113 protein-coding genes (1 of these 113 only partly in view) are annotated in these 111,252 nt (G+C 65.4%); 61 read left to right on the top strand and 52 right to left on the bottom strand.

Going from position 1 to position 111,252, the window contains the following annotated elements:
- The 6 genes from pcaF to xseA all read right to left on the bottom strand — a co-directional run.
- Positions 1 to 104, bottom strand: partial view of a 3-oxoadipyl-CoA thiolase gene (pcaF, locus tag CEY09_RS20025; protein ID WP_088590008.1) — the start only. The gene continues 1,102 nt to the left of window position 1, outside the view; only the first 104 of its 1,206 coding nucleotides appear in the window; its start codon is at positions 102 to 104; its stop codon lies off the left edge, out of view.
- 163 nt (positions 105 to 267) lie between these two features.
- Positions 268 to 1,695, bottom strand: coding sequence for a chloride channel protein (locus tag CEY09_RS20020; RefSeq protein ID WP_088590007.1), 1,428 nt, complete (start codon positions 1,693 to 1,695; stop codon positions 268 to 270).
- A 117-nt stretch (positions 1,696 to 1,812) separates the two neighbouring features.
- Positions 1,813 to 3,519, bottom strand: coding sequence for a methyl-accepting chemotaxis protein (locus tag CEY09_RS20015; RefSeq protein ID WP_088590006.1), 1,707 nt, complete (start codon positions 3,517 to 3,519; stop codon positions 1,813 to 1,815).
- Positions 3,520 to 3,803: 284 nt separating this feature from the next.
- Positions 3,804 to 4,382, bottom strand: a complete 579-nt coding sequence (sodB, locus tag CEY09_RS20010) for a superoxide dismutase [Fe] (protein ID WP_006227881.1) — start codon at positions 4,380 to 4,382, stop codon at positions 3,804 to 3,806.
- Between the two features lie 141 nt (positions 4,383 to 4,523).
- Positions 4,524 to 7,715 carry an ankyrin repeat domain-containing protein gene (locus CEY09_RS20005; RefSeq protein WP_234818352.1) on the bottom strand — a complete coding sequence of 1,064 codons (3,192 nt, stop codon included), beginning with the start codon at positions 7,713 to 7,715 and terminating at the stop codon, positions 4,524 to 4,526.
- Positions 7,716 to 7,767: 52 nt separating this feature from the next.
- Positions 7,768 to 9,135 (bottom strand): exodeoxyribonuclease VII large subunit, encoded by a 1,368-nt coding sequence (xseA, locus tag CEY09_RS20000; protein ID WP_088590005.1) that lies wholly within the window; start codon positions 9,133 to 9,135, stop codon positions 7,768 to 7,770.
- A gap of 351 nt (positions 9,136 to 9,486) precedes the next feature.
- Here xseA and CEY09_RS19995 point away from each other — a divergent pair, with 351 nt between their 5' ends.
- The 10 genes from CEY09_RS19995 (at position 9,487) to rpsT (ending at position 17,722) form a co-directional block, all read left to right on the top strand.
- Entirely contained in the window at positions 9,487 to 10,110 is a 624-nt protein-coding gene (locus CEY09_RS19995; RefSeq protein ID WP_088590123.1) for a MotA/TolQ/ExbB proton channel family protein, read from the top strand.
- Entirely contained in the window at positions 10,107 to 10,520 is a 414-nt protein-coding gene (locus CEY09_RS19990) for an ExbD/TolR family protein (RefSeq protein ID WP_088590004.1), read from the top strand. Before CEY09_RS19995 ends, CEY09_RS19990 begins: the two co-directional genes overlap by 4 nt.
- On the top strand, positions 10,517 to 11,560 hold the full coding sequence (gene lpxK / locus CEY09_RS19985) for a tetraacyldisaccharide 4'-kinase (protein ID WP_088590003.1): 1,044 nt from the start codon (positions 10,517 to 10,519) through the stop codon (positions 11,558 to 11,560). Before CEY09_RS19990 ends, lpxK begins: the two co-directional genes overlap by 4 nt.
- 89 nt (positions 11,561 to 11,649) lie before the next feature.
- Positions 11,650 to 11,832, top strand: a complete 183-nt coding sequence (locus CEY09_RS19980) for a Trm112 family protein (protein WP_006225458.1) — start codon at positions 11,650 to 11,652, stop codon at positions 11,830 to 11,832.
- Between the two features lie 11 nt (positions 11,833 to 11,843).
- The gene (kdsB, locus tag CEY09_RS19975) at positions 11,844 to 12,608 is read left to right on the top strand and encodes a 3-deoxy-manno-octulosonate cytidylyltransferase (RefSeq protein ID WP_006225457.1); all 765 of its coding nucleotides are present in this window, start codon (positions 11,844 to 11,846) and stop codon (positions 12,606 to 12,608) included.
- A 91-nt stretch (positions 12,609 to 12,699) separates the two neighbouring features.
- Positions 12,700 to 13,356: an adenylate kinase gene (gene adk / locus CEY09_RS19970; protein ID WP_006225456.1), complete on the top strand. Its 657-nt coding sequence runs from the start codon at positions 12,700 to 12,702 to the stop codon at positions 13,354 to 13,356.
- 134 nt (positions 13,357 to 13,490) lie between these two features.
- Positions 13,491 to 14,249, top strand: coding sequence for a 3-hydroxyacyl-CoA dehydrogenase (locus CEY09_RS19965; protein ID WP_006220294.1), 759 nt, complete (start codon positions 13,491 to 13,493; stop codon positions 14,247 to 14,249).
- Between the two features lie 182 nt (positions 14,250 to 14,431).
- Positions 14,432 to 15,991, top strand: coding sequence for a murein biosynthesis integral membrane protein MurJ (murJ, locus tag CEY09_RS19960; RefSeq protein WP_088590002.1), 1,560 nt, complete (start codon positions 14,432 to 14,434; stop codon positions 15,989 to 15,991).
- A gap of 193 nt (positions 15,992 to 16,184) precedes the next feature.
- Positions 16,185 to 17,147, top strand: a complete 963-nt coding sequence (locus CEY09_RS19955) for a FecR domain-containing protein (protein WP_035213426.1) — start codon at positions 16,185 to 16,187, stop codon at positions 17,145 to 17,147.
- A gap of 311 nt (positions 17,148 to 17,458) precedes the next feature.
- Positions 17,459 to 17,722: a 30S ribosomal protein S20 gene (gene rpsT, locus CEY09_RS19950; RefSeq protein WP_006225453.1), complete on the top strand. Its 264-nt coding sequence runs from the start codon at positions 17,459 to 17,461 to the stop codon at positions 17,720 to 17,722.
- A gap of 113 nt (positions 17,723 to 17,835) precedes the next feature.
- Here rpsT and CEY09_RS19945 read toward each other — a convergent pair whose 3' ends face one another.
- Positions 17,836 to 18,762, bottom strand: coding sequence for a LysR family transcriptional regulator (locus CEY09_RS19945; RefSeq protein ID WP_088590001.1), 927 nt, complete (start codon positions 18,760 to 18,762; stop codon positions 17,836 to 17,838).
- A 113-nt stretch (positions 18,763 to 18,875) separates the two neighbouring features.
- On the opposite strand from CEY09_RS19945, the gene lysA reads away from it, so the two are divergent.
- Positions 18,876 to 20,108 carry a diaminopimelate decarboxylase gene (gene lysA, locus CEY09_RS19940; RefSeq protein WP_088590000.1) on the top strand — a complete coding sequence of 411 codons (1,233 nt, stop codon included), beginning with the start codon at positions 18,876 to 18,878 and terminating at the stop codon, positions 20,106 to 20,108.
- Positions 20,109 to 20,182: 74 nt separating this feature from the next.
- Here lysA and garL read toward each other — a convergent pair whose 3' ends face one another.
- The 5 genes from garL to CEY09_RS19915 form a co-directional block, all read right to left on the bottom strand.
- A complete protein-coding gene (garL, locus tag CEY09_RS19935; protein WP_035213403.1) occupies positions 20,183 to 20,950 on the bottom strand; it encodes a 2-dehydro-3-deoxyglucarate aldolase in 768 nt (255 codons plus the stop codon).
- A gap of 107 nt (positions 20,951 to 21,057) precedes the next feature.
- Entirely contained in the window at positions 21,058 to 22,059 is a 1,002-nt protein-coding gene (locus CEY09_RS19930) for a Bug family tripartite tricarboxylate transporter substrate binding protein (RefSeq protein ID WP_088589999.1), read from the bottom strand.
- A gap of 92 nt (positions 22,060 to 22,151) precedes the next feature.
- Positions 22,152 to 23,273: an Ldh family oxidoreductase gene (locus CEY09_RS19925; RefSeq protein WP_088589998.1), complete on the bottom strand. Its 1,122-nt coding sequence runs from the start codon at positions 23,271 to 23,273 to the stop codon at positions 22,152 to 22,154.
- A 25-nt stretch (positions 23,274 to 23,298) separates the two neighbouring features.
- A complete protein-coding gene (locus CEY09_RS19920) occupies positions 23,299 to 24,123 on the bottom strand; it encodes a FadR/GntR family transcriptional regulator (RefSeq protein ID WP_420093583.1) in 825 nt (274 codons plus the stop codon).
- A gap of 52 nt (positions 24,124 to 24,175) precedes the next feature.
- The gene (locus CEY09_RS19915) at positions 24,176 to 25,105 is read right to left on the bottom strand and encodes a dihydrodipicolinate synthase family protein (RefSeq protein ID WP_088589997.1); all 930 of its coding nucleotides are present in this window, start codon (positions 25,103 to 25,105) and stop codon (positions 24,176 to 24,178) included.
- A 221-nt stretch (positions 25,106 to 25,326) separates the two neighbouring features.
- Between CEY09_RS19915 and CEY09_RS19910 the strand changes: the two genes are divergently transcribed.
- The 3 genes from CEY09_RS19910 (at position 25,327) to CEY09_RS19900 (ending at position 28,431) form a co-directional block, all read left to right on the top strand.
- The gene (locus CEY09_RS19910; RefSeq protein ID WP_088590122.1) at positions 25,327 to 26,328 is read left to right on the top strand and encodes a Bug family tripartite tricarboxylate transporter substrate binding protein; all 1,002 of its coding nucleotides are present in this window, start codon (positions 25,327 to 25,329) and stop codon (positions 26,326 to 26,328) included.
- Positions 26,329 to 26,402: 74 nt separating this feature from the next.
- A complete protein-coding gene (locus CEY09_RS19905; protein ID WP_088589996.1) occupies positions 26,403 to 27,371 on the top strand; it encodes a Bug family tripartite tricarboxylate transporter substrate binding protein in 969 nt (322 codons plus the stop codon).
- A gap of 103 nt (positions 27,372 to 27,474) precedes the next feature.
- Positions 27,475 to 28,431 carry a 2-hydroxyacid dehydrogenase gene (locus CEY09_RS19900; RefSeq protein ID WP_006225442.1) on the top strand — a complete coding sequence of 319 codons (957 nt, stop codon included), beginning with the start codon at positions 27,475 to 27,477 and terminating at the stop codon, positions 28,429 to 28,431.
- Between the two features lie 164 nt (positions 28,432 to 28,595).
- Here CEY09_RS19900 and CEY09_RS19895 read toward each other — a convergent pair whose 3' ends face one another.
- The 3 genes from CEY09_RS19895 to radA form a co-directional block, all read right to left on the bottom strand.
- Entirely contained in the window at positions 28,596 to 28,835 is a 240-nt protein-coding gene (locus tag CEY09_RS19895; protein ID WP_006225441.1) for a hypothetical protein, read from the bottom strand.
- 165 nt (positions 28,836 to 29,000) lie between these two features.
- Entirely contained in the window at positions 29,001 to 29,780 is a 780-nt protein-coding gene (locus CEY09_RS19890; RefSeq protein ID WP_088589995.1) for a sulfite exporter TauE/SafE family protein, read from the bottom strand.
- A 94-nt stretch (positions 29,781 to 29,874) separates the two neighbouring features.
- On the bottom strand, positions 29,875 to 31,236 hold the full coding sequence (radA, locus tag CEY09_RS19885; RefSeq protein ID WP_088589994.1) for a DNA repair protein RadA: 1,362 nt from the start codon (positions 31,234 to 31,236) through the stop codon (positions 29,875 to 29,877).
- Between the two features lie 428 nt (positions 31,237 to 31,664).
- Between radA and CEY09_RS19880 the strand changes: the two genes are divergently transcribed.
- Positions 31,665 to 32,300 (top strand): hypothetical protein, encoded by a 636-nt coding sequence (locus CEY09_RS19880; RefSeq protein ID WP_088589993.1) that lies wholly within the window; start codon positions 31,665 to 31,667, stop codon positions 32,298 to 32,300.
- Between the two features lie 119 nt (positions 32,301 to 32,419).
- Entirely contained in the window at positions 32,420 to 32,884 is a 465-nt protein-coding gene (gene hpaR / locus CEY09_RS19875) for a homoprotocatechuate degradation operon regulator HpaR (protein WP_088589992.1), read from the top strand.
- Between the two features lies 1 nt (position 32,885).
- On the opposite strand, the gene hpaD is transcribed toward hpaR, so the two are convergent.
- Positions 32,886 to 33,737: a 3,4-dihydroxyphenylacetate 2,3-dioxygenase gene (hpaD, locus tag CEY09_RS19870; protein WP_088589991.1), complete on the bottom strand. Its 852-nt coding sequence runs from the start codon at positions 33,735 to 33,737 to the stop codon at positions 32,886 to 32,888.
- 26 nt (positions 33,738 to 33,763) lie between these two features.
- Positions 33,764 to 35,230 carry a 5-carboxymethyl-2-hydroxymuconate semialdehyde dehydrogenase gene (gene hpaE / locus CEY09_RS19865; RefSeq protein ID WP_088589990.1) on the bottom strand — a complete coding sequence of 489 codons (1,467 nt, stop codon included), beginning with the start codon at positions 35,228 to 35,230 and terminating at the stop codon, positions 33,764 to 33,766.
- A gap of 200 nt (positions 35,231 to 35,430) precedes the next feature.
- Between hpaE and CEY09_RS19860 the strand changes: the two genes are divergently transcribed.
- Genes CEY09_RS19860 through hpaI form a run of 4 tightly spaced genes read left to right on the top strand, consistent with a single transcriptional unit; the run spans position 35,431 to position 38,878 of the window.
- The gene (locus tag CEY09_RS19860; RefSeq protein ID WP_088589989.1) at positions 35,431 to 36,483 is read left to right on the top strand and encodes a fumarylacetoacetate hydrolase family protein; all 1,053 of its coding nucleotides are present in this window, start codon (positions 35,431 to 35,433) and stop codon (positions 36,481 to 36,483) included.
- 9 nt (positions 36,484 to 36,492) lie between these two features.
- The gene (locus CEY09_RS19855) at positions 36,493 to 37,242 is read left to right on the top strand and encodes a fumarylacetoacetate hydrolase family protein (protein ID WP_088589988.1); all 750 of its coding nucleotides are present in this window, start codon (positions 36,493 to 36,495) and stop codon (positions 37,240 to 37,242) included.
- A 16-nt stretch (positions 37,243 to 37,258) separates the two neighbouring features.
- Positions 37,259 to 38,062, top strand: a complete 804-nt coding sequence (hpaH, locus tag CEY09_RS19850; RefSeq protein WP_088589987.1) for a 2-oxo-hept-4-ene-1,7-dioate hydratase — start codon at positions 37,259 to 37,261, stop codon at positions 38,060 to 38,062.
- 15 nt (positions 38,063 to 38,077) lie between these two features.
- Complete coding sequence (gene hpaI / locus CEY09_RS19845) at positions 38,078 to 38,878, top strand: 4-hydroxy-2-oxoheptanedioate aldolase (protein WP_088589986.1); 801 nt, start codon at positions 38,078 to 38,080, stop codon at positions 38,876 to 38,878.
- 30 nt (positions 38,879 to 38,908) lie between these two features.
- On the opposite strand, the gene CEY09_RS19840 is transcribed toward hpaI, so the two are convergent.
- Entirely contained in the window at positions 38,909 to 39,544 is a 636-nt protein-coding gene (locus CEY09_RS19840) for a response regulator transcription factor (protein ID WP_088589985.1), read from the bottom strand.
- A 377-nt stretch (positions 39,545 to 39,921) separates the two neighbouring features.
- Here CEY09_RS19840 and CEY09_RS19835 point away from each other — a divergent pair, with 377 nt between their 5' ends.
- From CEY09_RS19835 to CEY09_RS19795, 9 genes are all read left to right on the top strand, one after another.
- Positions 39,922 to 40,482 (top strand): fimbrial protein, encoded by a 561-nt coding sequence (locus CEY09_RS19835; protein ID WP_088589984.1) that lies wholly within the window; start codon positions 39,922 to 39,924, stop codon positions 40,480 to 40,482.
- A 66-nt stretch (positions 40,483 to 40,548) separates the two neighbouring features.
- The gene (locus CEY09_RS19830; protein ID WP_088589983.1) at positions 40,549 to 41,103 is read left to right on the top strand and encodes a fimbrial protein; all 555 of its coding nucleotides are present in this window, start codon (positions 40,549 to 40,551) and stop codon (positions 41,101 to 41,103) included.
- A 66-nt stretch (positions 41,104 to 41,169) separates the two neighbouring features.
- Positions 41,170 to 43,620 (top strand): outer membrane usher protein, encoded by a 2,451-nt coding sequence (locus CEY09_RS19825; RefSeq protein ID WP_088590121.1) that lies wholly within the window; start codon positions 41,170 to 41,172, stop codon positions 43,618 to 43,620.
- 60 nt (positions 43,621 to 43,680) lie between these two features.
- Positions 43,681 to 44,436, top strand: coding sequence for a fimbria/pilus periplasmic chaperone (locus tag CEY09_RS19820; RefSeq protein WP_088589982.1), 756 nt, complete (start codon positions 43,681 to 43,683; stop codon positions 44,434 to 44,436).
- A gap of 32 nt (positions 44,437 to 44,468) precedes the next feature.
- Positions 44,469 to 45,071 (top strand): fimbrial protein, encoded by a 603-nt coding sequence (locus CEY09_RS19815; RefSeq protein ID WP_143219570.1) that lies wholly within the window; start codon positions 44,469 to 44,471, stop codon positions 45,069 to 45,071.
- Positions 45,064 to 45,615, top strand: coding sequence for a fimbrial protein (locus CEY09_RS19810; RefSeq protein WP_088589980.1), 552 nt, complete (start codon positions 45,064 to 45,066; stop codon positions 45,613 to 45,615). The genes CEY09_RS19815 and CEY09_RS19810 overlap by 8 nt, the downstream gene beginning before the upstream one ends.
- Positions 45,612 to 46,139 carry a fimbrial protein gene (locus tag CEY09_RS19805; protein ID WP_088589979.1) on the top strand — a complete coding sequence of 176 codons (528 nt, stop codon included), beginning with the start codon at positions 45,612 to 45,614 and terminating at the stop codon, positions 46,137 to 46,139. Before CEY09_RS19810 ends, CEY09_RS19805 begins: the two co-directional genes overlap by 4 nt.
- Positions 46,140 to 46,148: 9 nt before the next feature.
- Complete coding sequence (locus CEY09_RS19800; protein ID WP_088589978.1) at positions 46,149 to 46,703, top strand: fimbrial protein; 555 nt, start codon at positions 46,149 to 46,151, stop codon at positions 46,701 to 46,703.
- Positions 46,704 to 46,817: 114 nt separating this feature from the next.
- Positions 46,818 to 48,020 (top strand): EAL domain-containing response regulator, encoded by a 1,203-nt coding sequence (locus CEY09_RS19795; protein ID WP_088589977.1) that lies wholly within the window; start codon positions 46,818 to 46,820, stop codon positions 48,018 to 48,020.
- A 5-nt stretch (positions 48,021 to 48,025) separates the two neighbouring features.
- Here CEY09_RS19795 and CEY09_RS19790 read toward each other — a convergent pair whose 3' ends face one another.
- From CEY09_RS19790 to alr, 3 genes are all read right to left on the bottom strand, one after another.
- A complete protein-coding gene (locus CEY09_RS19790) occupies positions 48,026 to 51,646 on the bottom strand; it encodes a transporter substrate-binding domain-containing protein (protein WP_088589976.1) in 3,621 nt (1,206 codons plus the stop codon).
- 131 nt (positions 51,647 to 51,777) lie between these two features.
- Positions 51,778 to 52,497 (bottom strand): SDR family oxidoreductase, encoded by a 720-nt coding sequence (locus CEY09_RS19785; protein WP_006225417.1) that lies wholly within the window; start codon positions 52,495 to 52,497, stop codon positions 51,778 to 51,780.
- A 177-nt stretch (positions 52,498 to 52,674) separates the two neighbouring features.
- Entirely contained in the window at positions 52,675 to 53,802 is a 1,128-nt protein-coding gene (gene alr / locus CEY09_RS19780; RefSeq protein WP_088589975.1) for an alanine racemase, read from the bottom strand.
- A 130-nt stretch (positions 53,803 to 53,932) separates the two neighbouring features.
- Here alr and hpnC point away from each other — a divergent pair, with 130 nt between their 5' ends.
- Genes hpnC through hpnE form a run of 3 tightly spaced genes read left to right on the top strand, consistent with a single transcriptional unit; the run spans position 53,933 to position 56,963 of the window.
- Positions 53,933 to 54,763: a squalene synthase HpnC gene (gene hpnC / locus CEY09_RS19775; protein WP_088589974.1), complete on the top strand. Its 831-nt coding sequence runs from the start codon at positions 53,933 to 53,935 to the stop codon at positions 54,761 to 54,763.
- A 17-nt stretch (positions 54,764 to 54,780) separates the two neighbouring features.
- The gene (gene hpnD, locus CEY09_RS19770) at positions 54,781 to 55,644 is read left to right on the top strand and encodes a presqualene diphosphate synthase HpnD (RefSeq protein ID WP_088589973.1); all 864 of its coding nucleotides are present in this window, start codon (positions 54,781 to 54,783) and stop codon (positions 55,642 to 55,644) included.
- Positions 55,641 to 56,963 carry a hydroxysqualene dehydroxylase HpnE gene (gene hpnE, locus CEY09_RS19765; protein ID WP_006225413.1) on the top strand — a complete coding sequence of 441 codons (1,323 nt, stop codon included), beginning with the start codon at positions 55,641 to 55,643 and terminating at the stop codon, positions 56,961 to 56,963. Before hpnD ends, hpnE begins: the two co-directional genes overlap by 4 nt.
- Positions 56,964 to 57,034: 71 nt before the next feature.
- Here hpnE and CEY09_RS19760 read toward each other — a convergent pair whose 3' ends face one another.
- Both CEY09_RS19760 and CEY09_RS19755 read right to left on the bottom strand, forming a co-directional pair.
- Positions 57,035 to 57,427, bottom strand: a complete 393-nt coding sequence (locus tag CEY09_RS19760) for a fluoride efflux transporter CrcB (protein WP_006225412.1) — start codon at positions 57,425 to 57,427, stop codon at positions 57,035 to 57,037.
- 5 nt (positions 57,428 to 57,432) lie between these two features.
- Entirely contained in the window at positions 57,433 to 57,987 is a 555-nt protein-coding gene (locus CEY09_RS19755; RefSeq protein WP_088589972.1) for an HdeD family acid-resistance protein, read from the bottom strand.
- A 189-nt stretch (positions 57,988 to 58,176) separates the two neighbouring features.
- Between CEY09_RS19755 and CEY09_RS19750 the strand changes: the two genes are divergently transcribed.
- From CEY09_RS19750 to CEY09_RS19730, 5 genes are read left to right on the top strand one after another with little or no spacing between them, the layout of a single operon-like run.
- Positions 58,177 to 58,803: a PepSY-associated TM helix domain-containing protein gene (locus CEY09_RS19750; protein WP_088589971.1), complete on the top strand. Its 627-nt coding sequence runs from the start codon at positions 58,177 to 58,179 to the stop codon at positions 58,801 to 58,803.
- 28 nt (positions 58,804 to 58,831) lie between these two features.
- Positions 58,832 to 59,347 carry a DUF2271 domain-containing protein gene (locus CEY09_RS19745; RefSeq protein WP_006225409.1) on the top strand — a complete coding sequence of 172 codons (516 nt, stop codon included), beginning with the start codon at positions 58,832 to 58,834 and terminating at the stop codon, positions 59,345 to 59,347.
- Positions 59,348 to 59,378: 31 nt separating this feature from the next.
- A complete protein-coding gene (locus tag CEY09_RS19740) occupies positions 59,379 to 60,179 on the top strand; it encodes a DUF4198 domain-containing protein (RefSeq protein WP_088589970.1) in 801 nt (266 codons plus the stop codon).
- A gap of 14 nt (positions 60,180 to 60,193) precedes the next feature.
- Positions 60,194 to 61,219, top strand: coding sequence for an FAD:protein FMN transferase (locus CEY09_RS19735; RefSeq protein WP_088589969.1), 1,026 nt, complete (start codon positions 60,194 to 60,196; stop codon positions 61,217 to 61,219).
- Positions 61,220 to 61,223: 4 nt separating this feature from the next.
- Positions 61,224 to 62,612, top strand: coding sequence for a sulfite reductase subunit alpha (locus tag CEY09_RS19730; RefSeq protein WP_088589968.1), 1,389 nt, complete (start codon positions 61,224 to 61,226; stop codon positions 62,610 to 62,612).
- A 6-nt stretch (positions 62,613 to 62,618) separates the two neighbouring features.
- On the opposite strand, the gene CEY09_RS19725 is transcribed toward CEY09_RS19730, so the two are convergent.
- Entirely contained in the window at positions 62,619 to 63,578 is a 960-nt protein-coding gene (locus tag CEY09_RS19725; RefSeq protein WP_035213413.1) for a tripartite tricarboxylate transporter substrate binding protein BugE, read from the bottom strand.
- A gap of 37 nt (positions 63,579 to 63,615) precedes the next feature.
- Complete coding sequence (locus tag CEY09_RS19720) at positions 63,616 to 65,079, bottom strand: N-acyl-D-amino-acid deacylase family protein (RefSeq protein ID WP_208625071.1); 1,464 nt, start codon at positions 65,077 to 65,079, stop codon at positions 63,616 to 63,618.
- Positions 65,080 to 65,168: 89 nt separating this feature from the next.
- Between CEY09_RS19720 and CEY09_RS19715 the strand changes: the two genes are divergently transcribed.
- On the top strand, positions 65,169 to 66,137 hold the full coding sequence (locus CEY09_RS19715) for a LysR family transcriptional regulator (RefSeq protein WP_088590120.1): 969 nt from the start codon (positions 65,169 to 65,171) through the stop codon (positions 66,135 to 66,137).
- Here the strand turns inward: CEY09_RS19715 and CEY09_RS19710 are convergent.
- From CEY09_RS19710 to CEY09_RS19700, 3 genes are read right to left on the bottom strand one after another with little or no spacing between them, the layout of a single operon-like run.
- Positions 66,134 to 66,577 (bottom strand): SRPBCC family protein, encoded by a 444-nt coding sequence (locus CEY09_RS19710; protein WP_088589966.1) that lies wholly within the window; start codon positions 66,575 to 66,577, stop codon positions 66,134 to 66,136. The two genes, CEY09_RS19715 and CEY09_RS19710, sit on opposite strands and share 4 nt — an antisense overlap.
- Before the next feature lie 9 nt (positions 66,578 to 66,586).
- Positions 66,587 to 67,417, bottom strand: a complete 831-nt coding sequence (locus tag CEY09_RS19705) for a phosphoenolpyruvate hydrolase family protein (RefSeq protein ID WP_088589965.1) — start codon at positions 67,415 to 67,417, stop codon at positions 66,587 to 66,589.
- Positions 67,418 to 67,428: 11 nt separating this feature from the next.
- The gene (locus CEY09_RS19700) at positions 67,429 to 68,640 is read right to left on the bottom strand and encodes a Tm-1-like ATP-binding domain-containing protein (protein ID WP_088589964.1); all 1,212 of its coding nucleotides are present in this window, start codon (positions 68,638 to 68,640) and stop codon (positions 67,429 to 67,431) included.
- A gap of 159 nt (positions 68,641 to 68,799) precedes the next feature.
- Between CEY09_RS19700 and CEY09_RS19695 the strand changes: the two genes are divergently transcribed.
- From CEY09_RS19695 to CEY09_RS19675, 5 genes are all read left to right on the top strand, one after another.
- A complete protein-coding gene (locus tag CEY09_RS19695; RefSeq protein WP_088590119.1) occupies positions 68,800 to 69,447 on the top strand; it encodes a TetR/AcrR family transcriptional regulator in 648 nt (215 codons plus the stop codon).
- Positions 69,448 to 69,567: 120 nt separating this feature from the next.
- Positions 69,568 to 71,223 carry a CehA/McbA family metallohydrolase domain-containing protein gene (locus tag CEY09_RS19690; RefSeq protein ID WP_088589963.1) on the top strand — a complete coding sequence of 552 codons (1,656 nt, stop codon included), beginning with the start codon at positions 69,568 to 69,570 and terminating at the stop codon, positions 71,221 to 71,223.
- A gap of 230 nt (positions 71,224 to 71,453) precedes the next feature.
- Positions 71,454 to 71,933 (top strand): carboxymuconolactone decarboxylase family protein, encoded by a 480-nt coding sequence (locus CEY09_RS19685; protein ID WP_006225397.1) that lies wholly within the window; start codon positions 71,454 to 71,456, stop codon positions 71,931 to 71,933.
- Between the two features lie 9 nt (positions 71,934 to 71,942).
- The gene (locus CEY09_RS19680; RefSeq protein WP_088589962.1) at positions 71,943 to 72,698 is read left to right on the top strand and encodes an SDR family oxidoreductase; all 756 of its coding nucleotides are present in this window, start codon (positions 71,943 to 71,945) and stop codon (positions 72,696 to 72,698) included.
- Between the two features lie 19 nt (positions 72,699 to 72,717).
- On the top strand, positions 72,718 to 73,212 hold the full coding sequence (locus CEY09_RS19675; RefSeq protein WP_006225395.1) for an Ohr family peroxiredoxin: 495 nt from the start codon (positions 72,718 to 72,720) through the stop codon (positions 73,210 to 73,212).
- 4 nt (positions 73,213 to 73,216) lie between these two features.
- On the opposite strand, the gene CEY09_RS19670 is transcribed toward CEY09_RS19675, so the two are convergent.
- From CEY09_RS19670 to CEY09_RS19655, 4 genes are all read right to left on the bottom strand, one after another.
- Positions 73,217 to 74,221, bottom strand: a complete 1,005-nt coding sequence (locus CEY09_RS19670) for a LysR family transcriptional regulator (protein ID WP_088589961.1) — start codon at positions 74,219 to 74,221, stop codon at positions 73,217 to 73,219.
- Positions 74,222 to 74,348: 127 nt separating this feature from the next.
- Positions 74,349 to 74,768 carry a cupin domain-containing protein gene (locus CEY09_RS19665; RefSeq protein WP_175216759.1) on the bottom strand — a complete coding sequence of 140 codons (420 nt, stop codon included), beginning with the start codon at positions 74,766 to 74,768 and terminating at the stop codon, positions 74,349 to 74,351.
- 122 nt (positions 74,769 to 74,890) lie between these two features.
- Positions 74,891 to 75,769 (bottom strand): RNA polymerase sigma-70 factor, encoded by an 879-nt coding sequence (locus CEY09_RS19660; protein WP_088589959.1) that lies wholly within the window; start codon positions 75,767 to 75,769, stop codon positions 74,891 to 74,893.
- A gap of 126 nt (positions 75,770 to 75,895) precedes the next feature.
- Entirely contained in the window at positions 75,896 to 76,897 is a 1,002-nt protein-coding gene (locus tag CEY09_RS19655) for a bestrophin family protein (RefSeq protein WP_088590118.1), read from the bottom strand.
- 378 nt (positions 76,898 to 77,275) lie between these two features.
- Between CEY09_RS19655 and CEY09_RS19650 the strand changes: the two genes are divergently transcribed.
- Both CEY09_RS19650 and CEY09_RS19645 read left to right on the top strand, forming a co-directional pair.
- The gene (locus tag CEY09_RS19650; protein ID WP_006225389.1) at positions 77,276 to 78,103 is read left to right on the top strand and encodes an alpha/beta fold hydrolase; all 828 of its coding nucleotides are present in this window, start codon (positions 77,276 to 77,278) and stop codon (positions 78,101 to 78,103) included.
- Positions 78,104 to 78,189: 86 nt separating this feature from the next.
- Positions 78,190 to 79,107 (top strand): MBL fold metallo-hydrolase, encoded by a 918-nt coding sequence (locus tag CEY09_RS19645; RefSeq protein WP_088589958.1) that lies wholly within the window; start codon positions 78,190 to 78,192, stop codon positions 79,105 to 79,107.
- Positions 79,108 to 79,121: 14 nt separating this feature from the next.
- On the opposite strand, the gene CEY09_RS19640 is transcribed toward CEY09_RS19645, so the two are convergent.
- On the bottom strand, positions 79,122 to 79,766 hold the full coding sequence (locus CEY09_RS19640) for a hypothetical protein (RefSeq protein WP_088589957.1): 645 nt from the start codon (positions 79,764 to 79,766) through the stop codon (positions 79,122 to 79,124).
- Positions 79,767 to 80,014: 248 nt separating this feature from the next.
- On the opposite strand from CEY09_RS19640, the gene CEY09_RS19635 reads away from it, so the two are divergent.
- Both CEY09_RS19635 and CEY09_RS19630 read left to right on the top strand, forming a co-directional pair.
- On the top strand, positions 80,015 to 81,205 hold the full coding sequence (locus CEY09_RS19635) for an NAD(P)/FAD-dependent oxidoreductase (protein WP_088589956.1): 1,191 nt from the start codon (positions 80,015 to 80,017) through the stop codon (positions 81,203 to 81,205).
- A gap of 2 nt (positions 81,206 to 81,207) precedes the next feature.
- Positions 81,208 to 81,579, top strand: coding sequence for a DUF1641 domain-containing protein (locus tag CEY09_RS19630; RefSeq protein ID WP_234818351.1), 372 nt, complete (start codon positions 81,208 to 81,210; stop codon positions 81,577 to 81,579).
- A 64-nt stretch (positions 81,580 to 81,643) separates the two neighbouring features.
- On the opposite strand, the gene clpB is transcribed toward CEY09_RS19630, so the two are convergent.
- On the bottom strand, positions 81,644 to 84,250 hold the full coding sequence (gene clpB / locus CEY09_RS19625; protein WP_088589954.1) for an ATP-dependent chaperone ClpB: 2,607 nt from the start codon (positions 84,248 to 84,250) through the stop codon (positions 81,644 to 81,646).
- 137 nt (positions 84,251 to 84,387) lie between these two features.
- Between clpB and CEY09_RS19620 the strand changes: the two genes are divergently transcribed.
- The 8 genes from CEY09_RS19620 to CEY09_RS19585 all read left to right on the top strand — a co-directional run bounded on the left by CEY09_RS19620 (position 84,388) and on the right by CEY09_RS19585 (position 90,420).
- On the top strand, positions 84,388 to 84,825 hold the full coding sequence (locus tag CEY09_RS19620) for a gamma-glutamylcyclotransferase family protein (protein ID WP_088589953.1): 438 nt from the start codon (positions 84,388 to 84,390) through the stop codon (positions 84,823 to 84,825).
- A gap of 99 nt (positions 84,826 to 84,924) precedes the next feature.
- The gene (locus CEY09_RS19615) at positions 84,925 to 85,653 is read left to right on the top strand and encodes a helix-turn-helix domain-containing protein (protein WP_006225382.1); all 729 of its coding nucleotides are present in this window, start codon (positions 84,925 to 84,927) and stop codon (positions 85,651 to 85,653) included.
- A 14-nt stretch (positions 85,654 to 85,667) separates the two neighbouring features.
- A complete protein-coding gene (locus CEY09_RS19610; RefSeq protein ID WP_088589952.1) occupies positions 85,668 to 86,873 on the top strand; it encodes a hypothetical protein in 1,206 nt (401 codons plus the stop codon).
- Positions 86,874 to 87,085: 212 nt separating this feature from the next.
- Positions 87,086 to 88,387, top strand: coding sequence for an MFS transporter (locus tag CEY09_RS19605; RefSeq protein WP_088589951.1), 1,302 nt, complete (start codon positions 87,086 to 87,088; stop codon positions 88,385 to 88,387).
- A 64-nt stretch (positions 88,388 to 88,451) separates the two neighbouring features.
- The gene (locus CEY09_RS19600) at positions 88,452 to 88,901 is read left to right on the top strand and encodes an ArsR/SmtB family transcription factor (RefSeq protein WP_088589950.1); all 450 of its coding nucleotides are present in this window, start codon (positions 88,452 to 88,454) and stop codon (positions 88,899 to 88,901) included.
- Entirely contained in the window at positions 88,790 to 89,251 is a 462-nt protein-coding gene (locus CEY09_RS19595; protein ID WP_088589949.1) for an SRPBCC family protein, read from the top strand. Before CEY09_RS19600 ends, CEY09_RS19595 begins: the two co-directional genes overlap by 112 nt.
- A gap of 55 nt (positions 89,252 to 89,306) precedes the next feature.
- Positions 89,307 to 90,005, top strand: coding sequence for a DUF899 domain-containing protein (locus tag CEY09_RS19590; RefSeq protein ID WP_088589948.1), 699 nt, complete (start codon positions 89,307 to 89,309; stop codon positions 90,003 to 90,005).
- A 13-nt stretch (positions 90,006 to 90,018) separates the two neighbouring features.
- Complete coding sequence (locus CEY09_RS19585) at positions 90,019 to 90,420, top strand: hypothetical protein (RefSeq protein WP_088589947.1); 402 nt, start codon at positions 90,019 to 90,021, stop codon at positions 90,418 to 90,420.
- Here CEY09_RS19585 and CEY09_RS19580 read toward each other — a convergent pair.
- From CEY09_RS19580 to CEY09_RS19570, 3 genes are all read right to left on the bottom strand, one after another.
- Positions 90,401 to 90,733, bottom strand: a complete 333-nt coding sequence (locus tag CEY09_RS19580) for a 2Fe-2S iron-sulfur cluster-binding protein (protein ID WP_006225375.1) — start codon at positions 90,731 to 90,733, stop codon at positions 90,401 to 90,403. The two genes, CEY09_RS19585 and CEY09_RS19580, sit on opposite strands and share 20 nt — an antisense overlap.
- 1 nt (position 90,734) lies before the next feature.
- Entirely contained in the window at positions 90,735 to 91,322 is a 588-nt protein-coding gene (locus CEY09_RS19575; RefSeq protein ID WP_006225374.1) for an NUDIX domain-containing protein, read from the bottom strand.
- Between the two features lie 118 nt (positions 91,323 to 91,440).
- Positions 91,441 to 92,460: a zinc-dependent alcohol dehydrogenase family protein gene (locus CEY09_RS19570; RefSeq protein WP_088589946.1), complete on the bottom strand. Its 1,020-nt coding sequence runs from the start codon at positions 92,458 to 92,460 to the stop codon at positions 91,441 to 91,443.
- A gap of 155 nt (positions 92,461 to 92,615) precedes the next feature.
- On the opposite strand from CEY09_RS19570, the gene CEY09_RS19565 reads away from it, so the two are divergent.
- Entirely contained in the window at positions 92,616 to 93,536 is a 921-nt protein-coding gene (locus CEY09_RS19565; protein WP_088589945.1) for a LysR family transcriptional regulator, read from the top strand.
- Positions 93,537 to 93,558: 22 nt separating this feature from the next.
- On the opposite strand, the gene CEY09_RS19560 is transcribed toward CEY09_RS19565, so the two are convergent.
- The 10 genes from CEY09_RS19560 to CEY09_RS19515 form a co-directional block, all read right to left on the bottom strand.
- Positions 93,559 to 94,812, bottom strand: a complete 1,254-nt coding sequence (locus tag CEY09_RS19560; RefSeq protein WP_088589944.1) for an Hsp70 family protein — start codon at positions 94,810 to 94,812, stop codon at positions 93,559 to 93,561.
- 111 nt (positions 94,813 to 94,923) lie between these two features.
- Positions 94,924 to 96,108 carry a RhtX/FptX family siderophore transporter gene (locus CEY09_RS19555; protein ID WP_088590117.1) on the bottom strand — a complete coding sequence of 395 codons (1,185 nt, stop codon included), beginning with the start codon at positions 96,106 to 96,108 and terminating at the stop codon, positions 94,924 to 94,926.
- A 45-nt stretch (positions 96,109 to 96,153) separates the two neighbouring features.
- The gene (locus CEY09_RS19550) at positions 96,154 to 96,567 is read right to left on the bottom strand and encodes a cupin domain-containing protein (protein WP_088589943.1); all 414 of its coding nucleotides are present in this window, start codon (positions 96,565 to 96,567) and stop codon (positions 96,154 to 96,156) included.
- A 63-nt stretch (positions 96,568 to 96,630) separates the two neighbouring features.
- Positions 96,631 to 98,709 (bottom strand): TonB-dependent siderophore receptor, encoded by a 2,079-nt coding sequence (locus CEY09_RS19545; RefSeq protein ID WP_088589942.1) that lies wholly within the window; start codon positions 98,707 to 98,709, stop codon positions 96,631 to 96,633.
- Between the two features lie 181 nt (positions 98,710 to 98,890).
- A complete protein-coding gene (locus tag CEY09_RS19540; RefSeq protein WP_234818349.1) occupies positions 98,891 to 99,769 on the bottom strand; it encodes a helix-turn-helix transcriptional regulator in 879 nt (292 codons plus the stop codon).
- A gap of 109 nt (positions 99,770 to 99,878) precedes the next feature.
- A complete protein-coding gene (locus CEY09_RS19535) occupies positions 99,879 to 100,208 on the bottom strand; it encodes a hypothetical protein (protein ID WP_006225370.1) in 330 nt (109 codons plus the stop codon).
- 150 nt (positions 100,209 to 100,358) lie between these two features.
- Complete coding sequence (locus tag CEY09_RS19530; protein ID WP_006225369.1) at positions 100,359 to 100,592, bottom strand: DUF3820 family protein; 234 nt, start codon at positions 100,590 to 100,592, stop codon at positions 100,359 to 100,361.
- 18 nt (positions 100,593 to 100,610) lie between these two features.
- Complete coding sequence (locus tag CEY09_RS19525) at positions 100,611 to 101,162, bottom strand: cysteine hydrolase family protein (RefSeq protein WP_088589940.1); 552 nt, start codon at positions 101,160 to 101,162, stop codon at positions 100,611 to 100,613.
- Between the two features lie 48 nt (positions 101,163 to 101,210).
- Positions 101,211 to 101,438: a thioredoxin domain-containing protein gene (locus CEY09_RS19520; protein ID WP_377785552.1), complete on the bottom strand. Its 228-nt coding sequence runs from the start codon at positions 101,436 to 101,438 to the stop codon at positions 101,211 to 101,213.
- Between the two features lie 48 nt (positions 101,439 to 101,486).
- Positions 101,487 to 101,969, bottom strand: coding sequence for an OsmC family protein (locus CEY09_RS19515; protein ID WP_088589939.1), 483 nt, complete (start codon positions 101,967 to 101,969; stop codon positions 101,487 to 101,489).
- A gap of 139 nt (positions 101,970 to 102,108) precedes the next feature.
- Between CEY09_RS19515 and CEY09_RS19510 the strand changes: the two genes are divergently transcribed.
- Entirely contained in the window at positions 102,109 to 102,534 is a 426-nt protein-coding gene (locus tag CEY09_RS19510) for a copper resistance protein NlpE (protein ID WP_006225365.1), read from the top strand.
- 82 nt (positions 102,535 to 102,616) lie between these two features.
- Positions 102,617 to 103,354: an ABC transporter substrate-binding protein gene (locus CEY09_RS19505; protein ID WP_088589938.1), complete on the top strand. Its 738-nt coding sequence runs from the start codon at positions 102,617 to 102,619 to the stop codon at positions 103,352 to 103,354.
- A gap of 78 nt (positions 103,355 to 103,432) precedes the next feature.
- Here the strand turns inward: CEY09_RS19505 and CEY09_RS19500 are convergent, their stop codons facing one another.
- Positions 103,433 to 103,765, bottom strand: a complete 333-nt coding sequence (locus CEY09_RS19500) for an FmdB family zinc ribbon protein (RefSeq protein ID WP_088589937.1) — start codon at positions 103,763 to 103,765, stop codon at positions 103,433 to 103,435.
- Between the two features lie 11 nt (positions 103,766 to 103,776).
- Complete coding sequence (fmdA, locus tag CEY09_RS19495) at positions 103,777 to 105,006, bottom strand: formamidase (RefSeq protein ID WP_088589936.1); 1,230 nt, start codon at positions 105,004 to 105,006, stop codon at positions 103,777 to 103,779.
- Between the two features lie 240 nt (positions 105,007 to 105,246).
- Between fmdA and CEY09_RS19490 the strand changes: the two genes are divergently transcribed.
- Positions 105,247 to 105,615, top strand: coding sequence for a hypothetical protein (locus tag CEY09_RS19490; RefSeq protein ID WP_088589935.1), 369 nt, complete (start codon positions 105,247 to 105,249; stop codon positions 105,613 to 105,615).
- On the opposite strand, the gene CEY09_RS19485 is transcribed toward CEY09_RS19490, so the two are convergent.
- A complete protein-coding gene (locus CEY09_RS19485) occupies positions 105,616 to 107,103 on the bottom strand; it encodes an aminotransferase class V-fold PLP-dependent enzyme (RefSeq protein ID WP_088589934.1) in 1,488 nt (495 codons plus the stop codon).
- A 98-nt stretch (positions 107,104 to 107,201) separates the two neighbouring features.
- Here CEY09_RS19485 and CEY09_RS19480 point away from each other — a divergent pair, with 98 nt between their 5' ends.
- Together CEY09_RS19480 and CEY09_RS19475 are read left to right on the top strand one after the other, a co-directional pair.
- On the top strand, positions 107,202 to 107,687 hold the full coding sequence (locus CEY09_RS19480; protein WP_088589933.1) for an Lrp/AsnC family transcriptional regulator: 486 nt from the start codon (positions 107,202 to 107,204) through the stop codon (positions 107,685 to 107,687).
- A 200-nt stretch (positions 107,688 to 107,887) separates the two neighbouring features.
- On the top strand, positions 107,888 to 109,549 hold the full coding sequence (locus CEY09_RS19475) for an ABC-F family ATP-binding cassette domain-containing protein (RefSeq protein ID WP_088589932.1): 1,662 nt from the start codon (positions 107,888 to 107,890) through the stop codon (positions 109,547 to 109,549).
- 162 nt (positions 109,550 to 109,711) lie between these two features.
- Here CEY09_RS19475 and CEY09_RS19470 read toward each other — a convergent pair whose 3' ends face one another.
- Positions 109,712 to 110,566 (bottom strand): IS3 family transposase, encoded by an 855-nt coding sequence (locus CEY09_RS19470; RefSeq protein WP_158218679.1) that lies wholly within the window; start codon positions 110,564 to 110,566, stop codon positions 109,712 to 109,714.
- Positions 110,563 to 110,895, bottom strand: a complete 333-nt coding sequence (locus CEY09_RS19465; RefSeq protein WP_088589930.1) for a transposase — start codon at positions 110,893 to 110,895, stop codon at positions 110,563 to 110,565. The genes CEY09_RS19470 and CEY09_RS19465 overlap by 4 nt, the downstream gene beginning before the upstream one ends.
- Between the last annotated feature and the right edge of the window lie 357 nt (positions 110,896 to 111,252).

Here is a 111,252-nt window from a genome sequence, read left to right as displayed (position 1 = left end):
ATGGCGACGGCAGCCAGATCGTCAGGGCGCACGGGCGCCAGCGCACCGCCGTAGCGGCCGAAGGGGGTGCGGATCGCATCACAAATAAAGGCATTCACGGTCATGAGAAGCTCGGAGTGAAGTGAGAAAAACGGGATCGCCCGATGTTAACGCAGCGCATTTCGCGCCAAGTTGGTGCAAGGTGATCATGTCCGCCACACGGACAATGTCCAGTAGGTGTTCACCCTGATAGTGCGCCGAGCACGCACGGTTTGCGTGCACGGCGGGTCACGGCGCGGAGGATTTGGCGCCAGCCGGGCCCGTTTCGGTGCCCGTCTTCGCCGCGCGTCCGGCCTCCAGGATCGCCTGCCGGCGGAAGCGCCCCGCCGCCAGATGATAGAAGGGTTGCGGGCAGAACTGGCGTGACACGCCCGAGGCCAGCAACGACCCCACCAGCAGCCAGAACAGCATGGGCTGGCTGCCGGTCATTTCCATGACCACCACGCTGGCCGTCAGCGGCGCCTGAGTGGCGGCGGCGAGGAAGGCGGCCATCGACACCAGCACCAGCACGCGCTGGTCCACGCCGTCGCCCGCCAACTGCCAGATGTGCTGGCCAATCCCGGCGCCGGTCGTCAGGGCCGGCGTGAAGATGCCGCCGGGGATGCCCGCCCAGTACGAGGCCACGGTAGCCGCCAGCTTGGCCAGGCCGAAGCCGGCGGGCGCCGTATCATGGCCCGACAGCAGGTCAGCCGCCACGCCGTAACCCGTGCCGTAGACCGAGCCGGCGGTGCAGAGGCCGATCACGGCCAGGATCAGCCCCATGATGAAGGCCGTCCAGATCGGGTGCGCCCGTATCCAGGCGCGCCAGGCCGCTGGCGCCGAGCCCGCCGCGCCCTTGCCCAGCAAGCGCGCGAAAATGCCGCCCAGCGCGCCGTTGATCGTGCCGCAGACGATGATCCACATCACCATGCCGTGCGCCAGCGGCGCACCGCCGAACACGCCGAAGTACGGGTTGTTGCCCTGCACCGCCACCACCAGGAAGCCAGCGGCCAGCACGCCGATCAGCACCAGGCGCTGCCAGCGCAGCACGGTGCCCCGGCCCAGTTCCTCGATAGCGAAAATGACGCCGGCAAGCGGCGCGTTGAAGGCAGCGGCAAGCCCGCCTGCGGCGCCAGCGGCGATCAGCTCGTTGGCATGGAAGCCGCGCAACTGCACGCCGCGCCGCTTCCAGAAGTCGCCCCAGGCCAACATCAGCGCGGCGCCCACCTGCACCGACGGCCCTTCCCGGCCAATCGATGCGCCGGCCAGCATGCCGAAGAAAGCCAGCGGAATCTTCCAAAGGGTCTGCGCCAGCGACACCAGGCTGCTTTGGCTGGGGCCGGGCGGCAAGGACAGCGCGCCGATCACTTGGGGAATGCCGCTGCCCGAGGCGTTGGGCGCGAAGCGCAGCGTCAGCCAGCGCAGGCCGGCCAGACTGAACGGCAGCACCAGCAAGGCAAGCCAGCCGTTATGACCGACCCATTCGCGGTTCCAGTCCAGCGCCTTGTCGGCAAGATAGGCAAAGCCCAACGACATCAGGGCCACCAGGCCCGCGCCGCCCAGCAACAAGAGCATTTGCAGGCTCTTGCGCGACAAGCGGTTGATCTGACGCACTTTGCGGCGCATCAGGCGACGGGTGCCGGCGGAGATCCGGCGAAACGAGTCAGTCAGGCTCATGGGCTGCTGGCAGGCGACGAAAGGTGGCTAACCTTACCATTCCCACCTGACCCGCAGCCCACAATCCGAGCCCGCCCCCCCGCAGCAACACCATCGCTGCCGGCAGCGGACACCGGCTTAGAACGTCGACCAGTCGTCGTCGGACGCGTGCGCCAACGCCGGACGAGCCTGCCCCGCACGCGCCGTGGATGCCGCGGGCTTTTTCGCCACGGCCGGCACGGCCTGCACCAGCCGGGCTTGCGCCTGGCGGGCCGAACTGCTGCTGGCGTCCACCTTGAAGCGGCGCACTTCCTGCGCCAGGCGGGAGGCCTGCTCCTGCATGCTGGCGGCGGCCGCCGCGGCCTCTTCCACCAGCGCCGCGTTCTGCTGCGTCACGGTGTCCATCTGCGCCACGGCCTGGTTCACCTGGCCGATGCCCGAGGACTGCTCTTCCGACGCGCTGGCGATTTCACGCACCAGGACGGCGACCTGGCGCACGCTGTCGACCACTTCGCGCATGGTGCGGCCGGCTTCGTCGACCTGACGCGTGCCGCCTTCGACGCGTGTGACGGATTCGTCGATCAAGGCCTTGATCTCCTTGGCCGCCACGGCCGAACGCTGCGCCAGCGTGCGCACTTCGCCTGCCACCACGGCAAACCCACGGCCTTGCTCGCCCGCGCGCGCCGCTTCCACCGCGGCGTTGAGCGCCAGGATGTTGGTCTGGAACGCAATGCCGTCGATCACGCCTGTGATATCGGCGATGCGGCGCGAACTGTCGGAAATGGCGCTCATGGTCTGCACCACGCCTTCGACCACTTCGCCGCCGCGCACCGCCACCGTGGAAGCCTGGCTGACCAGGCGGTCCGCTTCACTGGCGTTGTTGGCGTTTTGCTGCACGGTGCTGGTCAGCTCTTCCATCGACGCGGCGGTCTCTTCCAGCGACGAGGCCTGCTCTTCCGTACGCTGCGACAGGTCGGAGTTGCCTTGCGCGATCTGCGACGACGCCGAGGCGATGCTCTCACAGCCGTCACGCACGTCGGCAACGATGCGGGCCAGGCTTTCGTTCATGGCCTTGAGCGCGCTCATGAGATCACCGGTTTCGTCGCGCGTGGCGACCTGGATGTCTGTCGTGAGATCGCCTGCGGCAACCTGGCGCGCGGCCGATACGGCCTGCTGCAACGGACGCACGATGCCGCGCGTCACCAGCCAGCCCAGCAGCATGCCGATCGCCACGCCCATCACGGCCAGCACGATCATGACCAGACGCACGGTGTCGTACAAGTTCGTGGCTTCGTCGACGGATTGCGCCGTGGACTTTTCCTTGCCCACGGCCAGGTCGGTCATCAAGTCATCGAGCTTTTGCGACGACGCAATGACGCGCTTTTCGATCTCGCTCACACGCGGATCTGTTTGCGTCAACGACTGCGATTTCGCAGCCGTGAAGAACGCCTCAGACTCGCGTTTCCAGACCTGCTCGGTCTCAACGAACTGAGCCAGCAGGCGCTTGCCGTCTTCTTCGTGGAAGTTCTTCGCCGCCTTCTCGCGCAGCACGACCATGTTCTTTACTGCATCGTCAAACTGCTTCTTCAACGCCTGACGATCCTGCTCGGTGCTGGCGGCCAGATAGCCGCTGCGGGCACGGCCCGCGTAGATCAGGTTGATATTGGCTTCTTTCAGATCCGAGATGCCACGCAGCTCGGTGTCGTAAAGCCGATCATTCAATTCGTTGATTCGAGACAGCCCCCAAACGCCGAACGCCCCGATCGCCCCGCCGATCATGGCCACAAGCAAAAACGCGCCCGACAGGCGCGCCCCAATGCGCAAGCCCGAAAATAACCGCAACATGCTTCCCTTCCCTGTAGATACCCCGGTTTTGTGGCGGGCAAGCCGCGGTCATCGGCGCCGAGGTTCAGCCGCAGACTGCTGGCAACAATAGCGGCAGGGGTTTCTAGGGATAACCCTAAAGAAAAGGGTGTTTTCTTGTCATTTCCCCACAATGAATTCGACAATCGACAGGGTTTTGTAAGCTGAATTCTTTCTGAACGAAAAAAGAAAACCCCTCGCCGATGCGAGGGGTTTTGCTTCATGCGCCGCGGCGCAAGCGCCGCGGGATCTGGCGACCTTGCCTATCAGGCAAAGTTCTTGGCAGCGAACTCCCAGTTCACCAGCGCCCAGAAGTTTTCCAGGTACTTGGGACGCGCGTTGCGGTAGTCGATGTAGTACGCGTGTTCCCAGACATCACAGGTAAGCAGCGGCTTGTCGGCCGTCGTCAGCGGGGTGGCGGCGTTGCTGGTGTTGACGATATCGACCGAACCGTCAGCCTTCTTGACCAGCCAGGTCCAGCCCGAACCGAAGTTGCCGGCTGCAGACTTGTTGAACGCTTCCTTGAAAGCGTCGAAGCTGCCCCACTTGGCGTTGATGGCGTCAGCCAGCTTGCCCGAGGGTGCGCCGCCGGCCTTGGGGGCCAGGCTGTTCCAGTAGAACGTGTGGTTCCAGATCTGAGCGGCGTTGTTGAAAATGCCACCCGAGGATTTCTTCACGATGTCTTCCAGCGACAGCGTTTCGAATTCCGTACCCGGGATCAGGTTGTTCAGGTTCGTGACGTACGTCTGGTGATGCTTACCGTAGTGGAACTCCAGCGTTTCCTTGGAGATGTGCGGAGCCAGCGCGTCCAGTTCGTAAGGCAGGGGGGGAAGAGTATGTGCCATGTGTTGGTTCCTTCTGTTGAGTGCACGATCAAGCCGGTCAATTGTATCGGCAACTAATGAGGATACCTTGTTAAACCCGTGCTTGCGCGGGGTTAACGGACACATGTGCTTATGACTTTTCCGCGACCGTTTTTGTAAACGCTACTCTTTCTCGTATCGCAGTTCGCGGCCGTCGCCAGACTCGACCAGCGCGCCGTCTTTCTGCAGCGTCAGCGTCTTGTGCAAGGGCGTGCCGGCAGCGGCCTCAGGCGCCTCGACATCGATGCGGATTGCTCGCGCGTCGGCGTCGATCTTGCTGAGGTCGACTTCATGCCAGCGCGCCCCGGAAGGCAGCGGCACGAACACGGCCAAGGCCTTCAAGGCACCCGGCGCGATCGGCGCGCTGACGCCATCCGCGCCTTCCGATTGCTTGGGTTCCCCGCCAAAGTCCGCGTCCGCGGACGACATCGCCACATCCAGCTTCACGGGGCGATCGTGATGGTACACGCGCACCGTCAACTGTCCGGCCTCGGCGGGCCGCGCATCGGCGCGCACGTCGGCGATGGCCGAGTACGGCTGGATCGGCGGCGTGTCCAGGAACACGTGCTTGCCGTCGCTGCGCCATGCGCCACGCGCCATGACATCGACCGCGCCGTAGCTCAACAGGTAATCAAAGGTGCCGTCCGCCGACAGCAAGAGTTCGCTGCCGACTTCGCGCAAGCCGCGCAGGTAGTAATGGCCCGGCAGTCCTGACGCATTCGCGGATTTGCTGCCCGCCTTGGCGGTGGACCGCTTGGGCGACGCCGGCGATGCGCACGTCGTGGCCAGCGCCACGCCCGCCGCTTGCAGGACACGCTTGAATTCCGGCGAGGACTGGCACGTCAGCGTGTTCTGGAACGATTGGCCCGCAGGCGCTGAAGCCGCATCGAAACGCGCGCGATAACGCGCCAGCAAGGACAGCATGGCGGGCTGACCGGTTTCCAGCGCGACCCAAGCCGGGCTGCGGCCGGAAGCATCGGGCGCATCGGGGCTGGCGCCGGCGGCCATCAGCGCGTCGGCCAGATCCGTACGGCCACGCTCGATCGCCAGGTTCAGCGGCGTGTCGCCCCTGCTCAACGGCGCATCCAGATCTGCGCCCGAAGCCCGCAGTTGCGTCAAGACCTCCACCGCCGTATCCCGTCGCGCCACCACCCAATGCCGGCTTTGCAGCAGCAACGACAGCACCCGTTCCGGCAAGGGCCCGGCCTCGCTCGCGCAGCGATCTTCCTGGCCGGTAAAGCCTGCGGCCTGCAGTTGCGCGAAGTATCCCGGCTTGTCGATCAGATTGAATTCACCGCCCTCCGGCAAGCACGCACGCGCCAGCGCCTGGCCATTGGCCTGGCTGACCCGCTGCACCAGCGCCATATCGCCCGAGGCCACAGCCGCATTCAGCAACGCATACGGCGCGGGCGCTTCGGGCAGGCGCGGATCGTCCAGCTTCGCTCCGGCGCGCAGCAGGCGATCCAGCATCGCCGTGTCTTGCCGGCCAATCAACCAGTACAACGCGCTTTCGCCATCGGGCAACACGGCGGCGGGATCCGCCCCTTTGGCCAGTAGCGCATCGACGACGGCAGCTTGGCCCGTCGTCACCGCAATCAACAGCGGCGGCGTGGCGGCGCGATCGTCCACACGGTCGCCGTCGCGCGCGGCCGCCTCGACGGGACCCGGCGCTGTCGGGTTCACGGGCACGCCGGCATCGATCAGCATCAACGCCAGCGCGGCGTCGCGATTTTCCAGTGCCTGCCGGATCGTGCCTGCGCCCAACGTCTTCACGTCAAAACCCGCATCGATGAACAACCGCAGCATCGCGGTGCCTTGCGGGCCGGGCTCACGCAACAGCCGCGCCATCGGCGAACGCTGGGGATCGCGCAGCGCCGCGCCCAAGGTGTCGGCCGGCATGGCGGCGAGCAACTCACGCAGGATCGCCGCATCGCCCGTCTGCACCGCAGCCTCGAGCGCGGACTGCCGGTCATAACCTTCGCGCACCAAACCCGGATTGGCGCCCGCCGCCAGCAGGCGCGTGACGGCCTGCGCATGGCGCGCCCGCACCGCGTCGGCCAAAGGCGTGTCGCCGTAGGGTTCGGCTGCATCGCCTTCCACGGCCGCACCCAGCGCCAGCAGGCGCTGCAACGTATCGATATCGCCCTTGGCGGCGGCAAGATTCATGATGGGCCGTGCGGTCGCTTCGACTTTCGCGAAGATCAGGTTCCCGCCTCCCGTCTGCGGGCCGCGCTGCGCAAACGGCATGCCGGCCCGCAACAACTGCGCAGCGATGGCGGGATGCCTGCTCTCGACCGCAGCCTGCGCGGCGTCCAGCCACACGTCGCGTTCGCCGCTTTCCCCATAGCCGGTAGCCGGCACCGTACGAGGCCCCAGTTCCATCAACACCGGCACGGCGCCCACATTGCCCAGGTAGGCGGCCAGCGCCAACACCGTCAGGCCGTCTTCCACCGCCGGTTTGCTGCCCGTGGCGGCCAGCGCGCGCAAAGGCTCGGCGCCTTCGGTCATTTCGACCATCGGTTCCCATGCCATGAAATCCGCGGCAGGCCGCAGCCGGCCTTGCTCGTCAGTGAACAAGCGTCGCACGGATTCATCCGCCGGTTCGTCGAAATCCGTGAACGGCCGGCTTGCTCCGGCCTTGAACAACGCCAGCACCATGCGCGTCATGTCCCGGCGGTCGACCAGGCGCGGCAGATAGGTCATGCGCACCGCGAATTCGAAATCGCGGTTCAGCAGGAACTCCAGGGGTTTGCGGTTTTCATCGCCACGCTGATCCGGTTTGGCGCCCGCCGCCAACAGCATATCCATGATGTCGGGCGTGCCGTACAAGATCGCCAGATGCAAGGGCGGCCGGCGCGATTGGTAGGTCACGTCGTCCAGCGCGGGCGCAGTGGCCAGCAGCGCAGCCAACATGCGGGTGCGGGCCGGCAGCACCGCCCGATAGGCCTCGCGGATGCGGGCCGCGTCCTCTGGCGTGATGCCCCAGTAGACGTCTTTGGCCCGCAGCGCACGCGGCGGCGTCAGCAGCGCATGCAGCAAGGGCACGCCATCGACCGCGTAGTCGCCAGGGTGGTCGACCTGCCGAAACGCGGCCGCGAAAGCGGCTTCGTCGCTGCGGCTGCCGGCGTCGAACAGGGCTTTGGTCTGCGGCGTATCGGCCGGCTTGTATTCGCGGTAGGGCGAATCGCAATCGCAGGCGCGTGGTTGCGCTTGCGGCGCGGCCGGGCCCGCTTGCGCCATGGCCGCCTGTCCCAGCGATATCGCCGCTGCGGCCAGCACACCGGCCACCCAACCCAAGCCACTGTTATGCAACATCGCCCTGCCCTTGTTCGCGTCGCTAGCGCTGCGCTCGACAGGCCGAATCGTATCAGTCGGCGTCGCGTGTCTTGCGGGTCTGCTGCACCTGGACCTCGGCGCCGCCTTGCGCGAAGCTCAGATCCAGCGCCTGTCCGGCAGACAAGGTGCCCGCGTCGCGCACGATGCGGCCTTCGCCGTCGCGGGCAATCGCGTATCCCCGCGCCAGGGTGTTGCCGGGATCCAGTGCGCGCAGTTGCGCGGTGGCCGCCGCCACCCGATTGCGGTTCTGGACCAGCAGGCGGGCATGCGCCTGGCCCAGTTGGCGCACGGCGCCGGCCAGGCGGTCGGCGGCGCGGCCCGTGTCCGGTACCCGGTGCGTCAGCCGCTGGGCCAGCAGATTGACGCGCGCGGTGCGCCGGCCTTGCGGACCGGACCAGGCTGAGGCCAGGCGGAAGCGCAGGCTGTTCAGGCGTTCCCGCTGATGCTCCAGGCGTTGCGCCGGGGACACCAGTTGCGCCGCCGCGCGGTCAAGGCGCTGGGCGGCGCGCTCCAGGCGACGTTGCTGGCCGCGCGCCATGGCCTGGGCGGTCTGCATGACGCGGCCCAGCAGTTCGGAGCGCGGCACGCAGGCCAGTTCGGCGGCGGCGGTCGGCGTCGGTGCGCGCACGTCGGCCACGAAGTCCACGATGGTGAAGTCGGTCTCGTGCCCGACGCCGCTGATCACGGGGATCTCGCTGGCGGCCACCTGGCGTGCCAGGTCTTCGTCATTGAAGCTCCAGAGATCTTCGATGCTGCCCCCGCCGCGAACCAGCAGCAGGGTCTCGACTTCGGCCCGCTCATTGGCCATACGGACCTGGGCCGCCAAGCGGCCGGCGGCGTCCGCGCCCTGAACCGGGGCCGGATAGATGATGATCGGCACCTGCGGCGCGCGCCGGGCCAGCGCCGACAGCACGTCGCGCAGCGCGGCCGCGTGCAGCGACGTGACAACGCCAATGGCGCGCGGCAGGCGGACAGGCTCTCGCTTGCGGGCCGGATCGAACAGGCCCTCAGAGGCCAATTGCTCTTTCAGCCGCAGAAATGCTTCATATAGGTTGCCCAGCCCGGCCCGGCGCATAGCGTCGGCCTGCAGCTGATAGTCGCCGCGGGCCTCGTACAGGGAAACCCTGGCCCGGATTTCGACCTGATCGCCAGCCCGGGGCACGAAACCCACCGCACTGGCGCGGCTGCGGAACATGACAGCCCGCACAGAGGCCCGGCTGTCCTTGAGCGTGAAGTACCAATGCCCGGAAGCCGCCGCCGTGAAGTTGGAAATCTCTCCGCGCACCCATATTGCCGGGATGCTGCGCTCCAACAACTGCCCCACTGCTTGGTTCAGCTGGGCAACCGTCAGGATATCCCGCGCGAATGCGTTGTTTGTGACTGCAAATTCAATTGTCATGAGGCTTTCCGATGCGTACCTGTCCACAGGGCATACGTAGCGGGCCGCAATGATACCGCGTCCACAGTTTTTTGCAGCAACGGGCCAGACAGCCAGCAATTTCCGTGCAATTCATTGATTTATATAGGATTTTTACATAAACACCACTGCGCTCTTTTGAAGCAAACAAGCGCAAGCCCTGTGCCCACAAGCGTTCTGGCAGAGTTTTACACAGAATTATCCACAACTTCTGTGGATAATTCCGGGGTCAACCCGCCTTGCCACAACCCCGCCGCACCGTTACAGTTTCGGCTTGATCAGATGCCGATGCGCGCCACCTTGCGCACCACGGTTTCCCGGGAGTTGAACGCTTTGCTTTCCATTTTGCGCGAGGCCGGCTGGCCTATCTGGCCCCTGCTGGCGACATCCGTGCTGGGTCTGGCGCTGATCTTCGAGCGCTTCCTTTCCCTGCGCCGCAGCCTGATCCTGCCCCGTGGCCTGAACGAGCAGGTGGCCGACATGCTGCGCAACCACCAGGACACCCCCGAATCGATCAACCGGCTGGAACGCAACTCGCCGCTGGGCCGCGTGCTGGCCGAAGTGATGCGTCACCGTCATCTGCCCCGCGAAGAACTGCGCAACGTGGTCGAAGACACGGGCCGCGCCGTCGCGCATGACCTCAGCCGCTACATCCCCGCCATCGGCACCATCGCCGTCGTCGCGCCGCTGATGGGCCTGTTCGGCACCGTGGTCGGCATGATCGAAATTTTCGGTTCGTACACGCCCGGCGGCGGCGACCCCGCCCAACTGGCGCGCGGCATCTCGATGGCGCTGTACAACACCGGTTTCGGCATCCTGATCGCCATTCCCGCCATGATCGCGCACCGCTACCTGCGCAGCCGCGTCGACGGCTACCTCAGCGCCATGGAGCAATCCGCGTCGCGCCTGGTCCGCGCCGTGTCGTCCTTTCCCGCTTCGCGCGAGGGCCGTTCATGAATTTCCGCGGCTCCCGGGGCGAGCGCGATGAACTGGACATCAACCTGATTCCGCTCATCGACGTCCTGCTGGTCATCCTGATCTTCCTGGCGGCCACCACCTCGTTCGCGCGTTTCACGCAGTTGAAGGTGACGCTGCCCCAGGCGTCGTCGGAACAGGACACGCCCCCCGCGCTGGAAGTCGCCGTCAGCCAGGACGGCCGCTACGCCCTGAACGGCACGCTGATCGACGTTTCCACCCCGCCCGAAATCGCCGACGCCCTGCGCCAGGCCGCGGCCGGCAAGCCCGAGCCGCTGGTCGTCATCAACGCCGACGCCCAAGCCACCCACCAATCCGTGATCAACATCATGGAAGCCGCCCGGCTGGCCGGCATCGGCCGCGTCAACTTCGCCGCCCAGACTTCCCGGTGACCACCCCGCGTTCTTCTGCCTCGCTGCTGGCGCGCCAGTGGCAGCACGGCGGCTGGCTTTCGAGCCTGTTGCTGCCCCTGTCCGCGCTGACCGCATGGGCGGTGGCGCGCAAGCGCAGGCAATACCTGGACGGCACCCGCCCGGCCTACCGCGCCCCCGTGCCGGTGGTGGTGGTCGGTAACGTCTATGTGGGCGGCACAGGCAAGACGCCGATGGTGATTGCCACGGTCGAGGGCTTGCGCGCCCGCGGCTACACGCCCGGCGTGGTCAGCCGCGGCTATGGCGTCAAGATCGATGGACACGCCCGTGTCGGGACCGGCGCCCTGGAAGCCGCCCGCTTCGGCGACGAACCCGCCCTGATCGCCCGCGCCACCGGCGCCCCCGTCTCGGTGCATCCCAAACGCGCACTGGCGGCCCAGGCCCTGCTGCAAGCGCATCCCGAGGTGGATGTGATCGTCTCGGACGACGGCCTGCAGCACCTGGCGCTGGCCCGCGACATCGAAATCGTCGTGCAGGACGAGCGCGGCGTCGGCAACGGCCGCCTGCTGCCCGCCGGCCCCTTGCGTGAACCCGCCAGCCGCTTGAAGGATGTGGATGTGGTGGTCACCAATATCGGCACCGCCGACGGCCGACCGCCGGTAACGGGCAGTGCCCGTCCACGCCAGGTGCGGATGTGGCTGGAGCCGGGCGAAACCCGCCAGATCGAAGGTGGCGGCACCCGGCCGTTGTCCGCCTATGCGGGGCAGCCGCGCATCGCGGCCGCGGCCGGTATCGGCAACCCCGAACGGTTTTTCGCGACGCTGCGCGCCGCCGGTATCGCGCTGGATGCGACGCTGCCTCTGCCCGATCACCACGACTATGCGGAATCGCCCTTCCAGGCGATCACGGCGGAGACCATCCTCGTCACGTCCAAGGACGCGATCAAGTGCGCCGCCTTGCACGACGCGCGGTTGTGGGAAGTGCCGGTGCAGGCCGCCTTCTCGGACCCGCAACTGTTCGATTGGATGGCGAAGGCCCTGCGCCAGCCTGCCCCCGCCTAGAAAAAGCGCGGGCTTGGCAGCGCTGCGCTGCCAAGCCCCGGCGAAAGCTCCCCTCTGCCCGCCCCCAAAACTGTTTTAGAATCGCGGTCATGGAATCCCGACTTCTCGACATCCTCGTCTGCCCCTTGTGCAAGGGCCGCCTCGAACACGACCGGCAGCAAGCCGAACTGGTTTGCCGCGCCGACCGCCTGGCCTTCCCGCTGCGTGACGGCATCCCCGTCATGCTGGAGTCGGAAGCCCGCGCGCTGGACGAAACGCCCGCCGCCAACTGAACGCCCCCATCGTGAGCTTCATTGCCCTGATCCCGGCGCGGACCGCCTCGACCCGCCTGCCTGATAAACCGCTTGCCGACATCGCCGGCAAGCCGATGGTCGTGCGCACGGCCGAACGGGCCGCCCTGTCGGGCGCATCGCAGTTGTACATCGCGACGGATGACGTCCGCGTTCAGGCTGCTGCCGACGCCCATGGCCTGACCGCGCTGATGACGCGCGGCGACCACCCCACCGGCACTGACCGCCTGGCAGAAGCCGTGGAGCAGTTGGGCCTGCCCGACGATGCCATCGTGGTAAACGTCCAGGGCGACGAACCGCTGATCGAACCCGAACTCATCGACGCCGTCGCAGCCAAGCTCCAGGCCCATCCGGAAGCCGACATCGCTACCTGCGCCTGCCCGCTGGCCGACGCGGACGCGCTCTTCAACCCGAATGTCGTCAAGCTGGTCTGTGCCGTCGACGGCCGCGCGCTGTATTTCTCGCGCGCCCCCATTCCCTGGGCCCGTGACGCCTTGGCCGCTGGCGAACGCGTGCTGGCCGACGGGTTGCCCGCCTGGCATCACATCGGGCTGTACGCCTACCGCGTGTCCTTCCTGCGCCGCTTCCCGACCCTGCCGCAAGGCGTGCTGGAACGGTTCGAGTCGCTGGAACAGCTGCGCGCCATGGAACATGGCCACCACATCGTCGTCCACCGGGCCTCCAGCCCTCCTGCGGCAGGGGTAGATACCCCGGCGGATCTGGAGCGCGTCCGGTTGATCTACAGCAAACAGATATAAGGGTTATTTCCCATAGCGCGGCTCCGCATTGGCTGCTGCGTTGCGGCATAATCCCCCGGATCACAAAAAATAAACCCCATCAGGAGCACTCATGCGTCTTATCTTGCTCGGACCTCCCGGCGCCGGCAAAGGCACCCAGGCCGCGTTTCTCACCCAGCACTTCGGCATCCCTCAGATCTCCACCGGCGACATGCTGCGAGCCGCCGTGAAGGCAGGCACGCCGCTGGGTATTGAAGCCAAAAAGGTCATGGATGCCGGCGGTCTGGTTTCCGACGAGATCATCATCGGCCTGGTCCAGGACCGCCTGACGCAGCCCGACTGCGCGAACGGCTACCTGTTCGACGGCTTCCCCCGCACCATCCCGCAAGCCGACGCGCTGAAAAGCGCCGGCGTCAAGCTGGACTACGTGGTGGAAATCGAAGTCCCCGAAGAGGACATCATCGAACGCATGAGCGGGCGCCGCGTGCACCAACCCAGCGGCCGCAGCTACCACGTGCGCTTCAACCCGCCCAAAGTGGAAGGCCGTGACGACGTCACCGGCGAAGAACTGATCCAGCGCGACGATGATCGCGAAGAGACCGTTCGCCACCGCCTGTCCGTTTACCGCGAACAAACGCGCCCCCTCGTCGACTACTACTCGACCTGGGCACAGCAGAACGCCGCCGAAGCCCCGAAGTACCGCAAGATCTCGGGCGTGGGCGCCGTCGACGAAATCAAGTCGCGCCTCTTCGAGGCCGTCAAGAGCTGATTGGCGCATTGATGGCCCACAGGCCTTCGGCGCCGGCCGGACGCGATGCGTTCCTGCCCCGGCCCGAAGGCCTTGTCACATTCGGCGCCCGCCGCGCCGCATTCATCCCCTTGAACTGATCTGGTGGTAGAGACATGGAAATCGCGAACAAGGTATTCATCGTTACGGGCGGCGCGTCCGGCCTGGGTGCAGGCACCGTGCGCATGCTGGTGGAAAACGGCGCCAAGGTCGTCATCGCCGACGTGCAGGACGAGCCCGGCCAGGCCCTGGCGAAGGAACTCGGCCAGCGCTACGTCCATTGCGACGTGACGCAGGAAGCCGACGGCAAGAGCGCCGTCGCCGCGGCGCTTGAACTGGGCGCCCTTTTCGGCCTGGTGAACTGCGCGGGCGTGGCGCCCGCTGCCAAGATCGTGGGCAAGAACGGCGCGCATCCGCTGGACCTGTTCCAGAAGGTCGTGTCGATCAACCTGATCGGCAGCTTCAACATGATGCGCCTGGCCGCCGAAGCCATGAGCGCCAATACGCCCGAACCCACCGGCGAACGCGGCGTGATGATCAACACCGCCTCGGTCGCCGCGTTCGACGGCCAGATCGGCCAGGCGGCCTATGCCGCATCGAAGGCCGGCGTCGCCGGCATGACCCTGCCGATCGCCCGCGATCTGGCCAAGACGGGCATCCGCTGCATGACCATTGCCCCGGGCATCTTCGGCACGCCGATGATTTTCGGCATGCCCCAGGAAGTGCAGGATTCGCTGGCCGCCAGCATCCCCTTCCCCGCCCGCCTGGGTCGTCCGGAAGACTATGCCAAGCTGGTCTACAGCATCGTCACGAACGATATGCTGAACGGCGAGACCATCCGCCTGGACGGTGCCATCCGCATGCCGCCGAAATAATGCCCCCACGCCGCGCATGCTTCGCACGCTTGCTGCCCCCCGAGGGGGCGCTTTTTCCCTTGGGGCGGCCCGGCGGGAAAAAGGCATTCTTGTGTGAAGCAGCGTGCGGCGGAGCAAGGCCCCTTTCAACGGGCATTGTGTTTTCGGGGCCAATCGGCCCCATTTTTACGTAGTCCCCATCCATGAGCCTGTTCCGTTCGGCGGCCACCGTCAGCAGCTTCACCCTGCTGTCCCGCATTTCCGGCCTGATCCGAGACATCCTGGTCGCCCGCGCCTTCGGCGCCGGCCCTATCACCGACGCCTTCTGGGTCGCCTTCCGTATTCCCAACCTGTTGCGGCGCCTGTTCGCCGAGGGCGCTTTCGCCCAGGCCTTCGTGCCCATCTTGGGCACCGCGCGCAACAACCGCTCCGAAGAAGAGGTCCGGACCCTGCTGGACCGCGTGGCCCTGCTGTTGACGGCCACGCTGATGCTGATCACGCTGATTGGCATCGTGGCCGCCCCGTGGGTAGTGTCCGCCATGGCCAGCGGCTTGCGCGGCGCGGCCCGCGATACCGAATTCGGCGCCGCCGTCTGGATGACGCGGATGATGTTCCCCTACATCTTCTGCATGTCGCTCATCGCCTTCGCCTCAGGCGTCTTGAACACCTGGCGCCGTTTCGCCGTCCCCGCATTCACGCCGGTACTGCTGAACCTTTCCATGATCGCCGCCTGCATCTGGCTCGCACCCCGCATGGACATCCCCGTCTACGCGCTGGCCATCGGCGTCATGATCGGCGGGGTGGCCCAGTTGGCGGTGCAGTGGATCGCCCTGTCGCGGTTGGGCCTGACGCCGCGCTTCTCCCTGCGTTTCCGCGAAGCGTGGGCCGACCCCACCGTGCAGCGCATCCTCAAGCAGATGGCCCCCGCCACGCTGGGCGTCTCGGTGGCGCAGATCTCCCTGCTGATCAACACCAACATCGCCACCTGGCTGATGCCGGGCAGCGTGACGTGGCTGTCGTTTGCCGACCGCCTGATGGAATTTCCCACCGCGCTATTGGGCGTCGCCCTGGGCACGGTGCTGCTGCCCAGCCTGTCCGCCGCGCACGCTCGCGACGACCACGGCGGCTACAGCGCCCTGCTGGACTGGGGCCTGCGCCTGGTGCTGCTGCTGGGCCTGCCTGCCGCGGTGGGCATGGCGCTGCTATCGGACGGCCTGGTCGCCACCCTGTTCCACTATGGCGCCTTCGCTGCCCAAGACGTGCTGCAGACCCGCCTGGCCGTGATTTCCTATTCGGTCGGCCTGATCGGCCTGCTGTCGGTAAAGATCCTGGCACCGGGCTTCTATGCCAAGCAGGACATCCGCACGCCGGTCAAGATCGCCATCGGCGTGCTGATCCTGACCCAGCTGATGAACGTGGCGCTGGTGCCGCTGATGGCACACGCCGGCCTGGCCTTGGCCATCGGATTGGGTGCGTGCCTGAATGCACTGGCGCTGCTGATCGGCCTGCGCCGCCGCGGCGTGTATCAGCCGGGCCCCGGCTGGGCGGTGTTCGCGCTGCGCCTGATCCCCGCGCTGGCCGCGCTGTCTGCCCTGCTTTGGTATGCCGACGGGCGGATCGATTGGATTGGCCTGCAGGCCCATTCCGGCCTGCGCGCGGCCTGGCTGGGCGGCGTATTGGCCGCCAGTGGCCTGGTCTACTTCGGAATGTTGTTACTCTTTGGCTTCCGTCCTAGAGATTTTGGACGACGTCCCAGCCGGTAATTTCGGCCGTTAGGGTACCTTCCCCATCAAAAAGCCGGCTTCAGCCGGCTTTTTTGCTTTAGATTCGTCAAGAATTGACAATCGGGCCGTAATCTTTGGTAAAAAACCTTTATTATTTACAAATTGCCATCGAAAGGATCCCCGCCAGCACCGCATGCGGGAAGATGAAGTGAAGTACGCCCAAGGACAACCCATGGCGGACCAGGTGATCAATTGGTTGCTGCTGCTGCGCTCCGGCAAAGCGACCGCGCAGGACTACAACGACTTCCTGGCGTGGCGTGCGGCTGACCCTGTCCATGAGAATGCCTGGCAACAGCTGACAGGCTCGCTCTCAGGATCGACATTCGGCCGGCTCGGCGACGCTTACCCTGCCGGGTACGCCGCCGGATCACCCGCGCAGCCCCTGATCCCGCCGCCGCCGGCCATCATGCCGGCCCGACGCCGCTTTCTGACCGGCGCGCTGGCGCTCGCCAGTACGGGCGCTTGCGCCGCCTATGTCGGCAACGCCTATTACCCGCTGAACAACGTGGCCGCCGACGCGGCCACGGCCACCGGCGAACGGCGCCGGTACGTGCTGTCGGACGGCAGCCAATTGCTGCTGGACGCACGCAGCCGCGTCAATCTGGATTTCACGCCCGCCTACCGCCAGGTCCGCCTGCTGGATGGCGCCGTGACCGTATCCGTCGCCCCCGATGCGCGCCGCCCTTTCCTGGTGCAGACCGCCGAGGGCACCGTGCGCGCCCTGGGCACCCGTTACATGGTCCGCCAGCAGGCGCAACGCACCGTCGTCGTGGTGCACGAACATGAAGTGGAAGTGGAAACCATGTCGGGCGCCCACGGTTCCGTGCGCGCCGGCACCGGCGCCCGTTTCGACGCATCCCGCATGGATACCCCCCGCGCCGAGCTCATGGCCGAGGCGGCCTGGGAATCCGGCTGGGTCGACGCCCGCGGCCGCCCGCTGGCCGAAGTGATTGCCGCGCTGCGGCCCTATCGCACCGGCACGCTGCGCCTGTCCATGGCGGCTGGCGGCTTGCCGGTATCGGGCCATTTCCCGCTGGACGATACCAATGCCGCGCTGGCGACCCTTGAAGACATGATGCCGATCAGCGTCCGGCGCTTCACGCCCTGGTTCGTGTCGATCAACGTCGCCGCCTGACAACGCTGTGCCTCGGGCCTGTGCCTGCGGCCCGCTTCGTTGTATACTCAGTACCGTGTTTTTATCCAGTAGGCGCCGCGGGTTTTTCCTCAAGGCTTTTTGAGGACCATCCGCCAGGGTTGTCCAGCTAAGAGTGCTCAAGTTTGGGAATTGTCTTTCCAGCTACGGGTTCTCCAGCCCAGGAACCTTTCCCTTAGCGCCCCCCGCCCGGTTGACGGGCGCTCCATCGGTAGATCAAACATTAAAAGCTTGCAATCCCGCAGGGACTTGCTACAATGTTCGACTTTGCCGAATTCAACTTATATAGCAACATGGCCAATACCGCCCAAGCCCGCAAGCGCGCTCGCCAATCCGTTGAGCGCAACAAGCACAATTCCAGCCTGCGCTCGATGCTGCGCACCGCCATCAAGCGCGTTCGCCAATCCATCGCCGCTGGCGACAAGGCTTCGGCTGGCGAAGTGTTCCAGAAGGCCTCGAGCGTGATCGATCGCGTGGCTGACAAGAACATCATCCACAAGAACAAGGCCGCTCGCCACAAGAGCCGCCTGGCTGCCGCTATCAAGGCGCTGGCCTAAGATTCTGCCGCCCCTGCTTTTTGGGGCGTCATGAATACGGCAAATGAAGAAGGATGCCCCAGGGCATCCTTTTTTGTTGCCCGCTCGAAACGCCACGCGCGCCGCTATTGCTGCTACGCCCCGCCCTGCGCCATGCGCGACGCCAACTGGCGCTTGATGGCGTCAGCCGCGGCGGCAAGCGACGTCATGAACGCGTCCACCAGCGGATTTGCCGGACGATGTTCGGGAAACACCACGTTGACGCGAAACGGGAACGAGCGGCGCATCGGACGGATGTGCAGGCCGCGCCCTGCGAAATCCAGCGCCGTCAGCGGGTTCACGATGGCCAGGCCCAGCCCCTGGCGCACGAACGTGCACACGGACACCGCGGTGGGCGTCTCCACGATGGATCGCCGCAGCACCCCCGCCTCGGCGAAGGCCTCGTCGATCTGGATCCGGTAAGGGTCGCTGGACGACAGGCTGACGAAGGCGTGCCCTTCGAAATCAGGCAGATCGATCGCCGGCTTTGACAGCAACGCGTGCCCGTCGGGCAGCACACACACCTCGTCCACTTGCAATAACAGCTGCACACGCGTGCCGGCGGGCGCCGCGTCGTGTTCTGTCAGCCCCAAGTCGTACCGCTGCGCCGTCAGCCATTCCTCCAGGAACGGCGACTCCTGCGCCTCGAGCGCCAGGCTGACGCCGGGATGCAGATCATGAAAGCGCCGGAACGCGTCGGGCAGGATCGAATGCGAGAACGCCGGCAAGGCGATTACCGACAACTGGCCGCCCCGGAAGGCGCGCAAGCGGGCAGCGGCGGACGCCACGCGCTCCAACCCTGCGTAGGACTGCCGGACCTCATCGTAGAGCGCCAGCGCCGGCATGGTGGGCCGCAGACGCCCGTGCACGCGCTCGAACAGCGCAAAACCGATGCTGTGTTCCATGCGTGCCAGCTCGCGGCTGACCGTGGGTTGCGACGAGCTAAGCAGCTCGGCCGCCCGGGTCACGCTGCCGGCGATCATCACCGCCCGGAACACTTCGATATGCCGATGGGTCAGCATGGGCCACTCCATATCAAGAATGAATGGATCTTTGAAATATAAGCATTTTACTGGATGCCTTTGAACAGGCATCATGCCGCCTGGTTTCAATTCCCAATCAAGGTCCGCCCGCCATGGCATTCGATCCGCGCCAACTCACCCAACTCGCCACTCAGCACGGCACGCCGCTGTGGGTGTACGACGCCGCCGTCATCCGCGAACGCATCGCACAACTGCGCCGCTTCGACACCATCCGCTACGCGCAGAAAGCCTGCTCCAACCTGCACATCCTGCGCCTGATGCGCGAGGAAGGCGCGGTCGTCGACGCCGTATCGCTGGGCGAAATCGAACGTAGCCTGGCCGCGGGCTTCGACCCCAAGGGTGAACCGGAAGGCATGGTCTTCACCGCCGACCTGATCGACCACGCCACGCTGGCCACCGTGCTCCGCCACGGCATCACCGTCAACGCGGGTTCGCTGGACATGCTGGAGCGCGTAGGCCAGGCCTCGCGCGGGCACCGCGTCTGGCTGCGTATCAACCCCGGATTCGGCCATGGCCACAGCAACAAGACCAACACCGGCGGTCCGCAAAGCAAGCACGGCATCTGGATCGATGACGTCGCCGAAGCCGTGTCGATCGTGCGCCGCTACGGCTTGAAACTGGTCGGCGTCCACATGCACATCGGCTCGGGCGTCGACTACGGCCACCTGTCCAGCGTCTGCGACGCCATGGTCGACGTGGTGCGCTCGCTGGACCACGACCTGGAAGCCATCTCGGCGGGAGGCGGCCTGTCCATCCCCTATCGCGACGGCGAACCGCGCATCGATTGCGACCACTATTTCGAGCAGTGGGACGCAGCCCGCAAGCGCATCGAGCAATTCCTGGGCCACTCGGTCCGGCTGGAGATCGAACCCGGCCGCTTCCTGGTTGCCGAAGCCGGCGTGCTGGTGTCGGAAGTGCATTCGGTCAACCGCCGCCCCGAGCGCGATTTCGCGCTGGTGGACGCGGGCTTCAATGACTTGATGCGCCCGGCCATGTACGGCAGCTATCACCGCATCTCGGTGCATGCGCCCGACGGCTCGGCCCCGCAGGGCGTGGCCGAAACGCGCATCGCGGTTGCCGGCCCCCTGTGCGAATCAGGCGACGTGTTCACGCAGGATGAAGGCGGCGTCATGTCCGACCAGCTGCTGCCGCAGCCGCGCATCGGCGACTTCATGGTCTTCCACAACGCGGGCGCCTACGGCTCGTCGATGTCGTCCAACTACAACAGCCGGCCGCTCGCGCCGGAAGTGCTGCTCGACAACGGCAACGCCCGCCTGATCCGGCGCCGCCAGACCGTCAGCGAATTGCTGGCGCTGGAGGAATAAACGGAAAGCCCAATCTGCAGAAGAACAGCCGCCCCACCGCCGGGCCGCCCCAAGGCGGGGCAGCCCTGCCCTTTTCAGGTCGGGAAGGCGTCGCGCAGCGCGAACGTCGCCTGCTTGAACACTCCCAGGTCCGTGCCCACCGCGACGAAGTGCATGCCCATGTCCAGGTAGCGGCGCGCGTCTGCATGGACCGGCGCCAGGATGCCCACGGCCTTGCCCTGCGCGGTGACGCGCTGATGCAGGTGGCGAATCGCCTCTTGCACTTCGGGATGGCCCGGGTTGCCGATATGACCCAGTGCCGCGGCCAGGTCCGACGGGCCGATGAACACGCCATCCACCCCTTCCACCGACGCGATCTCGTCGACGGCATCGATGCCCGGACGGCTTTCGATCTGCAGCAGCACGCAGATGTTGTCGTTGATGGTCTGCAGATAGTCGGGGACCGTGCCATAACGGTTGCTGCGCTGCGCGCCAGCAACGCCGCGGATGCCTTGCGGCGGATAGCGCGTGGCGGCCACGGCCAGCCGCGCGTCGGCCTCGGATTCGATGAACGGAATCAGCAGGTTGTAGAACCCGATATCCAACAGTCGCTTGATCTGCACCGGATCGTTCCACGACGGCCGCCCTACCGCGGCGCTGGCGCTGCCCTGCAGGGCTTGCAGCTGCTGCAGGAACATCGGCACTTCATTGGGCGAATGCTCGCCGTCCAGAAGCAGCCAGTCGAAGTCCGCCAGCCCGACAAGCTCGGCCGTGATGTGGCTGGACATGCACATCCAGAATCCGATGAGTCGTTCACGGGCCAGGATGCGTTGCCGGAAACGATTGGGTAAGGGTGAGTTCATTGCCGCCTTCGTTTTTTGCAGAAAAGAGAATACGGAGTGTGCCGGGCCGCAGCCCGGCGGTACAACAGTCAGGGCCTGTTAACGCAACATGAAGCCTTGCACAGGCCCTAGTCCATGCGGGCGCCGGAGGCCTTCGCGGCCTTGCCCCACTTCGTGATTTCGTTGTCGACGAACGCCGAGAACGACTTCGGATCGTCGCCCACCACCACAAAGCCCACGCTCTCGAGCTTCTGCCGGATCTCAGGCGAAGCCAGCGCCTTGACGGTGGCCTGATTCAAACGCTGGATCACGGCGGGCGGCGTCTTGGCCGGTGCCGACAACCCGAACCAGGATTCCGCCGAAAAGCCCGGATAACCCGATTCCGCCACAGTCGGCGTATCGGGATAAGCGGGATTGCGCTTCGCGCTGGCCACCGCCAGCGCGCGCAGCTTGCCGGAGGTGACTTGCGGCAGCAGCGTGTCCTGGTTCAGGAACATCACCGAGACCCGTCCGCCGATCATGTCGGTAATGGCGGCCGCGCCGCCTTTGTACGGCACATGCACCAGGTCGATCTTGGCATCCTGCTTCAGCATTTCCATGGCGAGGTGGCCCGACGAGCCGCTGCCCGAACTGGCGTGCGTGTACTTGCCCGGGTTCTCGCGCGCCAGCCGGATGAAGTCCGCAAACGTCTTGCCGGGGAACTCCATGTTGGCGACCAGGACGTTAGGGCCCGTCGCCAGCAGCGAGATATGCGCGAAGTCGCTGTTGCGGTAGGGCATGTTCTGGTAGACGGCGTAGCTGATAGCGTTCGATCCCACGCCGGACAGCAGCAAGGTGTAGCCGTCCGGCTCGGCCTTGGCCACCACGTCGGAGCCGATGTTGCCATTGGCACCACCCTTGTTTTCGACGATGACGCTTTGGCCCAACTCCTTGGACAGCTCGGCCGCCAGCAAGCGGCCCACGGAATCCGTGCTGCCGCCGGCCGGAAACGGCACGACCAGCTTGACGGGCTTGGCAGGCCAGGCGCCAGTCTGCGCCATCGCTGCCGCCGGCAGCAGGGTCAGCAAGCCGGCCGACGCCGCGGCCAGGATGGCAAGGCGTCTGTGCGCGACGGGTTTGTTCTGTTGCATGGTTGTCTCCTCATGGTTGTTGTAGGTATATCGCCCGGTGTCCGGGTCTGTTCCTATCGTCTGTGCCTAGCGTTTGATGCGTTACGGCCGCATCAGCCGATGCAAATGTCCTCCAGCAGATACGTCGTGCCGGCGCGCTCGCAGATACCGCGCAACCGATCGGCCAGCGCGGCCGATATCGGAATGCCCTGGCGCAGCCGGCGCTCGCGTTCCGCCGCCTCGGGCTCGCCTGCCACCAGCACGGGCTCGTCCGGCTGGGCGGGCGGTGTGTCGTGCAACGCGTCGATCATGTCATCCATATCGGATTCAAACGACCCTGCGGCGCGGAACGCGTCGGGATTCAAAGCCAGGAAGAAATGCCCCACGTCGTCCGGTTCGCCCGGACGGCGGGTGGGCGCACGCCGAGCGGCAAAGGCGCTGCCGCTGAGCGTGCCGCCCAGGATCTGCGCCATCATCGCCAGACCGTAGCCCTTGTGGCTGCTCATGGCCGACGTGCCGCCCAGCGGCGTCAGGCCGCCCTCGGGGCGCTTGAAGATGAACTGCATTGCGGCGTCGGCGTCGGTGACCGCCCCACCCTGCCCGTCGACCGCCCAGCCCGGCGGCAGCGGCTTGTCCAGAAAGTCGTAGACCTTGACCTTGTTGGCGGCGACCGTGGTGGTCGCCATGTCCAACAAGAAGGGTTCGTTGTGGGCCGCAGGCGCGCCGAACGCGATGGGGTTGGTGCCCAGCATGGGCATGGCGCCGCGCGTGGGTACCATGATGATGCCGTTGGCGCTGCTGGTGACCAGGCCGACCACGCCGCGCTGCACCGCGATGCGCGCATACACGCCGGCCGCGCCGAAGTGATGCGAATTGCAGACCGACACCGCGCCCACACCATGCGTAAGCGCCTTGTCGACCGCCAGGTGCATGGCCTGTGAGGCCACGGGGTAACCCAGGCCGCCCATGCCGTCGATCAAGGCGCTGGCCCCGCCATCGCGCACGATCCGTGCACGGGCATCCAGCTTCAAGGAACCCGCGCGCCACTTTTCCTCGTAAGCGGGCAACATCGAAATGCCATGCGAATCGATGCCCAGCAGATCCGTCTGCGCCATGAGGCCGGCCGTGGTGTGCGCCAGATCTTCGTCCATGCCCCAGGCTTGCAGCACCTGCAGGATCTGTTCGCGGACCTGCTCGACCGGCACGTTCTTCGCTATTGCTCCATTGCCTTGCACTCGTTGTCTCCGTTGGTCGTTGATGTCAGTCGCGCTCGCGGTCCACCAGTCGGTGGCGCGCCTGCCCCAGATGGAACTGCATGGCCACGCGGGCGCGCTCGCTGTCCTGTTCGCGGATGGCGTCCAGGATGGTCGCGTGTTCGTCCACGACGCGCTGCGCGCGTTGCCGGGAACCGGTGCGCGTCAGGCTCAAGGTCAGCCGCATGAAGCCGTTGATGGATTCGTGGATGCTTTCCAGCACCCCCAGATAAAAGTCGTTGCCGCTGGCTTCGGCGATGCTGGCGTGAAACGCCAGATCGGCCTCGGGCGACACCTGGCCGTGCGTCAGGCTGTCGGCGAACGCCGCATGGGCGTCGGCGATCTTCTTCAACTGTTCGTCCGTGCGGCGCAATGCGGCCAGGCGGGCCGCGTCGCCTTCCAGCGCTACGCGCACCTCTTGCGCGCGCAGATAGGCGCTGACGTTCTGCACGTCGTTGAAGGTCTTCAGGCGCGGCGCGGGCTGATGGCTGACAAACGTGCCCAAGCCCTGATGCGCCGTGATCAGGCCATCGGCGCGCAAGCGCAACAGGGCCTCGCGCACGACCGGACGCGATACGCCGAAGCGTTCCGAGATCTCGTTTTCGGAGGGCAGCTTGTCGCCCACGTTCAGTCCGCCGGACACGATCTGCTCGAAGATCTGCCCGTAGACCTGATCCGCCAGCCGCACCCGGTGCCCGCGTTCGAGCAGGGGCGAACCCGACGCGTCGGACTCGACGGGCGCCTGCGGCTCGGATGAAGTTGATGCTTTGGATCGGGCCACGAAACCTCCTGGATACTTAGGCCTGTTCACCTTTACGGGAACAGCGCCCATCGTACCGCCAACAGGCGGTGCGACGGGAGGTGCGCAGCCGCCGCGTTCACGGTCAGGCCGCCACGGCTTCCTTGTCCCAGGCGGCCAGCGCGCGCGCGACAGGCGCCACGCGTTCGCGCTCGGCGTCTGAGATGCCGGTCAACAGGGGCAGCATCGGCCCCATGTCCGCCACGCCCGACAAGGTCACGGCGTCGTGCAGCACGCGAATCGGGCTGATGCCGTCGCGGCAGTCTTCCAGGCCCAGATAATGTTCGCGCACCACTTCGGCCTCGTCGTAGCGGCCTTCCTGCAGCAAGTGCAGCAAGCGCATCGAGCCGCGCGGAGCCACGCAGACCGAACCGGACGTGAAACTCTTCAGGCCGAAATCCCGATAGTGGACGATGGCCGGGCGTTCGCCGATGCCGCTGACGATCCAGCGCGCATCCACCGCTTGCAGCAAGGACGACAGGTACGGGTCCTTTGCCGGGTTGTCGCGCACCACGGCGTACTTGAACGCGACGATGCGGCCTTCCTCGATCAGGCGCGCGGCGGTGGCCGGTGCCAGGTAGTCAGCCGACTTGATGTAGACCACGGCGGGTTTTCCCAGCGCGTCGGTAAAGCGCCGAACGCCATCGGCCAGCCCGGCGTCCGTGTACGGAAACGACATGGGCAGCAGCATCGCCGTCGGGAACGGACGCGAACGCAGGATTGCCGCCTGGTCCATCATCTTGCCGTAGTCGGGCCCGACCGACGGCAGGATCCACGTATCGGACCCCGCCAGCCCGGCCAGCATGTCCACGATGCGCGCGTATTCGCTGACGGCCACGTTGTAGAAGTTGGCGTTGCCGCCGTACATCACGTTGCGCACGCCACCGGCTTCCAGGTGACCCAGCAGCGCCTTGTTGGCGGCTTCGTTCAGGGAAAGATCGTCGTGGCGGGCCAACGGCGGCACGGCAATGACCGAACGCTGCAAGTCCTGGGCGGACACCGGGGAAGTTTTCATGGACGGGGCTCCTGGCTGATCCAGTTGTTAGATGAGTAAGGTGAAAAAAGTATACTTGGTTGACAAGCATAACCTCAATACCTATATTTGTTTGACAAGTAGAACGGCAACAAAACGCAGGGTGCCGCATGCGCCTTGCGGCTTGCCGCCTCGGGCCATGCCAGGGGCGGAATTTCCCACAAACGATGCGCGGCCACGCGCACACCAAGGAGACACGTTCCATGCAAGCAGCCCCCCTGCGCCGCCGGTTGCTCACCGCCGCCCTGTTGACGGCTACCGCCTTCCTGCTGCCCGCGGCCCCCGCCCTGGCCGACTACCCGGAACGCGATGTCAGGATCATCGTCCCCTTCCCCGCAGGCGGCACGACGGACATCGCCGCGCGCGTCGTGGCGGCCGAACTGGGCAAGAGCTGGAACAAGTCGGTCGTGGTGGACAACAAGGCGGGCGCGGGCGGCAACGTCGGTTCGGCCGAAGCCGCGCGCGCCGCCGCGGACGGCTACACGCTGCTGATGGGCACCGTCAGCACGCATGCGATCAACCAGTCCGTCTACGCCAAGCTGCCTTACGACCCGGTCAAGGATTTCGTGCCCGTCACGCTGGTGATCCCGGTGCCGAACATACTTGAACTGAATCCCAAGTTCGCGGACAAGCACGGCATCCGCAACGTGGCTGACCTGATCAAATACCTGAAGGCCAATCCGGATACCGTCAACATGGCGTCCACCGGCAACGGCACCTCCACGCACCTGTCGGGCGAACTGTTCCAGAGCATGACGGGCACCCGCATGACGCACGTGCCGTACAAAGGCAGCAGCCCCGCGCTGACCGATGTGATGGGCGGCTCCGCCGACCTGATCTTCGACAACCTGCCCTCTTCCATGGGCTACATCAAGGGCGGCAAGCTGCGGCCGCTGGCAGTCACCACGGCCGCGCGCTCGCCCGCCTTGCCGGACGTGCCGACGCTGGCCGAAGCGGGCGTGAAGGGATACGAGGCATCCAGTTGGTTCGGGCTGCTGGCCCCCGCCGGCACGCCGCCCGCCATCGTCGACAAGATCCAGCGCGACGTGGCGGCCGCGTTGCAGCAAGAGCCCGTGCGCGCGCAATTGCAGGCCCAGGGCGCCACGCCCTCGGGCAACACGCCGGCGCAGTTCAAGCAGTTCATGGCGCAAGAGACCGTGAAGTGGGCAGAAGTCGTGAAAACATCCGGCGCCAAGGTCGACTGACCTGACGCAGATCCAGGCCCGCGCGCAACGCGTGAGCGGCGGGCTTCTCATCATCACGCGAACCAGGAGACAACATGAATAAACTGATCTGCGCTTTGGCGGCGGGCGCCGTCATGCTTGGCGGGCCGGCGGTCCAGGCCGCCGGCTACCCCGAAAAACCCGTCACCATGATCGTGCCCTTCGTGCCGGGCGGCTCGTCCGACATCACCGCGCGCTCCGTTACGCCGGCGCTATCGAAGCTGCTGGGACAGACCTTCGTGGTCGAGAACAAGCCCGGCGCCAACAGCGCCATCGGCGCGCAGGCCCTGGCACGCAGCACGCCCGACGGCTACACCATGATGGTCGGCTCGATCGGCACCTTCGCCATCAACGAAGCGCTCTACAAAAACCTCTCGTACAACCCCAGCAAGGACTTCGAATACCTGACCCAGGCCGTGCGCAATCCCAACGTGCTGGTCGCCGCCACCACCTTTCCCGCCGGGAGCGTCGCCGAACTCGTCGACTATGCGAAGAAGCACCCCGGCAGCGTCTCCTACGCGTCGTCGGGCACGGGCTCTTCGGACCACCTGTCCGCCGTACTGTTTCGCCAGCGTACGGACAGCACGGGCGTGGACGTGCCCTACAAGGGCGGCGGGGCCGCGATCGCGGACCTGATCGGCGGTCAGGTCAATGTGTCGTTCCAGAATCTGGGCGCCGTGCAGAACCATATCAAGGCAGGCAAGCTGAAGGCCCTGGCCATCACCGGCGATGCGCGCACGCCGGAGCTGCCCGACGTGCCCACGCTGACCGAGGCCGGCATCAAGGACATGGTGGTGTATTCGTGGCAAGGCTTCGCCGTGCCCAAGGGGACCCCGCCCGCGGTGGTGCAGCAATTGTCCAAGGCCCTGCAGACCGCATTGCGCGACCCGAAGACGGAACAGACGCTGCAAGGCCTGGGCTTTGAAGTCGTGGCCAATACGCCGCAGCAGTTCACCGCGTTCCAGCAAGGCGAGGTCAAGCGGTGGAAGGACGTTATCCAGAAGGCCAACATCCAGCTGGAATAGCCGGCGGGGCACGCACCAGGGGATGCCCGCGGGCATCCCCTCAGCCGATTTCAAGGCCGAATCAAGTAGCATGACCGTTTTCGCCACCCACCCGTACGACAACATGACCACTAAGCATCGCATCATCCAGGTCGGCTCGCTGGCCGGCTCCCCCTCCGCCAACAAGAACCTAGCCGACCGGTACGACGTGGTAGAGCTGTGGAAATTCCCCGACCGCAAGGCCGCGTTGGCCGAACACGGCAAGGGCATCACCGCGGTCGTCACGTCAGCCAACTTCGGCGCCAATGCCGAACTCATCAACGCGCTGCCCGACCTGAAGGCGATCTGCAGCTGGGGCGTGGGCTACGAGACCATCGACGTCGAGGCGGCGCACAAGCGCGGCGTGCAGGTCAGCAATACGCCCGACGTGCTGACGGACTGCGTGGCGGACCTGGCCTGGGGCCTCTTGATCGCCGGCGCCCGCCGCATGGGCCAGGGTGAACGGTTCGTGCGCGCCGGCCAATGGGGCCAGGTGCACGGCAGCATCCCGCTGGGCCTGCGCGTCAGCGGCAAGAAGCTGGGCATCGTGGGCCTGGGCCGGATTGGCGAGGCCATCGCCAAGCGCGGCACCGGGTTCGACATGGAGGTGCGCTATCACAACCGCCGCAAACGCGATGACATCGACTACGGCTACGAGGCCTCACTGGTAGACCTGGCCAAATGGGCCGATTTCCTGATCGTAGCCACCGTGGGCGGCCCCAGCACGCGCCATCTGGTGAACCAGCCGGTCCTGGAAGCGCTGGGCCCCAAGGGCATCATCGTCAACATCGCGCGCGGACCGGTCATCGATGAAACCGCGCTGGTCGCCGCGTTGGAAGCCGGCAAGCTGGGCTGCGCCGCGCTGGACGTGTTCGAACACGAACCCAAGGTGCCGGAAGCCCTGACCAAGAGCGACAATGCCGTCGTCCTGCCGCACATCGGCAGCGCCACGCTGGAGACGCGCCTGGCCATGGAGAACCTGATGCTGGAGAACCTGCAGGCCTATTTCGACACCGGCCGCGTGATCACGCCGGTGGAATAAGCGCACCCTGCGCCACGTCGGCGCAGAAGCGACAAAGACCTCCACGCCACCCGGCAACAAAAAAGCCTCTCGGTGCCCATACCGAGAGGCTTTCGACTTTCCGGTCCCGCGGGATCGGCAGTCTTCCTGCAAAGGAACTACTTTCGGGCTTTACAGCCCCCTGCTTACTTCGCCGGCGTCGTGGCGCCGGAATGGTCCATCTTCGATGCTGTGCCCGATTTGGCGGCCGCCGGTTTGGCGGACGTCTTGTCAGACTTGTGATGCTTGTGCTGCGCCTGGGTCTTGGTTTCGCCCGCCTTGGCAGAAGCGTCGGCGCCTGCCGCGAACGCCGAAGGCGCAGCAGCAAGACCGAGGCACAACGCCGAGGTGGACAAGAACGCAGCGATACGGGAGTGAGTCGTCATTTCATGAACTCCTGAATGTAAGGGCCGAAGCCCTTTCCGACACGGGGCGGCAACATCGCCGCTTACCCCGTACTCCGTTTGAAGGCAGGCCCTGCAGAAGGTTCACCGCAGAACCACAAAATTTCGGACGCTAACGTTTGCTAATACGCACCGTAAGCGCCGCACTCACGCCTCGAATGCCAGCAGCCCAACCGTGGCGAATAGCATCAGTGCAAAGCAGATTCTCAGCTTGCGTTCAGGAAGCCGGTACGCAAGCTTCACGCCGACAGGCACGAAGAGCAGGCTGCCGATGGCCAGCGGCAAGCCGACCATCCAATCCGCCTGGCCCGCCCACGCGTACGTGATCAGTGCGATGGTCGAACCGGGGATCACCATGCTCAACGCCAAGGCCTGTGCGGTGGTTTGCGGCAAACGGAAAACCGACGTGATGATCGGCACGGCCAACACCGCGCCGCCCACGCCGAAGAAGCCGCCCAACGTCCCGCACAGGATACCCAGCGCAATGGCGCGGCGCGGGGTAAAGGTGGGCGCCGGGCCCTTGTCGGCCCGCGGACGCCGGGTCGCGGGGCGTGCGGCGCGCCAAGTCTGCCAGACGTAGAACAAGGCGATGAAAAACAGGAACACCGCAAAGCTCTGGCGCAGGATGCTGGAGTCGATGCCCAGCGCCAGCCGCGCGCCCACCCAGGTGAAGACCACGGCGCCCGCGGCCCCTGCGGCGGCCACGCGCCTATCGATGCGGGTTTGCTGGTTGTACTTGCGCACGGCCATCGTGATGGCGGGCAACACCATGATCAGCGCCGTGCCTTGGGCCAGTTGCTGCGACATTCCCATCAGCAGCACCAGCGCGGGAATGGCGATGAGTCCGCCCCCGATGCCCAGCACGCCGCCCATGAAACCGATCAGGCCACCCGCGGCCAGGCACGCGGCGATAACAAACAGACTCACGTCTTGCTCCAGCAGACCCGGCCTTGTCCAGGATGGGCGATTCAATAAAAGGAAGTTCAACAGGCCCCGGTCCGGCATGCGCCGGCCCAAGGCATCAACGCAACTTGTCCAGCGCGGCGTCCAACCGGTCCACTGCCCAGATCTCCAGCCCTTCGATGGGCTGGCGGGGCGCGTTAGCCTTGGGGATCAACGCAATGGAAAAGCCCAGCTTGGCCGCTTCGCGCAAACGCTCCTGGCCACGCGGCGCAGGCCGGATTTCGCCCGCCAGGCCCACTTCACCGAACGCGATCAGGCCGCGCGGCAGCGGCTTGTCGCGCAGCGACGACATGATGGCCAGCAGCACTGGCAAGTCGGCCGCCGGCTCGGTAATGCGCACGCCGCCCACCGCATTGACGAACACGTCCTGGTCGAAGGTCGTGACGCCGGCATGCCGGTGCAGTACCGCCAGCAGCATGGCCAGGCGGTTGCCTTCGAGGCCGACCGTCAGCCGGCGCGGATTGGGCGCGTGGGAACTGTCGACCAGCGCCTGGATCTCGACCAGCAGCGGCCGCGTGCCCTCTTGCGTGGCCATCACGCAAGAACCCGCGACCTGCTGCTCGTGCTGCGACAGGAACAGCGCCGATGGATTGGCCACGCCGCGCAAGCCGCGATCGGTCATCGCGAACACGCCCAATTCGTTGACCGCGCCGAAGCGGTTCTTGAACGCCCGCACCAGCCGGAACGACGAATGCGTGTCGCCCTCGAAATACAGCACCGTGTCCACGATGTGCTCCAGCACGCGCGGGCCCGCCAGCGCGCCGTCCTTCGTGACGTGGCCGATCATGACGATGGCGATGCCCGTCTGTTTGGCCAGCCGCGTCAATTGGGCCGCGCATTCGCGCACCTGCGACACCGAACCCGGCGCCGCGCTGAGTTCGCCGCTATACAGGGTCTGGATCGAATCGATCACGGCGACCGTCGGCTTCTGCTCGGACACGGCAGCCTGGATGGCCTCCAGCCGGATCTCGGCCAGGAGATTGACGTTGCCCGTCTGCAAGTCCAGCCGGCGGGCGCGCAACGCGACCTGTTCGGCGGACTCCTCGCCCGTGACATAAAGGACGCTGGTCGTCTGCGACATCGACGCCAACGCCTGCAGCAGCAGCGTGGACTTGCCGATGCCCGGATCGCCGCCGATCAGCACCACGGCGCCAGCCACCAGCCCGCCGCCCAGCACACGATCGAATTCGTCCAGCCCGGTGGGCTGGCGCGGCGTTTCGCGGGCTTCGATTTCAGACAGGCTGCGCACGGGGCTGGCCGATGCCAGCGGCGCGTAGCGGTGCGCCGACGCGGCAGGCGACGACGATTCCACGGTTTCTTCCAGCGTGTTCCAGGCGTTGCAATGCGGGCATTTGCCCTGCCACTTCGGGGTGGTGCCGCCGCAGTCGGCGCACACGTATACAGTTCGGGATTTGGCCATGCGCGAAAGTGTACCGGCAACCTGTCGTTCCAGCGCGCGGGCCGCACATCAAAACGCCCCTCTTGCTGAGTCGTTTGCGCCGTCCCAGTGCGTGAATCTGTCATTTCGCTTTCACTAACAGGGACAGTCTCAAGTTACATCATGCAAATAGAAGAAATTCCCTGCCGGAATTCCACAAATCGCGCATAATCAACAGGTGCAGCGCATTGTCGAACCGTCCCGTCAGGACGGCATACCCGGCGCCAAACGCCCTACACGGGCGCAGCAACGGGAATCGCGGCGCAATCGCCCTGCGGTCTTTGCCTAGGCCGCATAAACCGGAACAAGACCCTAGCCACGACGAGACCGCCGGACCACCGGCGCGGCGCCCAGCAAAGGTCAAACGCGGATACGTCCAGCCACCGGGCGTAGGCGCGAGGAGTACGCGCATGAGCATTACCTATCGCCCCCCTTTCGATGAAGACGATGAACGGGATCTGCGCGCCCTGTACCGTAAGCCCAGACCCGGGACCAGTCCCGAACTTGACGCGGCGGTGCGCCGTACCTGGCACCCTGGCCACAGCTGGCATCCCGGCTGGGCCGCGGCTGCTTGCGCCGCCATGGTGGCCGGGCTATTCGCCTGGACCGACATGCGCGAAAGCGCCGACATGCAGGACGTGACCGCGCAACTGGCGGCTCCCCACGAAGTCGGCACCAGCGCCGAACGCTCGCCGGCGCCGGCCCCTGCCGCGCTGGCCGAAGCGCTGACCGCCAAGCAGGCACCCGTCACCACCCAGCGCGTCGTCGCGTCCCCGACCGACACGGCCACAAGCCAACCCCAGGCGGCCGCCGCTACCCCCGAAACTGCCGCTGCCGAAACAGCGCAGCAAGGCGACGCCACGGCCACGGAAGTCGTGGCGTTCAGCGAACAGGACGTCGAGGCCCGCGTGGCTCACATCCGCGCATTGGTCCAGGACGACCAGCAGGACGAAGCCGTCGCGGCGCTGCGTGAATTGCAGCAAGGCGCGCCTGACCTGACCCTGCCGGACGACCTGCAAGAACTGGCGCAGCAAAACCCGGCCTGACCCCCCGCCCTGTCCCCGACATCGGCCCCGCCCCACGCGGCGCCGATGGCGGTGTGGCGCGCACGACGCACGCAAATATTTGGTCAAAAAATGGATGGCTTCTTGCTAACATAGCCGCCATGAGTCCGAGCTTCCACCACCGCAATCTCCCCCATCTGCTGCTTTACGCGCGCGAAACCCTGATGGCGCATTTCCGTCCCGTGCTGCATGCGGCGGGCGTCACCGAACAACAATGGCGGGTGCTGCGTACCCTGAGCGAAGTCGGCTCGATGGAACCCAATCAGATCGCCCGCAGTTGCCAGATCCTCAGCCCCAGCCTGACCCGCATGCTGGCCGGCATGGAAGAACAAGGCCTGATCAAGCGCGTGCGCTCCAGCGCCGACCAGCGGCGCCAGGAAATATCTCTGACCCCCAAAAGCAACAAGCTCATCGACCGCATGCGCCCGCAGGTGGATGCGAAGTACCAAGAGATCGAAAGCAAGATCGGCAAGGAATTGCTGGACCGCCTGTACCGCGACGTCGACGCCATGGTCGACCTGATCAAGCGTGACGCGCCGGCATCGCGCGACGCCGACGAAGCGTGACTCAGGCCGGCACCGGGAAGATCGCGTTGATCTGCCCCGTGCCGGAACTGGTGAAGTAATCGGTGACGATCTCCACCGGCTTGTCGTAACTGTCCCACCCCAATAGTCCCAGCAGCATGGCCGTGTCGTGCATGCCGCCTTCGCCGACGCAGTGCTCGGCGTAGTCGGGCAGCATCGCGCAGAACGTTTTCCAATCCCCTTGGCGCCATAGCTCGACCACCCGCAAGTCCACCTGGCGGTGGAACTCGCGGCTGATCTGGTGCATGGCGGCTTCAGGACTGCCGTTGTCGTTGAAGCGATGCGACAGCGATCCGCTGGCCAGCACGGCGACGCGGCTGTCGCTGGCCTCGATGGCCTGGCGCAGCGCCGCGCCGAATCGACGGCTTTCGTCCAGCGCATGCCATGCGCACCAGGCGGCCACCGACACTACGTTGAAGCGGCCGTCGCCATTCATGTACCGCATCGGCACCAATGTGCCGTATTCCAGCTCCAGGCTGTCGATCTCGTGCGAACGCGTGCCCACGCCCGCCGCATTGGCGCATTCGGCGATGCGCCGCCCCAGTTCGGAATTGCCGCGGTAGGCGTAATCCATGTCCTTGATGAAATGCGGCAGCTCGTTGCTGGTATAGCGCCCCTTGAAACGCCCGTTGGCGTTCACGTGATAACCCGCATTGACCAGCCAATGCACGTCCAGCACCACGATCGTGTCCACATCCAGGTCGCGGCACCGCTTGCCGATGATGCGATGCCCTTCAATGGCGGCCTCGCGGCAACCATGGTGCTTGCCAGGAAGTTCGGACAGATACATCGACGGCACATGCGTCACCTTGGCCGCCAGCGCGAGCTTACCCATGATGGTTGTCTCCTGATTCCCGAGGCTTAAACGCCCCATTTGGGGATGTGGTGGCCGCCCAGCGACACGCACACGTTCTTGATTTCGGCGAATACCTCGTAGCTGTATTCGCCGCCTTCCCGCCCCGTGCCCGATTCCTTCGTGCCCCCGAACGGCTGGCGCAAGTCGCGTACGTTCTGGCTGTTGATGAACACCATGCCTGCTTCGATACCGCGCGCCAGACGGTGCGCGCGGCCGATGTCGCTCGTCCAGATATAGGACGCCAGCCCGTACTTCACGTCGTTCGCCAGCGCCAGGCCCTCCGCCTCGTCCTTGAACGGGATCAGGCAGGCGACCGGGCCGAAGATCTCTTCCTGCGCGCAACGCATGCGGTTATCGACGTCGGCCAGCACGGTCGGACGCACGAAATTTCCATGTGCCAGGTGCACGGGCAAACCGGCTGGCTTGCCTGCGCCGCCCGCCAGGATGCGGGCGCCTTCCCGTTCGGCCAGATCAATGTAGCCTGTCACCTTTTCCCAGTGCTGTCGCGTGATCATCGCGCCCACATGCGTGGCCTCGTCGCCCGGGTCGCCAACCACCAGCCGTTCGGCGCGCGCCGCGAACTTGCGCACGAAATCGTCGTAGATGCTTTGCTGCACGAAGATGCGCGACCCCGCGGTGCAACGCTCTCCATTCAACGAAAAAATGGTGAACAGTGCGGCATCCAGCGCACGGTCCACGTCGGCATCGTCGAAGATCAGGACGGGCGACTTGCCGCCCAGTTCCATCGAGTACTTCTTGATGCCGCCGGCGCCAGCCAGGATCTTCTTGCCCGTGACGGTGCCGCCCGTGAACGAGATCGCGCGCACGCCGGGGTGCCGTACCAGCGCGTCGCCCGCCGTGGCGCCGTAACCCTGCACCACGTTCAGCACGCCTGCCGGGATGCCAGCCTCCAGCGCCAGCCTGCCTAACTGGTCGGCCGTCAATGGCGACAGTTCCGACATCTTCAGCACGGCGGTATTGCCCAGCGCCAGGCACGGCGCCGTCTTCCAGGTGGCGGTCATGAACGGCACGTTCCAGGGCGACACCAGCGCGCACACGCCGACCGGCTGGTACAGCGTGTAGTTCAGCATCTGATCGTCCACCGGGTACGTGTGGCCGTTCATCCGCGTGCAGACTTCCGCGAAGAACGTGAAGTTCTCGGAAGCGCGCGGAATCAGTTGCTTGCGCGTCTGCGAGATCGGCAGGCCGGTATCGCGCGTCTCCAGGTCGGCCAGCATCGGCACGTTCTGGTCGATCAGTTCGCCCAGGCGGCGCATCAGGCGGGCACGTTCCTTGGCGGGCGTGTTCGCCCATTTAGGGAAAGCATCGGCCGCGGCAGACACGGCGGCATCGATCTCGGCCTGGCCGCCCGCGGCGACCTCGTCAATCGCATCGCCAGTGGCCGGGTTATAGGTGACGAAGCGGTCTGCGCTGTCGACCTGCCGGCCATTGATCCAATGTTTGATGCTCACGTGCGCTCCTCCTGCATGGGGGCGGCTCAATCTCGCCCGCGTTTTTAATTAACACGTTAACATTATGCTGGCCGCCGGGCGCTGTCAACGCCGGGAAATCCCGATCCGACCTGCCTGGCCAGACACGTTCCGGGCGTTGCCGGCCCTGACCTTTTTCACTATGATACTTAACATGATAACGATATGGTGAGCGAGACAACATGCCCCACATCTGGATTGAGTACTCCGGCAACCTGGACCTGGACACGCGCACGCTGATGCGCACCGTGCAGGACGCCGCCGTTGGCGACGGCACGCTGTTCCCGCTGGCGGGCGCCCGTACGCGAGCGCTGCGCGTGGACGACTGCCTGATCGTCGATGGCCATCCGGACAACACCTTTGTCCACGTGGTGCTGCGCATCGGGCACGGACGTAGTGACGTGCAGAAGACCGCGCTGGGCGAACGCGTGTTCCAGGCCCTGTCCGCCGCGTTGGCGCCGCTCATGGCCGCCCGCCCGCTGGGCATCTCGATGCAGATCGAAGAGGCCGACCCCGTGCTGAACTACAAGGTGAACAACTACCGCGATTACCTGGCCGCACGCGCCGCCGAAGCCGCCGCCGCATTGGCGGCCCCGCCCCGCACGGTAGTGGGCGCCGCGCTGAACACGCGCCAGGCGTTGCAGGCGTTGGGGGACACCATGGACGCCCCGCCGTACAAGGCCGCGCCCAAGGCGCCGGTGCTCTACATCAAGCCCGCCAACACGTATGCGCAAGACGGCGACGTCATCACGCTGCCGGCCGACGTCGACGAGGTCGAAGTGGGCGCCTGCCTGGGCGTGGTGTTCTCGCGCCGCGCCACCCAGGTAAGCGAGGCGGAAGCGTTGGCCTACGTGGCGGGCTATCGCGTCGTGGCCGACCTTTCCGTCCCGCACGCCAGCTACTTCCGGCCTGCCCTCAAGCAGAAATGCCGCGACGGCTTCTGCCCCATCGGCCGCGATCTTGCGCCGGCGGCATCCGTGCCCGACCCCGACGCGCTGGAAATCGAAGTCCATGTGGACGGCGTCCTGGCGCAGCGCGCCAGCACCGCAGATCTGGTCCGCCCGGTGGCGCGGCTGATCGCCGACGTCACGCAATTCATGAGCTTTGACGCCGGCGACATGCTGCTGGTCGGCGCCCCTTACGACGCCCCGCGCGTCAGGGCCGGGCAGCGCTACGACATCCGCATCTTGCACGTCGGCACGCTGGGCAACCGGCTGGCCGCCGCCACCGCCTGAGGATCCGCCATGAAACACGCACGCATTGTTTACGAAGGTGCCATCCACGCGGCGACCGAGGCGGGTCCGGGCCAGGTCCGTCTGGCCGACGGCCGCGTCCTGGCCGAAGAAGCCGTCTCCTGGCTACCCCCTATCGAACCCCGCACCACGTTCACGCTGGCCATCAACTATGCGGACCATGCCAAGGAGCTGGCGTTCAAGGCGCCGGAGGAACCGCTGGGCTTCCTGAAGGCCGCCAACACCTTCGTCGGGCACCGTGCCCAGACCCTGCGCCCCGCCGACGTTGCCTTCATGCACTATGAATGCGAGCTGGCGGTGGTCATCGGCAAGACGGCCCGCGGCGTCTCGCGGAGCCAGGCCTATGATCATGTGGCCGGCTATACGGTGGCCAACGACTACGCGCTGCGCGACTACCTGGAAAACTGGTATCGCCCCAATCTGCGGGTGAAAAGCCGCGACACCTGCACGCCGCTGGGCCCTTGGCTGGTCGATCGTGACGACGTCCCCGACCCCATGAACCTGAACCTGCGCACCACCGTCAACGGCGTCGAGACCCAGCGCGGCAACACGCGCGACATGGTGTTCGACGTGCCCGCCTTGATCGCGTATTTCAGCAGCTTCATGACGCTCTCGCCCGGCGACCTGATCCTGACGGGCACCCCCGACGGCATCGTCAATGTCATGCCCGGCGACGAGGTCGTGACCGAAATCGACGGCGTTGGACGACTCGTCAACACGCTGGCTCCCTTCCCTTCCTGATCCTTTCGGACACCCGATGCTAGATACCCAAACCGTGCGCGCCATTGCCGCGCGCCTGCACGACGCTGAACGCACCCGCACGCAGATCCGCCAGATCTCGCTGGAACACCCCGGCATCGACATCGCCGACGCCTACGCCATCCAGCGCGCTTGGATGGACATCAAGCTGGCGCAAGGCCGCGTCAAACGCGGCCACAAGATCGGCCTGACCTCCCGCGCCATGCAGCAGGCGTCCCAGATCGACGAGCCCGATTTCGGCATGCTGCTGGACGACATGTTCTTCGACGACGGCAGCAATATCCCCGCCGACCGATTCATCTTGCCCCGCCTGGAAGTCGAACTGGCCTTCGTGCTGGGCAAGCGCCTCGAAGGGCCGAACGTGACGCTGTTCCAGGTTTATGACGCCGTCGACTACGTGATTCCCGCGCTGGAGATCATCGACGCGCGTTCGCACGGCATCGACCCCGACACCAAGCGCCCGCGCAAGGTGTTCGACACCATCGCCGACAACGCCGCCAACGCAGGCGTCGTCATGGGCGGACGGCCCGTGAAGATCGACGACATGGACCTGCGCTGGATCGGCGCCATCCTCTCGCGCAACGCCGTCATCGAGGAAACCGGCGTGGCCGCCGGCGTCTTGAATCACCCCGCCAATGGCGTAGTATGGCTGGCTAATAAGCTGGCCGCCCACGACGTCGCGCTGGAGGCCGGAGAAATCATCCTGTCGGGGTCGTTCACCCGGCCGGTAGCCGCCCGGCCCGGCGACACGTTCAGTGTCGATTACGGCGTGCTGGGTTCCGTCAACTGTCATTTCATCTAACACGGCATGCAGTCCATGGACATCCTCACCAACACCTTCAAGCAAGCCTTGCGCGACCGTAAACCCCAGATCGGCCTGTGGGCCGGCCTGGCCAGCGCCTATACCTCGGAGATCGTCGCCGGCGCCGGTTTCGACTGGCTGTTGATCGACGGCGAACACGCCCCCAACACCTTGCAGACGACGCTGTCGCAGCTGCAATCGGTGGCCGCCTACCCGGTGGCGCCCGTGGTACGCCCGGCCTGGAACGACTCTGTGCAAATCAAGCAGATCCTGGACACGGGCGCACAGACCTTGCTTGTTCCGATGATCCAGTCCGCCAAGGAAGCCGCGGCGGCTGTGGCCGCGGTGCGCTACCCGCCCGCCGGCATCCGCGGCGTGGGCAGCGCGCTGGCGCGTTCCTCGCGCTGGAACCGTATCCCCAACTACCTGGAACGCGCCAACGACCAGATGTGCGTGCTGGTGCAGATCGAAACGCCGGCCGGCATTGACGCGCTGGACGAGATCCTGGCGGTAGACGGCGTGGACGGCGCCTTCATCGGCCCGGCCGACCTCTCGGCTGGCATGGGTTATCTGGGCCAGCCGGAACACCCCGAGGTGCTCAAGACGATCGACGAGGCCATCACCCGCATCGTGCGCTCCGGCAAAGCCGCCGGCATCCTGCACAGCGGCGTGGCGCAGGCCAAGCACTACCTGGCCCTGGGCGCGACCTTCGTCGCCGTAGGCGTCGATGCCGTGCTGTTGGCCCGCGCGGCCGAGAAACTTGCCGGCGAATTCAAAGATACCAAGGCGATCCAGAGCGGCGCCGGTCCTTACTGAATCTGCCCCTCGAACGTGCGCCTGAGCCCCTCAGGCGCCTTCGCCTTCGCCAAGCAGCGCATTGCGCTTGGCGAATTCGGCCAGTTCCAGCACCGACGTCATGCCCAGCTTTTGCTGCAAGCGTGTCTTGTAGGTGCTGACCGTCTTGTTGCTCAGCAGCAGCAAATCCCCGATCTCCTTGTTTGATCGCCCTTGAGCAAGGTATTGCAGCACCGTCATCTCGCGATCGGACAAGCTCTGGATCATCGCCCCCTCGGACGCCTGCCCATGCTTCGGCGATACGGAGATCGACGGGAACACGCTGTACCCCGCCATCACGGCCTTGATGGCGCTGACCAGCTTGTTCAGGTCCTCGTCCTTGCAGACAAAGCCCTTGGCACCCGCCTGCATGCACCGATGGCAAAACGCCTCGGACGACAGCGACGTCAGCACCAGGATATGGCTGCGCGGATCGATGCTCCGCATCCGGCCGATCACGCTCAGCCCATCCAACTTCGGGATTCCGATGTCCAGAATCACCACATCTGGCGACTGGTCACGGAACATCTGCACCGCATCGATACCGTTGCCGACCTCTCCGATCACATTGAAGCCGTTCGTCTCCAGCAGCATGCGCACGGCAAGGCGCAACACCGGATGGTCGTCAACGATTAAGACTGAATTCATGTGGGGATCGGCCTATCTCGAGAATGGGCGTCCAGCGACTAGCGCTGCCGGACGCATGGCGCGCGGCGGCGCACATGAGGAGCTCGGATTTTAGAGCATTGCGCGGTACGCCACGGTCGCCATACGAGGCTCTAGAACCAGATTTGCCCGTTTTTCCAAGCGAACATGAAAGGTTCGATCCGTATGCAGGGCCATTCGGAAATTTCCTACATAACGATGCTACGCATCCTATTTCTCACGATCGTCCCAATTTCTACACTGTTTTCAGCTTCAACACGAGGTGACTCCAAAACGCTCATCGTCCCTTTTTGCTCCCCGGGGCGGCGAACACGGAGCCCCCGACCCGAAAGCTGTAACCACTATCCAAGGACATTGTGATGAAAAAAAATCAGCTGGCTCGCCTGATCGCAACGATTGCATTGGGCTCTGCCTGCACCGCCGCCTTCGCCGCCGACAAACCCAGCGGCACGGTTCGTTTTGAAGGCTCGATCGTTGAAGCGCCTTGCTCCATCGCCAGCGATTCCATCAACCAAACCGTCACGATGGACCAGATCGCCAGTGCGGAAATCAAGGGCGGCAAGAAGTCGACGCCCAAATCCTTCGAGATCAACCTGCTCGGGTGCGACCTGGAAGACGTCAAGAAGAGCGTGACCGCAACGTTCACCACCGCCACGCCGTCGGGCGCCTATGATGGTCTCGTCGCGATCCAGGGCGTGGCCAAGGGCGCCAGCCTGGGCATCACCGACGGCCGCGGCCAATTGATCAAGATGGGCGACGAATCGTCCGCCCTCAAGATCAACACCGCCACGCCCTCGATGCAATTCCAAGCCTTCCTGCAGGGCGAGCAAGAAGATGATGGCCAACAAGGCAAGCAGGACGTCGCGATCGTTCCGGGCGAGTTCCACGCCTCGGTCAACTTCACGCTGACCTACAAGTAACCCGCACGCCAACGCATCTGGAGCTGCGCCGAAGGCCAGCTCCAGTCCCTCATTAGGAGGCGCCTGATGCGCAGGGTTACCGCATTTCCCGTCCCTCGACGAATTCTGTTCCTGCTGTTGGCAACTCTGGCTTTCGCTGACCAACCGGCGTTGGGAAACGTCCTGAACGGGCAGATCACGATGAGCGGGTCCATTGCCACATCCGCCTGCACCATGCGAGTGGATTCCGAAGACCAGACCATCGATATGGGTCAGCTTTCACTGGCAAGACTGATCAACGGCGAGACCACCATCCAGAAAGCCTTCCGGATTTACATCGAGGGCTGCGCCAGGACCCGGACCGCTGGCGGTGACGCTAAAGGCTCCCATCCATTCGCCCTCACTTTCGAAGGAGACAGCGATAGCCACCTCTTTGTGGCAAGAGGCTCGGCGCGAGGCGTCGCCATGCGTCTGCAGGACAGCAACGGCCACGTCATTTTGCCGGGGGCGTCACGGCGCGAATACATGCCGCCGTCTGGCGACACGACGCTGCGCTATTTGCTCAGCCTGCAAGGCACCGGTCAAGCACTAAAGGCCGGCAACTATCAAATAACCGTCCGGCTGAGGATGCACTACTTCTGAGCCATTTTGGAACGGATTCTTCACGATACTCCAGAGGCCGCAGAAGTGATTTATCGCAAGGGATTGATGAGCACCGCCTTATGCCTGGCGGCCGGCCTCTCGCAGGCATCCGACGACGTCCAGTTCAACATGGATGTGCTGGACCTGAAGGACCGGCAGAACATCGACCTGAGCCTGTTCTCCCGCGCCAACTACATCATGCCTGGCGCCTACAACCTGGTGCTGCATGTGAACCAGCAGCAGCTGACCGACATCCTCATCCATTTCCTGACTCCGCCCGACGATCCGCGAGGCAGTCTCGCATGCCTGGCGCCCGAGCACGTCGCCGAATTCGGCTTGCGGCAGACCACGATCGACAAGCTTGCGTGGTGGAACGATGGCGCCTGCCTGGACACCAGGAGCATTCCCGGCATGCAGGTCAACGCGAACTTGGGCCAGGCCGCGATTTACGTGACCTTGCCGCAAGCGGACCTGGAATACACCGCGCCCAATTGGGATCCGCCTTCCAGATGGGACGACGGCATTGCCGGCGCCGTGCTGGACTACAACCTGAATGCGCAAACGACGCGGCGCTCCCGCGAAGGCGGCCGCAGCACCTATCTCAGCGGCAACGGCACGACGGGGCTCAACGCGGGTGCCTGGCGCCTGCGCGCGGATTGGCAAGCGCAGGCGGAACGCGGGTCAGGCAGGCCGTCAACGCAGCGATTCGATTGGAGCCGCTTCTATGCCATGCGCGCCATTCCCGGATGGAAATCCACCCTGATCGTCGGTGAAGACTATTTGAACTCCAACCTGTTCGGCGGCTTTCGTTATACCGGCGCCAGCCTGGCCACCAACGACAGCATGCTGCCGCCGAACCTTCGCGGCTATGCACCCGAAATTACCGGCGTCGCCCGCAGCAACGCGCGCGTGGTGGTCCGACAACAAGGACGCGTTCTGTACGAGACGCAGGTACCCCCGGGGCCGTTCCGCATCCAGGACCTGAACGACGCCGTCAGCGGCAACCTGGATGTCAGCGTTGAAGAGCAAGACGGCAGCCACCAGAATTTCCGGGTCGCAACGGCCAGCATCCCTTACCTGTCGCGCCCGGGCAGCCTGCGCTTCAATCTGGCGACCGGCAAGCCTTCCGAGTGGAACCACCGCTTGCAGGGCCCCGTGTTCGGAACCGGGGAGTTTTCCTGGGGCGTGAGCAACGGCTGGTCGCTCTTCGGCGGCGCCTTGGGCGCGAAGGACTATGGCGCCGTCGCCCTGGGCGTCGGCCGCGACCTGCTGGCATTCGGCGCGGTGTCAGTCGACGTCACGCAATCACGCGCCGTCGTCGGCCGCGAACGCCAGGTGCTGATGGGGAAATCCTATCGGGTCAGCTATTCGAAACGGTTCGACGACTACGACAGCCAGGTCACCTTTGCCGGCTACCGGTTTTCACAGAAGAACTTCACGAGCTTGAATGACCTGCTCACTGCCCGTTACGAGGGCAATCCCATCAACCGCAGCAAAGAGATGTACACGATCTCGTTCAGCAAGCAGTTCCGCGAGCTGGGTACTAACGTGTACCTCAACTACAGCCATCAGAACTATTGGAATGGCCCGGTAAACCGGCGCTACAGCCTGTCGGCCTCGCGCTATTTCGATCTTGGCCGCTTGAAGGACCTGAGCGTGTCGGTCACCGGCTATAGCAACAAGGCTTACAACGCGTCGGATAACGGCGTGTACTTGTCGCTCAGCATCCCCTTCGGTGAAAAGGGATCGCTCAGCTACAGCGCCTCGTCGAACCGCAGCGGCACCACACACGACCTGGGCTACTACAGCAGGCTGAACGAGCGCAGCAACTACATGATCAGCGCGGGCCATGGCAACGGCGGCAATACCGCACAAGGCTACTTTTCGTACGACGGGCCGTGGGCCCAAACCGTGGTCAGCGCCAGCCATCAGACGGGTGCCTACAGCTCGGTCGGCTTGTCGTTACAGGGCGGAGCGACGGTGACCGCGCGCGGCGCCGCCCTGCATCGCAGCACCACACCGGGCGGAACCCGCCTGATGGTCGACACGCAGGGCGTTGGCGGCGTGCCCGTGCGCGGCAACGGCGTGGCCACTGAAACGAACTGGTTCGGCAAGGCGGTCATCACCGATGTCAACAGCTACTACCGCAACCAGGCCAACATCGACCTGGACAACCTGCCCGACGACGTGGAGGCCATGCGATCCGTCGCGCAGGCCACGCTGACCGAAGGCGCGATCGGTTACCGCAGCCTGGAAGTCATCGCCGGAGAAAAGGGGATGGTCGCCTTGCAATTGCCTGACGGTACGCCCGCGCCTTTCGGTGTCAGCGTAAAGAACCGCCGCGACCAGGAAACCGGCATCGTCGGCGACGATGGAATGGTGTATCTGAGCGGCATGCAAACCGGCGAAGTCATGTCGGTTGAGTGGGGCGGCAACGAGCCTTGCCAATTCACCATTGCGCCCGAAACGGACTCGTCCGCCTTGCGCCAAGCCTATGTCTGCGCTCCCCCGTCCTAGGCACACACCGTCGTCCGGCCCCTTGCCCCCCCCAATCCCATACAGACCACACACCTCACTATGAAATTCACCTCTTTCGCCTCTCTTGCCATACTCTCGCTGGCCGCCCTGCTGACCGCGCAACCCGCGACGGCCGCCATCTCCCTGGACCGGACCCGCGTGGTGTTCAACGGTCAGGACAAGTCCGTCACCCTGAGCATCAGCAATCAGAACGAACAGCTGCCGTATCTGGCGCAAGCCTGGATCGAGAACGAACGCGAGGAGAAGATCAGTTCCCCCCTGGTCGTCGTGCCCCCCATCCAACGCCTCGAACCGGGTGGCAAAAGCCAGTTGAAGATTCAAGGTTTGCCGGCGTTGAATCAATTGCCGCAGGACCGTGAATCGCTCTTCTACTTCAATCTGCGGGAGGTTCCTCCCCGCAGCGACAAGGCGAACACCTTGCAGATCGCGCTGCAAACGCGCGTCAAGCTCTTCTATCGGCCAACGGCGATCAGCAAGACCTCGGGTCCTTCATCCTCGCCCTGGCAAGAACGCCTGACCCTGACGCGTCAAGGGGACCAATACGTGGTGAACAATCCCACCCCCTTCTACATCACGCTTATCGATGCCTCGGATAGCGTGAACGGCAAAACGCCCGACGCCTTTGAGCCCTTGATGCTCGCGCCGCAATCGCAAGCGGCCTTGAGCGTTGGCGTCAAGGTGCTAGGTGCAACGCCCGTCCTGACCTACGTCAATGATTACGGCGGACGACCGCAGCTGGAGTTCCATTGCGTCGGCGCCGAATGCACGGCCAGGCCGGTGCAGGACCGTCGCTGAACACGGAGCCCACACCCGCCCCGGAAGGAATCATGAAACAGAAGCCCAACAAGCGAAATGCCTCCCCCGCAATCTGGTTCGCCCTGCTGCTGGCGGCTGGCCCCATCGTTGCGTCTGCGGCAGACAAACCGGACGCCCGGGGACCTAACGCCCAGTTCCTTATTTCAGGCACATTGCTGGAAACCGCGTGCAGCCTGGCGATGGATTCCGCCTACCAGGAAATCTGGCTGGGCAACACCGGTACGGCAGCCCTGCATCGGCCCGGGGACCAAGGCGTTCCCGTGGCCATCAAGCTGCGGCTGCGGGGTTGCGTGCGAACCGAAGGCGGCCGGCGCGACGAACATGGCGGCGCACTGGCATGGAGCAGCGCCGAGCCCGTCATCGGTTTGACGTTCAGAGCACCTGCGGACATGGACAACTCGGAACTTGCGGGCGTGGCGGGTGCGGCCGGCTTCGGCCTGCGGCTAACCGATGCTTTGAGGCGTCCCATCCAACTGAACAAGTCCAGCCGCCCCTGGTTCGTGCAACCTGGCGACAGCGTCCTGACCTATTACGTCACCCCGGAGCGGACATCAGCCCCGTTGCGCGCAGGCGCCTTTCACTCCTACATCAACCTCTATCTGACCTATGACTGACGCTACCGCCTTGTCGCGCCAGCGGCAGCCGAGACGCGCTGGCAGCCTGTTGGCCACGTACGCGGTCTTGACCTTGATGCTGGCCCCTCCCTCCCTATCCCAGGCCCAAAGCGATGTGACCACCAAGCAGGTTCGCATCCAGATTTCCGGGACGATCCGTGCAAAAGTACCCTGCATCATCAACGACAATCAGCCGATCAATATTCCCTTCGGCGACGTGCAGATCTCTCGAATCGATGGGAACTACAAGATGGCAGTGATTCCCTATACGCTCGACTGCAAGCGCGCCGGCTCCTACGCCCTAAAGATGAAGATTTCGGGTGACGGCGCCGACTTCAACACCGACCTGCTGGGCATTCCGACGCGAAGCAGTCTTGGCATTGCCCTGAAACGGGGCACGGCCAGTATCGCGCTGAACGATTGGTTTTCCTTGAATCCCGCATCGCCTCCGACCCTGCAGGCGGTTTTAGTGGCCCACAGCACAGGAAAGATTACGGGCGGTGAGTTCAGTGCCGCGGCGACCATGGTGGTGGACTACCAATGACGCGCCGTTCCCGATACCTGGCGCGGATCGCCCGCAGCGCGGCGTTGGTCGCCGTCCTTGTGTCAGCGGGCAGTCGCGCCGACCCGCCAAACATGAGATTCAGCGGCTACTTGGTCGCACCGCCCCCCTGCACCGTCAGCGACAGGGGCGGACGCATCGAGGTCGTTTTCAAGCGCAACATCAATATCAGCAAGATCGACGGCGACAACTACAAACAGACCGTCCCCTACCAGATCGACTGCCCAGGCATACGGCCGGGCATGACGTGGCGGATGAAGTTGACGGTTGTGGGTACGCCCACCGAGTTCGAGTCTGCCGCGGTGCAGTCTTCGGTGCCCGATCTTGGCATCAAACTGATCCTGAACCAGGACACGGACTTCGTCTTGAACACCGCTCATGAAATCAAACTGGACGCCTCGCAATCGCCGCCTACGCTGGAAGCCGTTCCCGTGAAGCTATCTGGTTCGCGCCTGCCGCTCACGGAATTCACGGCTTCCGCCCTGCTGATTGCCGAGCTTTACTAGGAGCCCGCCATGCGCATGAAGAAGATGGCCAGAAGCCCCCTGATCGTGTTGGTCGCCAGCCTGTCCTGCATGGTCCAGCCGGCCGGCGCCCAGTCCGCCGGCAACAATATGGCCTTTTCGGGGCGCTTGGTCGCCGAAGCCTGCGCGCTTAGCCCGGAAAGCGAGAAAGTGCAGCTGAATTTTTTCGCGGTTCCCGACAAGAACCTTTACCGGGATGGCCGTACACCCGGGCGGCCCATCACGCTGCGCTTGCTGAACTGCGACATCTCGCACGGCAACAACAGCCTGAGCATTTACTTCGACGGGCCGGAAAGCAACAAGCTGCCAGGCTTTCTGGCATTGGACAGCGACGGCATCAACGGGGTGGCGATCGGCCTGGAGACGCCACAGGGAAATCCTCTGCCCCTGAAGGCGCAAAACGCCATCGGCCAAGTGAGCGCCGGGGCAAATGACATCCAGTTCATGGCCTATTTGCAGGGCGAACAAGAGGCGCTTGAAAACCATCAGATAGGCCGCGGAGAAATTAAGCACGCCACGCTCACTTTCACGCTCAGTTATGACTGAGGTCGCCGCCCTGGTTTCGGAAGTTTCCTACTTGCAGCCAGGAATTCTCGCCTAGTCGAGGACAGTCGCCGTACTTAGCATGAGCGTCCTTTCTCATGTCTACGTCGGCATCAAATGAAGAACCTTAGCGTCCTGGTCCTGAATGACCATCCCTTCCAGCGTATGGTCATGTCGACGGCGCTAAAGACGATGGTCGGCGGCCGCATTTATGAAGCATCGGAGCCCGCTACAGCCATGACCCTGTTGAAGGCTTGCGGCGGAATCGATATCGCCATCTGCAGCTTCCATCGGGAAGGCCCCGCCGGGCTCGCCTTTCTACGCGAAGCCAGCGAACTGTCCTTGATCCACGCTGTGATCACCAGCGGCATCCATGAGGACACCGTGCTTGAAACCACCGCGGCATGGATCGAATGCCTGGACCTGGAATACCTGGGAGATCTGGGGGAACCCTTGAATACGGCTCGCCTGGCATCGCTGGCAGCCAAATTCCGGCAGGGTAGTCATCGCTACGCGTCAGCGCACCAGAACGGCATCGCCTCGCAAGCAGACGTGCGCCGAGGGTTGGACAACAACGAATTCAAGGCGTACTACCAGCCTATCGTGGACATAGACGGCAAAACCCTGCTGGCGGCAGAAGTACTGGCACGATGGCACCATCGTTCGCGGGGCTTGCTGGCTCCGGCGCACTTTTTGCCGACCATGGTGGCCGATCGCCTGATCGACGGACTGTTCAGAACCCTCCTCGAGCAAGGGTTGAAGCTGCTGCGGGAATTGGGGCGGCAAGGCATGCCCACCACGCTGGCATTCAATCTGCATCCCTCGCAATTGACCTCGCCGACCCTGGCCGACGACGTCGGCGAACTGCTGGCACGCCATCAGACGCCCGCCACAGCCATCCTTTTTGAGATCACTGAAGAGACAATGATCAGCACGCCAGCCACCATCCTGGACAACTTGTTGAAACTTCGCGCCATGGGCTGCGGGCTGTCCATGGATGATTTCGGCGCCGGCCACTCGTCGCTGGACAGGTTGTGCGCCTTGCCCTTCACCCAGCTGAAACTGGACGCAACGTTCACCCGCAGGCTCCGGACACAGCCGCGCGCCGCATTGATCATCCGCGGTATTGTCCAACTGTCTGAGGCGCTGCAATTGCCGCTGGTGGTGGAAGGCGTGGAAACGCTGGAGCAACAGGCCCAACTGCGGGACCTGGGTTGCACGATCGCGCAGGGCTATCTGTACGCGCGGCCCATGCCGGCCGACCATTTCCTGGGATTTTGCCGGACACATGGCAGGCAAGCCATAGCGGTGGCGCGCTAGCGCGCTCAGCCCTGCGCGCGCAGCCTGAGCAGGCCTTGCTCCAGGGCCAGAGCGGCATCCTGCACAGCGTCAATGGATGCCGCCAGGGTCTGCGCATCGGCGGCGCCCGCATGGCACACGCGTTCGACGGCGGCGCAGGCCTCAACCAGCTGCGCTGCCTTCAGTATGCTGGCGGCCCCTTGTATCCGGTGCGCCAGCTCTGCAACCTGCAATAGCTTGCCTTGCGCCCCGTGGGTATGCATTTTGGCCACATCTTCACGGTTGGTGCGGATCAACTCTTCGAGCAAGGCCCAATGACGGCGGCTGTCGCCGCCAGCGATCTCAAGCAAAGGAGCCAGGTCGAACAGGGGCTCCGCCGGCTGAGCACCACCCTCATCCGCCCAGCCGTCCCCCCGCGCAGCCATGTGGTGCGCCAACCTTGCGCCCAGCGCGTCCAACCCCACGGGCTTGACCAGGCATTCATCCATGCCAGCCTGCACATAGCGTTCGATTTCTTGGGGCTGTGCGTCCGCCGTGACGCCGATGATAAGCGTGGGGGCCTCGCCGCGCGGCGCTTCCTCGCGCCGGATCGCTCCGGCCAATGCCGCGCCGTCCATGCCGGGCATGCGACAGTCCGTGATCACGACGTCGAACGGCTGGGCCCGCCACGTCTGCAGCGCCGTGCTTCCGTCCGGGGCGTCTTGCACCTCGTGGCCCAGAAAACGCAGCTGCTGCATCAGGATCTGGCGGCTGACGGAATGATCGTCAACAACCATAACCTGCAGCACGCGCGGCCGCGCCAGCGCCGGCCGCGCGGGCGTTGCGGGAGCCGCTGCCGGTTCCAGCCTCTGCAGACGCAGCGAGACATGGACGGTGGTGCCGGCGCCCGGCGCGCTGTCGAGCGTCAGGCGGCCGCCCATCATTTCGCACAGCGACCGGCTGATGACCAGACCCAGGCCTGTGCCGCCCGAGCTTTGCGCTTCGTGGCGCACCTGCGCGAATGGCTTGAACAATCGCTTCTGGTCTTCTGCCGAGATGCCGATGCCCGTGTCTTGCACGGCGACGTCGACCTGAAGCAGCGCGGGCTCGATCACCTCGCCCCTGACTTCGATCCGGACATCGCCGTTTTGGGTGTAGTTGATGGCGTTGCCCACCAGATTGGACAGAATCTGCTTGAAGCGCAAGGCGTCGATCAGCACGTCGGTCTGGATGCTGGCGTCCATTTCCAGCAACAGGCGCAGGCCCTTCTGACGCGCGAGGCCTTCAAAAACGCGGGCGACGGATTCGATCTGTTCCCGGAGTCCGGCGCGCGCTGGCGTCAGGCTCAAACGACCGGATTCGATGCGGGCGATGTCCAGGATGTCGCCGATCAACGCCAGCAAGCTTTGAGCCGAGGCGTACGCGATTTCGATGCTGTTGCGGTCGATGGGCGCGTTGTCCGCGCGTTTCAAGGCCAGTTCGAGCACGCCGATGATCGCGTTCATCGGCGTCCGGATCTCGTGGCTCATCGTCGCCAGGAACGTGGTCTTGGCCCGGCTGGCCGCATCCGCCAGTTCTTTCGCCGCCGCGAACTCCTGGACCAGGTTGCGGTGCTCGGTGATATCCAGCCACCCGCAGATCACGCCGCTGGGCACACCCGCGGCATTTTCAAAGGGCTGCGCCCAATGGTCGATCCAGGTTTCGACGCCACGTATCCGCACGCGATGCACGCCCGAGATCATTGCTCCCTGACGCATCGCCTGCATGTAGGTTTCGTGGAAGTCCCCGGCAGCCTCGAACTCGACGGCGGGCAACGCCAATGCGGTCTTGTCCAGCACGTCCTCCGCCTGCAGCCCCAACGCCTTGAGGTAGCTGCGATTGCAGACCAGCATGCGCCCTTGGCCATCGCGCACATAGATGGGCGGGGGCATGCTGTCGATCAATGTCTTGACGAACTGCAACTGCTCCTTGAGCGCCTGCTTGGCCTCTCCCTTGGCGCGCACCTGGCGGCGAAGCATCACGACCCAGGCCAGCACGCCCAGCAGCAGCAGGACGGCTGCGCCCACGACCTGGGCGATGATGACGGCATAATCGCGCCAGGTCTCGCCGCTCATGCCGGGTTCCGCTTTCCAGCGGTTGGCGAACGCGCTCATCTGGTAAGGCGTCAGGATCGCGAGCGTCTTGTTCAGGATGGATTGCAGTTCAGGGTCGCTGCGCCGCACGGCGAAGCTGAGCGACACGGCAGGGGCATCCAACACGTCGCGGATGGCGAGTTCATCTTTGAACAGGCGGCCGATGTAGTACCGCGCGGCCGGCAAGGCCAGGACTGCGCCGTCCGCGTCTCCTGCATAGACCTTGTTCATGGCGTCCAGGCTAGAGCTGGCCACGACAAGCGTGGAAGTCGGAAAGCGCGGCGGGACCAGCTCGGCGGCAGTATGGCCTCCGGCTATCGCCAGCGTGCGTACCGGCGGCGTCTGCCCGGCGCTCGCCCGTTTGGTGACAAGCACCAAGGGATCGACGGAAAAGGGTTGGCTGAACCGCAGCACCTGCTCGCGCTCGACGGTCGGACTCATCATGGCGATATCGGCCTCGCCGTCGGCGATCGCCTTGATCTGGTCGGGGAAGCTGCCTTTGCGGCTGAAGGCATCGAACTGGATCCCGGTCTGGAAAGTGACCATTTCCAGCAGGTCAGAGGCCAGCCCGGAGAAAGCCTTGTTCGAATTGAAGAAGGCGACCGGCGCAAGGTCGTCGTTCAACACCACCCGCAGCTTGGGATGCGACGCGATCCAGCGCAACTCGTCAGGCGTGAAGGAAATGTTCCGGCTTCCCGGAATGAAGCCGCTGCCGGCCCAGCTACGCGCAATTTCGGGCAGGGTCTGTCCGATTGCGGCAATGGCCTGGTCGACCAGGCCCCGGAGCCGGTCATTGTCCAACGCCAGCGCGTAGCTGTACCGCGTCGCAAGCTCGGTGTAGCGACCGAACTTCACGTAATCGAAAAAAGACCGGTTGATGCTGTGATAGGCCGCCAGCGCCCCATCCACGTAGACATCCGCGTGGCCGAACGCCAACGCGCCAAGCCCCTCGTCCGTGGACGCATAGCGGACGATCTTCGCCTTGGGATAACGCACCGCCACCTGGGCAGCCAACGCATCGTCAGCCCCCACCGCGACTGCCAGGCCGTCCAGCCCGGACGGGAGATCCCGCGTGTCGGCCGCGCGTCTGAAAATCGCCACCTGGTCGACGATGTAGGGGGAACTGAACGCCGCTATCTTGCGATCATCGGGGCGCATCTCGCCCCCGACCATGTCCACGGTTTTCTGATCCAGGGCTTTCAGCGCCGCTTCCCGCGTCGGATACGACAGCAAGCGCAGATTCAAGCCCAGCAGTTGGGCCGTCAGTGAACTGACGTCCGCCGTGATGCCCTTATAGGTGCCGTCGCGGTGGACGATTTCGAATGGGGCCCGGTCCTCTTGAACGACACCCAACACCAGTTCCTGCTTTTGGCGCAACCACCGCCAATCCTCGTCCGAAATCGCCGGGACGGCCCGTTGAAGATGGACCTGGCTTTGCACCGTGAGCAGCAGCGGCTGCTGTGCTTGGGCGAACGCCGGCGTCGCGGCCCCGAGCAGCCAGAACAACGCAAAGAAGAATAATCGCCGTACGGTCATTCCCTTGCCTGAGGAACTATCCAAGATAGAAATGGCGACGCCGCAGGCAGCGATGACGCGCGCTGCAGCGGCCGCGTGACGAGGCAGCCCCGCCGGCAGGAGTGCCTGGCGACGGCGGACCGGCCCGCGGCTTAAGAACGCCCGCCCAGACTGCCCCCGCCATCCACGCCCAGCACTTGGCCGGTGATGAAACCGGCATCGTCGGACAGCAGGAAGGCAATGGCGGCGGCGACCTCGGCGGGCGTGCCCAGCCGCTTCATGGGTACCGAGGCCAGCGCGCGCTTTTCACCGTCGCTGCCTGCCGGACGCGTGGCCCGGAACATTTCGGTTTCGATCGGGCCGGGCGCGACCGCGTTGGCCGTGACGCCGTACTCGGCCAATTCCAGCGCCCAGGTGCGGGTGCAACCGACCAGCGCGTTTTTGGCGGCCGAGTAAGCCGTGCGGTCCAGGCCGCCGTAGATGGCGCGGCTGACCACGTTGACGATGCGGCCGGCGCGGCGCACTTTCATGGATTCGACGAAAGCCTGGGTCACCTGCACCGCGACGCGCACGTTCAAATCCAGCACGTTGTACAGGGTGGCCAGGTCGATCTCGCCCAGCGGCTGCGGGGACGCGATGCCCACGTTGTTGACCACGGCGTCGACGGGAAACTTGTCGCGGATTTCGCGCAGGACTTCTTCGGTGCGCCCGGCGTCGGCCAGATCACAGGCGTACAGATAACCGGGGAAATCGACGTCCGTGGTGTTGCGCGCGATGCCGACCACGTGACAGCCCATGTCGGACAGCCGTTGCGTAAGCGCCCAGCCTATGCCTTTGGTGGCGCCCGTAATGAGCACGCATTTGTCCTTCATGGGTGGAAACCTCGCAGTCTGTTTTCTGTGTCAAAAACGGGCGCTTGAGCGCCCGGTGTTCCAAGTAGACACCATCCGGCGTCGGCTGTCTTGTAAATTGCGTAGCAATTCTTGCCCTCCGGACACCCCTGGACGACAGCGGCCGTGGGCGACCGCACCAGGGGAAAAGCAGGCCGTTCAGGCGTCCCGGGTGACGGGAACGCGCGGCGCCAAGGCGCAAAGGAGCTCGTAGCCGATGGTGCCGGCGGCCTGGGCCACCTCGTCCACGGAGGGACCGTCTTCGCCCCAGAGGGTCACGGGCGCGCCGACGCCGGCGGCCGGGATGGGATCCAGATCGACGATCAGCATGTCCATGGAGACACGGCCGACCAATTGGGTACGGATGCCGGCGACCACGACCGGGGTGCCGGTGGTGGCGTGGCGCGGATAGCCGTCGGCGTAGCCGCAGGCGACGATGCCGATGCGCATGGCGTGTTCGGCGCGGAAGATGGCGCCATACCCGACCGATTCACCGGCCTTGAGCTCTTGCACCGCGATGATCTCGGAACTGAGCGACATGGCCGGCTTCAAGCCGAAGGACGCGGCTTCGGCGTCGGCGAACGGGGACGCGCCGTACAGGCAGATGCCGGGGCGCACCCAATGCGTCTGGCTGGGGGAACCCACCGCGATGTCGGCGAAACGCAGCGTGGCCGCAGAGTTGCAGACGCTGATCGCTCCCGGCAGTCTATGCGTCACCGAATTAAAGACGGCCAATTGCTCGTTCACGCCCTGGGGGCCGTCGGCGCAGGCGAAGTGGGTCATTTTGCCGATCGAACCCACCGTGCCCTGTTGTTGCAGCAGCATGGCACGTTCATGGGCGGCGGGATAGGCGGCCGGGCTGAAACCCAGGCGGTTCATGCCGCTGTTCAACTTCAGCATGATGTCCACGCGGCGGGCGAAACGCGCGCGGGCCAGCATGTCCAGCTGTTCGCGGTTGTGCACCGTGGTGCTCAGGTGGTAGCGGTCGACGAGATCCAGGTCCGCCGGGTTGAAGAACCCCTCAAGCAGCAGGATCGGCCCCCCCCACCCTGCCTCGCGGCAGCGGACGGCTTCGTCCAGGTCCAGCATCGCCAAGCCCTGCGCCTTGGAAAAGCCCGTTACCGCTTGTTCGATGCCGTGCCCGTAGGCGTTGGCCTTGATGACCGCCCAGATGGACGGCGGCAGGCCGGATGCCGCGGCGGCAGTCTGTTCAAGGTGGCGGCGCACGGTGGCAAGATTGTGCGCAAGGGCAGAAACGGAGACAGTGGCGGAAATTGGGCGCGGCATGATGTGAGATCCTGTGGCGCTTAAGTCTAACTGATCGCCGCCCGCGCCGGGCGTCATCGTGCCCTGATGAAACGACTACTCTAAAATGATGTCGACAGGGTCCCCGGGGACCCGACCCGAGCTGCTAATCATGTCTATCGATCACTACGAGAACTTCCCCGTCGCCTCGCTGCTCTTGCCGCGCAGGCTGCGCGGCGCCGTGACCGATATCTACCGGTTTGCCCGCGCCGCGGATGACATCGCCGACGAGGGCAGCGCCACCGACGACGAGCGCCTGGCCCAATTGGCGGCGTTCCGCACCGAGCTGCACCGGATCGGCGCCGAACCCGGCACAACGCCCCCGCCCGGCCTGCCGCCGCTGGCCGACATTTTCACGCCGCTGGCCAAGACCATCGCCCAGCATCAGTTGCCCATCACGCCGTTCTACGACTTGTTGTCCGCCTTCGAGCAGGACATCACCGTCAAGCGCTATGAGGACTACGCCACACTGGCCGACTACTGCACACGCTCGGCCAACCCCGTCGGGCGCCTGATGCTGCACCTGTTCGAGGCGACCAGTCCGCAGGACACGGCCGAAAGCGACGCCATCTGCTCGGGATTGCAACTGGTGAACTTCTGGCAGGATGTGCGGGTGGACTGGCACAAGCACCGGGTGTATATCCCGCAGGAAGACCTGCGCCGCCACGGTGTGACCGAAGACGACCTGGCCGCCTGCCGCCTGACGCCCGCCTGGCGCGAACTAATGGCTTTCCAGGTGGAACGCACGCGGGCGCTGCTACACTTCGGCGCTCCGCTGGCGCGCCGCCTGCCGGGCCGCACCGGCCTGGAGCTGCGCCTGGTGGTGCAAGGCGGGCTGCGCGTGCTGGAGCGTATCGAGGCGAGCGGCTACGATGTATTCATGAATCGCCCCGAATTGGGCGCCAAAGACTGGGCCATCATGCTGTGGCGCTCTATCAAGTAACAGGCCCTGCCTAATCTATGACCCCTGACGAATACTGCCAGGAGAAAGCCGCCAAGAGCGGTTCCAGCTTCTACTACTCTTTCCTGTTCCTGCCGCCTGAACGCCGCCGCGCGATCACCGCGCTGTATGCGTATTGCCGCGAAGTGGACGACGTGGTCGACGAATGCACCGACCCGTCGCTGGCCCGCGTCAAGCTGGCCTGGTGGCGGACGCAGATCGACCAGATGTTCGACGGCAAGCCGGACCACCCGGTGACCCGGGCGCTGCAACCGCATCTGCAAAGCTGTTCGATCACCCGCGAGCGCCTGCTGGCCGTGGTAGACGGCATGGAGATGGACCTGGACCAGACCCGCTACCTGGATTGGCCGGGCTTGCGCAAATACTGCTGGCATGCCGCCGGCGTCGTGGGCGAACTGTCCGCCGGCGTCTTCGGCTACAGCGATCCCAAGACGCTGGTCTACGCTGAAAAGCTGGGCCTGGCGTTCCAGATGACCAACATCATCCGGGACGTCGGCGACGACGCCCGCCGCGGCCGCATCTACATCCCCGTCAACGACATGCAGCAATTCGAGGTCAAGGCCTCGGACATCCTGAATGGCGAGTATTCGGACCGCTTCAACGCCCTGATGAAGTTCCAGGCCGACCGTGCCCGCGAGCTTTACCGCGAAGCGATGCGCAACCTGCCCGAAGCCGACCGCCGGTCGCAACGGCCGGGGCTGATGATGGCCGCCATCTATCACGCGCTGCTTGACGAGATCGAACGCGATAATTGGCAGGTGCTGCACCAGCGCATTTCGCTGACCCCGCTGCGTAAGCTGTGGCTGGCGTGGAAAACCTGGGTGGGCGGCGGACGCGGACTGGTCCGCCGGTTGGCGCGGTGAAGGCGGCGGTTATCGGCGCAGGCTGGGCGGGGCTGGCGGCAAGCGTCGCCCTGCGCGAAGCCGGCGCCAAGGTCACCGTCTTCGAAGCCGGCCACACGCCTGGCGGCCGCGCCCGCCGCGTGTTCCATGGCGATTTCGACGCCCCGCTGGACAATGGCCAGCATCTGCTGTCGGGCGCCTATAAGCACACGCTGGCGCTGATGCGCCGCGTGGGCCGCAATCCCGATGCCCTGCTGATGCGCCGGCCCTTGCGCCTGGCGTCCCTGGATGGCCGCTTTCATTTGTCCGCCCCGCGTCTGCCCGCGCCGCTGCACATGGCGATCGCCATCCTGCGCGCACGCGGCCTGTCGTGGGCCGACCGCTTTGCCTCCCTGCGCCTGATGCGCGGCCTGAAGGCCATGTCGTGGATGCCGCCGCGCGACTGGACCGTGCAGCAACTGCTGCATTACCACGCGCAATCCGACGCGCTGATCCGCCAGGTCTGGGAACCCCTTTGCCTGGCCGCGTTGAACACGCCTGCCGCCACGGCCAGCGCGACGCTGTTTGCGCGCGTGCTGCGCGACAGCCTGGCCGGCACGCGCGCAGACAGCGACTTGCTGCTGCCCTGCACAGACCTCTCCGCCTTGTGGCCGGACGCCGCAGCGCGCCAGGTCACGATGCGCTACGGCAGCACCGTGCGCCAACTGGAGCCGTCGGACAACGGCATCGTCGTCAATCAGGAACGGTTTGACGCCGCCGTGCTGGCGGTGCCGCCCGCCTTCGCGGCCCGCTTGCTGGATGCGCCCTTGCGGCAAGCCGGCGCCACGGGCCTGCTGGATGCATTGAAAGCGTTCACCTATCTGCCCATCGCAACCCTGAACCTGCGGCTGGCCGAACCCTGGCGCCTGCCAGAACCCATGATGATGCTGCGCGAAGAAGCGGCGCGCGGCCACGTCGGGCAATGGCTGTTCGACCGCGCGCAATTGGCCGGCGACACCAAGGCGGGCGAACTGGCTGTGGTGGCCAGCGCCGCCACCAGCATCGCGGAACGCAATCGCCATCAGGTGATCGAGGCCCTGATCGACCAGGTGGCGGAACAAGCTGCGCGCCATCCCGCGCGCCTGCCGGCCATGCCGGAAGTGTCGGCGGCGGAGCTTCTGATTGAAAAACGCGCCACCTTCGCCGCGGTGCCGGGCCTGACCCGGCCGTTGAATTCCACGCCCTGGCCCACGTTGGCGCTGGCCGGCGACTGGACCGACACGGGCTATCCCGGTGTATTGGAAGGCGCGGTGCAAAGCGGGCTGCAGGCCGCCCGTGTCCTGAATCCCCGCGCGGATTGACGGCGGGGGGTTCCGGCGGCGATGCGGCGTAACCGGTGCGCCGCCCGCCAGCCAGGGGCCGGCAAGCCTTCCTAGCGCAGCAGATGCGCCGTGGCGATGCCCGCGGCCGTCAACACCAAGGATCCCGCCAGGCTGAGCCCGGCATAGCCCAGCGCGCTGCCGTAGGCGCCGCGCTCCAGCATGGCCACGGTTTCGGCCGAGAACGTGGAAAAGGTGGTCAGGCCGCCCATGAAGCCGGTGATGGCGCCCAGGCGCACCCATGCCGGCCATTCGGGATGCCCCGCCACCAGCGCCAGCACCAGCCCCACCAGATACCCCCCCGCCAGGTTCACGACGAACGTGCCCCAAGGCCAGGATTCGACGTTCAGCCACAGGCTGACCAGCCAACGGGTCCAGGCGCCCAGGATGGCGCCCAGGCCCACGGCCAGGAAGTTCAGGGGGATCAGGGTCTGGTAGGCGGTCATGGAGGTCAGGGGGCCCGGTGCTGCTTGAGCCGCAGCGAGAAAATCAGCAGCAGTATGCCAAAAAACACGGCGTAGATGCCGATGACCCACACCAGCGCCAGCGCGCCCGCACCGGGCTGCACGATGAGCATGGCGCCAAACAGAATGGACACGACGCCCGACAATCCCAGCAGCCATTCGTTGCGGATTTCCTTGCGGAAGCGGACGGCCGCGATGACCTGGAATACGCCGGCCGCCAGCGCCCAGAAGGCGATGATGTACAGCAGCACCAACGCGGTCAGCCCGGGCCACAGGAAGGTCACGATGCCCGCCGCCACGCCCAGCAGGCCGACGATGATCAACGCCCACAGCGGTTTGCCGTTGTCGCGGATGCGTACGCCGGCGATCAGCGCAAGCACGCCGTCGACCAGCGCAAACGCGCCCCAAACCAGCACCAATGCCGACAAGGTGATGGCCGGCATGAACAGCGCCATCAATCCGAACAGGATGGCGATGACGCCGCGCAAGGCGACCCACCCCCAATGACGACCGATATGATCCACCAATTGCGGTTCCAGCATGACGCCCTCCGGTGTTGGTAACGGGTGGCCTATCTTATCCCCGCAGCGCGACAGCCGCCACGCCACAGGCCTTCAGCGGCGGTGCGGCGCTTAGAAACGGATTGAAATTTCCATCTGCGCTTAGCACCGTGTTTTATAAGAGTAATTCTCATTAAATGTTAGAATCCGCGCCTTCAATCCGAATCCCGCATGGACAGTCAACCCACCCCCCGGCGCAGGGCCTATTGGCTCAAAACGCTGCATCAATGGCACTGGATCAGCTCGGCGCTTTGCCTGCTGGGGATGCTGCTGTTTGCCGTCACCGGCCTGACGCTGAACAACGCCTCGCACATCGAATCGAAGGCCGTCGTGACCAGCCGGCAGGCGCAACTGCCCGAGGCCGTGCTGAAGCAATTGTCGGCGCCCTCCGGGCAGAAGAAGGCCCCCTTGCCCGCCCCCGTGGCGCAGTGGCTGGATGAAGCGCTGGACTCCGCCACCACCGGCAAGACGGCCGAATGGTCTGCCGACGAGGTGTACTTGTCGCTGCCGCGCGCCGGCGGCGATGCCTGGCTGTCCATCGACCTGGCCAGCGGCGACGTCGAATACGAGCGCACGGACCGCGGCTGGATTTCCTACCTGAACGACTTGCACAAGGGCCGCAATACGGGCCTGGCCTGGGGCTGGTTCCTGGATATTTTCGCCGTCGCCTGTCTGGTCTTTTCGCTGACCGGGCTGGTGCTCCTGAAGATGCACGCCGGCAACCGCAGCGCGACCTGGCCCATGGTGGGCCTGGGCGTGGTGATCCCCGTGGTCCTGGCCCTGCTCTTCATCCACTGATTCCATCGATCCGCCCCTGGAGAACTCCATGCGCAAACTGCTCTTGTCGGCCCTCTTGGCCGGCCTGATCGCCCGAACGGCCCAAGCGGCCGATATCGGCCTGAACATCGAGGTGCCGCGCCTGGACGTGGCCGAGTACCACCGCCCCTACGTGGCGATCTGGATCGAAAACCCCGACCAGAGCGTGGCGGCCGACCTGGCCGTCTGGTACGACGTGGCCAAGAAGAACAACGAAGGCACCGAGTGGCTGAAGGACATGCGCCAGTGGTGGCGCCGCAGCGGCCGCAACCAGCAGTTCCCGGTGGACGGCGTGAGCGGCGCGACCAAGCCTGTCGGCAAGCATGCCCTGAGCTTTGACGCCGCCAGCAAGCCCTTGTCGGGCCTCAAGCCCGGCCAGTACGCCGTGGTGGTGGAAGCTGCCCGCGAGGTGGGTGGCCGCGAACTGCTGCGCATCCCCTTCCAATGGCCGCCGCAAAAGGCCGAGCAATTGACCGCCCGCGGCGAACACGAATTGGGCGCCATCGCGCTCGACCTCAAACCCTGATCCCATTGAACCGCCTTCAAGGAGCGCAATCATGAAATCCGCCGCCAAACTGGCCGCCGCCCTGGCGCTGTGCCTGCCCTTCGCCTCGCAGGCGCATGACGTCTGGATCGTGCCGTCCTCCACCGTGCTGTCGGGCACCGACAGCTGGATCACGGTCGACGCGGCCGTGGGCAACGACAAGTTCTATTTCAACCACGCGCCGCTGCGCCTGGACGGCCTGACCGTCATCGCACCGGACGGCAATGCCGCCGAAGCCGAGAACCTGAACCGCGGCAAGCTGCGCAGCACCTTCGACCTGCAGCTCAAGCAAAGCGGCACCTATCGCGTGGCGGTCGTCAACGACGGCGTATTCGCGCGCTGGAAGGAAGACGGCAAGAACAAGCGCTACTTCGGCAAGGTGGAAGGCATGGCCCAGGCCGTGCCCGCCAACGCGCAGGAACTGGAAGTGTCGCAAAGCCTGGGCCGCGTCGAAACCTTCGTCACGGCGGGCAAGCCCACCGCCGTCAAGCCGGTGGGCCGCGGCCTGGAACTGGCGCCCGTCACGCATCCCAATGACCTGTTCACGGGCGAGGAAGCCACCTTCCAGATGCTGCTGGATGGCAAGCCCGCCGCGGAACTGGAAGTGAACGTGGTGCCCGGCGGCAGCCGCTATCGCGACAAGGTCGGCGAAATTAAGCTGAAAACGGACAAGGATGGCAAGTTCTCGGTGAAGTGGGCGCAGCCGGGCTTGTACTGGATTGAAGCCGGCATGGAAGACGCCAAGGTCACCGTGCCGCAAGCCAAGAAGCGCCGCCTGTCCTACGCCGGCACCGTCGAAGTGCTGCAGCCCTAAGCGGCAGCAGGCGCGTGGCGACCTCTCCTTCCTATGCGCCGCGCGGCGCGGCGGCGCCCGCCGTGCGCGTCGCCTATGGCGCCATGCCGGCCGCGCTTGCGACGCCGGCTGCGCTGGCTGGCGCGACCATGGGCACGACCTGGTCGGCGCGCATGGCGCTGCCCGCCGGTTGCAGCGATCAGGCGGCGCGGATGGCGATCCAGGCCGCCTTGGATGAGGTCGTGGCCCAGATGAGCACGTGGGAAGCCGGCTCCGACATCAGCCTGTTCAATCAGGCCGGCGCTGGCTGGCGGGAATTGCCCGACGCGTTCTTTCATGTGCTGCGCCATGCGATGGCGCTGGCGCAAGACAGCGCGGGAGCCTATGACCCGACGGTCGGCCCTCTGGTCAACGCCTGGGGCTTCGGGCCGCATCAACGCGCCTTTGAACCGCCCTCGCCCGCCGCCATCGATGCCGCACGCCTGCGTTGCGGATGGCAGCGCGTGGCGCTGGATGCCGCGCGGCAAGCCGCCTTCCAACCCGGCGGCGCCTATCTGGACCTGTCGTCCATCGCCAAAGGCTACGGCGTGGACCGCGCCGCGATGGCGCTGGACGCGCTGGGGATCACGCAATACCTGGTGGAAGTCGGCGGTGAATTGCGGGCACGCGGCAAACGGCCCGACGGTCAGCCTTGGCGCGTTGCCGTCGAAGTGCCCGACGCCAGCGATGACCATGCCCTGGCATTGCCGCTGGAAGATCGCAGCATCGCGACTTCGGGCGACTACCGGCGCCATGCCGGCAGCGGCGAGGCCCGCTACGCCCACACCATCGACCCGCGCACCGGCCAGCCCGTGCGCAACAACGTGGCCTCGGTTTCCGTGCTACACCCGGTCTGCATGCAGGCCGACGCGCTGGCCACCGTGCTGACGGTGCTGGGCGAAACGGACGGCCTGGCTTATGCCCGCCGCCATGATCTGGCAGCCCTCTTCATCCTGCGCGACGCCGACGCCTATCGCGTCGTCGCCACCCCGGCGTTCCAGGCGCTGGCGCTGCCTCGCTGACCCCATGAGCCTGACCCGGTTGATTGCTGCGGCATGCGTGGTGGGGCTTTGGCTGCTGCTCTGCGTATGGGCATGGCGGCGCGCCCGGCGGCTGGAAGCCCTGCACGCAGAGGCCCTGCAAGCCCTGAACGCGCCCACGCCCGAAGACACATTGCTGGTCGCCTACGCAACCCAGACCGGCTACGCCGAGACGCTGGCCGCGCAGACGGCCGACTCCCTGCGCGCCGGCGGCCTGACGGTTCGCGTGGCGGCGCTTGACCAGCTGGACCTGGCGCGTCTGACCACCTATCGGCGCGTCCTGTTCGTAGCCAGCACCTACGGCGAAGGCGACCCGCCCGACGCCGCTGCGGCCTTCGCCGGCCAGATGCAGGCCTTGCCAACGGCCGTCGGCGCGGCCCCGGGGCTGACCGGCATGCAATACGCCGTGCTGGCGCTGGGCGACAGCGAATACGCCCAGTTCTGCGGTTTCGGCCACCGGCTTGACGACTGGCTGCATGCCCAAGGCGCGACGCCGCTGTTCGATTTAGTGGAAGTGGACAACGGCGACCCGGCGGCGCTGCGCCATTGGCAGCATCACCTGGGCCTGCTGGCCGGCCGCAGCGACCTGCCCGACTGGCAAGCGCCCGTGTACGACACCTGGCGCCTGACTGGCCGCACCCTGATGAATCCCGACAGCCAGGGCGGCCCTTGTTATCTGCTGACGCTGACACCGCCCGCCGGCGACGCACCATGCTGGATGGCCGGCGATATCGCCGAGATCGGCCCCCGGCACGCACGCGGCGGCCCGGTACAGGCGCACCGCGAATACTCCATCGCATCTCTGCCGGAAGATGGCGCCATCCAGTTGCTGGTGCGCCAGATGCGCAGCGCGGACGGCGGCTTGGGGCTGGGCAGCGGCTGGCTGACCCATATTGCCCAGGAAGGCGACGGCATTGAACTGCGCGTGCGCGCCAACCGCAATTTCCATGCGCCCGACGACGGACGCCCGATGATCCTGGTGGGCAACGGCACCGGGCTGGCAGGCCTGCGGGCCTTGATCAAGGCCCGCCGCGCCGCAGGTCACCGGCGCAACTGGCTGGTCTTCGGCGAACGCAACGCCGCGCATGACCGCTTCTGCCACGAGGACATCGCCGCCTGGCGGCAGGACGGCACGCTGGAACGCATGGACGCCGTCTATTCGCGCGACCAGCCCCAGCGCCGGTACGTGCAGCACCTGCTGCGCGAACACGCCGACGCGGTGCGGTCCTGGGTGGACGCGGGCGCCGCCATCTATGTCTGCGGCAGCCTGCAAGGCATGGCAAGCGGCGTGGACGCCGCGCTGCAAGACATCCTGGGCGACGAGCGCCTGCAAGCCCTGCAGCACGGCGGCCGTTACCGCCGCGACGTCTACTGACGGCGCTTACTGCAGCTTGATCTGCGCGCGATCGATCACCGTCTTCCAGCGGTCACGTTCGCTGCGGATCTGTTCTGCAAATTCCGCCGGCGTGTTGCCCAGCGGGAACGCGCCCGTCTCTTCCATCTTTGCCGCCGTGGCCGGATCGCGCACGGCCTGGGCGAAGGCCTGCGCCAACTTGTCTCGCACGTCGGCGGGCATCCCTGCCGGCCCGACGACGCCGTACCAGGCGGTGACGTCGTAGTCCTTGTAGCCTTGCTCGGCGAACGTCGGCACATCGGGCAGCCGCGGGTTGCGCTCGGCGCCCGTGATGGCCAGCGCATGCAGATGCTTGCTTTTCAGGTAGGGCAACGAGGACGGGAAGTTGTCGAAGATCACCGGCACCACGCCGCCCACGGTGTCGGTCAACGCGGGCGCCGAGCCACGGTAAGAGATGCTGTTCATCTTGCCGCCGATGATCTGCAGGAACCAGATCATGCCCAGGTCGTTCACGCCGCCCGCGCCGGCGTTGGCATAGCCGTCCTTGTTCGGATTGGCGCGCACGTGCGACACGAAGTCGGCCAGCGTCTGCGCGGGGAACTTCGGATTCACGCTCAGGATGTTGGGACTGGTGACCAGGTTGCTGATGGGCGTGAAATCCTTCACCGGGTCGTACGCCAGATTGGGGAACAGGTGCGGCGCGGTGCCGTGCGTGCTGACGGTGGCCAGGCCCACGGTGTAGCCGTCCGGCTTGGCGCGCGCCGTGGCGACCATGCCGATGGTGCCCGAGGCGCCGGTGCGGTTTTCCACCACGATCTGCTGGCCCAGGATCTCGCCCGCCTTCGCCGCCGCCACCCGGCCGACGATATCGGTGGGACCGCCGGCCGGGAACGGCACGATCAGGGTGATGGGATGGTCGGGAAAGGCGGCGTGGGCCGCGGGCAGCACGGCGGCAAGCAGAAGGGCCGTACAAGTTTTGCGCATCATCATGATGGGGTTGTCTCCTGAAGGATGGTTGCTGTTGTTATTCGGGGTGCTGGTCGCGCGCGGCGGGTTCCCGGCGCAATATCTTTCCGGGGCGCGCCATGCCGTCGGCTGCCGGAAACACGGGCTGGCCGTTGACCAGCACGTGCTCGACGCCGGTGGACGCCAGCGTGGGCGACTCCCACGTGGCGCGGTCCACCACCGTGTCCGCATCGAACACCGTGATATCCGCCCACGCCCCCACGCTGAGCTGGCCGCGTCCGGTCAGGCCGAACACGCGCGCCGGCAGCGCCGTCATCTTGGCGATGGCGGCTTCCAGCGTCAGCAGCTCGGCCTCGCGCACATAGCGGCCCAGCACGCGCGTGAAGCTGCCCCACAGGCGCGGATGCGGATGCGCATCATTGGGCAAGCCGTCGGAACCGACCATGCAGCATTCGTGCTGGAAGATGCGCCGCACTTCGGCTTCGTCCATCGCGAAGTAGATGGCGCCTGCCGGGCACAGCCTTTGGGCCGCAGTCATCTTGTCGCAGCCCCAGCGCGCGGCGATGTCGGCAAGCGATTCGCCGCTGCATTCGGGATGCGGCGTGGACCAGGTGATGCGGATTTCGTCGATGCTTTCGGCGCGTTCGGGAATCAGGATGGTGGAGCTGCCCGGGTACGGATAGATGTCCAGCGCCACGTCCACGCCCTCGGCGCGGGCGCGGTCGATGTTGGCCAGCGTGGCGCGGCTCTTGCCCCAGTTGCGCGGCATCATGCACTTGTGGTGCGACAGCACGGTGGCGCAGCCCGTATTGCGCCCGACGGCCAGCACTTCGTCCACGGCCGCCTCGACCTCGTCGCCTTCGTTGCGGATATGGCTGGTGTGCAGCGCGCCATGCGCCGCGGCCACGCGGGCCAGCCCCTCCAGTTCGGCGGGTTCGGCCACGCCGCCCGGCTGGTACGCCAGACCGGTGCTGAACCCCACCGCGCCGGCGGCGAGCGCCTCGGCCAGCATGCGCTGCATGGCCGCCTGTTCGTCCACGCTGGGCGCCGCAGTCGGATCACGCATGGCGGCCAGGCGCAGGTTCGCGTGGCCGACCAGCGCGGCCACATTGATCATCGGCTGGGTAGACCGCACTTCATCGAAGTAGGCCTGCATGTTCGCAAACAACGGCGTTTCGCCCAGCAGGGCCAGGGCCGCGGCGGTGTTGCCGGGCAGCGGCGCGGGCGCGCCGCTGACGCCGCAATTGCCGACCACGACCGAGGTGATGCCTTGGCTGGTCTTCCATTCCAGGCCCGGCTTTTCGACGAACATCAGGTCGTCGTGGCCGTGCACGTCGATGAACCCCGGCGCCACGATCTTGCCCCGGGCGTCCAGCCGGCGGGCAGCGGCCACACCGGACAGGTCGCCGATCGCCGCAATGCGTTCGCCCGCCACGCCGACGTCGGCCCGCCGCCTGGGCGCGCCCAGGCCGTCGATGACCCAGCCGCCTTCAATGATCAGATCCAATGTTTCCTGCCGCATGATTGTCCTGCCTGGATGAAGGCCCTAGTATCGTTCGCGCGATCAATCTGGAAAAATTGTTTTTATTGATCCATCTATCGTGGTTTGAAATGAATCGGCTGCCCAAGCATGTCACCCTGAAGCACTTGACCGCCTTTGTTGCGGTGGCGCAGGAATCCAGTTTTACCCATGCCGCCAAGCGCCTGTTCCAGACGCAATCCTCGGTCACCAGCCTGGTGCGTCAACTGGAGGAGGCTCTCGCCACCCAGCTCTTTGCGCGCACCAGCCGGCGCGTGCTGCTGACCGCCGCCGGCGAAGAGTTCCTTCCCCGCGTGATGCGGCTGCTGGCGGATTTTGACGGCGTGATCGAAGACGTGGTGCGCTATGGGTCGCTGGAACGCGGACGCGTCGGTGTTGCTGCCGCGCCATCGGCCATCACGCAGATCATCGCGCCCGCCGCGGCCGGCTTCTCGGCACAGTACCCTGCAGTGCGCCTGTACCTGAGCGACGACAATTCCGGTCGCATCCAGCGCAAGGTTGCCACGCGCGAGGTGGACTTCGGGTTGACCAGCCGCTGGGCCGACGCGCCCGGGCTGCGCTTCGACCCTGTGCTGGAAGACCGTTTCGGGGTGCTTTACCGTGCCGACGACGCCGGCCTGCGGCCGGGACGCGACGGCACCATGCGCTGGTCGGACCTGGCCGAGCGCAAGCTGGTGGGGGTAGTAGACGAAACAGGGATCATGGCGCTTTTGCGCGCCCGGGCGGACTTGCCCATCGAGGCGGGCGCGCCCTTCTATGAAGCTTCCAGCACGACGTCGCAGGCGGCCCTGGTGAAGGCCGGGCTGGGCGTGGCAGTGCTGCCGGCGCTGGCCGCCCAACGCGTGCTGGAACCCGGCCTGGCCTACGCGCTGCTGGCGCGGCCGACCGTCGTGCGCACGGTGTGCATCATCCGGCACAAGGAGTATCCGTTGAGCCCGGCCGCGCAGGCGCTGATCCGCGCCATCCACGACTATCTGCGCGATGCACCGCTGCCGGCCGGCTGCAAGCGCGTGCCGGCCGGGAAGAAAGCGGTGGCCTAGCCGGCGCGCAGTTTCACGTCCAGCGCCGCCAGGCCCGTCGCGAACACGCCCTGCCCCACGGCCTTCGCCACGTCGGCAAGCGGCGCCCCTTCCACCCGGAAGTCGGCCCACCATTCGACCAGGGTGTGGCCGCTTTCCGTGATGGGGCGCAGGGAGACGCCCGCCACGTAGTCGCGCATCGGCAGGTCGGTCTCGATGATGGAATAGCGCAGCGTGGTGCCGGGATCGTCCAGCATCAGCAGCTGTTCGCGCACAAAGCCCGAAGGCGCCAGCGTCAGGTGCCGCACGCTGCCCACCGCGTCCTGGCGGCCACCGGCTTCCAGCCGGCTTTGCGCCACGCCGGGATGCCAGCCGGCCAGCCCGTCGAAGTCGCGGAACAGCGGCCAGACCTTTTCCAGCGGCGCATGGATGATGGCACTGATGTGGACGGTATGCGGCATGGGACCCTCTTAGAAAGTCAGGTTTTTGAACTCACGCGTGGCAGCGGTCAGCGCTTGTTCGGTGGGCAGGCGCTCCATGGAACTCGCGCCGTAGAAACCATGGCAATGCTTGCAGGCGCGCAGCACGTGCGCGGCGTCCTCGGGCGTGGCGATGGGGCCGCCATGGCAGAGCACGATGATATCCGGACTCACCGCCAGCGCGGCGGCGGCAATGCGGTCAATGGCGGCCACGCACCCGTCCAGCGTCTGCGAGGTCTCGGCGCCGATGGAGCCGCCCGTCGTCAGGCCCATGTGCGCGACGATGATGTCTGCGCCGGCCTTGGCCATCGCAACCGCGTCGTCTTCATTGAAGACGTAGGGCGTGGTCAGCATGCCCTTCTTGTGCGCCAGGCGGATCATGTCCACTTCCAGCGCATAACCCATGCCCGTCTCTTCCAGGTTGGCGCGGAAGGTGCCGTCGATCAGGCCGACGGTGGGGAAGTTCTGCACGCCGGAAAAGCCCTGGCGCTTCAGGTCGTCCAGGAACACGTCGAAGTCGCAGAAGGGGTCGGTGCCGTTCACGCCGGCCAACACCGGGGTTTTCTTCACCACGGGCAGCACTTCGCGGCCCATGTCGACGACGATCTCGTTGGCGTTGCCATAAGCCAGCAGCCCGGCCAGCGAGCCCCGGCCCGCCATGCGGTAACGGCCCGAGTTATAGATCACGATCAGGTCGATGCCGCCCGCCTCTTCGCACTTGGCCGACAGGCCCGTGCCCGCGCCGCCGCCCACGATGGGCGTGCGTGCGCGCACCATGGCGCGAAACTTGTCCAGCAGGTCGTTACGGTCGAAACGGGGCATGACGGCAATCCTTAATGGGTAGCGATTTCAAGAAAATGGTCGACCGCCGTCTTGGCGAACAGCGGGTCGTTGATGTGGCAGGGCACGCGCACTAGCCGGCGCTGCGGCGTCTGCACCAGCTTGGCCTCCAGCGCGGCGAACAGGGCCGCGTCAGCCTCAGGGTCCCAGAACGCCTGACCCGGCGCGTCCAGCGCGGACACGCCGCCTTCGGGGATCAGGAAGCGGACCGGCCCATCGCACTGGTTCAGCTTGGCAGCGATCCATTCGCCTTGGGCGGTGTTTTCCTCGACCGTGGTGCGCATCAGCGTCACCTGCGGATTGTGCGGATAGAACTTGCGGCCCTGATAGCGTTCGGGAATGGTATCCATCCCGCCGAAGTTCACCATGTCCAGCGCGCCGCAAGAGCCGACGTAGGGCGCGCGGGTGCGGGCCACGGCGCCGAAACGGTCTTCGGTGCAGGCCAGGACGCCGCCGAACAGGAAATCGCAGACTTCGGTGGTGGTCAGGTCCAGCACGCCGCCCAGCAAATGGCTGTCCAGCAGCTTTTCCATCGACTGCCCGCCCGTGCCCGTGGCGTGGAACACCAGGCAGTCGTAGCGGGATTCCAGCAACGGCGTCACCTGCTGCACGCAGGCGGTGGTCACGCCGAACATCGTGATGCCCACGGCGGGCCGCCCATCGTCTTCGATGGCGACGCCCGCCTGGCGGAATGCGCCCGCGATCGCGCCGGCGGCATTGGCCAGCACGCGACGGGAAATGCGATTCAGCCCCGCCACGTCGGTCACCGAATACATCATGGCGATATCGGACGGGCCGACGTAAGGCGCGACGTTGCCCGAGGCCATCGTCGACACCATCAGCTTGGGCGTGCCGATGGGCAGCGCGCGCATGGCCGGCGTGATCAACGCGGTGCCGCCGGAACCGCCCAGGCCCAGCAAGGCGCCGATGGCGTCGTTGCCGGCCGCATAGCGTTCAAAGGCCAGCGCCATGGCGGCAATTGCCGTGCCGCGGTCGCCGGTGAACACGGCCTGCGCGCCGCCGGGATGGCTGCGGGCCACTTCCTGCGCCTGCACCTGGGCGGCGCTGGCGGCGCCGGTGGTGGACACGTCCACCGACACCACGTCCAGGCCTTCGCGCTTGAGCAGATCCACCACGTACTCGGCTTCGTGGCCCTTGGTGTCGTAGGTGGCGGCGACAAAGACCCGCCGGTTCGAATGCGTCATGGCTCCTCCGCGGGCGGCTACACTCGGTGCGCGCCTCGATATGTGAGGCCGCAAGGCCTGTAGAATCAAGAAATGAGACGAAAGAATCATACTGAGACACCTGTCTCACGTCAAACCTCCCTCGCCACCCCAGCCGCCCCGGCGGCGGGCACCGCACGCCTGATCGCGCCCGCCAGCCCACAGGCGGCAGCCAGCGGGGAACCCCCGCATGGGCCCCGCGCCCGCATGCGCAAGACGCTGCTGGACGCGGCGCAGCAGTTGATGGCCCAGGGCATCACCCCGTCCGTCGCCGAGCTAGCCGAACATGCCCGGGTCTCGCGCGCGACCGCGTACCGCTACTTCCCCAGCCAAAGCGCGCTGATCGCCGCCGTCGTGGACGAAAGCCTGGGCCCCATCCTGGCCTGGAACTCCGCGGCGCCGGACGCCGCCACGCGCGTGGACGAACTGCTGCGCTTCGCCTTTCCGCGGCTGGAAGCGCACGAGGCGCCCTTGCGCGCCGCCATCATGGTGTCGCTGCAGCAGCACGCCGAAGCCAGCGCCGGCAAGGCGGGCAACGAACCGCGCCTGGTGCGCGGCCATCGGGTCGACATCCTGAAGCGCGCCATCGCCCCGCTGGCGGCCGACTTGACGCCGGCGCAGCAAGACCGCGTCGCGCAGGCGCTGTCGCTGGTCTACGGGTCCGAGGTGTTCCTGGTGTTGAAGGACATCTGGCACCTGGAATTGCCTGAAATCACGGACGTCGTGCGCTGGACGGCGCAGGCCATCATCAGGCAGGCCGTGGCCGAGGCCAAGCCCACCAAGCCGTAATCCTGGGCGGGCGCGGCTGCCCCGCCCATCTGGCTGTCATTCCCTCGTCACCCGCCGCGGGCATAGTTCCGCCCTTTCGCGGCCATGCCTTCGCAGGCCGCCAGACGTTGGAGTGAGTCCATGCAGTTCGAAGTATCCCGCTTGCGGCGGGCCGTCATGCCGTTGTCGCTGGTTTGCGTCACCCTGTTGAGCGCCTGCGGCGGCAGCGACGACGACGATGATGAAGTCGTCACGCCCACCCCGCCGGTGGTGACGGAGCCCACGCCGGTCGATCCCAAGCCGGTTGAGACCGGCGCCTGGACCGCAGGCGACCTGCACGTGCACACCTACCAATCGGACGACGCGCAAGTCAACCTGGAAAGCGCGCTGGACCAGGCCTTCGACCGCTACAAGCTGGACTGGGCCGCAATCTCGAACCATTTGCGCCTGTCGGGCCGCGACCATACCGGTACGGCGCTTGCTGGTGGACCGGTGCCGTTTTCCACCGGCATGGCGCAGTACGAAGTGCCGTTCATCAAAACGGCGCAAGCCGCCGGTCGCTATGCCGGCAAGATCATCTTTTCGTCGTTCGAATGGGACATGCCGACGCATGACCACGTGAACATCGGCATCGGCGTGAACGACCCGATGTCGGCCAAGTCGCTGCAGGCGGTGGCCGAATTCGAATACCTGTTCACCAACCGTGACCCCGCCCTTTTCGACCCGCTGCTGGTGTCGCGCCTGGCAGGCCAGGCGCGTGCATTCACCACCCACGCCGATTCGCTCGCCGCGCTGAAATGGCTGCGCGACAAGCACCCCGACAGCTACATGCTGCTGAACCATCCGTCGCGTTACGCCGGCAAGTACACCGTGGCGCAACTGCGCGAGATGAACGATCTGGCGCCGGACGTCTTCTTCGCCATCGAAGGCATGGTGGGCAACCAGATGGAACCGGACCGCGGCGGCTACGCCACGGCCTATACCAACGCCTTCCTGCCCAACCGCACCTATGGCGGCGTGGACTATCTGGTGGCGCACCTTGGCGGCACTTGGGACGCGTTGCTGGGCGAAGGCCGCCGCATCTGGACCGTGGCGGATTCCGACTTCCACTTCCGCACGGCTTCGGGCCTCTACAGTTCGGGCTATGCGCCCGGCGAGTACGCCAAGACGCACGTCTGGAAGGACGGCAAGGACATGGCCTCGGTGGTTGCGGGCTTGAAGAGCGGCCGCATGTTTGGCGTATTCGGCGACCTGATCGACGCGCTGGACTTCCAGGCCAAGGGCGCAGGCGGCGCCGTGCACATGGGCGGCGAGTTGAAGGCGGCCAAGGGCGAGCGCGTGGAAGTCACCATCCGCTTTCGCAGCCCGGACAGCAACCACTACGAATACCCGATCGAAAGCGGCAACCCCACCTATGTCAAACCCACCGTCAACCACGTGGACCTGATTATGGGCGAGGTCGGTACGCGCGCTGCCGCCGGCACGCCGGGCTACGACGCCGACACCAACCCGACGACCCGCGTGCTGGCCCGCTTCACGCGCGCCGACTGGACGGTGGATGCCGAGGGCTACAACGTCATCAAGACCACGGTGACGGCCGACAAGAGCCAGTACCTGCGCTTGCGCGGCACCAACCTGGGCGTGGACGTGGCCGGCGAAACCGCCGCGGGCGAACCGCTGCCCGACGCCAAGGTGGACCTGGCCGACAACGTGGCGCGCTTCAATGCCATCAACGCGCGCAACTACAACGACCTGTGGTTCTATTCGAACCCGGTGTTCGTGACTGTCGCGCAGTAAAAAGAAGTGCCCTGCCGCCCACGCGCGATAACGGTCGCGCGTGGGCGGCAGCCTCCCCGGGCTACGCGGCGGTGCGTCCCCGGATGATTGTTGCTATTGAGGCAACATCATGGTCCCTTGGCCGGGCCTACTGCCGATTTCCTTGCGGACCTACGATTTGGGCGTTGTTCAAACACACGCCACACCCGCCCAACAGGGCCGGGACACGCAAATCCACCCAGGGAGTCACCATGAGTCAACGTCTAAACGCTTTCGCGCTATCGCCCGAACTGTTCAAGAAATTCGTCGAATTCGGCATGCTCTTGAAGTCCGGGACGATCGAGCAGTCCATCCTGGATCTGATCGAGATCCGCGCCTCGCAGATCAACGGCTGCGGCTTCTGCCTGGACATGCATGTGAAGCAGGCCAAGATCCACGGTGAACGCGAGCTGCGCCTGCACCATGTTGCGATCTGGCGCGAATCCACCGAGTTCTCGCCGCGCGAGCGCGCCTGCCTGGCCTGGACCGAGGCGCTGACCACCCTGGGCGCGCATGGTGTGCCCGATGACATCTATGAGCGCGTCCGGACCCAATTGTCCGAAAAGGAAATCTCGGACCTGAGCTTCGCCGTCATGGCGATCAATGGGTGGAATCGCCTGAACGTGGGATTCCAGACCGTGCCTGGCTCGGCCGACAAGGCGTATGGCCTGGACAAAGCCCAATTCAACTAAGGACGCATCATGAAAATCCTGGTAATCGGCGGGACGGGCCTGATCGGCTCCAAACTCGTCAAGCTGCTCACTGAGCGCGGCCACGAGGCCATCGCCGCGTCGCCGGCCACCGGCGTCAATACGATCACTGGCGAAGGCCTGGATGAAGCGCTCGCTGGCGTGCACACCGTGGTGGACGTCGCCAACTCGCCCTCGTTCGAAGACAAGGCGGTGCTGGAGTTCTTCCAGGTTTCAGGCCGCAACCTGCTGGCCGCCGAAGCCCGGGCTGGCGTGCGCCACCACGTCGCGCTGTCGGTCGTCGGTACGCACCGCCTGGCTGAAAGCGGATACTTCCGCGGCAAGATCGCCCAGGAAGCGCTGATTGTCAAAGGCGGCATCCTCTACACCATCGTCCACAGCACGCAGTTCTTCGAGTTTCTGGGCGGCATCGTGCAATCGGGCACTCAGGGCGACGAGGTGCTGCTGTCCCCCGCCTTCGTCCAGCCGATCGCGTCGGACGATGTAGCCCAGGCCATGGCCGATGCCACCCTGGCGGCGCCGGTGAACGGCATCGTCGAAATCGCCGGTCCCGACCGGGTTCGCCTGGCTGAACTGGCACAGCGCTACATGGATCGAATCGGCGATAAACGCACCGTGCGGGCCGACATAGGCGCACGCTATTTCGGTGCGCTGCTCAACGACGAAACACTGGTGCCGGGAGCGGGTCCGTGGCTGGGCAAGATCGACTTCGACACCTGGTTCAGCCGTTCGGGCGTACGAAAGTAGCGGCAACCACGAGGACCTTATGCGCAAACTGCGGCCTCCTCCCCAAAGTCTCCTGGACAAGTACCGGGGCGCGGATTTCCATCCCCTGTACACCACCAGTGTGACGGTGCGCGGCGGAGAGGCCGCACACGGCCGCGCCTCCGGCATCGCCATTTCGGATGACGGCGAGCTGCTGGTGGAACTGCGCTTGCCGCCCGAAATGGGCGGCACGGGCGGGGGCACCAATCCCGAGCAGTTGTTCGCCGCCGGCTACGCGGCGTGCTTTCACGGCGCGCTGAGCATGCTGGCCGAGCGGGCGGGCCTGGCCATTCCGGATGCTTCCGTGACGGCCACCGTTTCGTTCGGCCGCGATCCCGTCGATGGGCTGTATACGCTGACCGCGAACATCAACATCCATCTGCCTGGCGTGGCCCGCGCCGTCGCCGAGGAACTGGTGCGCAACACGGAACGGCTGTGCCCGTATTCCAAGATGGCCCAGGACGGAATCAACAGCGTCGTCGCCTTGACGCAATAGCGTCTTACGCCTGGTTCGGCAACAGGCTTTCCAATATCTGCAGGTCCCGCGCACGGATACCTTCGGTCATGTAGTCGATGAAAACGCGCACGCGCGCTGGCAGGTGTTCCCGGCTAAGGAAGCACAGGTAATGCCCGCGGTCGTCCGGCGCGTATTGCGGCAAGCAGGCAACCAAAGTGCCCGCCCTCAAGTGGTCACAGACCTGGTAGCCCGCCATTTGCGCGATGCCGTGGCCGTCCAGCACCGATTGCAGTACCAGATCGGCATCGTTGAACGTCAGCATGGCGGGCGGCGCCACCTTGCGCAACTGGCCGCCTACCTTGAACTCCCATTCGTAGACCCGCCCCGACGCGAACAGGAAGTTCACGCATTGATGGTCAGGGATTTCTTCGACGCTGCCCGGCAGGCCATGCCTGGCCGCATAGGCGGGCGACGCGCACAGCATCATCTGCATGGGAATCACCTTCTTGGCGATCACGCGGCTGTCTTCCATGCGGCCGTTGCGAAACGACACGTCGACGCGATCCGTGGTGAAGTCGGTGGGCCCGTCGTCAAGCAACAACTCGACCGAAATGTTCGGATTGGCCTGGCGGAACCCGTGCAGCAGCGGCGCGACGACTTTGCGGCCGAAACCCACCGTGGAACACACGCGCAGTTGCCCCGATGGCGGCCCCTCGCGCAGGTCCCGCATGTCGTCCAGGGCCCGGATGATCCGATCCACGCCCGGATGGCACTCTTCATAGAAGCGCTGGCCCTCGGCGGTCAACGAGGTGCTGCGCGTGGTACGTACGAACAGCCGGATGCCCAGTTGGTCCTCCAGCTTTTGCACACTGCGACTGACGGCCGACCGGCCGATGCCCAGCCGGTCGCCGGCCTTGGCGAAGTTGCCTTCCACCGCGACGGCGATGAACGCCATGACGCCGGCATAGCTGGTGGCGAAACTGTCGGCCAGGGAGTCCGGGCCAGTGGCCGGGGAAGCAGCCGGGGAAGCGGAGGGAGATGTCGGCATGATGGCGGCGTCGCAAGTAGGTTGATCCTACCGTTAAGACGGCGCAGCGGGTCATTTTGTGACATCGCCCGACAAAATAAGGGATCGCCCGGGAGGAAACCCCGCATTCCCCGCAATGGTTCGTCCCTTATTTCACGGGGGTCAACACAGGTGCCCCCTGCTTCTTGATCAGAACGACCAGGAACTTGGCGGGCTGCGTCTGACTGGCGTTGCGACCCACGGTGTGGACGTCGTGGGGGCCTTCGTAGAAGGTCTGCCCGGGGGTGAGCGTCACTTCCTTTCCGCCCTTGACCTGCATGACGATGCTGCCTTCAAGCACATAGACGAAGCTATAGGCGTCATGGCGGTGGACCGGATCGGCCGCGCCGGGCGGGTAGTCGACGACGATCATCAGCGCGTCCTTGCCCGGGATGTCCGGCAGGTCCTTGCTCATCAGCTCCGTGACGATGGCGTCGGCCGGCGCCGCACCGGAGGCGGCGTGGGCAAACGGGCTAAACAGCGCGCCCGCGGCGATAAGCGGCAACGCGAACTTCGTGATCTTTGACATGGCCAATCCTTGGCAGCGTGAAGGAAAGCCCATCGTAGGAGCACCAGCGTTGCTGCGGTAGGTCCGCGCAGGGGATCACCATGTTGCCCCACAGGCACCAACGCCCGCGCAGGACGCCGGTATCAGTCTTGCGCCAGCGCGGCCGAAATGCGCGCGAGCTTGTCCGGATTGCGCTGCACCAAGACCCGCGTCAGACGCTCGCCATCCGTTTCGTAGGCCTGCACCGATTCAAGGTGGCCATCGATGAAGCGCAACAGGGTCCATTGGCCGTTCACCTGAACGACTTCAGCGCGTAGGCCATCGCGGTAGCGGCGTTTGCCGGCGTAGAACAGCTGCGCCAGGCGTTTGCCGCCCACCAGGCTGGCAAAGCTCGAGACCTTGCCGCCGCCGTCGCCGATAAGTTCGGCGTCGTCGCTCAGCAGCGCATGCAGGCCATGGAAATCGCTGCGCTGCATCGCGTCGGCAAAAGCAAGCAACAGGCGTTGCAAGGTCGCACGCGGCACGGTCTGGCGGGGAGTGCCCTGGCTCAACTGCTGCTTGGCGCGGCGCACAAGCTGTCGGACCGCGGCCTGCGTCTTGTCCAGCGTCTGCGCGATGTCTTCATAGTCGGCGTCAAAGACCTCCCGCATCAGGAAAGCCGCACGGGCGTCCGGCGACAAGCGCTCCAGCATGTACAGAAAAGCCACCGACACGTCGTCGGCTTGCTCATGGATCTGTTCCGGCGTGGCTGGCGCGGCCATCAGCATCGGCTCGGGCAGCCAGACCCCCACGTAATTCTCGCGTTCGGCCTTGGCCGCGCGCAGGCGGTCGATGGACAAGCGGGTGGTGGCGGTGACCAGCCAGGCTTCGGCGTTCTGCACCGCGGCGCGGTCTGTGCCGTCCCAGCGTAGCCATGCTTCCTGCACGACGTCTTCCGCCTCGGCCACCGCACCCAGCATACGGTAGGCGATCGCGTACAGGCGAGGACGGTGACGCTCGAAGAGGAGCACGGAGTCGGTCATAGGGAGGGGGTCAACGCCAAGCAAGGCGACGCGGGAGGAAAAGTATTTTGCCGCAGCCGCCCTGCGGCGACAAGCGCGATGCGCCGGCGCCGCGCAATGGGATCCTGCCGCACGGGACCCCGTGGACTACAGCACGATCACGTTGGCGGCCAGCCCCGGCAGGTCGGCGCTACCGTGCATCTGCTTCAAGTCCCGCTCGACCATCGTGCTCAGCCGGCTGATGGGCACATCGTTGGCACTGCCTTCGAAGGGGTTTTCCGTGCTCTCGCCCACCTGCTCAAGCGAGGTGTAGATCCACGAGATGATCACGCTGAAAGGCACCGCCAGCCATACCATCTGGCCATGCATGAATCCGCCGACGCTTTGTCCGATCTGATCGAACTGGGCCGCCAGGCCGAACGGCAACGCCACGCAGAACGAACGCACGAACAAGGTATTGATGATGGCGTACTGGCGCGGGTATGGGAAATTCTTGATGCGCTCGGCCTGCCCCTGTAGATCCAGCAGTTCCCTGATGCGGCTGTTGAGTTCGGCATACTCCGATGCGGTGATGGCGCCCTCGTCCAGCAGGCCCCTGACCGCGCGGCCCTGCATGGCAAGCAGCTGCGCCGCCTTGCCGTCGGCCGGCATCAACGCCGCGATCTCCGGTGTCGGCAGATACCGCGACAGTGCGGACTCCAGCGATTCGACACGTTCCGGGATCACGTACCGTCTCTGGTATTCCGCGTTGGGCCGGCTTCCCGCGCTTTCCCAGACGCGGGCCTCGCGCAATTGATAGCGCAGCGCCGTCAACCAGGCCAGATGCCGGTTCACCAGGCCCGCGATCTGGCCCGGATCGCTCACGTAGGTATGGCTGATCACCCCCCAGTAGCGGCTGGCGCTGACGATGCTCATCCAGATCTTCTGCGCTTCGACCGTGCGCGCGTAGGTCTGCACATTCTTGAAGCCGACCACGAAGGTGGTGGCCGTACCCAGCAGCGATACCACCGACAGCGGCAGCGTCAGCCATTTCAGGCCGGCGACCAGGTACAGCAGCACGGGCGCGAGGCTTAGCGCCAACAGGCCATAGAGGCTCCTGCGCGTCCAGATCACGAATTCGCTCAAGCGATAGGATTTTCCCAGATGCATGGTGTCGGCCTTGCGCCATCTGGCGCCCAATCAACGCGCGGTGAGCCGCGCCTTCGAACGTCGCGCGTCTTGCGACCCTCGGGATAAATGCTAGAGGGATCGCTTGCGGGGCGGTAGGGCCGCGACACGACGCATGGTGTTGCCTGGACGACACCAATCCGCTGCTGCATTCCCGATGCCCGTGCCTGTGCCCATTCTCGCAAGCCCGCACGCGGCGCACCGCTGCGCCGCGCGGCGAATTGGTGCGCGCCGCACAACAGCGTGCTTCCCGGCGAGGACCTACCGCGCACCAGGGGCGCAGACCTACGATGCCTTCACTTTCCACGCAGCAAGCGCAGCAGCCCCGCAATACCTCCCCACCCCAACCGGAGCACGCCCATGACCCGCAATACCTTCACCACTCAGGACGGCACGCAGATCTACTTCAAGGACTGGGGCGACGGCCCGGTCGTCACCTTCTCGCACGGCTGGCCGCTCAACGCGGATGCCTGGGACGGGCAAATGCACTTCCTGGCGCGCAATGGCTTTCGGGTCATCGCGCACGATCGCCGCGGCCACGGCCGCTCGGCGCAGCCCTCGTCCGGCAACGACATGAATGGCTATGCCGATGACCTGGCGCAGTTGATCGAAACGCTTGATCTGAAAGACATCACGATGGTCGGCCACTCTACCGGCGGCGGCGAAGTGGTGCGCTACATCGGCCGCCACGGTACCCGCCGCGTGGCCCGGGCCGTGCTCATCGGCGCCGTGCCGCCCGTGATGCTCAAGTCTGCCGCCAACCCCGAAGGGCTGCCGCTTGAGGTCTTCGACGGCATCCGCGACGGCGTGGCGGGCGACCGCTCGCAGTTCTACAAGGCGCTGGCCATCCCGTTCTACGGCGCTAACCGAGACGGCGCCACGGTCTCGCAAGGGCTGCTGGACCAGTTCTGGTTGTGGAGCATGCAAAGCGGCCAGAAGAACGCCTACGAATGCGTCAAGGCCTTCTCGGAAACCGACTTCACGGAAGACCTGAAAAAGATCGACGTGCCGACGCTGTTCATGCACGGCGAAGACGATCAGATCGTGCCGGTACACGATTCGGCGAAGAAGGCGGCGCGGCTGGTCAAGCACGCCAAGGAGATCTATTACCCCGGCGCACCGCACGGCCTCACCGCCACGATGCAAGACCGCGTCAACGCCGACCTGCTCGCCTTTCTTCGCGCCTGATGCCCCTGGCGTCGCACGGCAATTTGCCGCCAGTCGCCTGGCACATCCACGCCGGTTAGTCCGGCCCTCATTCTGGAGATTTCGCTATGCTATCCACAGACAACACCTTGCATGACAGCAACGTCAAACCCATCGACCTCGTTCCGTCCCGGTACGCGGTGCAGGTGGGCGAGATCGACGCGCTGGTGGTCAGCGACGGCGTGCTGCCGTTGCCCACCTCGACGATGGCCACCAATGCCGACCCCGCTGACCTGGCGGATTGGCTGAGCCACATGTTCATGCCGCCGGATGCCTTCGACTGGCCGCTTAACGTGATGGTGGCCCGCAGCGCGGGCCAGACGATCCTTATCGATGCGGGGCTGGGCGGGCAGTTCCCGGGCTTTCCGCGTGCCGGCCAATTCCCGCAGCGCCTGGAGTCCGCCGGCATCGCCCTGGAGTCCGTCACGGACGTGATCATCACCCACATGCACATGGATCACGTGGGCGGTTTGCTCGTCGCCGGCGTGAAGGAACGCTTGCGTCCGGACGTGCGCATCCATGTATCGGCAACCGAAGTCGCATTCTGGACGTCGCCCGATTTCACGCACACCGTCATGCCCAAGCCGGTGCCCGACGTGCTCCGTTCAACCGCCACGGCCTTCTACAACGAATATCGCGACCGGCTTGTGATCTTCGAAGACTCGCATGAAGTCGCGCCGGGCGTGATCGTGCGCCTAACCGGCGGCCATACCCCGGGGCACAGCGTGGTCGACCTGGTGTCCGGCGGCGAGCGCCTGACCTTTGCCGGTGACGCCATGTTCCCGGTGGGATTTGACCATCCCGACTGGCACAACGGCTTCGAGCATGATCCCGAAGAATCGGCCCGCGTCCGCATCAGCCTCTTTCAAGAGTTGGCCGAGAACGGCGGGCTGCTGGTGGCGGCCCATTTGCCGTTCCCGTCGGTCGGCCGGGTCGCCGTCAACGGCGACGCCTTTCGCTGGGTCCCGGTCATCTGGGATTACTGACCGGGCGCCCCCGTTCAGCGGCAGCGCTCTGTCGGCAAGCCGTAGCCAATGGTGATGGCGTTGACCGGAACGTCCTTGAAGGCGGCCTCGGCAACATCGTCGAACCGGGTCTCGCAGTTGAACTTCGTGTTGATCACGTAGTCATTGCCCGCGGCCTTTTTCATGTGCGCTTCCCACTGGTCGGCGGCATCCGCCGCCTTGCCGCCGGCCAACACCATTTCCATCAGGACCTCCAAGCCGCCCGCCGCGCGCGGTGCGACCCACAGCGCATAGGCCGACGGATCCACGGCATTGCCGCATTCCGTCAGGCAACTTGCCGTGTAGCGCTGGCCCCGGCCGAACGCGCCGGGCGTGATGGGCTGGCCAGCCTTGGGCGCATATTCGCCGATAAAGCTTTGCAGGTCGGCTTCGCAGCCATTGGCCAATTCCATGCGCAGCGCCGACACCTTGCCCCCACCTATCGTGGCGGTGATCGGGCAGTTCTGGACGACGAACAGATGGTCATTTCCGTTGGATTCTCGCGGAACGCCGGCAACCGATTCGAAATAGCGCTGATTCGTGCCCAGCATGTTGCCGTTGAAGACTTCCGTCACCGTCGCGGCCTGCGAAGCGCCTGCGCCGACCATCAGGATACCCAGGGTCAAAGCCTTGAATTTCATACGAAATGACATTCCATCGTTATGGGTCGTGCAAAAAAGGAGAGTGGCCACGAACAGCCTGACGCGGATTGTAATCCGACACCAATAATCGGAAGCGCTTGTACGCCCCCCTGACAAGCAGCGCTTCCAACGCGGAAGGCGCCATCAAATATAAGAAATAGTTATTTAATTGACCTTCGTACCCACCGTTGGTACATATAGACGCGCAACTGCACTTGGTTCCTGACTATTCTCACTGGAGGATTTTTATGAGCAAGCGAATTGTTGTCGTAGGCGGTGGGGTGGGCGGCACCATGCTGGCCAACCAGCTGGTCTCCAAGCTTTATCCCGAGGTGTCGCGGGGCGAGGTCAGCGTCACGTTGTTGTCGGACTCCCCTGACCATTACTACAAGCCCGCCTTCATGTATGTGGCCTTCAATCTCTTCTTCCAGGAAGAGTTGAAGCGCCCGGAGCGCTCCCTGCTGCGCCCCGAGATCCATTTCCACGTCGATAAAGTCACGCGGTTTGAATTCAACAGCCAGGAATTGTTGACGCAACAAGGCAAGCGCTACGGCTATGACTACCTGGTCATCGCCACGGGCTGCATCCCCGCGCCCGAACGCATAGAAGGCCTGAAAGAAGCCGGCGATCATTTCTATCAGTACGCGCCGGCTCGCCAGTTGGCCAGCCGGCTGTCCAAAATGGAAAAAGGCCGGATCTTCGTCAGCGTCACCTTCCCGAAGACGCCGAACGTACCCCACCAATGCGGCATCGCGCCCATTGAAACCACCCTCATGCTGGACGATTATTTGCGCCGTCGCGGGGTACGCGACAAAGTCGAGATCGTCTACACCTATCCCACCACGTCGCAACTCTTGCGCAACTGCCTGTTCCTGCAACAGCCCACTTGCGAGGTGTTGCCCGCCATCTTCGAGCAGCGTGGCATCAAATTTCAGCGCGGCTTCACGCTGGCGCGCGTGGACCCGGAGGCACGCGTCGCGTATTCCGCGGAAGGCGGCGAGCAGCCGTTCGACATCCTGATGGCGACGCCGCCGATACGCGCTGTCGACGCCGTGCTGGAGTCGGGCGTGTCCCAGGCAGAGGACAACGAGGGCTGGCTGCCGACAGACCACGAAACCATGCAGGTCTACGGGTTGCAGAATGTCTACGTCATCGGCGATACGGTGGACCTGCCGGTCAGCAAAGCCGGTGGCTCGTGCCACAACCAGGCCCCCGTCATCGCCAACAACATCGCGGGCGAAATCCGCCTGGGCCACCCTTGCAGCGCCTACGAAGGCCGTGTGCAGGCCGTTGCCCAGATGGGCCTGAACGCGGGCATGCCCTTGTGGTACGACTACACCCATGACGTGCAGCCCACGCCCCCTACCAAACTGGGCGGGCTGCTTCGGCATGGATTCAACCGGGGGCTGTACTGGGCGGTCGCAAGGGGAATGCTATGAACATGAATAGCCATGATGAAACGCTGCAGGCGCTGGCCGGCAAGCTGCGTCCGCTTGTCGACAGCCAACGGCTGGACAACATCGTCGACCTGATCTCGCTGACGTCCGACCTGGTGGACCTGCTGGACCAGCCCATGGTGGAGAAGCTTGGACTGCTGTCCGAACAAGCGGCGGGCGCCGCATGGACGGCCGCCAACAGCGTGCGCGCCGCCCATGCGCAAACGCTGGCGGAAGCGCATCCCCCCAGTCTGCTGGGTTTGCTGGCGCTACTGCGTGACGAGGATACGCGGCGCGGGGTGGCGCTGGTGCTGCGCTCGCTGCAAAGCGTGGGGCGGCAGATGGGCGCGCAGCGGGCCGATTACGCCAACCCCTGACGCAGGGCACGACCGACGAAAAAAAGCCCGGCATTGCTGCCGGGCTTTTTTATGCTGCCACCGCTTACTGCAAGGTTCGGGTGAAGACGAATTCGCCATCCCGCCAATCCACCGGCACCACGTCGCGCGGGCCGAACTTGCCTTCCAGGATCAGGCGGGCCACCGGGTTCTCGATCTGCTGCTGGATCGCACGCTTCAAGGGGCGTGCGCCGAACACCGGATCGAAGCCGGAGCGGGCCAGTTCCGCCAAGGCGGATTCGGTGACTTCCAGCCGCATTTCCTGCTTCTCCAGCCGTGCGCCAAGGCGGCGCAGCTGGATGCGGGCAATGGACTCGATGTGCTGCGCTTCCAGACCATGGAACACGACCACTTCGTCGATGCGGTTCAGGAATTCAGGCCGCAGGGTCTGCTTGAGCTCGCCCCACACCACTTCCTTGACCACGTCGTACGGCTGGCCGGCCAGGCTCTGGATGTGATGCGAGCCCAGGTTGGACGTCATCACGATCACCGTGTTGCGGAAGTCCACCGTACGGCCCTGGCCATCGGTCAGACGGCCGTCGTCCAGCACCTGCAGCAGCACGTTGAAGACATCCGGATGCGCCTTTTCCACTTCGTCCAGCAAGATCACGCTGTACGGCTTGCGGCGCACGGCCTCGGTCAGGTAGCCGCCCTCTTCGTAGCCCACGTATCCGGGCGGCGCGCCGATCAGCCGCGCCACCGAATGCTTCTCCATGAATTCGCTCATGTCGATGCGGATCAGATGCTCTTCGGAGTCGAACATGAATTCGGCCAACGCACGCGTCAACTCGGTCTTGCCCACGCCGGTCGGGCCCAGGAACAGGAACGAACCGTAAGGCCGCGCCGGGTCCGCCAGGCCCGCACGTGAACGCCGGATGGCGTCGGAGACCAGGCGCACGGCCTCGTCCTGACCCACCACGCGCTTGTGCAGGAACTCCTCCATGTGCAGGAGCTTCTCGCGTTCGCCCTGCATCATCTTCGACACGGGGATGCCCGTGGCACGCGACACGACTTCGGCGATTTCCTCGGCGCCGACACGGGTGCGCAACAGACGCGGGCGGGATTCGTCGCCCTCGGCGTTTTCAGCAGCCTGCGCAGCCCCCACCTCGGCGGCCTTCAGGCGCGATTCCAGGTCGGGCAGCTTGCCGTATTGCAGCTCGGCCAATTTGTCGAACTGGCCCTTGCGTTGCAATTCGGCCATTTCGGCGCGCACGCTGTCGATCTCTTCCTTGATGGCCTGCGTGCCTTGCACCGCCGCCTTTTCGGCCTTCCAGATTTCCTCGAAGTCGTTGTATTCGCGTTGCAGCTTTTCCAGTTCGTCTTCAATGACGCCCAGGCGGCGCTTGGACGCGTCGTCGGTTTCCTTCTTGACGGCTTCGCGCTCGATCTTCAACTGGATGATGCGGCGATCCAGCTTGTCCATCACCTCCGGCTTGGAGTCGATTTCCATGCGGATGCGCGCACCGGCTTCGTCGATCAGGTCGATGGCCTTGTCGGGCAGGAAGCGGTCGGTGATGTAGCGGTGCGACAGTTCCGCCGCGGCCACGATGGCCGGGTCGGTGATCTCGACGCCGTGGTGGATCTCATAGCGTTCCTGCAAGCCGCGCAGGATGGCGATGGTGGATTCCACATCGGGCTCGTCGACCAGCACCTTCTGGAAGCGCCGCTCCAGCGCCGCGTCCTTTTCGATGTACTTGCGGTATTCGTCCAGCGTGGTCGCGCCGATGCAATGCAGTTCGCCGCGCGCAAGCGCCGGCTTGAGCATGTTGCCCGCGTCCATCGCGCCTTCGGCCTTGCCCGCGCCGACCATGGTGTGCAGCTCGTCGATGAAGACGATGTTGCTGCCATCGTCCTGACCCAGCTCTTTCAGCACGGCCTTCAGGCGTTCTTCGAATTCGCCGCGGAACTTGGCGCCGGCCAGCAATGCGGCCAGGTCGAGCGACAGCACGCGCTTGCCGCGCAGGCTCTCGGGCACTTCGTCGTTGACGATGCGCTGCGCCAGGCCTTCGACGATGGCGGTCTTGCCCACGCCGGGTTCGCCGATCAGCACCGGATTGTTCTTGGTGCGGCGCTGCAGGATCTGGATGGTGCGGCGGATTTCGTCGTCGCGGCCGATCACCGGATCAAGCTTGCCCTGGCGGGCGCGCTCGGTCAGGTCCAAGGTGTACTTGGACAGGGCTTCGCGGTTGGATTCACCTTCCGCGCCCGAGACGTTTTCACCTCCGCGCACGGCATCCACCGCGGCTTCGAGGGCTTTTTTCTGCAGGCCCGCTTCCCGCAGGATGCGGCCGGCCTCGCCCTTGTCATCGGCCAGCGCCAGCAGGAACAGTTCGCTGGCGATGTAGGTGTCGCCGCGGCGGGCGGCTTCCTTGTCGGTACGGGTCAGCACCGCGTTGAGATCGCGGCCGACCTGCACGTTGTCGTCGCCCTGCACCTGCGGCAGCGCCTTCATCGCGCTTTCCAGCGCGGGTTGCAGGCGGTTGACCGCCACACCGGCGCGCGCCAGCAGGCTGCCTGCGCCGCTGTCCGGATCGGACAGCAAGGCGGACAACACGTGGACGGGCTCGATGTAGGGATGATCGTTACGGGCGGCCAGACTTTGGGCGTCGGCCAAGGCTTGCTGGAACTTGGTAGTCAGTTTGTCGAATCGCATAATGGTCGTTTGGCTTGTTGGGGAGCCTGACCGATACGTGCCGGCTGGCTCGATATCCTGAATATGCGGACAGATGAGAGAATTTCAACACCATCCGGCCACTTGTTTTGCTACGACGTGCAGCAACAATCCGACCTATGAGCATATACGTTTTTGTCTACGGCACCCTACGCGCCGGCGAAATCAATGATCTTGCGCAAGCGGTCGCCAAACGGGGCCTGCCCGCCGCCCGGCTGGTGGGTGCGGCGTCCGTGCCCGGCATTCTGGTCGACTTCGGCAACTGGCCTGGTCTGATCCCCGTAGCAGATGGCCGCCGCGTGCGCGGCGAGGTCTACCTGGTGGAGCCCGCCCTGATCGCGCTGATGGACGAAATCGAGGAATACGTGCCCGGGCAGCCCTGCTGTTTTGTGCGCCGCGAAATCATCGCGCGCCTGGAATCGGCGGAACGGGGTAACACCGAAATCCGCTGCCAGTATTACCCCATCGACCCGGCGTTGCGGGGCGCCGCGACCGATATCGCCGGCGAGGACTGGATCGCCCACCGGCACGGCCGGACGACCGGCGGCACCTCGTAAGACGGCCGTAGTAACAACAGACTACAATAGCTGTTGTCTTCACGCTTTACACCCGTTTCGCCCTCCCCGGCGCGCAACGGGCACTATAGAGGTCATCGTATGCAAAAACGGGTTCCCGTTGCCCCTGATGGCGCCCACTGTTCCACCTGCATGTTGGGACACGTGTGCGTGCCCGTGGGAATGGCCGCCGCCGAAGTGGAAAAACTGGATGAACTGGTGAAAGAGCGTGTGCGCCTGGAAAAGGGCAAGACGCTGTATTCGCTGGATCACCCGCTTGATGCCGTCTACAGCGTGCGCTTTGGCAGCATCAAGACCCAGTTGGAAGACGCGACCGGCCAGATCCAGGTCACCGGCTTTCACCTGCCCGGCGAGATCGTCGGCATGGACGGCATGCTGGAAGGCAAGCACGTGTCGGCCGCCGTCGCGCTGGAAGATTCCGAAGTCTGCGTCATCCGCTTGAGCGACGTGGACCGCGTGGCCGCGCACCTGCCGTCGCTGCAGCAGCAGTTCCGGCGCCTGATGAGCCGCGAAATCACGCGTTCGCACCAGATGCTGGCGTCGCTGGGCGCCATGCGTTCCGAACAGCGCCTGGCGGCTTTCCTGCTGAACCTGTCGCAGCGTTATGCCTCGCTGGGCTATTCGTCGACCGAGTTCGTGCTGCGCATGAGCCGCGAAGAAATCGGCAACTATCTTGGCCTGACGCTGGAAACGGTCAGCCGGCTGTTCTCGCGTTTCGCGCGCGAAGGCCTGATCAAGATCAACCAGCGCGAAGTCCGCATCCTGGATCTGCCTGCGCTCAAGCAGTTGCTGGGCCTAGAGACCTGCTGACGCTACGCCGCGCCATGCGCCGCGCCCCCGCCCCTTCCGCGTCCCGACCCCTGCCGCACGCGCCCGCGCGCCGGCGATTCGGGCGCCGACTGGGCGTCGCGCTGGCCCTGGCCGCGACGCTTGTCCCCTGGGCCCTGCGCGCGCAGACGCCGCTGCCGGACCCCTACGATTACGACGAAACCGTTCCCGCGCCCAAGCGCGCCACGCCGTTGCGTTGGCAGACGGTGGAACTGGGCAAGCCAGGGCATCGATACAAGATGCCGGTCTATGCTAACCGCGACCTGGCCCGCGACGACCTGCGCGATATCAAGCAGGTCCTGATCGTCATCCACGGCGTGAAGCGCGACGCCGACCGTTACTACGACACTGCCGCTGGCCTGCTGGCCCGCAACCCCGACCGGGCGCGCGACACGCTGGTGCTGGCGCCGCGTTTTCCCGGGTCCATCGATTCGGGTTTTGGCGGCATGGCCGCATGGCGCAAGGCCAGCTGGGAAGACGGCGAAGAAAGCATCCAGGCCGCCGGGCGGCCGGCCCCCGTCACCTCGTTCCAGGTGCTGGACGACCTGCTGCGCAGCCTGGACGACCGCAAGCGCCTGCCCACCCTGGCCAACATCGTGCTGGCCGGGCACTCCGCTGGCGCGCAGCTGGTGCAGCGCTACGCCGTGCTGAACAACACCGACGGCCCGCTGCGCCGCGACGGGCTGGCGCTGCGCTACGTGATCGCGAACCCCTCGTCCTACCTGTACCTGACCAACGAGCGCCCGCGCGCCGACGGCAAAGGTTATGCGCCGTACGAACGCGGTATCTGCCCCACCTACAACCAGTACAAGTACGGCACGGACAAGCTGCCGCCGTACGCGCGCGAAACCGACGACACACGGCTGTTCGTCCGTTATGCCGCCCGCGACGTGATCTATCTGCTGGGCGGGGCCGACAACAACCCCGAGCACCGCCTGCTGGACAAGACCTGCGGCGCCGAGGCGCAGGGCGCCACGCGCCTGGCCCGCGGCACCGCTTACGTGCAGTACGAATACCTGCTGGCCGCTCGCGGCGCGAAGCCGGTGCCGCTGCACCGCACCACCTTCGAGGTCGGCGGCGTGGGGCACGACAACAAGGGCATGTTCGGCTCCGTCTGCGGCGCGCAGGCCTTGTTGGGCAGTGGCGCCCAGGCCGGCGACCGGGCCGCGGCCTGCGACATCATCAAGCCGCGCGGCAAGTAACGCCGCAGCCGCTTGCAGGGCGCTGGCGCATCGCCAACCCTGACAAAAACCTGAATGAAAACTGTTCGCCATTACGTGCATTTCAGCGTGGGCAGGCGCAAGATACCGCGATGCATGTTCCATTTCGCGGCTGGCCTTGCGATCTTGACGGGCGAGGACAAGGCGCGGTCGCGTGTTCGGCGACTCCCGACAAGCTCACCCTGAGAACAGCTATGACGCAAACGTATCTCGCCATGCCCGACGCCAAACGCCGCATCAAGGCCATCTTCGTCGGCTCCATGGGCAACCTGGTCGAGTGGTACGACTTCTACGCGTATACCGCTTTCGCCCTGTATTTCGCCCCCGCCTTCTTCCCCTCGCATGACCCCGTCGTCCAGCAATTGAATGCCGCCACGTTGTTCGCGGCCGGCTTCATCGTGCGCCCGCTGGGCGGCTGGCTGTTCGGGCACATCGCCGACCGGCACGGGCGGCGGATATCGCTGATGGTGTCGGTGGTGATGATGTGCGTGGGTTCGCTGATCATCGCCGTCACGCCCACGTACGCGACCATCGGCCTGGCGGCGCCCGCGCTGTTGGCGCTGGCCCGCGTGATCGAAGGCTTGAGCCTGGGCGGCGAGTATGGCGCCAGCGCCACCTACCTGACCGAGATATCCGACCCGGAACACCGCGGCTTCTATTCCAGCTTCCAGTACGTCACCCTGATCGGTGGCCAGCTCTGCGCGATCCTGGTGCTGCTGCTGTTGCAGAACGTGTTCCTGACGCACGAGCAGCTGGTGGAATGGGGCTGGCGCATCCCCTTCGTGATCGGCGCCCTGCTGGCCATCGTGACCGCGCTGATGCGCCGCGACATGCCCGAGACTGACTCGTACAAGGAAGCGCAGAAAACCAAGCCGAAGACCAGCTCGCTGCGCGGCCTGATGAAGTATCCGCGCGAGGTCGCGATCGTGGTGGGGCTGACTGCCGGAGGCACCGCGGCCTTCTACACCTTCACCACGTACATGCAGACCTTCGTGCGGCAGACCTCGGGCTTTACCGACATCACCACGACCTACATCATCGCGGCCTCGTTGATCTTCGCGCTGATCCTGCAACCGCTGTATGGCGCACTGTCGGACAAGATCGGGCGCAAGCCGCTCCTTATCTTCTTCGGCGTGGCGGGGGCCGCGCTGACGGTGCCCATCCTGATGACTTTGTCGAACACCCGTTCGCCCTTCATCGCCTTCCTCTTGATCTGCGGCGCGTGGGTGTTCACGGCCGGGTATACGTCGATCAACGCCGTGGTGAAGGCCGAACTGTTCCCCACCAACATCCGCGCCACCGGCGTCGCCGTGCCCTATGCGGTCACGGTGTCGATCTTCGGCGGCACGGCGCCCGCCATCGCCCTTTTCTTCAAGCAGAAAGGGCACGAAACGTGGTTCTACTACTACCTGGCCGGCGTGATCTTCCTGTCGCTGCTGGTGTATGCGACGATGCGCGACACGAAGCACCAGTCGGCCATGCACCGGCACGACTGACCTAGGGAAATTCCCGACGCTGCCGGCTTGACGCCGGCAGTTTTTCGGGCCGATACTTAACCTTATGGTTAACTTAAACGACGACACACTGGACAGCATCTTTTCCGCCCTGGCCGATGGCACCCGCCGGCAGGTGCTGGCCGACCTGGAACGGGGCACGGCATCGGTCAGCGAACTGGCCCGGCCCCATGCCATGTCGCTACCTGCCTTCATGAAGCATCTGAGGGTGCTGGAAGACGCGGGGCTGATCGCCCGCGCCAAGGACGGACGCGTGGTCAGTTGCACCCTGTCGCCCGAGCCGATGCGCGCGGCGTCCGACTGGCTGGCCCGCTACGAGAAATTCTGGAACGGCCAACTGGATTCGCTGGCCCGGTACCTGTACCACGACGAGGAGATCCACCCATGGCAACCCGAACCCGCTCCGACAACGCCCCCCTCGAGCTCCGGCTCACACGGCGCTTCGCCGCCCCCGTCGACCGCGTCTGGCACGCCTGGACGGACCCGCAAGCGCTGATGCGCTGGTTCGGCCCGGCCGGCACGCGCGAAGTGCTGGTGGCCGACACCGACGTGCGCGTGGGCGGGGCCTACCTGGTGGGCTTCGTCACCGAGGACGGGCAGTCGCATTACGCCAGCGGCGAGTACCACGAGGTGCAGCCACAGCGCCGGCTGGTCTTTACCTGGGCCTGGCGCGACACCCCCGAAGAAACGTCACTGATCACGCTTGAATTTTCTCCCGCGCAGGGCGGCACTGAACTGGCCTTCCTGCAAACCCCGTTTGTCGATCAGGCAACCCGCGACGGCCACGAACACGGCTGGGCAGGGGCGATGGACCGGCTGGCGGACCATCTGGCAAGCGCGGCCTGAATAGCCGTTTGCCTTGCCCAGGCCCGAGTGGCCTGCCACGCAAAGGAGTCGTACGATGCAGACCCCCCATCCTGTCGTATCCCGTCCCCAATGGGACGCCGCTCGCGAGGCCCTGCTTGTCCGCGAAAAGGCGATGACACGCGCCCAGGACGCCCTGGCCCGCGACCGGCTTGACCTGCCCTGGGTGCGGGTGGACAAGCCTTACCAATTCCAGAGCGCAGGCGGGCCGCGGGGCTTGGCCGACCTGTTCGACGGCAAGCGCCAACTGATCCTCTACCATTTCATGTACGGCCCGGATTGGGAAGAAGGCTGCGTCGGCTGCTCGTTCCTGGCAGACCATCTGGACAGCGCCCTGATGCACCTGCGTCATCACGACGTATCGGTGGTGGCGGTGTCGCGCGCGCCGCTGGCCAAGCTGGATGCGTTCAAGCAGCGCATGGGCTGGCGCTTCGATTGGTTCTCGTCCGAGGGCTGCGACTTCAACTTCGACTTCCACGCCTCGGTGCCGCAGGCCGACGGCAGCGTGGAAGAACGCTCGGGCGCCAGCGCCTTTTACTCGGACCCGGACGGCGAGATCTTCCACACCTACTCGGCGTTCGAACGCGGCGTGGAGCGCTTGGCCGGCGCCTACAACTATCTGGATTTCGCGCCCTTGGGCCGCAATGAAACCGGCCCCCACTTCAACCTGGGCGACTGGGTCCGTCACCATGACCGGTACGACGACGCCCCGAAGGCGTGCCACGCTTGCGCCTGACGGCGTACGCACCATGGCAGCGCTATGGCTGGCCTGCCTGGTAGCCATGGCGCTGGGCCTGTGGGTCGACACGCGCCAGACGCCTGCGGCGCTGCTGGCCAGCGAATGCGGCGCACCGGGCGGGCTGCTGGACATGGCGTGGCGGCACGCCAGCCTGATGCCGGCCAGCAGCGCTGCGATGGCGCTGGCGGCCCTCGCGCCGTGGCCGGTGGGGCGCACCCGCGCGCCGCCGCTGGGCCAACGCCTGCTCTGCGCGCTTTCCATGGCGATAGGGATGGTGCTGGGAGCCCGGCTCGGCGTCATGGCAGCGCTTATGCTGAACGCGGCGCCCTTTGCCGGCATGGCACTGGGCATGGCGGCCGGCATGGCCGTGGGCCTGGCCCCGGTGCTGGCGTTTAGCGTCGGGCGCCGGTAAGCGGCCGCGCCACCGCAGGTGCGGCTTCGATGGGCGCGGCAAGCGGCGCCTGGATCTCTAGCGGCGACGTGGCGTGCGCAACGCAAGGCAGGATCCAGCCTTCTTCTTTCTCGTCGCGCGACAGGCCGGGCCATTCAATGCGATAGGCCACCGAGCCCTCCAGCATCAGGCACATGCAGGCCCGACAGGTGCCATTGCGGCACGAACTGGGCAGCTTGATGCCTGCGGCCTGCGCGGCCAGCAGGACGGACGTGCCCGCGTCGGCCTCGAACCGCAGGCCGGCGGGTTGGACCAGGACCGGGAACGCGGGCATGTCAGCCGGCGTTGTCCTGCCAGTCCAGCTGCCAGGCGCCGGACAGCACGTTCTGCATCCACAACACGCAGGTCAGCGTCTTGGCGTCGGTGACTTCGCCCTTGCTGCACGCCGCCAGCAATTCGGCGGGGTCCGCGCTGATCACGTCCAGGAATTCGTCCTGGTCCAGTTGCCGCGGGCCGGCGCGCAAACCGCGCGCGAAGAAAATGTGGATGATCTCGGTGGAATAGGCGATGGCCAGGTGCAAGGCGCCGGCGTGCGCCCATTGATCGGCGGTGTAGCCGGTTTCTTCCAGCAGTTCGCGTTTGCCGCAAACCAGCGGATCTTCGCCCGGGTCCAGCTTGCCGGCGGGAAACTCGGTCATGACGCGGCCGATCGGGTAGCGGAACTGGCGCTCCAGCAGGACGCGGCCGTCATCCAGCAAGGGGATCACCACGACCGCGCCGGGATGCACGACGTATTCGCGCGTAGCCGTATTGCCGTTGGGCAGGCTGACGGTGTCCCGCCGTATTTTCAGGAAGCTGCCTTCATAAGGCGCTTCGCTGGTCACCAGTGTTTCGACAAGATGGGTATCGGTTGGACGGGTCATGAGGGCGCGTGGGGATCTCTGGGTCTCTTCGAACAGTCAGGCGCGAAAGCGCCTTCGGCAAGCAGTGCAGCTTACCATCGCCGCCCGCGCGACCCGCCATTGCGCGCCCTGCCCTGGCCTACTTGGCGACCCGGATGACGACCTTGCCGAAATGGCCGCCGGATGCCAGGTGTTCAAATGCGGCGGGGACTTCATCGAAACCAAATACCCGGTCGATGACGGGCACGATGCCCGCCACTTCCACGAAGCGCGCCACGTCCTCCAGCATCCTGCGGCTGCCGACAAAAATGCCTTGCAAGCGTTTGCTGCCGGCAATCAACGCCAAGGGCGCCACCGGCACGGCCGCGAACCCGCTGACGCCGCCGATCACCGCGATGGTCCCGCCCATGCGCGCCGCCGCCACGGAGCGCGCCAGCGTGCCTTCACCGCCCACTTCCAACACGACGTGCGCGCCCTCGCCGGCGGTCAGGCGCAAGGCCTCGTCCTGCCATTCAGGCGTATCGCGATAGTTGATGAGGCCATCGGCGCCCATGGCCCGGGCCCGCTCCAGCTTGCCCGCGCTGGAGGACGTGATGATGGCGCGCAGGCCCGCCGCCTTCGCCAGTTGCAGGCCCCAGACCGACACGCCCCCCGTCCCCAGGAACAACGCCGTCTGCCCTGCTTTGGCGCCGCCCGCGACAAACAGCGCGTTCCAGGCGGTGACCGCCGCGCAAGGCAGGGTCGAGGCCTGCTCGTCGGTCAACGAAGGCGGCGTGGCCGCCAACGCGGACTCGGCGAAGACGCGTTCAGTGGACAGCACGCCGTCCGTCGCAGCGCCCGGGGCGATGCGCGTCGTGGCCGGCGTGACGTCGCCATCGATCCAATCGGGGAAAAACGAGCCCATCACGCGGTCGCCCGGCGCGAAGCGCGTCACGGCCTTGCCGACCTCGATCACTTCGCCTGCGGCGTCCGAGGCCGGAATGACGGGGTCGGAGGCGCCCTGCAGATAGTCGCCACGCACCACCATCAGGTCGCGAAAGTTCAGCGATACCGCATTGATGCGCACACGCACATCGTGCGGCCCCAGCGCCTGGGGTTCGCGCGTAATACGCGTGAGGGACGCGATGTCTTTGCCGCTGATGACGGTATAGGCCTGCATGGTGTACTCCTGTTCGGTTTCAAGACTGGCCGCGTCGGCTGCCGATGACAGCGCGGCCGGGTACCGATAAGATATGCGGAATTCAGTTCAACAATGTCAACCTATATTATTTTCAATGGTTCCCATAAAGAACCAATACAGACAGGAAGGGCAGCATGGCCACGACGGGCAACCATGACAGGCTGAGCGGCATCGAAGTCTTCGTGCAGGCTGTGGAGGCCGGCAGCTTCGCGCTGGCGGCCGATCGCCTGAACCTCACGCGGTCCGCGGTGGGCAAATCGGTCGCGCGGCTGGAGGCGCGCCTGGGCGTCCGGCTGTTCCATCGCACGACACGCCAGCAAAGCCTGACCGACGACGGCCAGGCCTACTACGACCGCTGCATCCGCGCCCTGGCCGAACTGCAGCTTGGCGAAGCCGAACTCGACAGCGGCCGCCGCGAACCCCAAGGACGCTTGCGGGTCAGCGCGCCGCTCGTGTTCGGCCGGCACTGCGTCGCCCCGGTCCTGCGAGAGCTGGCCATGCGCCACCCGCAACTCCAGCTGGACATCTCATTCAATGACCGCGTGGTCGACCTGATCGAGGAAGGCTACGATCTGGGCATCCGCGTGGGCGCCTTGCCCGACAGCGCCAGCCTGGCGGCGCGCAGGCTGGGGATGCAGACCATGGGCATCGGCGCCTCTCCCGCCTACATCCGGGCGCATGGGCGCCCGACGACCATCGACGAACTGAAGCAGCACACCGGCATCATCTACTCGCATGGCGGGGCGGAGCGCGGGTGGGAGGTGAAGGATGCGGAAGGCCAGGTCATCCAGTTGCGGGTGCAGCCGCGGCTGCGGCTGGACGACCTGCAAGCCATTGCGGACGCCGCGATCGCGGGCGCAGGGATCGCCTGGCTGCCGTGCTGGATGCTCACCCACTACGTGCGCACGGGCGAATTGGACGTCCTGATGCATGGTGACCGGATGGCAGCCCAGGAAGTGCACGCGGTCTGGCCACAGGCCCGCTACCTGCCAGCCAAGACTCGCACGGCCATCGATGCGCTGGCGGCGCGTGTGCCCGCGATGCTGGCGACTTAAGCGGCGGGCCGTTCCAACGTGGTCAGTCGAACTTGCGGCGGGCGTCCAGCGCCAGGCCGGCGCCGATGCTGCCGAACAGGTCGCCTTCAACGCTGCGTGCACCCGGCACCAGCGCCGACACGGTTTCACGCAGGCGCGGCACGCGGCTGGAACCGCCGGTGAAGAACGCCGTATCCACATCGGCCGTGGACACGCCGGCGTCGCGCAGCAGCGCGCCCACGGTGGTCTCGACCTTTTCGATCAGGCGGCCCACGCAGGCATCGAACGACGGACGCGTCACGTCCACGCCCAGTTCCGGCGCGATGCGCGACAGGTCGATGCGGGCCGACGGCGATTCCGACAACGCGATCTTGGCCTCTTCCACCTGCACCGCCACCCAATGGCCCGCGCGCTGCTTCACCAAGTTCAGCAGCAGGTCGATCTTCTCGCGATCGCCGGCTTCGGCGCGGATGTAGGCGAAATGCTCGGCCGCCTTGCGCGTATAAGCCTGATTGATGGTATGCCAGCAGGCCAGATTACCGTACTGCGTGGACGGCACGTCCTTGCCGCTGCGCAGCTGGCTGCCCAAGCCCAGCAAGGGCATGACGTGCGCCAGGCTCAGTTGCTTGTCGAAATCCACCCCGCCGATATGCACGCCGCCATAGGCCAGGATGTCGTCGCGGCGGTCGGCCTTGCCGGCACGGTCCGGCCCCAGGCGGATCAGCGAAAAGTCGGACGTGCCGCCGCCGATGTCGATGACCAGCACCAGCTCTTCGCGGTCGATCTGCGATTCATAGTCGAATGCGGCGGCCAGCGGTTCAAACTGGAATTCGATGTCGGTGAACCCCACGCTGCGCGCGATCTCGCCCAAGGTGTCCTGGGCGGTCTGGTCGGCAGCGGAATTGTCGTCCACGAAGAAGACGGGCCGCCCCAGCACGGCGCGCGTGAAATCGCGCCCCGCGGCAGTTTCGGCGCGCCGTTTCAATTCCGCGATGAATCGGGTCAAGAGGACGCGAAACGGGATCGAACGCCCCTGCACTTCCGTCGAACCGTCGATCAGCGAACTGCCCAAGAGGCTTTTCATCGAGCGCATCAAGCGCCCGTCGTACCCGGCCAGGTAGTCGGAAATGGCGGCGCGGCCATAGCTGACCTCGGCGTCTTCGTCATGGAAAAAGATGGCCGACGGCAAGGTGGTCTTGCCGTCTTCCAGGGCGAGGAGCGCGCGTTGGTCGGGGCGGCTCCAGCCTACGGTGGAGTTGGACGTACCGAAGTCGACGCCGCATGCGGAGGAAATCATGGAGAATTCTGGGGCTTATAGCAAAACGGCGGACAAGTGTACTCGCTTCGCCGCCAGCGGGCAGGCGCCACGCTCGGTGGCCTGACCCGCCCGCCCCGGGCACCGTCGCGTTCAAGCCGGCGCCGCGCGCCGCAAGGCCGTAGCCGTAAACAGCAATGTGACGGCCGCTACCGCCACCCCGCTGGCAAAGCCGCCCCCATAGCCGACCTGGGCGGCCAGGCCCGTCATCATCGACGACGTCAGGATTTCGCCCAGGTCGCGCGCGCTCTGCACCGCCGTCATGTCCGTGCCCGATTGCCGCCCCTGCCGGGCAAAGCGCATCGCCAGCGTCATCAACGCGACCGACTCCGCGCCTGCCCCGAACGACCCCAGGCCTTGCGCCGCGAAGGCCATGCCTGGCCGGACGGACGTCCAGCCTTGGGCCTGCGCCATCCAGGCCAGCGCGGCGGCGCCGGATGCGGCCAGCCCCAGCGCCAGCACCTTGCGCGCACCCAGCTTTCCGATCAGCCAGGCGCCCCCGCCGCACCCCAGCAGCACGGTGACCATGCCGCCGGCCATGCCGATGCGCCCGACTGCATCAAGCTCCCAGCCGGCGTCCACCAGATACAGCTTGGACAGGCCGTAGCCCGCCACTGCCGTCATCGCCGACAGGAAGGCCGCCACGGCCAGCGCCCACGCGCCACGACGGCGCACGAAGCCCGCGAGCGAGGCGCGCTGGCGCGGCGCAGCCGACTCCCAGCCGTCGAGCGGGGTCTCGCGCCAGGTCGCGGCCATCAGCAGGCTGAACGCCACGACCGCCGTCAACACGGCCAGCGCCCCACCCTGCCCGATGTAGCCCGCCATGATCAGCGCGCCCGGGCCGCCAAAGAAGAAACCCACCATCGTTCCGCCCACCTGCACGGCGTTGGCGCGCGCCAGCGCCTGGCCTTCGAAGCGTTCGGCCGTCAAGCCGTCGGTGGCGATGTCCTGCGTGGCGCTGGCCAAGGACGCCGCGGCCATCAACCCCACGACCCAGGCGGCGCTGGCGGACGAAATACCCAGCAACGCCACGCCCGCCATGCAGGTCAGCACGATGGACTGCATCGGCACGATCCAGCTGCGGCGGCGGCCCGCGGACGGCCGCCAGCGGTTGTCGACCTGCGGCGCCCACAGGAACTTCAGCACCCACGGCAAGCCCACCAGCGGCAGCCAGGCCAGGGCGCCCAGCCCCGCGCCGTCGCGGCGAAGCAGCGTGGGTAATGCTTCCATCGCTACGCCCAGCGGGATGCCTTGGGAAAAATACAGGGCGGCGATCATGATGAACAAGCGCCCGTTTGCCAATCGATTCACGGTCAAGGTTTCCTATTGGGGGGATGCCGCCACGCGGCGGTGTTCGCTGCCGTGCCCCGGCGTCACGAACAGGATCTTTCCAGGACAGGCCACGTGCAGCCGGTGCCACACGCCGCGCGGCACCACGGTGCCCTGGCGGTGGTCCAGCGGCACGTCGGTTTGCCCGCCGTCGTCTTCCATCAGGGTCAGCACCACTCGCCCTTCCAGCACGCACAGCATTTCGTCGCCAGCGGGATGGCGTTCCCAGACATCGCCATGCACGTCGGCATCGTTTGCCACGGCCTTGATGCCGACCAGCCAGCCGTCTTGCGGCGACAGGCGTCGAAGCTTGCCCACCTGGCGCATGCCGCCGCCCTGGCCCAGCGCCATGAAGTGGTCGAGCCAGTCAAAAACGGCCCCCGGCAAAAGGGCTTCTTCGGTATTCATTATGAAAACTCCCGGTAAGTGAAGCGGGCTGGCGCGGCTTGCACGCCAGCCCGGAGCTGGCGGTCAGTACTGCGCGCGCAGCGTCAGCATCGCGTTGCGCGGTTCGCCGTAGCGGTTGTTCCAGGACGTGCCCGACAGGCTTTGGTAGTAGCCACGGTCGAAGACGTTGTTCAGGTTCAACGCCACCGTCACGTGCTTGTCCACGCGATACGCTGCGCGCAAGTCCACCAGCGTGACGCCGCCCTGGCGCAGGGTCACGGGACCCGACACCGTCGAATACCCGGACTGCATCTGCACACCGCCGCCCACGCTCAGGCGCCGGTCCAGCACGGGCAGTGCATAGTTCGTCCAGACGCGGAAGATGTGCTTGGGCGTGAAGCTTGCGAACGGCTGCCCGTTCGAGATGGGATCTTTCACGTATTTGCTGGTGTTGAAGGTGTAGCCGCCGGCCACCGACCAGTTGGGCGTGATCTGCCCGTTGGCCTCGGCTTCGATGCCGCGGCTGCGCACTTCGCCCCCTTGGACGTAGTAGCAGTTGTTGCCCACACAAGGCCAGTCGGGATCTTGCATCGCGCGGTCCTTCTGCTGGATCTGGAACACCGCCAGCGACACGTTCAGCGCCCCGTCCGCCAGTTCGCCCTTCACGCCGGCTTCATAGTTGGTGCCGGTGACGGGATCCAGCGGCTTGCCTTCGCGCGTCAACTGGCTTTGCGGCTGGAACACTTGCGCATAGCTGCCGTAGAGCGACCATTGCGAGTTCAGGTCCACGATCAGGCCGCCGTAGGGCGTGAATTCGGGATCGATCTGTTGCCGCGCGCCCGGCGCCGTCTGGTTCCACCAGCTCATGCGCCCGCCCAGCACCAGGGTGACCGGATCGGCCAGCGAAAAGCGGCCCATGCCGTAGACGCCCTGCTGCTTCAAGCGCGTTTCGCCCGGCGACGCGTACGGGCCGACGCCCGGTTCCGGCACGCCATGCGGGTCCCAGTCGAACACATTCACCGGCACGTTCAACGCCGGAGTGAATTGGCCGGTGTATTGCTCGGACGTGGTGCGTTGCGCATTGCCGCCCAACAGCAGTTCATGGCGGCGGCCGAACAATTGGATTGGGCCGCTGACATAGGCATCTACGCTGGCCTGCGTGTTGTCGAACTTGTAGGCGCCGCCCATCAGGCGGGAACCCAGGCCGGTCTGACGGTCGATGGCGCCATACGCGCCGGCGTACTTCAGGTTGCTGTCGGCGGTCAGGTAGTTGGCGCTGACCTTGGTGGTCCATCCGTCGCCAAAGCGGTGTTCCAGGTCGGCGAACACCCGGGTCGTGTCCCAGTTGAAGCGGTCCCAGGCGGCATCCAGATACGTGGACCGCGACAAACCGATATCGCCGCCGTCCTTGTAGCGCGGCACGCCCGCCATGTTGGTCGTGGAGCGGATGCGCTGGGTCTGCACACCGGCCGACAGCACGGTCTGCGGCCCCAGGTCCACCTCACCGATGGCGTACAGCAACGCCGATTGCTGGTCGGCCACATCGTAGAAATAGCCGCGGTCCTCGACCGCGCTGACGATGCGCCCGCGTACGCTGCCGCTGTCGTTCAAGGGGCCGCCCAGATCGGCTTCGGCCCGATAGCGGTCCCAGCTTCCGGCGCTGACCGAACCATTGAACGAGAACTCGCGCTGCGGCCGCTTGCGCACCAGGTTTACCGTGGCGGCCGGATTGCCCGCGCCATGCATCAGGCCATTCGCGCCGCGCAGGATCTCGACGCGTTCGTACACCGCCATGTCTTGCGGCGACGCGGCCATATTGCCCATCAGCACCGGCACCCCGTCCTGTTCGAACGAATCCACCTTGAAGCCGCGGGCGTAGTACGCCGTGGTCAGCATCTGATAAGGCTGCACCGTGATGCCGGTGGCATGCTGCATCACGTCGTCCAGACTTTGCAGGTTCTGCTCACGCATCTGCTCCTGTCCGATCACCGTGACGGACTGCGGGATTTCGCGCACGGTCAGCGGCAGCTTGGCCACCGTGGGCGCCTCCTGCGCCACGCCTTCGCCGCTTACCGTCACCGCCGGCAGCGATGGCGCATCCTCCGCCATCGCCGGCCCTGCGGCCACCGCCAGCCAGAGCGGCCAATGCCCAACGCGCGCCATGCCCTGCCGCGGTCTGGCCGCCCGTGTTTTCACCTGTTTACGCACCGCCGTTCCTCTTCATTCATTATTGAGAATTATTCTCAAATAATTCTAGAGACGAGGCGATCTGCCCGCTGGCGATTTCGGAAGTTTCACTGGCGATTGCGGAAGTATCCCTGCGGAAGGGCTGCCAGACCGGGTATCAGTTGCGGGCCACGAGGCTGCTGGGCAGCACGCCGTAGCGGCGCTGGAAGGCCTTGGTGAAGTGCGAATCGGTGTAGCCGCATGCGTAGGCCGCCTCGGATACGGTCAACGCGCCGGCGGCCAGCAAGGCGTGCGCTTGCTCCATGCGGCATTCGCGCACAAAGGCGTAGACGCTTTGGCCGAACAGCTTGCGGAACCCTGTCGTCAGCTTGTTCACATTGACGCCCACCCGCCGGGCCAATTCGGGCAGCGAGGGCGGGTCCTGCAGATCCGCCAGCAGCAGATCGCGGGCGTGATGCAGCCGTTCGACGTCGCCGCGCGACAGACCGCTTTCCGGGGTGTTTGCCCGCACGGGCAGCAAGGCGTTGAACGCCAACGCGGCCAGTTCCAGCGCCTTGGCAGAAAGGTACATGCGCTTGAGCGCCCCCTGCATCGGGCAGGCCAGCATCTGGTGGCCCAGCGCCAGCAGCGCATGGTTCACGCGCAGGTTCGCATCGGCATAAGGCAGGCCGCCGCGCGGAGCCTGCAGCAGCGCGCACAATTCTGCGGGTTCCATGGCAAAGGCGCCGCGCAATTGGTCCAGGCCGGTGCGCAGGGACACAAACCGCAGCGCTCTGCCGGCGCCGAACTCGTGTTCCATGCCCATCGCGTCCTGGCACAGGCTCATGTGCAACGATGGTCCGCTGACCTGCGTGGCCGGCGCCCCACGCACGCTGTAGCGCAGGTCGCCGTCCAGCACCAGCACGAGTTTCAGCCCGGGGTCCAGGTGTTCATGCACCCGCTCGGCCTGGCCGAAGCACAGTGTGCCGCCCGCCAACGACATCGCGGGCGTGGCGGCGGAGACGGTCCAGTCAAGATCGGGGCGGGTCGCGGGCACGGTCAGGAAGGCGGCCGCGGATCGCGGGCGGGCAGAGTTGATGAGATTGAATATTATTACCGTTTGACCAGAACGGAAAGCCGGCCCTGCCTGCCGCCCGGCGCAGCCCTTACTGCTGGCGGCGTTGCTCCAGCTCTTTCAGGCACTGCGCCACGCCGGCCTGCATCTGCGCGTTCGACACCGCGGCGCGGTCCGAGACCTCGCGGCAACGCACGTACTGGGCCTGGCTTTCCGCAGTGTCCCGAATGACGGCAGGCGCCGCGCCCGGCGCCGGCGTGACCGTCATGCGCAGGGTGGAAGGCGGCGACTGGCTGCCGTCCTTGGAAGGCAAGCTGGGATATTGGTATTCCTGCGTGGCCGGCGGGGCGTTCTGCGCCTGCGCGGCGCCCGCCGCGCACAAGGCGGCAAACAGGAAGGCGGAAAGGGTGTGTTTCTTCATGGCGACCTCTCTTCGTATAAGCAATCGCCCTGGGGCGCAGACGCGGTGGCCCGCCCCGGGCGAACCGCCTTATCGTAGCGCCCCCCGCCGGCGGGTAACGTGCCAAGACGCTACAGCAGCGGCCGGAGTTGTTTCCCGCCGTTTCGGGCGCTAGGGCTTGGGTGCAGCGGGCCGCGACTTGCGCAACGGCGCCAGCAAGGACGACAGGCCGTTGTGGTCCAGTTCATGCATCAAGGCCAGCAGCCGGCCCAGCTCACCCGGCGGAAACCCCTTGCGCGCGAACCAGGCCAGATACGGGCCGGGCAGGTCGGCGATCAGCCGCCCTTTGTACTTGCCGAAAGGCATGTCCCGCGTGACGAGCAGGTTGAGGAGTTCAGGATCCATCGGTATTGGGGCGCCGCTTCAGCGGGGCGCGGAGGCGGAAAAAACGATCTCGGCGGCCGGCACGGCTGCGATCTTCACGCCGAAGCTCGCGATCGCGGACAGCGTGGCGTTGTGATGCGCTCGGATCTGCGCACCGGGCGCGTGTGCCTTGTCTTGCGTGGTGTGGGCATCGGCGGCCAGCGTGACCGGCAGCCCCAGACCTGCCGCGCGGCGCACGGTGGTGTCCACGCAGAATTCCGTGGCGTAGCCGCACACGACCAGCTCGGTCACCCCCGAAGCGGCCAAGGTCTGGCCCAAAGTCGTGCCCTGGAACGAATCGGGTGTCGTCTTGCGCACCCGGGCGTCCGCGGGCGACGGCACGAGGCGCGTGTCGAGTTCCCAGCCGGGTTGCCCATGCGCCATCGCCGTACCGGGGCTCTCGTGCTGCACATAGATCACCGGCACGCCGGCGTCGCGCGCACGGCCAGTCAGGTCATTGATGCGGGCCAACACGTCGGCGGCGTCCGCAGGCGGCGGCGACGATTCAAACAAGGCGCGCTGCACGTCAATTACGATCAAAGCGGTTGTCATGGCTATCCACGTTCAGAGAGTGCGGGGAAGTCTACCCCACCCTACCGGTCAAAATTCCAGCCGGCCACGCAACTCGCCGAACGGCACCATCACATGCTGGCGATACGCCGGCCGCGCTTGAAGCTGGTCGTACCAGGCGCGCACGTGCGGCAACGGCGGATGCACCTTGCCGTGCGGATTCATGGCCAGAAACGCCGGCGTGTCCAGCTGGCCGAACCGGCCGCCCGCCGGCACATGTTCATAGTCCAGGCCCAGCTCGTCGGCCCTTCTGCACATTGAAAGAACTGCGCCGGCCCCAGATCGTGGTCTTGCCGCAAACCGCGCTCATCGTGCGAACACGATGCGGGGCTCGCAACGCACGGGAAAATTCACGGAATTCGCGATAAAGCAGAAGTGATGCGCGCGGTCGTGCAATTCGGCGGCCAGCGCCGCGTCGTCGCCCGCGCGGATCGTGACCTCGGGGCGCAAGGTGACGCGGGTGAACGCGCCGCCGCGTGCCGGATCCTCGGCCATGATGCCCTGCGCCTCGTCCCGGTAGGCCTCCACCGTAATGCCTTCGACCGCGCAAAAATGCAGATACCAGAGCTTGTGGCAGGCAGACAGCGAGGCCACCAGCATGTCTTCCGGGTTCCAGCGCGCTGGGTCGCCGCGAAACGCTGGGTCCGACGAGCCGGGCACGTCGGGCTTGCCTTCGGCCTGAATCACGTGGTTGCGCGAGTAGGCCGCGTAGCTGGAGGTGCCCGTACCGGTATTGCCGGTCCAGTTCACCGTGACGGTGTAGTGATGTTCGCCTTTCGCTTTCGTCATGATGGCTCGGGATTCAGTGCCGTTGCGGCGGGGGAAGAGGTCAAGCGTAGCGCAGATTTCCGCCGCGCTTTACATCCCGTTTCAGCATGCCACCGTTACTGTCCGTATCGTGGACCCGTATTCCCCACAGGAGCTCGCCATGATGAAAACCACCCTGACCTGCACCCTGAGCCTTGCCCTGCTTGCCGGCTGCGCCCCGTTCAAGTCCCATGACGCCCGCGATACCCCGGCCGACGGACACACTGCACGCAATGCGCTGGACTGGCCCGGCAGCTACGACGGCACCCTGCCCTGCGCCGACTGCCCCGGCATCAAGACCCGGCTGACCTTGATGAAGGGCGACCGCTACGAGCGCCAGACCCAATACCTGGACCGCGAACCGCAACCCGAGATCGTCTCCGGCACGTTCAGTTGGGAGTCGGACGGCAGCACCATCCGGCTGGACGCATCCGGCGACAGCCAGCGCTACTTCGTCGGCGAAAACCAGGTGACCATGCTGTATCGCGACGGCACGCGCCCGACCGGCCCGCTCGCCCCGCATTACGTGCTGCGGCGCGCGCAATAAGGCATCGCGCAAGCCCCGGGCTTCCGGCTATTCTTCTGGAATCGCCTGCGCCCGGCGGCGCGGCCCCCACCCCAAGGAAGCCATGAAGACCGACCACGAGCTGCTCTCCGCCTTCGCCCCCACCGGGACGTTGCGCGCGTCCATCAACCTGGGCAACCCTATCCTGGCCAACACCGATCCCGCCACCGGCCAGCCCGGCGGCGTGTCGGTGGACCTGGCCACGGAACTGGCGCGACGCCTGGACGTGAAGCTGGAGCTGGTGGTGTTCAAGTCCGCCGGAGAAACCGTGAACGCCGTGGCCGCCGAACAGGCGGACGTGGGCTTTTTCGCCATTGACCCGCTGCGCGGCGAGCAAATCGCTTTCACCGCGCCGTACGTCGTGATCGAAGGTGCCTATCTGGTGCGCCAGGATTCGCCCATCACCGCGATGGACCAAGTCGACAGCAAGGGCCTGCGCGTGGTGGTCGGCAAAGGCAGCGCCTACGACCTGTACCTGACGCGCGAACTGAAACAGGCCGAGATTTTCCGCGCGCCCACGTCTCCCGCCGTCGTGGACACGTTCATGAAAGAGAACATGGAAGTGGCGGCAGGCGTCAAACAGCAACTGGAAGGCGACGCGCAACGCCTGGGCGGGCTACGCCTGCTGGACGGCCACTTCATGCTGATCCGCCAGGCGATGGGCGTGCCCAAGAGCCGCGGCGACAAGGCCAGTGCCTATCTGGCCGCCTTTGTCGAAGCCATGAAGAAGTCCGGCTTCGTCGCCGAGGCGCTGGCGCGGCACAAGATCCAGGGCGCCGCGGTCGCGCCGCTGGAGGCTTGAAGCGCTTCACCCATCCCCCGATCACCAACGAAAAAGGGCCGGACAATCCGGCCCTTTGCTTGCGGTGCCCCCGCCTGCCTAGTGGCTGATCATCCAGGGCCTTGCGCCCGCGAAGGACTTCGCGCCATCAGCCGTGGTGCGCGTCTTGCCGGAAGCTCGTCCGCCGGAACAACATCCGCAGTTCATCCCGTGGCCCGCTCGGGAACTGCGCGGCTCATTCGCGCTGCGCTCATTGGTGGCGCGCGCCCGATTCACGGCGGACGACAGCGCCGAAATCGCCGGCGCCCCGCCGATGATGCGGCCGGACATCGCGCCGCATTGCGGGCAACCCGCCGGATCGCGCCATTGCGCCAGCGGCCGCAAGGCCGTGAATTCACCGCAATCCGCGCAGGCGTAGTCATACATGGGCATCGTTGGCTCTCCTAGCGGTCGCGCGACAGCGGCATGTCCACCCCGCCCTTGATGTGCTTGACGGGCCCAGATGCCGAAGGCTGGATATCGAAGTCGAAGATCTCGGTCGGCAGCCACAGCGTCGCGCACGAGTTGGGAATATCGACCACCCCGCTGATATGCCCCTGCACCGGCGCGCAGCCCAGCAGCGAATAGGCCTGGGCGCCCGAATAGCCGAATTTCTTCAGGTATTCGATGGCGTTCAGGCACGCCTGCCGGTACGCCACGTTCACGTCCAGGTAATGCTGCTTGCCGGTTTCGTCCACCGAGATACCTTCGAAGATCAGGTAGTCCTTGTAGGCGGGCGTAATCGGGCTGGGCTTGAAGATGGGGTTCTTGATGGCGTACTTCTCCATGCCGCCCTTGATCAGCGTCACACGCATGTGCACCCAGCCCGCCATTTCGATGGCGCCGCAGAAGGTGATCTCGCCATCACCTTGCGAGAAATGCAGGTCACCCACAGACAGCCCGCCGCCCTTCACGTAGACCGGGAAGAAAACGCGTGCGCCGCGCGACAAGTCCTTGATGTCGCAGTTGCCGCCGTGTTCGCGCGGCGGCACCGTGCGCGCGCCCTCGCCTGCGGCCTTGTCGCGTTCGGCGCCTTGCAACGCGCCCATATGCGCCGTCTTGGGCGCCGGCGGATTCGCCAGCGGCGGCACACGGTTGGGATTGGTATCGATCAGCGCCTGCTCTCGCCGGTTCCAGGTGTCCAGCAGCTTCTTGTCGGGCAGGCAGCCGATCAGTCCCGGATGGATCAGGCCGGCGAAATTCACGCCCGGAATATGGCGCGACGATGTGAACATGCCGTGGAAATCCCAGATGGATTTCTGCGCATGCGGAAAATGTTCGGTCAGAAAACCGCCGCCATTGTTGCGGCTGAAGAACCCGTTGAACCCCCAGAGGCTGTCGGGCTTGGCGCCGATGTCCAGCAGATCGACAATCAGCAGGTCGCCGGGTTCGGCGCCTTCCACGCCCACCGGGCCCGACAGGAAATGCACCGTGGACAAGTCCACGTCGCGCACGTCGTCGGCACTGTCGTCGTTCTTGATTGCACCACCGGTCCAGTCGTAGGTTTCCAGCACGAAATCGTCACCGGGCTTGACCCACACCGCCATCGGGATGTCGGGATGCCATCGGTTATGGATCTGCTTGTTCTCGTACGGGGACTGTTCCAGATCGACTTTGATGAGCGTGTTCGCCATTCTCTTTCATCTCCAACATAACGTGTTGATAAAACAGAACTTCAGCCGGATGCGCGTCCAATTTCCTTGCCGGATTGGATCTTCGGGATCGTTGACCTGTTAGCGATGGTAGACGTGTTCAGGCGATTTGCCATACTGGTTTTCCATGCAGTGGCAACGCCCGCGCCGCAACATGCCGGACGCGATTTCGCAGCAGTTATGATGCGGAGCATCTTCAGCGCAATACCAAGGTCTTACCGTATGGCAGCATTGCACCGCCGGCCCCTGGCCGCCCTCCTGATCATCGCCGCCTTCGCGGGCGCATCCGCGCAAGCCGCAGACGACTGCGTGGCCCGGATCGACGCCGGGCTGGCCAGCATCAAGCGCGCGCAAGACATCCAGCGCACGCGCGAGGCGTCCAACGATCTGCAGTTGAATCGCGACCTGTGCCAAGGCCGCCTGGATTTGCTGGATGCGCGTTTTGCGCTCAGCGATGACTTCGAGGCCTGCCGCCGCCAGGGCGCGGCCTTTTCGGATCAGGTGGTCAAGACGCTGACCCGGGCGTCCGACGACCTGACCGATCTGAAGGCTGCCTGGATCCGGACCTGTGGCCCGCAGATGAAAGACTGATCAGGCCGCGACGGCCAGCTCTGCGCTTTTCGGGAAGAAGATGGCACGGCTGGGATCGAAGCCATACTGGTCTTCGAAATCCGCGGCGTCCGCGGCCAGCGCCAGCACCGATTCCAGGATGAAGTCCGCCTTGGCATCGGACAGCAGCGCACTGAAATTCAATCGGATGAACCCGGGTTTTTCGATTTCGCGGCCATCAAGAATGGCTTGGCGCATCTGTTGCGACTGGGCCTCGTCGATATCCAGCAGGCGATGCACATAGGGCCCGGCGCACGCGCAGCCGCCGCGGGCCTGGATGCCGAACCGGTCGCTCAGCATGCGGGTCACCAGTTGCTGATGCACGAAGCCGCCCTTGCCGTTGCGCACGCGGAAGGAAAAGATCGGCAGACGGTTCGCCGTCAGCGACCCCAGCAGTTCCAGGTGTTCTGCACCGCGCCAGGCGGCAAGCGCCCGCTGCACGAAGTGGGCGTTGCGTTGCCGCATGAATTCAGCGCCCATGGCTTCCTTGACCAGCAGGACCAGCGCGGCGCGGATGTCGCCGACCACGTTGGGGGTGCCCGCTTCTTCACGGGATTCCAGGCTGCCGCTGTAATCGTGGCCGGCAGGGGACACGAATTTAACGGTGCCGCCGCCCGGCCACGTGGGCGCGGTCTCGGCCACGGCGTCGTGCCGCACGATCAGCACGCCGGATGCGCCCGGGCCGCCGATGAACTTGTGCGGCGAGAACACGATGGCATCGATCTGCGCATCGGCCGCCGGCGACATCTGGATGGGCAGGTATGGCGCGCCGCCCGCGTAGTCCCACAGCATTTTTGCGCCCGACCGCTTCACCAACCGCGTGATGGCGGGGACGTCGGCCACAATGCCGGTCACGTTCGAGGCGGCCGACAAGGCGCAGACTACGAGCGTGCCGTCGGGCGCTTCCAAAGCGGCAGCCAATTCGGCGAGGCTGGGTCCGCCTTCGGGGCTTTCGGGCAATTCGATGATGTCGGCGCCGCATTCGCGCCAGGGCAGGATGTTCGAGTGGTGTTCGTACGGGCCGATGATCACGCGGACCTTGCGGCCGGCCGCGATAGCCGCGTGCACGCCGAACAGGTGCACCAGCCGGTTGATGCCTGCGGTTGCGCCAGAGCCGGCAAAAATCACCGCATGCGCGTCGCTCGCGCCGCAACACCGGCCGACCACAGCACGCGCTTCGCGGCGCAGTCGCGTAATGAATCCGCCGCAAAAGGAAGCTTCGGTGTGCGAGTTGGCGTAGTACGGAAGCACTTGTTCAAGGACGAAGCGCTCGACCTGCATGAGGGCGCGGCCCGACGCGACATAGTCGGCGTAGACCAGCGGTTTGACGCCGAACGGGCCTTCGATGACGGCGTCCTTGCCGATGAGCCCTTCGGCGAGCGCCGCCGCGGCATCCCCGGCTTTCAGGCTGTCTTGGAACTGCTGCAGGAGGCTGGGCTTGGCGGGGCGGGTCGCGACGGGCGTATTCATGATGATGCGGGTTCCGGTAAGTACCGAAATATCATACGATGGAACAACAGGAAGAAACATCACCTATATTTTGCGCAAAACACACCAAAACAGATCATATGATTGAAGAAATGGAAAAAATAGATAAACTTGATCTTAGTATCATCAGCTGCCTGCAAAAAGACGGCGCGCTGTCCCAGCGCGAGCTGGCGGATCGGGTGGGTTTATCGCAGAACGCCTGCTGGCGCAGGCTGCAGCGCTTGAATGCCTGCGGCATCATCCGCGGCACGCGGGCCGAGGTCAGCCTGGTGGCGCTGGGCCTCGACTTGACGGTATTTGTGATGATCCGCACCAGCCACCACGCCAAGGCCTGGGCCGACGGCTTCCGCCAGCACGTTGAACGCCTGCCAGAGGTCACCGAGTTCTATCGCATCGGCGGGGACTGGGATTACCTGATCAAGGTGGTCTGCCGCGGCATGGCGGGCTATGACCGGTTCTACCAGAAGCTGATCACCGATTTCGAGTTGTCGACGGTAACCGGGTTCTTTGCCATGGAGGCCATCATCGAGAACCGGCCGCCCGACCTCAGGATGCTGGAGGGCTGATGCCCTCCCCCCCAATCGTGGCCTGCCTGCGTCGGACCGCAAGCCGGGCCATAATGGGAACTTTCCCGAGCCGTCCGGCTCGAACTCTCCATTCTTCCCCATCGCGGAGCCCCGACCGGCCATGATTCTTTAAGCCCTCCTCCTGATCCTCCTTGCCGCATCACGCGGACAAGGCGTCTCACCGACCCGGAGAGCTTTCCATGGCCCAGTCTTCGTTCGCGCCAGCCCAGGCGCAGTCTCAGCCATCCGCGGCTGCCTCTTTCATCAACCTGCACCACCTCAGCTACGCGCTGCCCGATGGCCGCGTCCTGCTGGACGCCGTCAGCCATGACTTTGCCGTGGCGCGCCACGGGTTGATCGGGCGCAACGGCACAGGCAAGTCCGTGCTGTTGCGCATATTGCAAGGCAGCCTGTCCGCGCAGTCAGGCCGTGTCGCGCGCCTCGGGCGTATCGCCTACGTGGCGCAGACCCATACCCATGAGCCCGGCGCCACGTTGGCCGAGGTGGCTGGCATAGGCGACATTCTGGTCGCCTTGTCCAACATCGAAGCCGGAAGCACCAATCCAGCGGATTTCGATTTGGCCGATGGCCATTGGCGGATTCAAGACGACTGGGCCCGAATGCTTGACGACGCGGGCCTGCCGGCCTGGGCGCCAGACCATCCCGCCCGTGCCGCAAGCGGCGGCAAATTGACCCGTGTCGCACTTGCAGGCGCCCTGCTGCAAGGTGCAGACGGTCTGCTGTTGGACGAACCCAGCAACCATCTGGATGCGCGGGCGCGCGGCTGGCTCATGGAAAAAATCAGCACGTGGCGCGGCGGCCTGATTGTCGTCAGCCACGACCGCACCTTGCTGAACGCCATGCAACACATCGTCGAATTGGACCGTGGCACGCTCACCGGCCATGCCGGCAATTACAGCGCCTATCGCACCCAACGTGACCTGCAAGCCGCCGCCGCCGACGCCGCACTGGCGCATGCCCGCAACGAACGCGCAGCCGGCCTGCGCGCGTTGCGGCAACAACACGACGCCCAGCTGCAACGCAGCGCGCGTAATGCCCGCCAGGCACGCGCCTCCAACCAGGCGCCCATCCTGCTGGGCATGAAAAAGGCGAACGCCGAAGGCCATGCCGGCCGCGAACGCCTGCGCCGACAGCAAACTAGCGCAGCGCTGGAAGATGCCGTCACGCAAGCCGCAGCGCGCGCGCTCGCGGCACCGGGTGTGGCGCTAGCCCTGCCAGAAACCGTTGTCCCAAGCGGGCGACGCGTGCTGCACATGGAAGACGCCGTGCCTCCCTACCCTGCAAACGCAAAGGCATTGACGCTTAGCCTGAGCGGCCCTTTTCGCCTGGCTGTTCACGGACCGAATGGGTGCGGAAAAAGCACCCTGTTGTCGATGCTGGCTGGCGAGATCGACGCCAAACAAGGAACGTGCGACGTGCGTGTACCCACTGCAATGCTGGATCAGCGTGCCGCGGGTTTACCGCTGGGCCAGTCCTTATTGACGACGCTGGAAACGCTGGGCGCATCCCTGCCCGAAGGCGAGCTACGCAGCCGCCTGGCGTTGCTGGGGTTGGGCCCAGCCCTGGTCGATGCCCCTGCAGAAACCTTGAGCGGCGGTGAACGCGTCAAAGCCGCCCTGGCTTGTGCATTGTGGCGAAAGCAGCCCGCACAATTACTGCTGCTGGATGAACCCACGAACCATCTGGATATCACGTCAGCGGAGGCGCTGGAGCAAGCGCTAAGGCAGTATCCCGGTGCGATGGTAGCGGTGTCGCACGATACGGCGTTTTTGGAAGCGATTGCGCCAACCCATCGCTTGATTTGGGGTGACGATGCTGTGTGGGAATTGCGGGCGAGGTGATGGTCCCGACCCCGTTCGCACCTTACCTATTCACAGCCTATTGAATAAAAACCTTGTCGACAACGCATCAACCTTCCATTGAGAAATAAAAATGAAAAAAGGTGTCCGACTACATCTTTCAAAATGCAGACTGGGCTAACCCGGATTTCCCGGACAGTTTGGTTAAGGCACTGCGGCCTCGACCTGAGCAGGGGTTCGATAACCTAGCCCCTGGTGGATTCGCTGGCAGTTGTAGAAGACCTCGATATAGTTGAAGATCGCCAGCCGTGCGTGCTCCCTGTTATGGAAGACTTGGTGGTGCGTTAATTCGTTCTTGAGGTTGCTAAAGAAGCTCTCTGCCACGGCATTATCGTAGGGATCGCCTTTGGCGCTCATGCTGATGGTAATGCCGTTACCTGTCAGCATTGCACGATACTCGGTCGAACTGTATTGAGCGCCTCGATCGCTGTGATGCATCAGTCCCGGTTGCGGCTTGCGCCTGGTCATGGCCATCAACAATGCCTGGATAACTAGACTTCGGTCTCGCTTGTCTGACATGCTCCAACCGACTACTGAGCGCGAGTAAAGATCCAGCAGTACCGCGAGATACAGCCAGCCTGTTCTCGTCGATACCACCGTGATGTCGCCCACCCAGACTTTGTTGGGGCAGTGCACCGTGAACCGTCGTTCCAGGCGGTTCGGTGCCGGCCCGAGTAGCGAGTGTTTCTCCAGTCTGCGGAACCGTTGCTTACGCAGTGCCTCGATGCCCGCCTGGCGGCGCAAGCGTGCGACGCGATGTTTGCCGCAAGCCACACCACTGGCATTGAGCGCGCGCCAAGTCTTCTCGGCACCGTACGCTTGCCGATAAGCCCTATGCGTTTGCTCGATCGCCGCCAGTAACTTAGCGTCTTCTTGCTGTCTTGCACACGGCTCGCGACATAGCCACTCGTAGTAACCGCTGCGGCTGACCTGCAACGCCCGGCATAGCCGAGCGACTCGGAACTGCTGCTGATGAGCCTGCACAAAGGCGTACCTCACGGCAGTTCCCGCGCAAAGTACGCTGCCGCCTTTTTTAGGATGTCGCGCTCTTCGGTGACCTCGGCAAGCTGACGCTTGAGGCGTTGGATCTCGGTCTGCTCGTCGGTACGCGTTTTGCCTTTGCCTGGAAACGAAACGTCTGGCCCGTGCATTGCCAGCTCTTTCTTCCATCGGTAGATAATCGAGCGCTTCACGCCCAGCATCAGTGCCAGCTGCGTACCGCTGATCTTGCCTTCCTCCAACTGCCGCACTGCCTCGATTTTGAATTCTCGGCTGTGGTACTGGCGCTTGGCATCGCTCGGCTTGGCTTCGGGTTTGGATTTATCCATGGGACACCTCCTTCAAGTATTGTCTACTTCTTCGGGTGTCCGGAAAACCCGGGCTAGCTCAGACTACATCTTTCAAAAATGCAGTCTGACACCTTAATTGCTCTAGCTTTCGAAACTTCTCCCGTACTTCATCGCAATTGCCAAACGCTTCGCAATTGGCGGCTTCTACTCCGAATCGCTTCAGGTCGGCCAAAGTGAGTGCGTTATTTGTCAACTCTGTAACAGCCGCGATGGTGCTAGCGTAAGCACCCCCGTCAAGTAGACATTGGTTGATAGACGATCGGAGCGAAGGTTAGCCGAGGCATGAATTGCACCGGCGGGAGGCCACCCAACGATTCGTGCGGGCGGTACTGGTTG

Origin of the sequence: Achromobacter marplatensis (assembly GCF_002209535.1) — a bacterium.
GTDB lineage: Bacteria > Pseudomonadota > Gammaproteobacteria > Burkholderiales > Burkholderiaceae_B > Achromobacter > Achromobacter marplatensis.
This window is presented reverse-complemented; position numbering and strand designations above follow the sequence as displayed.

Bases quoted from the DNA above. Each gene is read 5' to 3' on its own strand.
- CEY09_RS19645 (WP_088589958.1), top strand. From the start codon at position 78,190: ATGCTATCCACAGACAACACCTTGCATGACAGCAACGTCAAACCCATC.
- CEY09_RS19680 (WP_088589962.1), top strand. From the start codon at position 71,943: ATGAAAATCCTGGTAATCGGCGGGACGGGCCTGATCGGCTCCAAACTC.
- alr (WP_088589975.1), bottom strand. From the start codon at position 53,802: ATGCCGCGCCCAATTTCCGCCACTGTCTCCGTTTCTGCCCTTGCGCAC.
- CEY09_RS19685 (WP_006225397.1), top strand. From the start codon at position 71,454: ATGAGTCAACGTCTAAACGCTTTCGCGCTATCGCCCGAACTGTTCAAG.
- radA (WP_088589994.1), bottom strand. From the start codon at position 31,236: ATGGCCAAATCCCGAACTGTATACGTGTGCGCCGACTGCGGCGGCACC.
- CEY09_RS19640 (WP_088589957.1), bottom strand. From the start codon at position 79,766: ATGAAATTCAAGGCTTTGACCCTGGGTATCCTGATGGTCGGCGCAGGC.
- CEY09_RS19555 (WP_088590117.1), bottom strand. From the start codon at position 96,108: ATGATCGCCGCCCTGTATTTTTCCCAAGGCATCCCGCTGGGCGTAGCG.
- fmdA (WP_088589936.1), bottom strand. From the start codon at position 105,006: ATGGCGAACACGCTCATCAAAGTCGATCTGGAACAGTCCCCGTACGAG.
- clpB (WP_088589954.1), bottom strand. From the start codon at position 84,250: ATGCGATTCGACAAACTGACTACCAAGTTCCAGCAAGCCTTGGCCGAC.
- CEY09_RS19480 (WP_088589933.1), top strand. From the start codon at position 107,202: ATGATTGAAGAAATGGAAAAAATAGATAAACTTGATCTTAGTATCATC.
- CEY09_RS19785 (WP_006225417.1), bottom strand. From the start codon at position 52,497: ATGAAGGACAAATGCGTGCTCATTACGGGCGCCACCAAAGGCATAGGC.
- CEY09_RS19565 (WP_088589945.1), top strand. From the start codon at position 92,616: ATGGCCACGACGGGCAACCATGACAGGCTGAGCGGCATCGAAGTCTTC.
- CEY09_RS19855 (WP_088589988.1), top strand. From the start codon at position 36,493: ATGAAACACGCACGCATTGTTTACGAAGGTGCCATCCACGCGGCGACC.
- CEY09_RS20015 (WP_088590006.1), bottom strand. From the start codon at position 3,519: ATGTTGCGGTTATTTTCGGGCTTGCGCATTGGGGCGCGCCTGTCGGGC.
- CEY09_RS19605 (WP_088589951.1), top strand. From the start codon at position 87,086: ATGACGCAAACGTATCTCGCCATGCCCGACGCCAAACGCCGCATCAAG.
- murJ (WP_088590002.1), top strand. From the start codon at position 14,432: ATGAGCCTGTTCCGTTCGGCGGCCACCGTCAGCAGCTTCACCCTGCTG.
- hpnC (WP_088589974.1), top strand. From the start codon at position 53,933: ATGTCTATCGATCACTACGAGAACTTCCCCGTCGCCTCGCTGCTCTTG.
- CEY09_RS19615 (WP_006225382.1), top strand. From the start codon at position 84,925: ATGCAAAAACGGGTTCCCGTTGCCCCTGATGGCGCCCACTGTTCCACC.
- CEY09_RS19550 (WP_088589943.1), bottom strand. From the start codon at position 96,567: ATGAATACCGAAGAAGCCCTTTTGCCGGGGGCCGTTTTTGACTGGCTC.
- CEY09_RS19630 (WP_234818351.1), top strand. From the start codon at position 81,208: ATGAATAGCCATGATGAAACGCTGCAGGCGCTGGCCGGCAAGCTGCGT.
- CEY09_RS19705 (WP_088589965.1), bottom strand. From the start codon at position 67,417: ATGCCCCGTTTCGACCGTAACGACCTGCTGGACAAGTTTCGCGCCATG.
- CEY09_RS19795 (WP_088589977.1), top strand. From the start codon at position 46,818: ATGAAGAACCTTAGCGTCCTGGTCCTGAATGACCATCCCTTCCAGCGT.
- CEY09_RS19670 (WP_088589961.1), bottom strand. From the start codon at position 74,221: ATGCCGACATCTCCCTCCGCTTCCCCGGCTGCTTCCCCGGCCACTGGC.
- CEY09_RS19760 (WP_006225412.1), bottom strand. From the start codon at position 57,427: ATGACCGCCTACCAGACCCTGATCCCCCTGAACTTCCTGGCCGTGGGC.
- CEY09_RS19665 (WP_175216759.1), bottom strand. From the start codon at position 74,768: ATGTCAAAGATCACGAAGTTCGCGTTGCCGCTTATCGCCGCGGGCGCG.
- CEY09_RS19840 (WP_088589985.1), bottom strand. From the start codon at position 39,544: ATGAATTCAGTCTTAATCGTTGACGACCATCCGGTGTTGCGCCTTGCC.
- CEY09_RS19485 (WP_088589934.1), bottom strand. From the start codon at position 107,103: ATGAATACGCCCGTCGCGACCCGCCCCGCCAAGCCCAGCCTCCTGCAG.
- CEY09_RS20020 (WP_088590007.1), bottom strand. From the start codon at position 1,695: ATGAGCCTGACTGACTCGTTTCGCCGGATCTCCGCCGGCACCCGTCGC.
- lysA (WP_088590000.1), top strand. From the start codon at position 18,876: ATGGCATTCGATCCGCGCCAACTCACCCAACTCGCCACTCAGCACGGC.
- CEY09_RS19820 (WP_088589982.1), top strand. From the start codon at position 43,681: ATGAAATTCACCTCTTTCGCCTCTCTTGCCATACTCTCGCTGGCCGCC.
- CEY09_RS19500 (WP_088589937.1), bottom strand. From the start codon at position 103,765: ATGCCCATGTATGACTACGCCTGCGCGGATTGCGGTGAATTCACGGCC.
- CEY09_RS19805 (WP_088589979.1), top strand. From the start codon at position 45,612: ATGACGCGCCGTTCCCGATACCTGGCGCGGATCGCCCGCAGCGCGGCG.
- CEY09_RS19905 (WP_088589996.1), top strand. From the start codon at position 26,403: ATGAATAAACTGATCTGCGCTTTGGCGGCGGGCGCCGTCATGCTTGGC.
- adk (WP_006225456.1), top strand. From the start codon at position 12,700: ATGCGTCTTATCTTGCTCGGACCTCCCGGCGCCGGCAAAGGCACCCAG.
- CEY09_RS19580 (WP_006225375.1), bottom strand. From the start codon at position 90,733: ATGCCCGCGTTCCCGGTCCTGGTCCAACCCGCCGGCCTGCGGTTCGAG.
- CEY09_RS19980 (WP_006225458.1), top strand. From the start codon at position 11,650: ATGGAATCCCGACTTCTCGACATCCTCGTCTGCCCCTTGTGCAAGGGC.
- CEY09_RS19570 (WP_088589946.1), bottom strand. From the start codon at position 92,460: ATGCAGGCCTATACCGTCATCAGCGGCAAAGACATCGCGTCCCTCACG.
- CEY09_RS19475 (WP_088589932.1), top strand. From the start codon at position 107,888: ATGGCCCAGTCTTCGTTCGCGCCAGCCCAGGCGCAGTCTCAGCCATCC.
- CEY09_RS19535 (WP_006225370.1), bottom strand. From the start codon at position 100,208: ATGAAGAAACACACCCTTTCCGCCTTCCTGTTTGCCGCCTTGTGCGCG.
- CEY09_RS19810 (WP_088589980.1), top strand. From the start codon at position 45,064: ATGACTGACGCTACCGCCTTGTCGCGCCAGCGGCAGCCGAGACGCGCT.
- hpaR (WP_088589992.1), top strand. From the start codon at position 32,420: ATGAGTCCGAGCTTCCACCACCGCAATCTCCCCCATCTGCTGCTTTAC.
- CEY09_RS19895 (WP_006225441.1), bottom strand. From the start codon at position 28,835: ATGACGACTCACTCCCGTATCGCTGCGTTCTTGTCCACCTCGGCGTTG.
- CEY09_RS19635 (WP_088589956.1), top strand. From the start codon at position 80,015: ATGAGCAAGCGAATTGTTGTCGTAGGCGGTGGGGTGGGCGGCACCATG.
- rpsT (WP_006225453.1), top strand. From the start codon at position 17,459: ATGGCCAATACCGCCCAAGCCCGCAAGCGCGCTCGCCAATCCGTTGAG.
- CEY09_RS19490 (WP_088589935.1), top strand. From the start codon at position 105,247: ATGGCAGCATTGCACCGCCGGCCCCTGGCCGCCCTCCTGATCATCGCC.
- CEY09_RS19700 (WP_088589964.1), bottom strand. From the start codon at position 68,640: ATGACGCATTCGAACCGGCGGGTCTTTGTCGCCGCCACCTACGACACC.
- CEY09_RS19595 (WP_088589949.1), top strand. From the start codon at position 88,790: ATGGCAACCCGAACCCGCTCCGACAACGCCCCCCTCGAGCTCCGGCTC.
- CEY09_RS19880 (WP_088589993.1), top strand. From the start codon at position 31,665: ATGAGCATTACCTATCGCCCCCCTTTCGATGAAGACGATGAACGGGAT.
- CEY09_RS19830 (WP_088589983.1), top strand. From the start codon at position 40,549: ATGCGCAGGGTTACCGCATTTCCCGTCCCTCGACGAATTCTGTTCCTG.
- hpaD (WP_088589991.1), bottom strand. From the start codon at position 33,737: ATGGGTAAGCTCGCGCTGGCGGCCAAGGTGACGCATGTGCCGTCGATG.
- CEY09_RS19965 (WP_006220294.1), top strand. From the start codon at position 13,491: ATGGAAATCGCGAACAAGGTATTCATCGTTACGGGCGGCGCGTCCGGC.
- CEY09_RS19825 (WP_088590121.1), top strand. From the start codon at position 41,170: ATGAGCACCGCCTTATGCCTGGCGGCCGGCCTCTCGCAGGCATCCGAC.
- xseA (WP_088590005.1), bottom strand. From the start codon at position 9,135: ATGACAATTGAATTTGCAGTCACAAACAACGCATTCGCGCGGGATATC.
- sodB (WP_006227881.1), bottom strand. From the start codon at position 4,382: ATGGCACATACTCTTCCCCCCCTGCCTTACGAACTGGACGCGCTGGCT.
- CEY09_RS19650 (WP_006225389.1), top strand. From the start codon at position 77,276: ATGACCCGCAATACCTTCACCACTCAGGACGGCACGCAGATCTACTTC.
- CEY09_RS19755 (WP_088589972.1), bottom strand. From the start codon at position 57,987: ATGCTGGAACCGCAATTGGTGGATCATATCGGTCGTCATTGGGGGTGG.
- CEY09_RS19920 (WP_420093583.1), bottom strand. From the start codon at position 24,123: ATGGGCGCTGTTCCCGTAAAGGTGAACAGGCCTAAGTATCCAGGAGGT.
- CEY09_RS19465 (WP_088589930.1), bottom strand. From the start codon at position 110,895: ATGGATAAATCCAAACCCGAAGCCAAGCCGAGCGATGCCAAGCGCCAG.
- CEY09_RS19740 (WP_088589970.1), top strand. From the start codon at position 59,379: ATGAAATCCGCCGCCAAACTGGCCGCCGCCCTGGCGCTGTGCCTGCCC.
- CEY09_RS19690 (WP_088589963.1), top strand. From the start codon at position 69,568: ATGCAGTTCGAAGTATCCCGCTTGCGGCGGGCCGTCATGCCGTTGTCG.
- CEY09_RS19715 (WP_088590120.1), top strand. From the start codon at position 65,169: ATGAATCGGCTGCCCAAGCATGTCACCCTGAAGCACTTGACCGCCTTT.
- CEY09_RS19955 (WP_035213426.1), top strand. From the start codon at position 16,185: ATGGCGGACCAGGTGATCAATTGGTTGCTGCTGCTGCGCTCCGGCAAA.
- CEY09_RS19525 (WP_088589940.1), bottom strand. From the start codon at position 101,162: ATGACAACCGCTTTGATCGTAATTGACGTGCAGCGCGCCTTGTTTGAA.
- CEY09_RS19560 (WP_088589944.1), bottom strand. From the start codon at position 94,812: ATGATTTCCTCCGCATGCGGCGTCGACTTCGGTACGTCCAACTCCACC.
- CEY09_RS19675 (WP_006225395.1), top strand. From the start codon at position 72,718: ATGCGCAAACTGCGGCCTCCTCCCCAAAGTCTCCTGGACAAGTACCGG.
- CEY09_RS19945 (WP_088590001.1), bottom strand. From the start codon at position 18,762: ATGCTGACCCATCGGCATATCGAAGTGTTCCGGGCGGTGATGATCGCC.
- CEY09_RS19585 (WP_088589947.1), top strand. From the start codon at position 90,019: ATGGCAGCGCTATGGCTGGCCTGCCTGGTAGCCATGGCGCTGGGCCTG.
- CEY09_RS19835 (WP_088589984.1), top strand. From the start codon at position 39,922: ATGAAAAAAAATCAGCTGGCTCGCCTGATCGCAACGATTGCATTGGGC.
- CEY09_RS19900 (WP_006225442.1), top strand. From the start codon at position 27,475: ATGACCACTAAGCATCGCATCATCCAGGTCGGCTCGCTGGCCGGCTCC.
- CEY09_RS19545 (WP_088589942.1), bottom strand. From the start codon at position 98,709: ATGGCGCGCGTTGGGCATTGGCCGCTCTGGCTGGCGGTGGCCGCAGGG.
- CEY09_RS19505 (WP_088589938.1), top strand. From the start codon at position 102,617: ATGAAGACCGACCACGAGCTGCTCTCCGCCTTCGCCCCCACCGGGACG.
- CEY09_RS19590 (WP_088589948.1), top strand. From the start codon at position 89,307: ATGCAGACCCCCCATCCTGTCGTATCCCGTCCCCAATGGGACGCCGCT.
- garL (WP_035213403.1), bottom strand. From the start codon at position 20,950: ATGAACTCACCCTTACCCAATCGTTTCCGGCAACGCATCCTGGCCCGT.
- CEY09_RS19730 (WP_088589968.1), top strand. From the start codon at position 61,224: ATGAGCCTGACCCGGTTGATTGCTGCGGCATGCGTGGTGGGGCTTTGG.
- hpnD (WP_088589973.1), top strand. From the start codon at position 54,781: ATGACCCCTGACGAATACTGCCAGGAGAAAGCCGCCAAGAGCGGTTCC.
- CEY09_RS19790 (WP_088589976.1), bottom strand. From the start codon at position 51,646: ATGACCGTACGGCGATTATTCTTCTTTGCGTTGTTCTGGCTGCTCGGG.
- CEY09_RS19750 (WP_088589971.1), top strand. From the start codon at position 58,177: ATGGACAGTCAACCCACCCCCCGGCGCAGGGCCTATTGGCTCAAAACG.
- CEY09_RS19620 (WP_088589953.1), top strand. From the start codon at position 84,388: ATGAGCATATACGTTTTTGTCTACGGCACCCTACGCGCCGGCGAAATC.
- CEY09_RS19710 (WP_088589966.1), bottom strand. From the start codon at position 66,577: ATGCCGCATACCGTCCACATCAGTGCCATCATCCATGCGCCGCTGGAA.
- hpaI (WP_088589986.1), top strand. From the start codon at position 38,078: ATGGACATCCTCACCAACACCTTCAAGCAAGCCTTGCGCGACCGTAAA.
- CEY09_RS19725 (WP_035213413.1), bottom strand. From the start codon at position 63,578: ATGATGCGCAAAACTTGTACGGCCCTTCTGCTTGCCGCCGTGCTGCCC.
- CEY09_RS19745 (WP_006225409.1), top strand. From the start codon at position 58,832: ATGCGCAAACTGCTCTTGTCGGCCCTCTTGGCCGGCCTGATCGCCCGA.
- CEY09_RS19915 (WP_088589997.1), bottom strand. From the start codon at position 25,105: ATGAAAACTTCCCCGGTGTCCGCCCAGGACTTGCAGCGTTCGGTCATT.
- CEY09_RS19530 (WP_006225369.1), bottom strand. From the start codon at position 100,592: ATGGATCCTGAACTCCTCAACCTGCTCGTCACGCGGGACATGCCTTTC.
- CEY09_RS19610 (WP_088589952.1), top strand. From the start codon at position 85,668: ATGCGCCGCGCCCCCGCCCCTTCCGCGTCCCGACCCCTGCCGCACGCG.
- CEY09_RS19655 (WP_088590118.1), bottom strand. From the start codon at position 76,897: ATGCATCTGGGAAAATCCTATCGCTTGAGCGAATTCGTGATCTGGACG.
- CEY09_RS19600 (WP_088589950.1), top strand. From the start codon at position 88,452: ATGGTTAACTTAAACGACGACACACTGGACAGCATCTTTTCCGCCCTG.
- CEY09_RS19510 (WP_006225365.1), top strand. From the start codon at position 102,109: ATGATGAAAACCACCCTGACCTGCACCCTGAGCCTTGCCCTGCTTGCC.
- CEY09_RS19800 (WP_088589978.1), top strand. From the start codon at position 46,149: ATGCGCATGAAGAAGATGGCCAGAAGCCCCCTGATCGTGTTGGTCGCC.
- CEY09_RS19930 (WP_088589999.1), bottom strand. From the start codon at position 22,059: ATGCAACAGAACAAACCCGTCGCGCACAGACGCCTTGCCATCCTGGCC.
- CEY09_RS19575 (WP_006225374.1), bottom strand. From the start codon at position 91,322: ATGACCCGTCCAACCGATACCCATCTTGTCGAAACACTGGTGACCAGC.
- CEY09_RS19990 (WP_088590004.1), top strand. From the start codon at position 10,107: ATGAATTTCCGCGGCTCCCGGGGCGAGCGCGATGAACTGGACATCAAC.
- hpaH (WP_088589987.1), top strand. From the start codon at position 37,259: ATGCTAGATACCCAAACCGTGCGCGCCATTGCCGCGCGCCTGCACGAC.
- CEY09_RS19515 (WP_088589939.1), bottom strand. From the start codon at position 101,969: ATGACGAAAGCGAAAGGCGAACATCACTACACCGTCACGGTGAACTGG.
- CEY09_RS20005 (WP_234818352.1), bottom strand. From the start codon at position 7,715: ATGTTGCATAACAGTGGCTTGGGTTGGGTGGCCGGTGTGCTGGCCGCA.
- CEY09_RS19720 (WP_208625071.1), bottom strand. From the start codon at position 65,079: ATGCGGCAGGAAACATTGGATCTGATCATTGAAGGCGGCTGGGTCATC.
- CEY09_RS19660 (WP_088589959.1), bottom strand. From the start codon at position 75,769: ATGACCGACTCCGTGCTCCTCTTCGAGCGTCACCGTCCTCGCCTGTAC.
- CEY09_RS19815 (WP_143219570.1), top strand. From the start codon at position 44,469: ATGAAACAGAAGCCCAACAAGCGAAATGCCTCCCCCGCAATCTGGTTC.
- CEY09_RS19910 (WP_088590122.1), top strand. From the start codon at position 25,327: ATGCAAGCAGCCCCCCTGCGCCGCCGGTTGCTCACCGCCGCCCTGTTG.
- CEY09_RS19860 (WP_088589989.1), top strand. From the start codon at position 35,431: ATGCCCCACATCTGGATTGAGTACTCCGGCAACCTGGACCTGGACACG.
- CEY09_RS19520 (WP_377785552.1), bottom strand. From the start codon at position 101,438: ATGTGCAGAAGGGCCGACGAGCTGGGCCTGGACTATGAACATGTGCCG.